The organism is Streptomyces sp. NPDC088766, from assembly GCF_044750845.1.
Lineage (GTDB): Bacteria > Actinomycetota > Actinomycetes > Streptomycetales > Streptomycetaceae > Streptomyces.
On sequence record NZ_JBIVKQ010000003.1, the window covers coordinates 1 to 88,127 of the forward strand.

An 88,127-nucleotide genomic window follows, 5' to 3' on the forward strand; every position below is an offset into this window, starting at 1 on the left:
CTGGTGCGTGCGATCGCAAGGCGGAGGGTCGCCCCGATACTGGTTGTATCGGGGTGATCCCGACAACGCGGCGAGCGTGCGTGCCAGACGTCGCCGGGCTGGGGGCACCCCCTCTGGGGGAGGGACTTTCGAAACACGCCCTAGGCCCTGGCGTTGGCGTCACCTTCCCGTCGTCCGCCCGGAGGGCGGGCCCTGGGGCGTCAGGTGCGTGCTCCGGGGGAGGCGTGCACGGCGTCGCGGGGCAGGCGGGAAGGTGACGACGGGCCCTGGAACCGCGCCGGTGGCGCCGGCCGGGTTTGAAGGCACTGTCAGTGGCGCAGTGCACTATCGAAGCCGGGAGGTGGTGCAGGTGCGGGCGATCGGCTACGACTGCGACGTGCTGGTGATCGGAGGCGGCATCGTCGGCCTGTCGACGGCGCACGCGATCAGCCGCGCCGCGCCGGGCACCCGCGTGACGGTGCTGGAGAAGGAGCCGGGTCCGGCCCGCCACCAGACGGGCCGCAACAGCGGCGTCATCCACAGCGGCGTCTACTACCGCCCCGGCTCCCTCAAGGCGCGCTACGCGGTCCGGGGCTCCGCCGAGATGATCAAGTTCTGCGCGGAGTACGGCATCCCGCACGCCGTCACGGGCAAGCTGATCGTCGCCACGGACCGCGCCGAGCTGCCCCGCCTGCACGCCCTGGCCCAGCGCGGCCGGGAGAACGGGATCGCGGTCCGCGAGCTGGGCCCCGCCCAGATCACGGAGTACGAGCCGGAGGTCACGGGCCTCGCGGCGATCCGCGTCGGCTCGACCGGCACCTGCGACTTCACCGCGGTCGCCCGTCAGCTCGGCGAGGCATCCGGCGCGGAGCTCCGCTACGGCGCGCAGGTCGTCCGGATCGACCGCCGCGCCGACCGCGGGGTGGCGGTCCGCACCGCGCGCGGGGACGTCGTCCGCGGCCGCGTCCTGGTGAACTGCGCCGGTCTGCACTGCGACGAGATCGCCCGCCTGACCGGGGACGAGCCCGAGATCCGCATCGTCCCCTTCCGCGGCGAGTACTACGAGCTGGCCCGCCACGACCTGGTGCGCGGCCTGGTGTACCCGGTTCCCGACCCGGCCTTCCCGTTCCTCGGCGTGCACCTCACCCGAGGCCTGGACGGGAGCGTCCACGTCGGACCCAACGCGGTCCCGGCCCTGGCCCGCGAGGGGTACGGCTGGGGAGTCGTGCGCCCGCGGGAGGCCGCCGCGACGGCGGCCTGGCCGGGCGCCCGGCGCCTGGCCCGCCGGCACTGGCGCCACGGCGTCGGAGAGCTGCACCGGTCCCTGTCCAAGCGCGCCTTCGTGGCGGAGGTGCGCCGTCTGCTGCCCGCGGTCGAGCCGCGGGACCTGGTGCGCGCGACTGCCGGCGTCCGCGCCCAGGCCGTCCGGCGGGACGGCTCCCTGGTGGACGACTTCCTCGTACGACGGTCCCCGCGCGCGGTCCACGTGCTGAACGCCCCCTCACCCGCGGCGACGGCCTCCCTGCCGATCGGCCGGGAGGTGGCCCGCAGGGCGCTGGAGGCACTGGGGCCCGTGTAGGCGGGCGTCCACCGCACGACGGTGCCGGGGCCGGCCGGGCACCGTGGGGAGGACGGGCGGTCCCGGCGTGCGCCGCCCGGCTCGGCCTGACCAGCGGCCCCACAAGGCCCACCCGTACCGGCGCCCCGCCCCCACTCGCTCCCCTCCCCCGTCGTCTCCCACGTCCCCTCCCCCGTCTCCCCGTCGCCTCCACCGTCGCCCCGACCCGCCCCCTGCACCGTCGCACGTAAAATCGAGCCCACTGTGTCTGATTCGTTGAGTGCCCCAGAACCCGCAAGGCCCGCCCCAGGTGATCACCACCGCGGCGAGTCCGTCCGTCGTACCCGTGCCAAGGGTGAGCCGCGCTTCCCCGACGGTCCGCGGGCCGATCCCGCCGGGTCGCACTTCGAGCGGCGGATCAGGAGCTTCCAGCCGCGGCGCAGCCGGGTGACGGCGGGCCAGGCCGAGGCGCTCGAGCGGCTGTGGGCGAAGTGGGGTCTGGACATCGACGGGCACCGCGTCGACCTCGCCGAGCTGTTCGGCAACGGCAACCCGGTCGTGCTGGAGATCGGCTTCGGCATGGGTGAGGCGACCGCCCAGATGGCCGCCGCCGACACCGGGACGAACATCCTCGCCGTGGACGTCCACACCCCCGGCCAGGGCAATCTCCTCAACCTCGCGGACCGGGGCGGCCTGACGAACATCCGGGTGGGCAACGGCGACGCGATCATCCTGCTCCGCGAGATGCTTCCCCCGGACTCCCTCGCCGGGCTGCGCGTCTACTTCCCCGACCCCTGGCCCAAGAAGCGCCACCACAAGCGGCGCCTGATCCAGCCGGAGTTCCTCAGCCTCGCCGCGACCCGGCTGAGACCGGGCGCGCTCGTGCACTGCGCGACCGACTGGGAGCCGTACGCGGAGCAGATGCTCGAGGTGCTCACCGCGCACCCCGACTTCGCCAACACCCGCGCCGACGGCGGTTTCGCGCCGCGCCCCGGCTTCCGGCCGCTGACCCGTTTCGAGGGTCAGGGACTGGACAAGGGTCATGTGGTGAACGATCTGCTCTTCCGCCGCGTACAGCACGAGGGTCGCCGGGATCACTGACCAGCCAGAATCCCCTCCACCACCGTCCGCTCCCTCGTTAGGGTCGATGCCGTGGCCACCAGTTCCCCGTTCCCCCCGCTTCCCCCCCACCCGCCGCACCCCGGCGGCCCGGCCGAGGGCGGTGTGCTGCGGCACGCGCACTGGTGGCAGCACAAGTGGGTCCGCTACGGCGCGCTGATCACGCTGCTCGCCCTGTCGGGACTGGTGATCGTCGCCCTCGTCCGCGAGCAGACGGGCACGGAGGGGTTCCTGGTCGGACTGGGCCTGGCGATCCTTCCGGTGCCCCTGCTCATAGCCGCGTTCCGCTGGCTGGACCGGGTGGAACCCGGCCCCTGGCGGAATCTGGTCTTCTCCTTCTCCTGGGGCGCGTGCGCGGCAGCGCTGATGGCGATCGTCGCGAACAGCTTCGCGGTGCGCTGGATAGCGACGGCGACGGCCGACCCGGCCCATGCCGACACCCTGGGCGCGACCGTGATCGCGCCGGTCGTCGAGGAGACCGCCAAGGCGGCGGCCGTCCTCCTCGTGTTCCTGTTCCGCAGGCGGGACTTCACCGGGATCGTCGACGGGGTCGTGATAGCCGGGATCACCGCCACCGGCTTCGCGTTCACCGAGAACATCCTCTACCTCGGCAACGCCTTCGGCACCGACCAGCTCACCGGGGACGGCGGTATCGCCTCCGTCACCGTCGCCACGTTCTTCGTGCGCGTCGTCATGTCGCCGTTCGCGCATCCCCTGTTCACGGTCCTGACCGGCCTGGGTTTCGGCATCGCCGCGCTGTCCGGGGAGCGTCAGCGCGTGCGGCGCGTGGTGCTGCCGCTGTGCGGGCTGCTGCTCGCGATGCTCATGCACGCCCTGTGGAACGGCTCCGCGACCTTCGGCGACTGGGGGTTCTTCGCCGTGTACGGGGCGTTCATGGTGCCCGCGTTCGGAGTGCTGACCTGGCTGGTGGTGTGGACGCGCCAGCGCGAGCTGGGCACCGTGCGCGACGAGCTGCCCGCGTACACGGCCGCCGGCTGGCTCGGCCCGGCCGAGCCCTACGCCCTCGGCTCGATGCGGGCCCGCAGGCTGGCCCGGCAGTACGCCCGACGGCACCTCGGCAGGCCCGCGGCGCGGGAGGTGGCGCAGTACGAGGCCTACGCCACGTCTCTCGCGTTCCTGCGGCACCGCGGGCGGCACGGGCGGGGCGGCGCCGACTTCGTCGTACGGGAACGGGAGTTGCTGAACGAGCTGTGGCGGCGCAGGGAGGTGGCCAGGCCGGCGCTGGAGCACGCGTCCCGGCTGGCGGCTCCGGTGCCGCTGCCGGTCTACGGGGGGTACGGCACGTACGGGGGGTACGGGTTCCCGCCGGGGGCGGCGCACCCGCCGTCCGGGTACTACGGGTATCCCGGGTACGCCTCCCCTCCGCACACCGTGCCCCACCCGCAGGCCTCGCCCGCCCCGTACCCGTACACCCGCTCCGCCCCGTACCGGTCCTGAGCGGCGGGACAGCGGTCCGGCCGAAGACGTTGCCGCCGAGGGCGAGCGGGAGGACCTCGAGGTCAAAGGAGCCGAGCTTGCGCAGAGAAGTCATGCCCGATGAGAACGCCCTGGCCGGAGGCGCGCGTTCCGCACCTCCGGCCAGGGTTCACGAACATCCGGGAAACATCCGGGCGTAGACCTCACCGACCCCCGTGACACTTCCCGGAAGACCTCGGGAGTCCGGGCAGGACCCCGAGGAGACTCTCAGGGACCGGCAGGGGTCCCGAGGAGGCTCTCAGGGGCACCCGGCGGGAGTCCGGGTCGCCGGGGAGCATCTCCGGCGGCGTCTCAGGGGTTGATCCCCTTGTCCCGGAGCCAGGCGGCCGGGTCGATGCCGGTGCTGCTGCCGCCGGGGTGGACCTCCAGGTGGAGGTGGGCCCCGGTGACGTTGCCCGTGGCGCCGACGCGGCCGATGACGTCGCCGGTGGCGACCTTCTGGCCGACGCTGACGCCGATGGAGGACTGGTGGGCGTACCAGATCTCGGTGCCGTCCTCGAGGGTGAGCACGGTCTTGTACCCGTACGACCCGTCCCAGCCGGCGGAGGTGATGGTGCCGCTGTGCACGGCCTTGATGAGCGTGCCGGTGGGGGCGGCGAAGTCGAGGCCGGTGTGGTACCCGGAGGACCAGTAGGCGCCGGCCTGACCGAAGGTCGAGGTGATCGTGTACGAGGAGGTCGGCAGCGCGTACTGCTTGGCCAGTTCGGCGAGGCGCTCGGCCTCCGCCTTCTTGGCGGCTTCCTCGGCGGCCTTCTTCTTGGCGGCCTCGGCCTTGGCCGCGGCCTCCTTCTCGGCCTTGGCTGCGGCCTCGGCGGCTGCCTTGGCCGCGGCGGCCTCGGCGGCCTCCTGCGCCTTGGTCTCGACCTGGGTCTGCTGCGACTCGGCCTGCGCCATGATCCGGTTGCGCAGCGCCTCTCCGGCGTCGGCACCGCTGTCGGCGCTGTCGGCGGCGACGGCCTCGGTACCGAAGGCGCCGAAGGTGCTGAGAGCGGGCGCCGTCTCCTCGGGGGTGTCGTCGTCCGAGATGAGGGAACCCACCGAGGGGAGGTCGGGCATGGAGATGGAGACGGGCGACTTGCCGGTGTTGGCGCTGGCCATGCCCGCGCCGCCGACGGCGGCTATGACGCCGACGCCGAGAACGGTGGAGCTGCGGGCGAGTCCGCCGCGCTGCTTGGCGACGCGGTGCTTGCCGCGCACCGGACGAATGGAGTCCGCGGTGGGGTTCCATTCCTCCCAGGGGCCCTCGTCGGTGCGGTAGGTGCCGTAGCCGAAGGTCTGCTGGCCGGGCACGGCGGGGGCTTCTGGGGCAGGCCGGTTGGACGCCACGCGGGCGTACTCCTTTCCTTCCGTCGCCTACCGGGTTAGCTGACGGGTTCGGAGCGGGAAGGTCTCCTACGCGCGTATACCGGCCGTGACTGTACGGCGGCTTCCGCGTGATTCACCCCAAGTTGGTGGTTCCCCGGTTCCCTTGCGGGATTCGGCGCGTGCGCACGGAGCCGCCTCTTGTGACGGCTGGGACGACCGCGCTGCGTTATCGAACGTTAATAGACGCGGGGGCGGGATTCCAAGCCGTTCGGCTTGATCAACAACATTCATGGCCTGGACTTTCAGCCCAGGAGCGGTGAAAAACGGGCGAGTTGACCGGCCGCCCGAACGGTTCAGGGGTCACCGGGTTTTTGACGGTGTCTCAGATGTTGTGCGCAGGGCTCCGACGCGTTGACCGTACGTGACGGGAAGGGTCGCCCTGACGCACCGAGGGCCGGAATCCCTTGATCGGGATTCCGGCCCTCGGCATTGAGTAGCGGGGACAGGATTTGAACCTGCGACCTCTGGGTTATGAGCCCAGCGAGCTACCGAGCTGCTCCACCCCGCGTCGGTGTGACACCAGTCTACGCCATGCGGGGGACGCCCAGAACCACGGTCGGACCCGGGGGACCGGTCAGGGGGTCCGGCGGAGCAGATGGCCGTTGGGCGCCTTCGCCCGCTCCTCGTACTCGGGAAGGACGACGACGTCCGCGCCCGCGGCGGCCAGCAGGCCGCTCCCGTCGGCGTCGGCGACGAAGGTGTCCGGCTCCCGCCAGGCCGTCACGACCCGGCGCACGCCCGCGTCGAGGATCAGACGGGCGCACGGGGCCGGCCGGGAGGAGCGCCGGGCGCAGGGTTCCAGGCTGCTGTAGACGGTCGCGCCGGCCAGCCGGGGGTCGGCGGGGTCGGTCTTGGCGAGGGCCGCCTCCTCGGCGTGGACGACGGGGTCGCCCGCCTCGCGGGAGTGGCCGCGCGCCAGCTCCGTACCGTCGGCCGCCACCACGACCGCGCCGACGCTGAACGCGGTCCGCGACGGCGGACAGGCGGCGGCCAGCCCGCAGGCGAGGGCCAGCCAGTGCCGGTCGGCTGCGGCGGGGAGCAGCCCGGTACCGGGTGCGGTGGGCTCGTACGACATGAGGACCACGTCCTCGATGCGCCGGGTCCCCGTCAGCCGCAGGCGCCCGCCCTGGTAGCCGCCGGGGCCGAACAGCCGGGGTGCGTGCGGGTCGCCCACGAACAGGGGGGCCAGGACGAGCTGGAGTTCGTCGGCGAGGCCCTCCTGGAGGAGCTGGGTGTGGATCGTGCCGCCGCCCTCGACCATGAGGCGCCGTACGCCCCGCACGTCGTGGAGGTGTTCCAGGAGCCGGCGCCAGTCGAGGCCGGGGCCCAGCGGGACGACGTCCGCCGCGAGGCCGAGGGCACGGGCGCGGTCCGCACCGGCGTCGGTCGTGAAGAGGACCTTCTCCCCGCCGGTGTGCCAGAACCGCGCCGCCGGGTCCAGCTCACCGGTCCCGCTGACCGTGATCTTGAGGGGGTACTCCGGCTTCCCGGCGGCCACCCGGGCGGCGCGGCGGGCGGGCGAGTTGACCAGCAGGCGCGGATTGTCGGCGCGGATCGTGCCGGCCCCGACCAGGATGGCGTCGACGGAGGCCCGCACCTCGTCGACCCGGTCGAAGTCGGCCGGGCCGGACAGCAGCAGCCGGTCGGGGCCGGTGTCGTCGAGGTAGCCGTCGAGCGAGACGGCGGCGGACAGCAGGACGTACGGGTACGGCATCGGCGCGGGTCTCTCCGGGATCGGGGTCGGTGAACGGACGGGGGCGGGGCGGGGACGGGGACCGGGCCCGGCGGCACGGCAGGGCTCGCCCCGCCGCCCGGCGGGCGACGGGCGGCGGGGCTCGGTGCGAGAGCCGCGGCACGGCACAGCTTGGTTCAAGTTTGAAACAAAACTACACTGGCCGCATGACGACCCGCTGGCTCTCCCCCGAGGAGCAGCGCGCCTGGCGCGCGTACATCGCCGGATACCTCCTCCTGGAGGACGCGATCGACCGGCAGCTCCAGCAGGAGGCCGGCATGCCCCACGCCTACTACTCCATCCTCGCCCACCTCTCCGAGGCGCCGGAGCGGCGGCTGCGCATGACCGACCTGGCGGAGCACCTGAAGGCCACCCGCAGCAGGCTGACGTACGCCGTGACGCGGCTCGAGAAGGACGGGCTGGTGCGGCGCGAGGACTGCCGGTCGGACAAGCGGGGAAGTGTCGCGGTCCTGACGGACGAGGGCATGGCGGTCCTGGAGAGCGCGGCGCCCGGCCACGTCGAGACCGTGCGCGGCCTGCTCTTCGACCGGCTCACGCCCGAACAGGTGGGGCAGCTGGAGGAGATCTTCACGCAGGTCGCGCGAGGTCTCCAGGGAGGCGGCGGCGAGGCCGCGCCCGAGGATCCGCCGTGGCGCCGGCGTTCCTCGCCCTGCTCCGGGACCTCGTGAGCCGACGGCTCCGTCCGTGAGCCACCACACCATCCCATTGCTTCAAATTTCAAGCATGAGGTAGGGTCACGAACCGTAGATCTGCTTCAAATCTGAAGCAGAAGACGTGTGCACCGCCCCCGGACCCGGAGAACCCGCATGCTCGACACCCCCGCCGCCACCCAGCGTGCCCGCGTCCGGGTACCGCTGCGCTTCCACGACGGCTACTCGGTGGACGCCGAACTCGTCACCTTCCACGGCCTCGCCGACGGCCAGGAGCACGTCGCCGTCGTCCTCGGCGATCCCGGCCCCGTCCCGCTCGTCCGGCTGCACTCCGAGTGCCTGACCGGCGACGTCCTCGGATCCGCCCGCTGCGACTGCGGCCCGCAGCTGCGCGAGGCGGTCGAGCGCATCGCCGACCGCGGCGGAATCCTGCTCTACCTGCGCCAGGAGGGCCGCGGCATCGGCCTCTACAACAAGCTCGACGCGTACGCCCTCCAGGACCAGGGCCTCGACACCTACGAGGCGAACGCCGCGCTCGGGCTGCCGGAGGACGCCCGCGACTACACCGCCGCCGCCCAGATGCTGCGCGCCCTTGGCGTCACGGAGCTGGACCTGCTGTCCAACAACCCCGACAAGGCCGAGCAGCTCCGCGGACGGGGCGTCGGCGTCCGCGACCGCGTGCCCACCGGCGTCTTCACCACCGAGCACAACGTGCGCTACCTGCGGGCCAAGGTCCTGACGACCCGGCACACGCTGCCCCTGGCCGAACTCACCGAACTCACCGAACTCACCGAACTCGCCGAACTCACGAGCCGGGACGCGCCCGGCTCTCTCCCGCCGGCCGGCTCGGGCCGAACGGCCCGTCCAGCGCCGCCCATTGGAGCAGCATGATGGTCTTCGCGTCGGCGATCCCGCCGGTGCGGACCAGGGCGAGCGCCTCGGTGAAGGGCAGTTCCACGACCGGCACCCGCCACCGCGGCCCGGGAGGGGCTCCCGGCGCGGATCGTCGTCGACACGGGCGGCGCGGGCGGACGGCTTCGGGCCGATCGGTCGCCCCGCGCGGGGACAGGCCCGGTGGTGCGGTCAGCCGCGCCACTCCACCAGGAGCAGCGTGGCGTCGTCCGTGGTGTGCCCGCCCCGCGCCCGCTTGAGGGTGTGCGACAGGGCACGCGCCACCGCGCGGACCCCGCGGCCGGTCCTCTCCAGCCCGTTCACCAGCCGGACCAGCTGGTTCTCTCCGAACTGCTCCCCGCCCGCCGTGTGCTCCTCGATCAGCCCGTCGGTGAAGCACAGGACGCGATCTCCACGCTCCAGACCCAGCTCATTGAGCTCCGGCTCCGCACCGCCCAGGCCCACCGGCAGGGTCGTCGGCCCGACCAGCCGGCGCGTGACACGGTGGTCGCGGACGAGTATCGGCGCGGGGTGGCCGGCGTTCACCCACTGCAGGTGGCCCGTCCTCGTGTCCAGCCGCATCATCTGCGCGGTGACGAAGTGGTCGGCGCCGAACTGCTTCGCCACGGCGTCGTCCATGAAGGCGTAGATCTCTCTCAGGCCGGTGTCGAGGCGGCGGGCGTGGCGGTAGGCGCCGATGGCCACGGTGGCCATGGTGGCGGCGCTGAGTCCGTGCCCCATCGCGTCGATCATGGCCAGGTGGAGGACGTCGCCGTTGAGCGCGTAGTCGAAGCTGTCCCCCGCGACGTCGTACGCGGGTTCCAGCACCCCGGCCACCGCCACCGTCGGCATGACCATGGCCAGGGGCGGCAGCAGCGACCACTGGATCTCGGCGGCCACGCTCATCGGCTGACGGCGTCGGGTACGGAAGAACAGGTCGGAATATCCGTGCTTGGTCACCAGCAGATCGGCCACCAGCGCGGAGAGCCGGCGCAGCATGCGGCGGTCCTCTTCGTCGACCCGGTCCAGCGTCACGGCCATGACGCCCACCTGGTCGCCGCCGTCCAGCAGCGGCAGGTGGACCCGTACGCCGTCGTCCTCGGGCAGTTCCACGGGCAGCGCGTCGAGGAAGCACCGGCCCGCGGCGGAATCGTCGATCGTCTGAGGGTCCCCGTCCGCGAGGCCCTTGCCGGGCAGGGGTACGAGCAGCAGCTGGCCGTAGTCCTGCAGCAGGACCTGCGGACGGCGGCCCCCCAGCCGCTCCATCGTGTCGGCGACCAGTGGGCCGATGAGGTGGGGAGGAAGCTCGTGCGCGCGATCGAGCACCATCCCCAGAAGCGCTTCCCCGAAGCTCTCCGAGCGGTCCGCACGCGGTCCGGCCGTCATCCGCTCACCCGACGTGATCCGCTCGGATCCGGGCGGCGGCCGTGGTGCACGGAAGAGGTGCCTGTCGCATCACTCCATCATGGGCCGTTCCGCCCCCCGGCGCTCTCCTGGCCGAAGCCGTCCTCGCCGTGTTCCAGGACGCGCTGGGCCGACCGCGTGTTCCAGGGACCGGCGGCGGCCGCCGGCAGCCGGCCGGCTGTTCCCGCCGGCTCGTCGGGCGGGACGACCAGCGGCTCCAGGCGCCCCGCGGTGCCGCACTCCGGGGTGGCGGCATGCCGCTCCGTCCGGCGGGCCGTGGCCGGCCTCCGGCGTGGGGCTCAGCCACGCGTGCGGCATCCGGTACGTGTGCACGTCGTCCGGTGGCGTGCCTTCGGCGGGCGGTGTGCGGGAGTCCCCCGTCGCGACGCCGTCAGGGAGACGTCCAGGCCCTTGGAGTCGCAGGATCCGACGGTGGCGAGATCGACGTCGACGGCGGTCACGCCGTCGCGCAGGCCCTGCTCCGGCGCGGCCCGCAGCAGGGGAGCCGTGGCCGGCCCGATCGCACCGGCGAGCGTGACGAGGGCCCGCTCCCCGGTCACGCCGGTGGATGTCCGGCCGCTGCACGACCGTCACGCCGACCCTCGGCAGCAGAGCACGACGACCGGAAGGGACCCCGAAGTCTCCGTGACCGCGGCGGACGTGACGCCGACCCGTCTGCGCACCGTCCGCTCGGGCGGCCCGGGGTTCGTCTCTCGCCGAGGACGACCCGACAGGGCGGTCGGAGTGCGTGCTGCCCTCGGTACTTTCACCGTACGCCGCCGGCCACCGGAAAAGTGGCGCCGGGCAGACCCTCCCGAGCCGGGCGCACCGCCTGCCGAAGGTTCGTGGAGACATCCCCGGCAGACGGGCCACTCAGTGGGGCACCTCGCCCACCGCTCCCCGCCGGTCATCCACCGGGCCCGCGCCCCACCACGTTCCGCGAGCCACGGACACGTCCGCTCACGCGTCGCTCGCGCATGGGCCCCACAACGAGACAGCGCCCGAGCCGACCGAAGCCGACCCGGACGCTGCACAGCAGGTCAGAGGGGACGAACCCTCCCCCGCGCCGGTAGGCCCTGTGGGACTCGAACCCACAACCAATGGATTAAAAGTCCACTGCTCTGCCAATTGAGCTAAGGGCCCAGGCGATGTTGCCTCCCCGAGCATAGCCGGACGTGGCCGTGTCGCCGATCGGGTATCGGGACACGGCCGCGCCGGGCGGCGAAGACCGGTCACGGATCGACCGGCTCCGCCGTCGCCCCCGCCGCCTCGCGGGGAACCGCCCGACCGCCGGTGGGGCTGAGGAACCAGTGCCGCGCCGAGGCGAACCACCACACGGCCGCGAAGCCGAGGACGACCAGGACGGCCACCGGGGCGTAGTTGAAGGTCTCCGAGGTCACCGGGGAGACCTGGGGGAGCATGAACAGGACGGTGATGACGCCCACCCAGACGACGGAGATCACGCCGATCGTCCGGGACCACCGGCCCAGGTGCCAGGGGCCGCGGGCGAAGTCGTCGCCCTTGCGCAGCCGCAGCAGGGTCGGGATGACGTAGGCGATGTAGAGGCCGATGACGGCGATGGAGGTGACGGCCGCGTAGGCCGTGACGTTGATGAGGTAGGGCAGGCCCAGCAGCAGCGCGCCGCCGGCCGCGAGCCAGACCGCCGCCACGGGGGTCCGGGTGCGCGGGCTGACGGTGCGCCAGAGCCGCGAGAAGGGCAGGGCCCCGTCGCGGGAGAAGGCGTAGATCATGCGGCTGTTGGCGGTGACGGAGGCCATCCCGCAGAACAGCTGCGCGCCGATCACGACGAGGAGCAGCAGCTTGCCCGCCGTGGCGCCGAGTGCGTCGAGGAGGATCTGGGCGGGCGGGGCGCCGGTCGGGGAGCCGAGGGCGCCGTCGTAGGACTGGATGGCGAAGGTGAAGCCGAGGAGCAGGACGAAGCCCGCTATCCACGAGGTCCAGATGGACCGCACGATGCCCCGGGGGCCCGCGGTCGACGCGTCGTGGGTCTCCTCGGTCATGTGGGCGGAGGCGTCGTATCCGGTGAAGGTGTACTGGGCCATCAGCAGGCCGAGGGCGACGACGTAGACGCCGCTGCCCCAGCCGGTGTTGTTGACGAACTCGCCGAAGACGAAGGACGCCGACCGGTGGTCGTCCGGTACGAAGGTCAGCGCGCCGACGATCACGGCCACACCGAGGACGTGCCACCACACGCTCACGCTGTTGAGGAGCGCGACGATCCGCACCCCGAAGGTGTTGAGCAGGCCGTGCAGCACGAGGATCCCCGCGAACAGCAGGATCGTCCGGCCGGGCGTGACCTCGAAGTCGAACTGGAGATTGAGCCAGGCACCGAGGAAGGACGCGGCGCCGAAGTCGATGCCGGCCGTCACGGCGACCTGGCCGAGCACGTTGAACCAGCCCGTGAACCAGGCCCAGGCGGCCGCGCTGCGGGGCGGCGCCAGCCGGTGGGCCCAGAAGTACAGTCCGGCCGAGGTGGGGTAGGCCGAGCAGATCTCGGCCATCGACAGCCCGACGAACAGGGTCATCAGGCCGACCGCGACCCAGCCCCAGGTGATCACGGCGGGGCCGCCGGTGTTCATGCCGAACAGGTACAGCGTCAGGCAGCCCGACAGGACCGAGATGATCGTGAAGGAGACCGCGTAGTTGGAGAACGCCGACATCCGGCGCGCGAGAACCTGCGTGTATCCGAGCTGGGCCAGCCGTTCCTCGTCCGAGAGGCCGGCCGCCGTGCCGTCATCTGTCATGCTCCCAGCAATTCCCTCGCCGGGGGCGTGACACACGTCACAACTTGGCCAGAAAGAACCCCTGCGGGTCCCGGAGGATCCGTCAGAAGAGGCCCTTGCAGCCCTGCCAGCCGGTGGCGGTCCTCACCCGTGCGGAGAAGGTGCCCTTGCCGGTCCCGGGCATCCGCCACAGCACGCCCGCGGTGTCCCGTGCCACCAGGTCGGCCTTCCCGTCCCCGGTGATGTCGCCCACGCCGACGAGCACCGGCCCCGACGGCACGGTGGCGTTCTTCTTCGCCGTACGGTCGAACACGCCCGCCGCGCCCGTGGGGCCGCAGTTCCGAGGGGGCCCGCGCCGAGGGCGACGAGGTTCGCGGAAGCGAGTGTGATCCGGGCACGCCGGGCCGAGGGCCCTTCCCCAGGGGGTACGAGAACGGCACGGCGGCGGTTCTCCCCCTCCGGCCGCTCTGTCCATGCCGGGCAAGGCGATGCCGACGACCGGCTCCGGGGCGGCGACAGGAAAACGGGGGGTCCGCTCCCTCCTCGGACACGGGGAAGGGCCCGTACGACCGGAGTCGTACGGGCCCTTCCCCTGATGCGATCGATGCGATCGATGCGATGGCGATCGGCGGTCAGCCGGCCGGGTCGGCGTCAGCCGTTGCGCTTCCAGCGCGGCTTGTCGTCACGGCGCCCGAAGGAGCCGCCGCCGGTGCCGGTGCCACGGTGGTCGTCGCGGCGGGCGCTCGGCCGGTCGTGGCCGCCGGCGCGGAAGCCGGTGCCCGGACGGTCGTCGCGGCGGTCGCGGTTGAACGGGCGGTCGCTGCCCCGGTGCCCACCGCGCTCGTCGCGGCGGAAGCCGCCGCGGTCGTCACGGCGCTCGAACGGACGCCCACCACGGTCGTCACGGTTGAACGAACGGCCACCACGGTCGTCACGGTCCCGGTTGAAACCGCCCCGGTCACCGCGGTCGTCACGGCGCTCGAAGGAACGGCCACCACGGTCGTCACGGTTGAAGGAACGGCCACCACGGTCGTCACGGTTGAAGGAACGGCCACCACGGTCGTCACGGTCCCGGTTGAAGCCACCCCGGTCACCGCGGTCGTCACGGCGCTCGAAGGAACGGCCGCCACGGTCGTCACGGTCGCGGTTGAAGCCACCGCGGTCGTCGCGGCGCTCGAACGGACGCCCACCCCGGTCGTCACGGTTGAACGAACGGCCACCACGGTCGTCACGGCGCTCGAACGGACGCCCACCGCGGTCGTCACGGTTGAAGGAACGGCCACCACGGTCGTCACGGTCCCGGTTGAAGCCACCCCGGTCACCGCGGTCACCGCGGTCGTCCCGCCGCTCACGGCGCTCGTACGACGACGAGGTCACCGGACGCTCCTCGCGGACGGGGCGGTCGGCGTCCCGCGCGACGGGCTGCGCCGGCACGGACACCTCGGTCAGGGCCTCCGCCCCGGCCGTCCCGGCGGTCTCGCCGGTGCCGGCCACCACGGCCTGCGCCTCGGCGATCGCCGTCTCCGGGTCCTCGCCGCGCTCGCGGGCCACCCGCGCGACCAGCCGGTCGGCCTCCTCGCGCAGCTCGCTCGCGCGCCGCTGCGCCCGCTCCAGCTCCCTGGCCAGCTCGGCGACCTCGCGCTCGGCCTGCTGCGCGGCGTTGCCCGCCGACTCGGCCTGGACCTCGGTCATCGAACGGGCGCCGGTGATCTCGGCGACCTCCGGCTCGAAGGCCGTACCGCCCTGGATGATGTGACGCCCGGCGTCGACGCCCGCGTCCTCCATCAGGCGGAAGATCTGGCGGCGCTGGTGCGGCAGCGAGAGCGAGACCACGGTGCCGGTGCGGCCGGCGCGGGCCGTGCGGCCGGCGCGGTGCAGGTAGTCCTTGTGGTCGCCGGCCGGGTCCACGTTGAGGACCAGGTCGATGCCGTCGACGTGGATGCCGCGGGCGGCGACGTCGGTCGCGACGAGCGCGTTGACGTAACCGTCCTTGAAGTCGGCCAGCGTGCGGGTGCGCGCGCCCTGGGTCATGCCGCCGTGCAGCGCGTCGGCCTTCACACCGGCTTCGCGCAGCTGCTCGGCGATCCGGTCGGCGCCGAGCTGGGTGCGCACGAAGATGATGGTGCGGCCCTTGCGGGAGGCGATCGCGGCGGTGACCGGCGCCTTGTCCTTGGGCTTCACGATCAGGATGTGGTGCGACATGGTCGTCACGTTGCCCTGGGCGCTGTCGACCTCGTGCGTGACGGGGTTGTTCAGGTAGCGCTTGACCAGCGTGGAGATCTCGTTCTCCATCGTGGCCGAGAACAGCATGCGCTGACCGCCCTGCGGGACCTGGTCGAGCAGCTCGGTGACCTCGGGCAGGAAGCCCAGGTCCGACATCTGGTCGGCCTCGTCGAGGACGGTGACCTCGACGTTCTCCAGGGAGCAGGCGCCGCGGTTGATGATGTCGCGCAGTCGGCCCGGCGTGGCGACGAGGATGTCGACACCGCGCTCGAGGGCGTAGATCTGGTTGCTCATCGACGTGCCGCCGCAGACGACCTTCATCTTCAGGCCGAGGACGTCGCCGTACGGCTGGAGCGCGTCGGCGACCTGCATCGCCAGCTCGCGGGTCGGGGTGAGGATGACGGCGCGCGGCTTGCGCTTCTCGGTGTGGCCGCCGGCCAGCGTGGCCAGCGTCGGCAGACCGAAGGAGAGGGTCTTGCCGGAGCCGGTGCGGCCGCGGCCGAGGATGTCCTTGCCGGCCAGGGCGTCCGGGATGGTCGCCGCCTGGATCGGGAAGGGGGAGGTCACGCCGTTCTGGGCGAGCTTGCGCACGACGCCCTCGGGCAGCCCCAGGTCCGCGAAGGACAGCTCGGGCGCCTTGTCGGCCTCGACAGCCTCGACGGTCGTGGTGACCTCGTCGGCCTCGACGGTCGCGGTGACCTCGACGGCCTCGACCGCCTCGCTGTTCTCGGACACGACGGCGTGATCAGTACGGGAAATGGACATGCGAATGCGAAACCTTCCGGAGTCTCGTCGGCACGCGCCCGTCAACTCCGTGTTCGCATTCGACCGCCTCAATGCGGTCCGTCACGGTAAGGGAGAGTACGCGCCACACGGCGCGCTCTGTGGTGGCGCCGGGCAAATGGGATCAAACGATCTAACACCATACGCACCCCGTACCCCTGAAGGCAAACCGGTCTGCGTAGACGTGGGTCGCACACCACTGTACGGCATCTACGCCGGCGCCCCGGCCTCCGGCGCCGGTTCCCGCTCGACCAGCTGCGGCACCGGCTCCGCGTCCGCCGACGCGGACGGCTCGGCCGCCGTCGGCTCCGGCGACGGTGACGCGGGAGGCTCCGGCGACGACGGCGGCTCCGGGTCCGCCGAATGCGTCGGCGTGGGCTCGTCCCGCGGCGGCTGCGGCATCCCCGGCCGTTCGCTCCGGCCGGGTCCGGGCCCCTTCGAGGCCGCCACGCTCCGCCCGGCCGACGGCGAGGCCGCAGGGGAACCGGACCCGTCGGGGCCGCCCTTCGTCCCGTCCCCGCCGTCCCCGCGCCCGCCGCCGGCACCCGCGCCGGACCAGTGCCCGCCGGTCCGGCCGCCGGGCCCGCCCTCCGGCGCGTCACCGCCGCGCTCCCCCGCCGAGTGCGAGGGCCGGGCCCGGTCCCCCTCCTCGTCACCCACGCTCATGCAGCCGGCGGCCGCGGCGACGGCGAGCACCGTGACGGCCAGGCGAACGGGTACGTACAAGGGGCGCACGGGGCCACCTCCGGGGGCAGACGCAGGAGTCACACCCCCAACTCCCGCCGCCCGCCGGAAGACACGCGCCTCGCCACGCCGACGGCTCAGCCGTACCCGAGCGCGTGCAGCCGGGCGTCGTCGATCCCGAAGTGGTGAGCGATCTCGTGCACCACCGTCACCTCGGTCTCCTCGACGACCTCCTCCCGCGTCCCGCACATCCGCAGGGTCGGCCCCCGGTAAATGGTGATCCGGTCCGGCAGCACGCCCGCGTACCACTCGCCGCGTTCCGTCAGCGGGGTCCCCTCGTACAGCCCGAGAAGCTCGGGATCGTCCGCCGGCGGCTCGTCCTCGACGAACACGGCGACGTTGTCCATCAGCCGCGTCAGCTCCGGCGGGATCCGGTCCAGCGCCTCGGCGACCAGTTCCTCGAACTCCTCGCGCGTCATCTCCAGCACGGGGCCCATTCTCCGGCACGACAGCGCCGTACGGTGGGTGAGTCCGCATGTCCGGACGCAGACCTGGGCATACGCGACCAATGGCCCGCGTCCGTGTCCCCGCCGCAGCCCTGCACACCATGAACATGAACCGTCTCCGCACCGCCCGCCGCCCCGGCGGCCCCGTCCCCGAACTCGCCGCCCGGCCCCGCCCCTGGATCCGCGCCCTCGGCCTCACCGCGGTCGTCCTGCTGGGCGCCTGGCTCGGACTGCTGGTCGTCGGGAACGTCCGGGTGCCCGTCGGCCCCATGAACACCACGATGACGCTGCGCCCCGCCCTCGACGGCGGCACGAAGATCAACATCTCCCCGCTCGGCGCCCTCCACCTCGACAGCCACATCGCCCCCGTGCGCCTGGACGTCAACGTCGACCAGCTCGACCCCGAACGCTCCCAGGCCCTCGTCGACCATCCCGAACGCCTCTCCGGACTCCAGGACGAGGTCACCGAGGACATCGAACGCGGCACCCTCGACCTCGCCGTACGCTCCTGCGTCGCCGTCGTCGCCGGCGCCACCGCGCTCGGCCTCGCCGTCTACCGCCGCCCCCGCCGCGCCCTCGCCGCCGGCGGCCTGGCACTGGCCCTGCTCACCGCCTCCGGCGCCACCGCCTACGCCACCTGGAGGCCCGAGTCGGTCCTCGAACCCCGCTTCTCGGGCCTGCTCTCCTCCGCCCCCTCGGTCGTCGGCAACGCCCGCAGCATCGTCACCGAGTTCGACGTCTACCAGCAGGAACTGGCCCGCCTGGTCACCAACGTGACCAAGCTCTACGACGTCACCTCCACCCTCCCCGCCTACCAGCCCGACCCCACCACCGTGCGCGTCCTGCACGTCTCCGACATCCACCTCAACCCCGCGAGCTGGAAGATCATCGCCTCGCTGGTGCAGCAGTACAAGGTCGACGTGATCGTCGACTCCGGCGACACCATGGACCACGGCACGGCCGCCGAGAACGGCTTCCTCGACCCCGTCGCCGACCTCGGCGCCCCCTACGTCTGGGTCCGCGGCAACCACGACTCCACGACCACCCAGGCCTACCTGGAGAAGACGAAGAACGTCCAGGTCCTGGACGACGGCCGGGCCGTGACCCTCGCGGGGCTGCGCTTCGCCGGCATCGGCGACCCCCAGTTCACCCCCGACCGCTCCACCGTGCCGGGCGCCGAGGGGACCCAGGAGGCGGCGGGCGACCGCCTCGCACGGGCGCTCCGCGCCCAGCGGGCCGCCGGCACCCCCGTGGACGTGGCCATCGCCCACGAGCCCTCCGCCGCCCGCCGCACCGACGGCGAGGTCCCGATGGTCCTGGCCGGCCACCTCCACCGCGCCGGGATGGAGATCCTCGACAAGGGCACCCGGCTGCGCGTCGAAGGCTCCACGGGCGGCAGCGGACTGCGCGCCGTCGAGGGCGAGTACCCCGACCCCATCGAGGCGTCGATCCTCTACTTCGACCGCGACTCCCGCCGCCTCCAGGCCTGGGACGAGATCAAACTGGGCGGCCTTGGCCTGACGACGGCCGAGGTCAGCCGCCACCTCCCCAAGGAGAACCAGCCGGGCGCCTCCCCGACGCCCACACCGTCGTCGCCCGCCCCGACCCCGGCTCCCACGACCCCCACGCCGTCCGGCTCCCGGCCCCGGCCCTGAACCGTTTTGGCGATACCTCCTGCCATCCCATATGCTTCTCACGTCCCCGACGCGCTGCGAAGCGCCCAGGCGGGCCGATAGCCCTCATCGTCTAGCGGCCTAGGACGCCGCCCTTTCAAGGCGGTAGCACGGGTTCGAATCCCGTTGGGGGCACGCAACACCGTGTGCGACACTGTCGTACACACAGCTTGGTCCTGTGGAGCAGTTTGGAGTGCTCGCCACCCTGTCAAGGTGGAGGCCGCGGGTTCAAATCCCGTCAGGACCGCTGGAGTTCCTCGTGGACTCCGTGGCTGGGTAGCTCAGTTGGTACGAGCGATCGCCTGAAAAGCGATAGGTCGCCGGTTCGACCCCGGCCCCAGCCACCCCATGGAACAGGGCCCCGATCTTCGGATCGGGGCCCTGTTCGTGTGCCCCGCGACAGCGCCGAACGGGCGCGGGCGCCGCCCCGGCCAAAAGTACTCGCCACGTTTTTCTCCGGGATGAGATCCTGGATCCCGTATGTCTACGCACCCCGCCCCCGCCCTCGGCGTTCTCGCCCCCCGTCTGGCCGAGCTGTCCCTGCGTGATGCGCACCGGCTCGGGCGCAGGCTGGAGGGCGCGCGCAAGATCCGCAAGCCGGAGGCCCGGGCCGCCGTCCTCGCCGAGATCGAGGCGGAGGTCGCGTCCGCCGAGGAACGGATGGGCGCGCGGCGCACCCGCCTGCCCGCCGTCACCTATCCCGAGCAGCTGCCGGTCAGCCAGAAGAAGGACGTGATCGCGGAGGCGATCCGCGATCACCAGGTCGTGATCGTCGCCGGTGAGACCGGGTCCGGCAAGACCACGCAGATCCCGAAGATCTGTCTGGAGCTGGGACGCGGCGTCCGCGGCATGATCGGGCACACCCAGCCCCGCCGGATCGCCGCGCGGACGGTGGCCGAGCGGGTCGCCGAGGAGCTGCGGTCGCCGCTCGGGGAGGCCGTCGGCTGGAAGGTGCGGTTCACCGACCAGGTGAACCCGGAGGCGACCTTCGTGAAGCTGATGACGGACGGCATCCTGCTCGCCGAGATCCAGACCGACCGCGAGCTGCGCGCCTACGACACGATCATCATCGACGAGGCCCACGAGCGGTCCCTCAACATCGACTTCCTGCTGGGCTACCTCGCCCAGCTGCTGCCGAGGCGCCCGGACCTGAAGGTCGTCATCACCTCGGCCACCATCGACCCCGAGCGGTTCTCCCGGCACTTCGGCGACGCGCCGATCATCGAGGTCAGCGGGCGTACGTATCCGGTCGAGGTCCGCTACCGGCCGCTGCTGGAGGAGGAGTCCGAGGACGCCGACCGCGACCAGATCACCGCGATCTGCGACGCCGTCGAGGAGCTGATGGCGGAGGGGCAGGGCGACATCCTGGTCTTCCTCTCCGGCGAGCGGGAGATCCGGGACACCGCGGACGCACTGGAGAAGAAGAAGTACCGCTTCACCGAGGTGCTGCCGCTGTACGCCCGGCTCTCGCACGCCGAGCAGCACCGCGTCTTCCAGCAGCACAGCGGCCGCAGGATCGTCCTCGCGACCAACGTCGCGGAGACCTCCCTCACCGTCCCGGGCATCAAGTACGTCATCGACCCCGGCTTCGCCCGCATCAGCCGCTACAGCCACCGCACCAAGGTGCAGCGGCTGCCCATCGAGGCGATCTCGCAGGCCAGCGCCAACCAGCGCAAGGGCCGCTGCGGCCGTACGTCCGACGGCATCTGCATCCGGCTGTACAGCGAGGACGACTTCCTCGCCCGCCCGGAGTTCACCGACGCCGAGATCCTGCGTACGAACCTCGCCTCCGTCATCCTCCAGATGACCGCGGCCGGGCTCGGCGAGATCGAGAAGTTCCCCTTCATCGACCCGCCGGACCACCGCAACATCCGCGACGGCGTGCAGCTCCTCCAGGAGCTGGGCGCGCTCGACCCGGCGCAGAAGGATCCGCGCAAGCGGCTCACCGAGACCGGCCGCAAGCTGGCCCAGCTGCCCGTCGACCCGCGGCTGGCCCGGATGGTCCTGGAGGCCGACAAGAACGGCTGTGCCCGCGAGGTCATGGTGATAGCCGCCGCGCTGTCCATCCAGGACCCCCGCGAGCGCCCGGCCGACAAGCAGACCCAGGCCGACCAGCAGCACGCCCGCTTCAAGGACGAGACCAGCGACTTCCTGGCCTACCTCAACCTGTGGCGGTACGTCCGCGAGCAGCAGAAGGAGCGCGGTTCGTCGTCCTTCCGCCGGATGTGCAAGCAGGAGTACCTGAACTTCCTGCGCATCCGTGAGTGGCAGGACATCTACACGCAGCTGCGGACCGTCGCCAAGCAGATGGGCATCCACCTCGACGAGCGGGACGCCGCCGGCGACAGCATCCACGTCTCGCTCCTCGCCGGCCTGCTGTCCCACATCGGGATGAAGGACGTCAAGGACGGCAACAAGAACGAGTACCTGGGCGCCCGGAGCGCCAAGTTCGCGATCTTCCCCGGCTCGGCCCTGTTCAAGAAGCAGCCCCGGTTCGTCATGTCGGCGGAGCTGGTGGAGACGAGCCGGCTCTGGGCGCGCGTCAACGCCAAGATCGAGCCCGAGTGGGTCGAGCCGCTCGCCGGGCACCTCCTGAAGCGGACGTACAGCGAGCCGCACTGGGAGAAGGACCAGGCGGCGGTGATGGCGCTGGAGAAGGTCACGCTGTACGGCGTGCCGATCGTCGCCCAGCGGAAGGTGAACTACGGGCGGATCGACCCGGAGGTCTCCCGCGAGCTGTTCATCCGCAACGCGCTCGTCGAGGGCGACTGGCGCACGCACCACAAGTTCTTCGCCGACAACCGCAGACTCCTCAGCGAGGTCGAGGAGCTGGAGCACCGGGCCCGGCGCCGGGACATCGTCGTCGACGACGAGACGCTGTACGACTTCTACGACCGTCGGGTGCCCGACCACGTCGTGTCCGGCGCCCACTTCGACTCCTGGTGGAAGCGCAAGCGGCACGAACAGCCCGACTTCCTGGACTTCGAGCGGGAGATGCTCATCCGGGAGTCGGCGGAGGCGGTCACCAAGGCCGACTATCCGGACTCCTGGCGGCAGGGCCCGCTGAAGTTCCGGGTCACCTACCAGTTCGAGCCGGGCGCGGACGCGGACGGTGTGACCGTCCACATCCCGCTCCAGGTCCTCAACCAGGTGACCGACGAGGGCTTCGACTGGCAGATCCCGGGGTTGCGCGAGGAGGTCGTCACCGAGCTGATCCGCTCCCTGCCGAAGCCGATCCGGCGCAACTACGTGCCGGCGCCGAACTTCGCGCGGCGGTTCCTGGACCAGGCGGTGCCCCTCCAGGAGCCGCTGACCGTGGCGATGGCCCGCGACCTCAAGCGGATGGTCGGCGTCCCCTTCGAGGCCGAGGACTTCGACTGGTCCCGCCTCCCCGACCACCTGAAGATCACCTTCCGGATCGTCGACGAGCGGCGCCGCAAGCTGGCCGAGGACAAGGACCTGGAGGCGCTGAAGCTGCGGCTGAGGCCCAAGGCCCGTCAGGCCATCTCGCAGGCCGCCGCGGCCACCGCCGAGCGGCAGGGCGGCGAGTCCCTGGAGCGCTCCGGCCTGACCGACTGGACCGTCGGCACGCTGACCCGCGTCTTCGAGACCCGTCGGGCCGGCCAGCCGGTGAGGGCGTACCCGGCGCTGGTCGACGACGGCGACACCGTCTCCGTGCGCCTCTTCGACACGGAGGAGGAGCAGGCGGAGGCGATGTGGAAGGGCACCCGCCGGCTGATCCTGCGCAACATCCCGGTCAACCCGGCGAAGTTCGCCTCCGAGAAACTGACGAACGCCCAGAAGCTCGCTCTGTCCGCGAATCCGCACGGCTCCGTCCAGGCCCTGTTCGACGACTGCGCGACGGCCGCGGCGGACAAGCTGATCGGCGACCTCGGCGGGCCGGCCTGGGACGAGGAGTCGTACCGCACGCTGTACGAGAAGGTGCGCGCCGAGATCGTCGACACGACCGTGCGGACGGTCGGGCAGGTGCAGCAGGTCCTGGCGGCCTGGCAGGCCTGTGAGCGCCGCCTGAAAGGCGTACGCAGCCCCTCCCTGCTGGCCAACCTGACCGACGTGCGCAAGCAGCTGGACGCGCTCGTACGGCCCGGGTTCGTGACGCAGGCGGGACTGCGCCGGATGCCGGACCTGATGCGCTACCTCGTGGCCGCGGACCGGCGCCTCCAGCAGATGCCGACCAACGTCCAGCGGGACACCACCCGCATGGAGAAGGTCCACGAGATGCAGGACGAGTACGCCTGGCTGCTGGAGCAGTTGCCCCCGGGCCGCCCCGTCCCGTCCTCGGTGCTGGACATCCGCTGGATGATCGAGGAGCTGCGGGTCAGCTACTTCGCCCACGCACTGGGCACGGCGTACCCCGTCTCGGACAAGCGGATCGTGAAGGCGATCGACGCGGCCGCACCGTGACGAGACCGGCACGGAGGGTGAGTTCGACCAGGCGGGCCACCCTCCTGTAGAGTCTCGTTCCGCAGCACAGCGCAACGCGAAGTGCCGCAAAACCTGGTCCTGTGGAGCAGTTTGGAGTGCTCGCCACCCTGTCAAGGTGGAGGCCGCGGGTTCAAATCCCGTCAGGACCGCACAGTTGAAAGACGGCTCGCACCTCAGGGTGCGGGCCTTCTTCATGTCCCCCCCAGTTCTCCGCTCCCCCGCCCCGCCGCCGGCACAAAGGCCGCGCCCGCGGCGGAGCCGCCGACGGACACAGCAAATCCCGTCAGGACCGCACAGCTCGAAGAAGGCCCGCACCTCAGGGTGCGGGCCTTCTTCATGCCGCCCCGGTTCCCCGGCCCCCTCGCCCCGCCCGCCGACCGAAGGCCGCGCCCGCGGCGGAGCCGCCGACGGGTACGGCGCTTCCCCACAGGACCGCACCCACGGGACCCCAGCCCCGGTCCGGGCGCCCCGCGCGGCCTTGACGGCTTCGCATTCGGCCGGTACTCCAGAAGTTCCGGGCCGCGCTTCCCGCGGGCCCCACTGGAGGTGGCCCATGGCGGCATCGACCGGGCACGCGACGCGGGCGCTGCTCCGCGCGCACCTGTCGGCCGCGTCGTCCTACCGGCACCTGACCCGCCACTGCCCCATCTGCCACCGCCTCCAGCGGCTGGTGACGGACGGCGCGCCGCCGGCCGTGGAAGAGTTCCCGGAAGCGCGGCGGGAGGCCGACGAGGGCGAACAGCCTTACACAGACTGATGTTTGACGCTCGCAATAGCGCACCCGAGGCGGCGGCAACAAGGCCGGTGGCATGTGACGGGTGTCACCGCATGAGTTTCGGGAAGGTGGGTTCTTACCCGCTTCCTACAACTCTTCAATTTAATATGTGCAATTGCACCACTCCGGAGGACACCCCCACGGATCCCCCCGAGGGCCCCCACAGTGGATCCGACAGCCCTCCACAGGGCGCCCCGGACTTCGACAAGCTCGCTCACAGAACGCTCTGGTAGGCATGTCCAGGGCACAAAAAAGATCGCGCCGGACTCGGCGGAGTCCAGCGCGATCGACGACGCACCGTGTGGGCTACGGGCCTGTTGGGGCAGGACCCGCGTCGCTTGGAGCAAGGATGCGGACAACTCGGCAGATTGGGGGACCTGCGGTGTTGTTGCCCGGTACTTCAGTTGCTCAGGCCTCGCTGCGCTGCTGCGGAATACCCGCGAGCAGTGCGCGAACCTCAGCCTCGCGGTAACGGCGATGTCCGCCGAGCGTGCGGATCGACGTGAGCTTGCCGGCCTTCGCCCACCGCGTGACCGTCTTAGGGTCCACACGGAACATGGTGGCGACCTCAGCCGGGGTCAGCAGCGGCTCAGCATCAGGGGTGCGAGCGGTCATGAGCGGCCTCCTCGGGAGAACCGAACCTTCTCGGTTCTTTCCTCTAAATTCTGCACCTTGACCCGCGTTGCCCGAAATGGCGGACGCGAGTCGAGTCGGTTATAGGACGAACGGCTTGTCCTCGGCACTACAACTACACCATCCGTCCAGCCTCGTCGGCCAAACCGATGGAATTGCCCCCCAGGTGTTCATCGGCGACGGAAGCCGATGGACCGTGCCATAGCGGACAGTCACGCCAGTGTGACGATCAGTCACACGGCGATCAGGAGTCACCAGACCCCCCAAAGCGTGCAATGCTGAGATTCCCCCCACGGCGGAGCACAAGTGGACGGACGGAGCCCTCCCCGGACTCCTTGTCCTATTTTGGCACGAGGAGGGGCAACCGGCGCAAGGGCCGTGTACGTGCGGTCCGTCACCCTTGCGACAAAAGCCCGGATCGGGACCTACGTCCCGTCAGTTCCGTGAAGTGCGGCTGACCGTACGCCGTTCGAGGGCATATGACCGTGACGCAGGTCACGGTGGTGCACCTGTCGCCTCTGTCACACCGTCAGTTCGCCGAGCGCCGGTCCCGCACCGACCGCCAGCGTTCCGCGAGCCGGGCGTACGCCTCGCCCGCCGCGGGGCCGTCGCCGCGCCGCAGGGCCTCGATGCCGGCGGCCACGTCGGCCGCCGAGCGGTCGTCCTCCAGATCACCGGCCGGCAGGGCGTGGACGAGCCCGCCGTAGTCCAGTTCCACCAGCGAACGCGGGTGGAACTCCTCCAGCCAGCGGCCCACGTCCACCAGGCCGTCGATGAGCGGCCCCTCGTCCATGGCGTCCCTGAGCGCGCGCAGGCCCCGCGCCACCCGGCGGCGGGCCTGCACCATCGGCGTGCGGTAGCGCAGTACCGGGGCCTGCTCGGCGGTCCCCTTGTCGTACTCGCGCTCCTCGTCGGAGAGGAGCACGAACCAGTGCAGCGGGATCTGCCAGGTCGCCGTGCGGATCCAGGGACGGGCGTCGGGGTTGCGGACCAGCCAGCGCTCGTAGTCCTGGGCGGCCTGGAGGCGGACCAGGGGCGGCAGGACCGCGTCCAGGACCGGGCCGGGCAGTTCGCCGCCCAGCTCTCCCAGGGCCTGCCAGCCGCGCAGCCGGGTCCGCCAGGGGCACACGCACACGACCCCGTCCACGTCGGTCACGAACGCGTCGCCGCTCTCGTGCACCGGGACCGCGACCGGCGGGGTGGGCAGCAGGTCGGCCAGCGAGCGGCGCAGCTCGTCCTGGCAGGTGGGCAGGTCGGCGCGGCGGGCGTAGCGCGCCCAGTGGCTGCGCTCCGGCTCCGGGAAGGCGGCCAGGGGCTCGTACACGCGCAGATAGGCGGCGTACGGGACGATCACCGAGGACACCTGGGGCACGCCTGCTCCCTCCCCTGTGGACCGGCCGGGAAACCTTCCGGACCCCCTGGCGAGGAGGCCGGAGAGCATGCAGATCGTCGCACGGCCGTACTCCGCGAGAGGGTGATCCGCACCACGGAGCGTGCGGCGGGCGGCGCAGGCTCTACGCTCATCCCACAGGCCCCGCCACCCGTACGGGAGCCCCCGTCCCGCCCGCCGCTAGTTACCCAGGAGTCACCACCGTGACCGACGTATCCGGCGCCCCTGGTCATGTGCTGCACACCCTGTTCCACTCGGATCAGGGTGGTCATGAGCAGGTCGTGCTCTGCCAGGACCGTGCCAGCGGTCTGAAGGCCGTCATCGCCCTCCACTCCACCGCCCTGGGCCCCGCCCTCGGCGGCACGCGCTTCTACCCGTACGCGTCCGAGGAGGAGGCCGTCGCCGACGCGCTGAACCTCGCGCGCGGGATGTCGTACAAGAACGCCATGGCCGGGCTGGACCACGGCGGCGGCAAGGCCGTGATCATCGGCGACCCCGACACGATCAAGACCGAACAGCTGCTGCTCGCGTACGGCCGTTTCGTGGCCTCTCTCGGTGGGCGGTACGTGACCGCCTGCGACGTCGGCACCTATGTCGCCGACATGGACGTCGTGGCGCGCGAGTGCCGCTGGACGACCGGGCGCTCCCCCGAGAACGGCGGCGCGGGCGACTCGTCGGTACTGACCGCCTTCGGCGTCTACCAGGGCATGCGGGCCAGCGCCCAGCACCGGTGGGGCGACCCCTCGCTGCGCGACCGCAGGGTCGGGATCGCGGGCGTCGGCAAGGTCGGCCACCACCTGGTGGAACACCTGCGGGACGAGGGCGCCGAGGTCGTGATCACGGACGTGCGCGAGGACGCCGTACGCCGGATCCTCGACCGGCACCCCGAGGGCGTGACGGCGGTCGCGGACACCGAGGCGCTGATCCGGGTCGAGGGCCTCGACATCTACGCCCCCTGCGCGCTGGGCGGGGCGCTGAACGACGGGTCCGTGCCGGCGCTGACCGCGCGGATCGTGTGCGGAGCGGCCAACAACCAGCTCGCCCACCCGGGCGTGGAGAAGGACCTCGCCGACCGCGGGATCCTCTACGCGCCGGACTACGTGGTGAACGCCGGCGGGGTCATCCAGGTCGCCGACGAGCTGCACGGGTTCGACTTCGAGCGGTGCAGGGCGAAGGCCGCGAAGATCTTCGACACCACGCTCGCCATCTTCGCACGTGCGAAGACGGACGGGATTCCGCCGGCCGCGGCGGCCGACCGGATCGCCGAACAGCGCATGCACGAGGCGGCTCAGGCGCGCGGTTGGTGAGCATGCTCCGGTACCCGCCGGGGGAAAGTTCGAGAGAACTCTCACTCTTCCCGGCGGGTCGCCCGCGGATAAGTGGTTAAAATCGCCATTGACCAGCGAGGACAGGGCGCCTCGAAGGTTCTGTGCACACGCGCGTGCTACGGGCGACGTACCGTATGGGTTCGGGCTCAGGTACCGTGGAAGCCCTACGGACCGGCCTCTCTGCGGAGAGTCCGTTCCGGACCATGAACGCGTGTCAAGACTCTGGGGCCGTCGAGCCCCGTCGTTGAGGGGGTCGAGCCATGGGGCGCGGCCGGGCCAAGGCCAAGCAAGCGAAGGTCGCCCGCCAGCTGAAGTACAACAGCGGCGGGACGGATCTCTCACGCCTGGCCGAAGAGCTGGGCGCATCGCCATCGAACATTCCGCCGAACGGTCAGCCGTTCGAGGACGATGACGATGAGCAGGACGACGACCCGTACGCACGGTACGCCGAGCTGTACGGGGACGACGACGAGGACGAGGACGAGGACTCCTCGCACCAACACCGTCGCGGCGCTTGACCTTGCTTCGAGCACTCACCCGGTCGGTGACCCAGGTCACCGACCGGGTCTTGTGCTGCGCACAGGGTCCCGGCCCGCGTACGCGCGTCAGCCCGCGTAGTCCCCGACCAGGGCCGCACCACTCGTGTGCTCCCCGCGGTCGGTGATCTCGCCGGCGACCCACGCCTCGACCCCGCGGTCGGCCAGCGTGGTCAGCGCCACGTCCGCCGACTCCTCCGGGACGACGGCGATCATGCCGACGCCCATGTTCAGGGTCTTCTCCAGCTCCAGCCGCTCGACCCGGCCGGTCCGGCCGACGAGGTCGAAGACGGGGGCCGGGGTCCACGTGGAGCGGTCCACGATCGCGTGCAGTCCGTCGGGGATGACCCGGGCCAGGTTGGCCGCGAGTCCGCCGCCGGTCACGTGCGAGAAGGCGTGGACGTCCGTCGTGCGGGTGAGGGCCAGGCAGTCCAGCGAGTAGATCTTGGTCGGCTCCAGCAGCTCCTCGCCGAGGGTGCGGCCCAGTTCCTCGACGCGCGCGTCCAGGGAGAGCCCGGCCTGGTCCAGCAGGACGTGGCGGACCAGCGAGTACCCGTTGGAGTGAAGGCCGGAGGCCGCCATGGCGATCACCGCGTCGCCCGTGCGGATGCGGTCGGGGCCCAGCAGCCGGTCGGCCTCCACGACGCCCGTACCGGCGCCGGCGACGTCGAAGTCGTCCGGGCCGAGCAGCCCCGGGTGTTCGGCCGTCTCGCCGCCGACCAGGGCGCAGCCGGCCAGGACACAGCCCTCGGCGATGCCCTTGACGATGGCGGCGACCCGCTCGGGGTGGACCTTGCCGACACAGATGTAGTCGGTCATGAACAGCGGCTCGGCGCCGCACACCACGATGTCGTCCATGACCATGGCGACCAGGTCGTGGCCGATGGTGTCGTAGACGCCCATCTGGCGGGCGACGTCGACCTTGGTGCCGACGCCGTCGGTGGCGGAGGCCAGCAGGGGGCGCTCGTAGTTCTTGAGGGCGGAGGCGTCGAAGAGACCGGCGAAACCGCCGAGGCCGCCGAGGACCTCGGGGCGCCGGGTCTTCTTCACCCACTCCTTCATGAGTTCCACTGCGCGGTCGCCCGCTTCGATGTCGACACCTGCTGTTTTGTAAGACGCCGCTGCGTAGCTGGCACCAGTTGTCTCAGACATGGGAGGTGAGAACTTTCGTGTCGTACGGCAGGTATGACGGGACCGTCTACGGGCGGCGGATCGCGTCGGCGGCGGCCGTCGCGGCCGGACCGGCGGCCAGCTCCGTCTCCAGGAGCTGCTTGCCGAGCAGCTCGGGGTCGGGCAGATCCATCGGGTACTCGCCGTCGAAGCAGGCGCGGCAGAGGTTCGGCTTGGCGATGGTGGTCGCCTCGATCATGCCGTCGATGGAGATGTACGCCAGGGAGTCGGCGCCCAGCGAGGTGCCGATCTCGTCGATCGACATGCCGTTGGCGATCAGCTCGGCACGGGTGGCGAAGTCGATGCCGAAGAAGCAGGGCCACTTCACGGGCGGCGAGGAGATCCGGATGTGGACCTCGGCGGCGCCGGCCTCGCGCAGCATGCGGACCAGGGCCCGCTGGGTGTTGCCGCGCACGATCGAGTCGTCGACGACGACCAGGCGCTTGCCCTTGATGACTTCCTTGAGCGGGTTCAGCTTCAGGCGGATGCCGAGCTGGCGGATGGTCTGCGAGGGCTGGATGAAGGTCCGGCCCACGTAGGCGTTCTTGACCAGGCCGGCGCCGAAGGGGATGCCGGAGGCTTCCGCGTAGCCGATGGCCGCCGGGGTGCCGGACTCCGGGGTCGCTATGACCAGGTCGGCGTCGGCCGGGGCTTCCTTGGCGAGTTTCCGGCCCATCTCCACACGGGAGAGGTAGACGTTCCGGCCGGCGATGTCGGTGTCCGGGCGGGCCAGGTAGACGTACTCGAAGACGCAGCCCTTGGGCTTCGCTTCCGCGAACCGGGAGGTGCGCAGGCCGTTCTCGTCGATGGCGACGAACTCGCCCGGCTCGATCTCGCGGACGTACGAGGCGCCGCAGATGTCGAGGGCGGCGGACTCGGAGGCGACGACCCAGCCGCGCTCCAGCCGGCCGAGGACCAGCGGGCGGATGCCCTGCGGGTCGCGGGCGGCGTAGAGCGTGTGCTCGTCCATGAAGACGAGGGAGAAGGCGCCGCGGACCTGCGGGAGGACGGTGTGGGCCGCCTCCTCGATGGTCAGGGGCTTGCCGTCCTCGTCGACCTGGGCCGCGAGGAGCGCGGTGAGCAGGTCGGTGTCATTGGTCGCCGCGACGCGCGGGGAGCGGCCCTCCTGCTTGGGCAGGTCGGCGACCATCTCGGCGAGCTGGGCGGTGTTGACGAGGTTTCCGTTGTGCCCGAGCGCGATGGAGCCGTGCGCGGTGGCACGGAACGTCGGCTGGGCGTTCTCCCACACGGAGGCGCCGGTGGTCGAGTAGCGGGCGTGTCCGACCGCGATGTGACCCTGGAGCGATCCGAGCGAGGTTTCGTCGAAGACCTGGGAGACCAGACCCATGTCCTTGAAGACGAGGATCTGGGAGCCGTTGCTGACCGCGATTCCCGCGGATTCCTGGCCTCGATGCTGGAGGGCGTAGAGCCCGAAGTAAGTGAGCTTGGCGACCTCTTCACCGGGAGCCCAGACCCCGAAGACGCCGCAAGCGTCCTGGGGGCCCTTCTCGCCGGGGAGCAGATCATGACTGAGTCGACCGTCACCACGTGGCACGTCATCGAGTGTAGGCGAGGTCGACCACTGGTCCGAATTGGGGATACCCGCCGGTAATTCGATCTTGAGCATTCGAAGGCCGCCCAGATCACCTCGTCCATGCAGGTCAGGAGCGGTTTCCGGCGATCGACCCGCCGGCCGGGCGCGCCGCGTCGGCCGCCGTCCGGCGGCCGGCTCCGCGGGCATGAGTGAGGTGTCGCACACCATTGGGCACCCACCATTGGGCATCCACCGGGTCAGGACATGAGCGGCAGCAGCTCCGCGAGGTCCGCCCGCTCCCCGCTCGCGGCGACCCTCGCCTCCTCGACGGCCGCCTTCCAGCTCAGCCGCCCGCAGGCCAGCCGCACCCAGGTCAGCGGGTCGGTCTCGACCACGTTGGGCGGGGTGCCGCGGGTGTGCCGGGGCCCCTCGACGCACTGCACGACGGCGTACGGCGGGATCCGCACCTCGGTCGCCCCGCCGGGCGCCCGGACGGCCAGGGCGTCGGCCAGCAGCCGGGTGGCGGCGGCGAGGGCCTGGCGGTCGTACGGGACGTCCAGGCCGGGGACGGCCGCGTTCAGGTCGTCGGTGTGGACGACGAGTTCGACGGTGCGGGTGACCAGGTAGTCGGCCAGGCGCAGCGCGCCCGCGTTCGTCTCCAGCACCCGGGAGCCGGGATGGGCGTCGAGCCGCTCGACGAGCTCCCGCTCCACGGCCGTGAGGTGGGCGTCCGGGTCCGGGTGGTCCGCGGACAGCCGCCGCGTGAAGGCGTCGATGGCCGGGGCGCTCACGGACGTCGCGAACGGCCAGTCGAGCAGGGTGGCGTCCGGCTTCGCCGGCTCCGGCAGGTCGAGCGACCGCCCCACCGCCGTGACGGCCATCCCGATGTGCGCGACCAGCTCCCGCACGGTCCACTCCCCCAGCCGTGTCGGCCGCGCGAGCTGCTCCGGGGTCAGTGTGGCGACGGCCTGCCGCACGTGGCCGAGCTGGGCCAGCACCGCGGCACGGGTCCTGGCGGGGTCGTAGGTCCTGGTGCGCTTCTTGGCCAAAGGCATGGCGGGAAGCCTATTGCGTGCCGGTCCGGGGCCGGCGTCCTTCGGGGACCGGTACCCGCGCGGGCGGACCGCCACGGATTCACCGGCCGCGTCGGGCCGCCCCCGTGGGCGTCCGCGAGGAGGCGGAGGCGCCGGCCTCCCGAACCCGCCCCGGTCGCCGGCCCGCACGGCGACGGCCGCGGGAACGGTTGCGCAGGACGGCGGCCGGCACGCATGCCGAAGGCCGCCGCCCGGGCGTTCAAGGAAGCCCGGGCGGCGGCCTTCGGGTGGTGGTACGGCCGGGCCGCGAGCGCCGCCTACGCGAGCAGCGCCGGGATGGTGTCCTCGTGCGCCCTGCGCAGGTCCTCCAGGGAGAGCGCGAACTCGCCCTGGACGTCGACGGTGTCGCCGTCGACGACACCGACGCGGGTGGCCGGCAGGCCGCGGGCGCCGCACATGTCGGTGAAACGCAGTTCCTCCGAGCGCGGGACGGCGACGACCGCGCGGCCCGCCGACTCCGAGAAGAGGAACGTGAACGCGTCCAGGCCGTCCGGGACGACCAGGCGGGCGCCCTTCTCCCCGAGCAGCGCCGACTCGACCACGGCCTGGATCAGACCGCCGTCGGACAGGTCGTGCGCGGCGTCGATCATGCCGTCACGGGACGCGGAGATCAGGATCTCGGCCAGCAGGCGCTCGCGCTCCAGGTCGACCTTCGGGGGCAGGCCGCCGAGGTGGTCGTGGATCACCTGGGACCAGGCCGAACCGCCGAACTCCTCACGGGTGTCGCCGAGGAGGTACAGCAGCTGGCCCTCCTCCTGGAAGGCGACCGGGGTGCGGCGGGCCACGTCGTCGATGACGCCCAGGACCGCGACCACCGGGGTCGGATGGATGGCCGCCTCGCCCGTCTGGTTGTAGAGGGAGACGTTGCCGCCGGTCACCGGGGTGCCCAACTGCCGGCAGGCGTCGGCGAGTCCGCGGACGGCCTCGGCGAACTGCCACATGACGGCCGGGTCCTCGGGCGAGCCGAAGTTCAGGCAGTCGGAGACGGCGAGCGGCTTGGCGCCGGTCGTCGCCACGTTGCGGTACGCCTCCGCGAGCGCGAGCTGGGCGCCGTGGTACGGGTCCAGCTTCGCGTACCGGCCGTTGCCGTCGGTGGCGATGGCGACGCCGAGGCCGGTCTCCTCGTCGATGCGGATCATGCCCGAGTCCTCGGGCTGGGCGAGGACCGTGTTGCCCTGCACGAAGTGGTCGTACTGGGACGTGATCCACTTCTTGGAGGCCTGGTTCGGGGAGGACACCAGCTTCAGGACCTGGTCCTTCAGCTCCTCACCCGTGGCCGGCCTGGGCAGTTTGTTCGCGTCGTCGGCCTGGAGGGCGTCCTGCCAGTCCGGGCGGGCGTAGGGGCGCTCGTAGACCGGGCCGTCGTGGGCGACCGTGCGCGGGTCGACGTCGACGATCTTGCCGCCGTGCCAGTAGATCTCCAGGCGGTCGCCGTCGGTCACCTCACCGATGACGGTGGCGATGACGTCCCACTTGTCGCAGATCTCCAGGAAGCGGTCGACCTTCTCCGGCTCGACGACCGCGCACATGCGTTCCTGCGACTCGCTCATGAGGATCTCCTCGGGCGAGAGCGTGGAGTCGCGCAGCGGTACGTCGTCGAGCGTCACGCGCATGCCGCCGGAACCGTTCGACGCCAGCTCGCTCGTCGCGCAGGACAGGCCCGCCGCGCCGAGGTCCTGGATGCCGACGACGAGCTTCTCCTGGAAGGCCTCCAGGGTGCACTCGATGAGGAGCTTCTCCTGGAAGGGGTCGCCGACCTGGACCGCCGGGCGCTTCGAGGGCTTGGCGTCGTCGAAGGTCTCCGAGGCCAGGATCGAGGCGCCGCCGATGCCGTCGCCGCCGGTCCGGGCGCCGTACAGGATGACCTTGTTGCCCGCGCCCGACGCCTTCGCGAGGTGGATGTCCTCGTGCCGCATCACGCCGATGGCACCGGCGTTGACCAGCGGGTTGCCCTGGTAGCAGGCGTCGAAGACGACCTCGCCGCCGATGTTGGGCAGGCCCAGGCAGTTGCCGTAGCCGCCGATGCCGGCGACGACGCCCGGCAGGACGCGCTTGGTGTCGGGGTGGTCGGCCGCGCCGAAGCGCAGCGGGTCGACCACGGCCACCGGCCGCGCGCCCATCGCGATGATGTCGCGGACGATGCCGCCGACACCGGTCGCGGCGCCCTGGTAGGGCTCGACGTACGACGGGTGGTTGTGCGACTCGACCTTGAAGGTCACCGCGTAGCCCTGGCCGACGTCGACGACGCCCGCGTTCTCGCCGATGCCCACGAGGAGGGCGTCGGACTGCGGGGCCTTCTCGCCGAACTGGCGCAGGTGGACCTTGGAGGACTTGTACGAGCAGTGCTCGGACCACATGACCGAGTACATGGCGAGTTCGGCGCCGGTCGGGCGGCGGCCGAGGATCTCCACCACCCGCTCGTACTCGTCCTTCTTCAGGCCGAGTTCGGCCCAGGGCAGCTCGACGTCGGGGGTAGCGGCCGCGTGCTCGACCGTGTCCAGAGGCGTCCGGCTCATGCGTTGACCAGCTTCTTGAGGATCGAGGTGAAGAAGGGGAGGCCGTCGGTGCGGCCGGAGCCGATGAGCGGCTCGACGGCGTGCTCCGGGTGCGGCATGAGGCCGACGACGTTCCCGGCCTCGTTGGTGATGCCGGCGATGTCACGGAGCGAACCGTTGGGGTTCAGGTCCAGGTAGCGGAAGGCGACCCGGCCCTCGGCCTCGAGCTTGTCGAGGGTGTAGTCGTCGGCGACGTACCGGCCGTCCATGTTCTTCAGCGGGATGTGGATCTCCTGGCCGGCCGTGTAGTCGGCCGTCCAGGCGGTGTCCGCGTTCTCCACCCGCAGCTTCTGGTCGCGGCAGATGAAGTGGAGGTGGTCGTTGCCGAGCATCGCGCCCGGGAGGAGGTGGGCCTCGGTGAGGATCTGGAAGCCGTTGCAGATGCCGAGGACCGGCAGTCCGGCCTTCGCCTGCTCGATGAGGGGCTCCATCACCGGCGAGAAACGGGCGATGGCACCGGCGCGCAGATAGTCGCCGTAGGAGAAACCGCCGCACAGCACCACGGCGTCGACCTGGTGGAGGTCCTTGTCCTTGTGCCAGAGCGCGACCGGTTCGGCGCCCGCGAGCCGGATCGCGCGCTGCGTGTCCCGGTCGTCGAGGCTGCCCGGGAAAGTGACGACGCCAATACGAGCGGTCACTTCGCGGCCTCCGCGACTTCCTCCACCTTGACGGTGAAGTCCTCGATCACGGTGTTGGCGAGGAAGGATTCCGCAAGATCGTGGATGCGGGCGAGCGCGGCCTCGTCGACCGGTCCGTCAACTTCCAGTTCGAATCGCTTTCCCTGACGTACGTCGGAGATGCCTTCGAAACCCAGCCGCGGCAGTGCGCGCTGCACCGCCTGGCCCTGGGGGTCGAGGATCTCCGGCTTGAGCATGACGTCGACTACGACGCGTGCCACTGGCACTCCCGGTGTTGTGGTGCTGAGCAGGTTCCTGCGTGTGTCTTCAGACTACCCGCACAAAATTTCTACGCGAGTAGAGTTGTAGGAAACTACGTGAGCGCGATCACGATCGGGTACCGGATCAGGTGGCGGGGAGCGTCCCTCACGGAAAATTCCGGGAAAGATCCGTGACGCGCCCCGGCCGCCTATTGCGCTGGGACACGCTGACAGATTTAGTCGAGCTTCACATTCGATTGCCGGGCACTGTACAAATGAAATGGCAATAGCCGATACTTTGCCCCATAACAGGCGAACAGTCGACATCTCCGCGGCGTCTTGGCACGTCATCGCAGAGCTGTCGCACGAAGGGACCGATATTCGTGGCGCAGAAGGTCGTGGTCACTCTCTTCGACGACATCGACGGCTCGGAAGCGGCGGAAACGATCGCCTTCGGACTCGACGGCAGGTCGTACGAGATCGACCTGAATGAAGCCAATGCCGAGAAACTGCGCAAGGCGCTCGCGCCCTACGTGGAGGCCGGCCGCAAGCGGTCCAGGTCCGGCAAGGCGTACCGGCAGACGGAGGTCGCCCCCGACCCGGCGGCGGTCCGCGCCTGGGCCCAGGCCAACAAGCTGGACGTGCCCGCGCGCGGCCGCATCCCCAAGAAGGTCTACGAGGCGTTCGCCGAGGCGCAGTGAGCCGGTGGGGGCGGCCCTGAGCACGAGCCCGCGGGGGCCGTCAGCGGACCCCGCGGGCAACCGACTTGCGCTACCCCCCACATGGTCGGCTAATGTCTGGAGCACGCCAGCGGGGCGGGGCCGAAAAGCCCAGGTCACCGAGGTCGTGCGGGTGTAGTTCAGTAGTAGAACATCCCCCTTCCAGGGGGAAGGCGCAGTGTGCAATTCCTGTCACCCGCTCTGCATCACCGTCCCGGTCCCCCTTGTGGATCAGGTAGGCTGGTGCCCGCGCCGACCGGTGAAAGCCAGTCGGATGCAATGCGGACGTAGCTCAGTTGGTAGAGCGCAACCTTGCCAAGGTTGAGGTCGCGAGTTCGAGCCTCGTCGTCCGCTCCATACCGAAGGCCCCGGTCACCGACCGGGGCCTTCGGCGTATCCCCCTTTCCCTCCCGCCTCTGTGCCCTCCCCTCTTCGCGCTGTCGCGCTTCGTGCTTGACGCTTCGCTCCTGACATTTGTCATGCGGAGCGATGACAAGGCGCACTGCCGTCGGCGGTCCGCCGACGGGACGCTGGAGTCATGGAAGCAAGGGACACGGAAGAACACGTGATAGAGGTCACCGACCTCCGGCGTGTGTACGGGGGCGGGTTCGAGGCGGTCCGCGGGATCTCCTTCCGCGTCGGACGCGGCGAGGTCTTCGCACTGCTCGGCACCAACGGGGCCGGCAAGACCTCCACGGTCGAACTGCTCGAAGGGCTCGCGCGGCCCGACGGAGGGCGGGTCCGGATCCTCGGCCACGATCCCTTCACCGAGCGGGCCGCCGTACGGCCGCGGACCGGGGTGATGCTCCAGGAGGGCGGCTTCCCGTCCGAGCTGAGCGTCGCCGAGACCGCCCGGATGTGGGCGGGCTGTGTCAGCGGGGCCCGGCCGGTCGCGGAGGCGCTGGCACTGGTCGGGCTCGCCGGGAAGACCGGCGTACGGGTGAAGCAGTTGTCCGGGGGCGAGCGGCGAAGGCTCGATCTGGCGCTCGCGCTGCTCGGGGAGCCGGAGGTGCTGTTCCTCGACGAGCCGACCACCGGGCTGGACGCCGAGGGCCGGCGGGACACCTGGGACCTGGTGCGCGCCCTGCGGGACGCCGGGACGACGGTACTGCTGACGACGCACTACCTGGAGGAGGCGGAGGGTCTCGCCGACCGGCTGGCCATCCTGCACCGGGGGCGGATCGCGGCCTCCGGGACGCCCGCCGAGGTGACCGCCGAACAGCCGTCCCGGATCTCCTTCCGGCTGCCGGAGGGGTACTTCGTGGGCGATCTGCCCCCACTGGACGCGCTGGGCGTGTGCGACCACGAGATCGAGGGACGGCTGGTGCGGCTGCGGACCCGGGAGTTGCAGCGGGCGGCCACCGGACTGCTGGTGTGGGCCGAGCGGGCCGGGGTGGAACTGCGGGGGCTCGACCTGCGGTCGGCCTCGCTGGAGGAGGCGTTCCTGGGCATCGCCCGGGAGGCGTCGGAGAAGAACGAAGGGGTCGCGGCATGAGCGGCGGTACGGTCAGGAGTTCGGTGGGGGACGCGGTCGGGGGACCCGTGGGTGCCCCGCCCAGGGGTGCGGTGACCACTCCCGTGAGCCGGATGGCCGCCCTCGCCCGCGCCGAACTCACGCTGCTGGGGCGGAGCAGGGCCACCGTCGTCGCCGCCGTCCTGGTGCCGCTCGGGCTGCCGTTCAGCCTGCGGCCGGTGGTGGACGACATGAACGTGGAGGACTCCGGACTCAGCGTCGGGCTGGTGCTGCTGCCCGCCGCGCTCGGGTTCTCGCTGCTGTTCGGGGTGTACGCGGCACTCACCGGCATCTACACGGCCCGGCGCGAGGAACTCGTGCTGAAGCGGCTGCGCACCGGCGAACTGCGGGACGCCGAGGTCATCGCCGGTTCCGCGCTGCCGGTGCTCACCATGGGGCTGGTGCAGTGCCTGGTGCTGGCGGTGGGCTGTACGGCCTTCCTCGACGTGCCCGCGCCCGAGGCGCCCCACCTCGCCGTCCTGGGCGTGCTGCTGGGCCTGCTGATGTGCTCGGCGCTGGGCGCGGTCACCGCGAGCGTGACGCGGACCGTGGAGAGCGCTCAGGTGACCACCCTGCCCTTCGTGCTGGTGTCGATGGTCGCCTCCGGGGTGACCGTCCCGCTGGAGCTGCTGCCCGGCCGGGTCGCCTCCGGCTTCGAACTGCTGCCGCTGAGCCCGGTGATCACCCTGGTCCGCGGCGGGTGGAGCGGCGACCTCTCGGCGTACGAGGCCCTGGGTGCGCTGGCGACGGCGCTGGCCTGGACCGTGCTGGCGGTGTTTGCTGTACGGCGGTGGTTCCGGTGGGAGCCGCGGCGCTGACGGACCGGGGACACGGGGGAGGGACGCAGATGCGCGGGGCGGAAGAGACCGGCTTTCGCGGGACGGACGTGCTCGGGGCGGGTGGCTGGTGGCGGCGGAAGAGTTCGCCGGCGAAGGTCGAGACCTACACGCGCTGGTCGTTCCACTTCTTCGTGCTGGGCGAGTTCGCGGCGGTGGGCGTGCCGTTCGGCAGCGGGGTGTGGCGGGGGTCCGCGCTGTGGCTGCCGTTGGTCCTGGCCGGGCACTGCGCGCTGTCCGCGGTGACGGCCTCGCGGGCGCTGGACTGGACGCGGGGCCGGCGGCCCCGGCCCGTGCGGCTGATGGCGGCGTTCGCCGTCGTCACCGCCGCGGTCGCGGCGGCCGCGCTGTGGACCGCCGAACACGGTCCGGGCGGTCCGGAAGGCAAGGCGGCGGACACCGCCGCGGGCGGGGTCTTCGGCATCGCCCTGGTCTTCGCGGCGGGCGTCACCGCCCTCGGCGTCCGCGGCTGGCGGCACGCTCTCGCGGTCGTCGCCGCTCACGCCGCGGGCGCCGGAGTCCTGGCGCTGCTGTTCGGCGCGCCCGGCCCGGCCGTCCTGGTCTCGGTGGCGGCGGTGCTCCTCGGCGGCGGCTTCATAGCCACCACCTCCGTCTTCTCCGTCTGGCTCCTCGACACCGTCTACCGGCTCGACGAGGCCCGCGAGACCCGCGCCCGGCTCGCCGTCGCCGAGGAACGGCTGCGGTTCGGCCGCGACCTGCACGACGTGATGGGCCGGAACCTGGCGGTGATCGCCCTCAAGAGCGAGCTGGCCGTGCAGCTGGCCCGCCGCGGGCGCCCCGAGGCCGTCGAGCAGATGGTCGAGGTCCAGCGGATCGCGCGGGAGTCCCAGCGGGAGGTGCGGGACGTCGTACGCGGGTACCGGGAGGCCGACCTCGGGGTCGAACTCGTCGGTGCGCAGGGGGTGCTGACCGCGGCCGGGATCGACTGCGAGGTGCGCGGGGAGGCCGGCGGGCTGCCCGCCGAGGTGCAGTCGGCGCTCGGCTGGGTGGTGCGGGAGACGACCACGAACGTGCTGCGGCACGGGGATGCGGGGCGGTGTGCGGTGGAGATCGGGGTGACCGGCGGGAAGGTGGTGCTGACGGTGGAGAACGACGGGGCGGACCGGGCGGCCGGCGTCGGGGCGTCCGGCGGGGGGTCGGGGCTCGCCGGGCTGGCGGAGCGGTTGCGGAAGGTGGGCGGGACCCTGGAGGCGGGGATCGCCGGGGCCGGGGTGTTCCGGGTGGTGGCCGAGGTGCCGCTGGCCGTGAAGGACGTCGCGGTGGGCGAGGCCGCCTCGTGAGCGGCGTGGTGCGGGTGCTGCTCGCCGACGACGAACACCTGATCCGGGGCGCGCTGGCCGCGCTGCTCTCGCTGGAGGACGATCTGGTGATCGTCGCCGAGGCGGCCACCGGGCCCGAGGCCCTGGCGATGGCGCGGGCGCACCGGCCGGACGTGGCCGTCCTGGATCTCCAGATGCCGGGCGCCGACGGTGTGAAGGTCGCCACATCGCTGCGGGCCGAACTGCCCGGCTGCCAGGCGTTGATCGTGACCAGCCACGGCCGCCCGGGTCATCTGAAACGGGCGCTTGCGGCAGGTGTGCGCGGTTTCGTCCCGAAGACGGTGAGCGCACAGCGGCTCGCGGAGATCATCCGTACCGTGCGGGCCGGAAACCGTTACGTCGACCCCGAGTTGGCCGCCGACGCGATCGCCGCCGGGGACTCCCCGCTGACCTCGCGCGAGGCGGAGGTGCTCGAACTCGCCGCCGACGGGGCGCCCGTCACGGAGATCGCCGAGCGGGCCGCGCTGTCGCCGGGGACGGTGCGCAACTATCTGTCGTCGGCCGTGTCCAAGCTGGGGGCGGAGAACCGTCACGCGGCGGTACGTCTCGCACGTGAGCGGGGTTGGGTATAGTTGCTCTCGCGCCACGGCGCACTGCGGACGTAGCTCAGTTGGTAGAGCGCAACCTTGCCAAGGTTGAGGTCGCGAGTTCGAGCCTCGTCGTCCGCTCAGGATCAAGCCCCCCGGTCTCGGCCGGGGGGCTTCTTCGTGGCCGCTCCGAACGAACGGCCCGAGTTCCGCTACGACCAGCTCGTGCCCGTCAACCGCTCGTACGCCTCGATGTACTTGGCGCGGGTCGCGTCCACGACCTCCTGCGGCAGCGCAGGCGGCGGCTGCTCGCCGGCGCGGTCCCAGCCGGAGTCCTCCGAGGTCAGCCAGTCCCGCACGAACTGCTTGTCGTACGACGGCTGCGCGCGGCCCGGCTGCCAGGTGTCGGCCGGCCAGAAGCGGGAGGAGTCCGGGGTGAGGACCTCGTCGGCGATGACGAGCGTCTCGCCCTCGAAGCCGAACTCGAACTTGGTGTCGGCGAGGATGATGCCCCGGTCGCGGGCGATGTCCCGGGCCCGGCCGTAGACCGCGAGAGTCGTCCGGCGCAGCCGGGCGGCGGTGTCGGCGCCGACCTGGCGGGCGACCTCCTCGTAGGAGACGTTCTCGTCGTGGTCGCCGACCGCGGCCTTGGTGGCCGGGGTGAAGATCGGGGCGGGCAGCTCGGAGCCGTCGACCAGGCCTTCGGGGAGCGCGAGGCCGCAGACCGTGCGGGACTCCTTGTACTCGGCCAGGCCCGAGCCGGTGAGGTAGCCGCGGGCCACGCACTCGACCGGGACCATCTTCAGCGACTTGCAGACGAGGGTGCGGCCGGCCCAGTCGGCGGGGGCGCCGGCGGGCAGCTCGGTGCTCAGGACGTGGTGCGGGACGAGGTCGGCGAGCTGGTCGAACCACCACAGGGAGAGCTGCGTCAGGACGCGGCCCTTGTCGGGGATCTCGGTGGGCAGGACCCAGTCGAAGGCGGAGATGCGGTCGCTGGCGACCATCACGAGGTCGCCGGCCTCGTTCCGGTACAGCTCGCGCACCTTGCCGGTGTGCAGATGCACCAGGCCCGGCACCTGCAGGGGTTCGGGCTTTTCTACGAATCCGGACACGGTTCCTCCCCGTGGTTCTGTCTGAGTGGCTTGATTGTCCCGTACATCGGGATCGGTCACGGACAGCGGGGGTCGGGGGCACGGCCGGACGGGGGCGGCCGGGCGGACGGGGGCGGCCGGGCGGACGGGGCCGAGGGGGGACGCAGGCCGGGCCGTGCCGGGCCGAGGAGGGACGGAGGCGGGGCCGGCCGGGGGCCTCAGTCGCGTTTGCAGATGCGGTCCAGGAGGTTCGCCGTGGCGCGCTGGACGCGGGGGTCCACATGGCCGGGGCGGTCCAGGGCCGGGGACCAGGCGAAGGTGCCGGAGGCGAAGACCAGGGCGCCGGAGGGGGCCCGGTAGAGGGAGGTCTCCTGGTGGCGCAGGGCGCCCCTGCTGTCGGTGTAGGGGGAGTGCGCGAGGAGGGTGCGCTCCTCGTGGGGCGGCAGCGGGGTGCGGGGGAAGTAGCGGTCGGCCTCGCCCGCGACCAGGCCGTCGATGCCGTCGCCCTCGTGGGCGCCGGTCGCCTCCCACAGCCAGTGACCGGCGTTGCGCACGATCAGGGGACGGGGTTCGGGGACCCGGCCCGCGTACTGGATGCCCACCAGCTGCTGTTCGGCGCGGTCGATCTCGCGCCAGAGCGCCGGCCTGCCGGGGCCCTTGCGTTTCCGGCAGGTCAGCAGGCGGCCGGGGGCGCCGGACGGGGAGGGCCCCAGCTCCACCTGCCAGTACAGGGTGTTGGCGGAGAGGAACACGAGTGAGGTGCCGCTGTCGCGGGCGAGTTCCACGGTGCGGCGCATGGCCGTCGACCAGTACTCGTCGTGGCCGGGGAAGACCAGGCCGCGGTAGCGGGTGGGCTGGACGTGACCGGCGTGCAGGTCGCGGGCGTCGGCGTAGGCGAGGTCGTAGCCGTAGCGCTCGGCCCAGCGGATGAAGTCGTAGGCGTGGCCGACGTGCAGGGGGAGGCCGGCGCCCGCGTACGGCCGGTCGAAGGAGACGGTCGTCGCGGCGTCGGCCTCGCCGAGGAGGCGGCCGTCCTCGTCCCAGGCGTGGTAGAGGCTGGCGCCGGTGCGGCCGTCCTCCGGGTAGAGGTTGTAGGCCTGCCAGGTGATGTCGGGGAGCAGCAGCAGGAGATCGGCCGGACGGTTGTCGCGGACGGTGAAGGGGATGTGGGAGCGGTAGCCGTCGGCGGTGGTGAGGACGGCGACGTACGCCCCGACGTTCCAGTACGACGGGACCTGGAGGCGCCAGGACAGCCACCAGTGGTGGCAGGAGACCGTGCGGTCGGCCGTCAGGGGCGGGGGCTGGACGATGCCGGGGAGACGGGGGCTGGTGGTGATCTTGGCCGCGCCGTCACCGTCGTAGTGGCCGATGCGGTAGATGTCGACGCTGAATTCCTGGGGCGGGTCGACGGTGATGTGGAAGTCGATGGCCTCGCCCGGGGCGACCGCGCCGGTGGAGGTGAAGCCCTTGATCTGACGGCGGACGTCGTCGGCTGAGCGGGGACCTCCGCCGGAGCGGGGGGACGGGATCCGGGAGGCCGGCTCCGGGGTGGCGGCGGGGACCGGGTCGACGTACCAGGGGACGACCTGGCCGGTGTCGTCGAAGTAGGTCTCGCTGCCGCGCAGCCACGGGAGGGGGCCCTGGCCGAAGGGATCCGTCACGGCGTGCGCCAGCGCTCCCGATTCCCATCGGCGGATGTGCTTGTGTCCCATGGTGCTTCCCTCCCTCTGACCCCCGTATTGCCGGTGTGTGTGCGGCCTGTTCGCGTGCGGTACGGATACGGCTGTGCGGGTGCCGGGCGGGTGCCTGTGGTCGGCAGGCGGTGCGCCCGGGGCATGCGCGTTGCTGGGTGTACGGGCTTGCCTGGTTGCTCGTGTCCTGCCCGTGGCGTGGCACGGTGCGACGATTCACGCGTTTTACGCGTTTCGCGCGGTCGTCCTATGTCGCCGGCGCTTGCCGTGAGCGGGATCGGTCCCAGCACATCACACAACGCCCGCAGACGGTCACTATTCGTTGTGAATTGGCTGAAAGTGGAACTAAGTGCTCCGCTGTGGGCGGCGGCCTGCCTTCCGGCTGCCGGCCGGTCCTCGTCAGCCGAGGCGTACGGGCTTCTCCGGCCGTATGCCCACTTCCACCAGCCAGGTGCGCAGCGGGATCGCGTCGCCGTCCTCGACCAGGCTCAGCACGCGGGACGTCAGGTCGGTCACGCGCTCGCCGTCGACCAGTAGGGTCGGACCGTCGAGCCAGTCGAGGCCGGGGGTGGCGCCCACGATGTCCATCGCGGCGCAGCAGACCATCGCCGTGACGTGGTCGGCGAGCAGTTCGCGGTCGGTGCGCGGGGGCTGGAGCGGGAAGAGCGGGAGCGCGCGGTCGTCCCAGAGCGCGGCCTCGGGCCCCTGGCCGGCCGGCCGCCCTCCAGGCCCCGACGGCACGGCCCCGGCCTCCTCGCGGGCGACCTCGGCCCCGAGGCGGGTGGCCAGGGCGGCGCTGCGGGGGTTCTGGGGGAACTCGTCGTCCTCGTCCGCGTCGCCGGAGGGGGTGCGGGAGGCGGGGGCGGGGCCCGGCTCGCCGTCCCGGACGGGACCGGGACCGGGACCGGGACCGGTGAGATGGTCCAGTACGCGCGCCAGGTTGGGGCCCTCCGCGGCCGGGGTGGTGCGGCGGACGCCCAGGGCGTCCAGCACGCGGTGGAGACGGGCCGCGTCGGTACGCCACTTGCGGTCGACGACCTCGTCCGGATACTCCTGCCAGGCGACCGGGGACCAGTCGGGGCCGGTCTCGGCCGGGCCGCCGTGGAAGAGGCGGGCGGCGAGGAGGGACGTGGCCTCGTCGACCGCGCCGGGCTCCTCCAGCAGATCGCAGGCGGGGCGCTCGCCCAGCCGGGAGGTGAAGCCCTCGGCCAGACGGTCGCGCCGGGACAGCTCGGTGAGGGCGGCGACCACCCCGACGTCGAGCCGGGAGGGCCAGCGGCCCATGCGCCAGGCGGGCAGCGCCACGCGGGTGAGGAGCCGGTCCCAGCCGGCGTACGCCAGCCCGACCTGCTCCTGGGCGACGATCCGCAGCCCGTAGTCCACGGTCTGGGCCCGTTCGGCCGCCGCCGCGGCCACCCCACGCTCCATCTCCGCCGCGTGCGCCTGGCAGCTCCGCAGCAGCAGGCGGGCGACCCGGCCGATGCCCGCGCCGAGCAGCCGCACGCCGGGGCCCCGGCCGCGGTCGGCCGACACGGCCACCGCGGCGTCCAGCCCGCGCACGAAGCGCCGGGCAGCCGCTATGTCGGGGTGCGCGGAGGGGCCCGTGCCGGCGACGACCGGTGCGAGGACGGCGCGCAGCTCGCCCACCCGCATCCACCACAGGAACGGGGAGCCGATGACGAGGACCGGCGCCGTCGTCGTACGGCCGTGGGGGTGATGGCCGGGGCCGGCTATCTCGTCGCGCGCACGGGGCGCGGGCGGGCCGTGGGCCGGGTGGGTGCGGTCCTCCAGCCAGCTGTCGCAGTCCGGGGTGAGCGCTATCGCGGAGGGCGCGGGGACGTCGAGACGGTCGGCGAGGTCGCGCACCAGCCGGTACAGGTCGGGGGCCGCGCTCTCGGCGATCTCGACCGTGGGAGTGACGGCGGGCCGGGCCCGGGCGACGACCAGGGCGATCACCCCGGCGGCCAGCAGCACGAGGACCGCGAGCACGGACGTCGCCCAGCGGGCGACGTCCCAGCCGTGGCCCACGAAGCGGCCGCTGGAGCCGCCCGCGAGCAGGATCACCGCCGCCGCGGCGGGCAGCAGCGCGACGGCCAGCGCCCGGCTGCGGATCCGCAGCACCGCCAGCGCCCTCGCCCGCGCCCCCTGGGCACGCGCCTCCACTCCGATACCGGTCACGCCGGACCTCACCCCCTCCCCTCAGTGCAGGCCGTCCCGGCTCTTCTGGTCTTGCTCACTCCCCCACTGTGGCAGTCGTCACTGACATCGCAATGCCGGTGGGCCAAGTGCCGGAACGCTTGCGCCGCACCCTAGTTGGCACGTCGGCCTCCGTCAGCCGGATGGAAGAGGGGTCACCCGATGGAATGGCTTTGGGGAAAGGTGCATGCCTGCGGGCACGGAACAGGCCCCGGATCCGATGGACGTTCCCGTCCTGGATCCGGGGCCTGGAAGTGCCTGCCGGGAGCTGCGCGCCCGCTGCGGATCAGCCCGTCCCGGCCGCCGCCTTCGCAGCGATGTCCGTGCGGTGCCGGGAGCCGTCCAGACCGATGCGCGCGACCGCCCGGTACGCCCGTTCCCGGGCCTGGGCGAGGTCCGCGCCGGTCGCCGTGACGGACAGGACGCGGCCGCCCGCGCTGACCACCGTGTCGCCGTCGCGCCGGGTGCCGGCGTGCAGCACGTACGCGTGCGGGGCGTCCTCGGCGGCCACCTCGTCGAGGCCGGTGATCGGGTCGCCGGTGCGCGGGGTGCCGGGGTAGTTGTGCGAGGCCACGACCACGGTGACGGCCGCCTCGTCGCTCCAGCGCAGGGGCGGCAGGTCGGCGAGGTTGCCGGTGGCGGCGGCCATCAGCACGCCGGCCAGCGGGGTCTTCAGGCGGGCCAGGACCACCTGGGTCTCGGGGTCGCCGAAGCGGGCGTTGAACTCGATGACCCGCACGCCGCGGCCGGTGATGGCGAGTCCGGCGTAGAGCAGGCCCGAGAACGGGGTGCCGCGGCGGCGCATCTCGTCGACGGTCGGCTGGAGGACGGTCTCCATCACCTCGTCGACCAGCTTGGGGTCGGCCCAGGGCAGCGGGGAGTACGCGCCCATGCCGCCGGTGTTCGGGCCCTCGTCGCCGTCCAGTGCGCGCTTGAAGTCCTGGGCGGGCCGGAGCGGGACGACCGTCTCGCCGTCGGTGACGGCGAAGAGGGAGACCTCGGGACCGTCGAGGAACTCCTCGACGACCACCCGCTCACAGGCGGCGGCGTGCGCCTTCGCGACCTCCAGGTCGGCGGTCACGACGACGCCCTTGCCGGCGGCCAGGCCGTCGTCCTTGACGACGTAGGGCGCGCCGAAGGCGTCGAGGGCGGCGGCTGCCTCGGCGGGCGTGGTGCAGACGTAGGAGCGGGCGGTCGGCACACCGGCCGCGGCCATCACGTCCTTCGCGAACGCCTTGGAGCCCTCCAGCCGGGCGGCCTCCCCGGAGGGGCCGAACACCGGGATGCCCGCCGCGCGCACGGCGTCGGCGACCCCGGCGACCAGGGGCGCCTCCGGGCCCACGATCACGAGCTGCGCGCCCAGCTCGGTGGCCAGCGCGGACACGGCCTTGCCGTCCAGGGCGTCGACCGGGTGCAGCTCGGCGACCTCGCCGATGCCGGCGTTGCCGGGGGCGCAGTGCAGCGCGGTGACCGCGGGGTCGAGGGACAGTGAGCGGCACAGGGCGTGTTCGCGGGCGCCGCTGCCGATGACGAGGACGTTCACGGGGTCAGCCTAACCGGCCCGGCTCCGGGTGCTTGTGCGGGCTTCCGAAGGACGGGGGGCGAGGCGTTCGTAGGTTCCTCCGAAGCGGGGCCGCGGACCGGGGCGACCGTGGGCCGGGGTGCCCTGTCTGCCGGGATGCCCTGCCTGCCGGAGTGCCCGCGAGGTGGGTGACCGTGACCGCGGGCGGCCTCGGCCGGGGTGGCCGCCCACCGGGCAGACACCGTCTCCCTGGCGGCGGGCGCGCCCGCTACTCGTTGGTGAACTCGTCCACGACGGTCGCGCCCAGCTCACGCACGATCAGGTCGTGCCCGGAGAGGGCCGACTCGTTGAGGTCGGGGTCGTCGTCCTCGGGGATGTCGTCCTCGATGGCGACGTGCTCAGGGGCGGCGGTCCGGGGTCTCGGGGCCGCGTGGGCGGAGGAGGGGGGCGGGGCCTGCCGGGCCTGTGGGGGGCCGGGGGGAGGGGAGGCGTTCGGGGTGTGGGGGGTCGGTGTGCCGCCGCCCGCGCCGGCTCCGGGAGCCGGGGCGGGGGATCCGTAGCCACCGCCGTAACCGCTCGGGACGTGGCTGCCGCCGGAGCCGGGCGGAACCGGGGGACCGCCGAAGCCGCCGGCCGGCGGGGGCGCGGAGCCGCCGCCGGACGGGTCGACGAGCGCGTCGATCTTCCACTGGACGTTGAACTGCTCGGCCAGCGCCTGCCGCAGCACCTCCTCGCTGCCGCTGCTGACGAAGTTGTCGCGGGCGCCGGAGTTGACGAAGGCGATCTGGAGCGTGGTGCCGTCGAAGCCCGTGACCTGGGCGTTCTGGCTGAGCAGGATCCAGGTGAAGCGGCGGCGGTTCTTGACCGCCTCCAGGATGTTGGGCCAGAGCGTGCGGGGGTCGAGGCCACCGGCGGGCGGGGCGTAGGCAGCGGCCGCCGGAGCGGCTGCGGGTGCGGGTCCGGCCGGCGCCGGGGCGGACGCGGCGGCCGGGGCGGGGGGCGCCGCGGGGCGCCCCCCGCCTGCGGGCGTCGCGGTGGGCCAGCCGCCGGGCCTACGACCGCTGCCTGCGGCGGTGGCGGTGGGCCAGGCGCCGGGGGCAGGGGCAGGGGCGGTGGCGACGACGGGGCTCGCCTGGGCCGCGGCGGGTGCCGCGGGGGCCTGCTGGGGCGAGGGGGGCGTCTGGGGAGCCTGGGGAACCTGGGGCGAATGAGGGGGTTGGGCCGCGGGACCACTCGGAGCCACCGGAGCACTCGGGGCAGCCGAGCCGCGTACCGCGGCGCGGGCGGCTGCCGCGCCGCCTCCCGGCGGGACGGGGGCGGCGGTCGGCGGGACGGGGGCGCCGTACGGGGCCGGTGCGGCCGCCGCGTGGGCCTCCGCGCCGGGGGCGTACCCCACGGCGGGCATTCCGGCGGGGGCCGAGCCCGCGGAGAAGTTCACGCCGCGCTCGATCCGGTCGAGGCGGGCCATCACCGACCGCTCGTCGCCGTAGGCGGCCGGGAGCAGGACGCGGGCGCAGATCAGCTCGAGCTGGAGGCGGGGCGAGTGGGCGCCGCGCATCTCGGTGAGGCCCTGGTTGACGAGGTCGGCGGCGCGGCTCAGCTCGGCGGCGCCGAAGACTCCCGCCTGGGCCTGCATCCGCTCGATGACGTCGGAAGGGGCGTCGATGAGCCCCTTCTCGGCGGCGTCCGGGACCGCGGCGAGGATGACGAGGTCCCGCAGTCGCTCGAGCAGGTCGGCGACGAACCGCCGCGGGTCGTTGCCCCCCTCGATGATCCGGTCCACGACCTCGAAGGCGGCGGCCCCGTCCCCGGTGGCGAACGACTCGACGACGGAGTCGAGCAGCGAGCCGTCCGTGTATCCGAGGAGGGAGGTGGCCATGGCGTACGTCACACCGGCCTCGCCGGCGCCCGCGAGGAGCTGGTCCATGACGGACATGGAGTCACGCACGGAGCCGGCGCCGGAACGCACGACGAGCGGCAGGACCCCCTCCTCGACCGGGATGTTCTCCTTCTGGCACACCTCGCCGAGGTACTCCCGCAGCGTGCCGGGCGGCACGAGGCGGAAGGGGTAGTGGTGCGTCCGGGACCGGATGGTGCCGATGACCTTCTCGGGCTCGGTGGTGGCGAAGATGAACTTGAGGTGCTCCGGCGGCTCCTCGACGACCTTGAGCAGAGCGTTGAACCCGGCCGACGTGACCATGTGGGCCTCGTCGATGATGTAGATCTTGTAACGGCTGCCTGCGGGCCCGAAGAAGGCCTTCTCCCGCAGGTCACGGGCGTCGTCCACACCGCCGTGCGACGCGGCGTCGATCTCGATGACGTCGATGGAGCCGGGGCCGGTCCGCGCCAGGTCCCGGCAGGACTGGCACTCGCCGCACGGCGTGGGCGTGGGGCCCTTCTCGCAGTTCAGGCAGCGGGCCAGGATGCGCGCGCTGGTCGTCTTGCCACATCCGCGCGGTCCGCTGAACAGGTACGCGTGATTGACCCGGTTGTTCCGCAGCGCCTGCTGCAACGGGTCGGTGACATGCTCCTGCCCGATGACCTCGGCGAACGACTCCGGGCGATAACGGCGGTACAGCGCGAGAGACGACACGCATACGAGGTTATAGGCGCCCACCGACAACCGGCCCCGCCCCGGAACGCGAGCGCCCCCCACGCACCCGCCAGAGCCGACCTACCCTTGCTGCCTTCCGGCCCTGGGGGAGTTCAGTCAGATAGCGCCGCGTGAGGGGCTGCGCCCACAGTACCCGATGGCGGCAGGCGGGAACGAGTTCGCGAGCACTCCTCAACGTCTTGTATTGTTTGCGGCGGAGGATTCGCCTAGAGGCCTAGGGCGCACGCTTGGAAAGCGTGTTGGGGGCAACCCCTCACGAGTTCGAATCTCGTATCCTCCGCCAGTGCCTCACCGGGCACGATGTCGAAGGGCCCCACCGTTCGCGGTGGGGCCCTTCGACGTGTCTCAGCGCTCGTTGTCCTGGTTTTTGTCCACAGCGGGTGTTTCCGGGGTGTCCGGGGTTCCCCAGATCGCATTGGCGATCTTCCGGGCGACGTCCTTCAACATGACGTCGGGCACATGCAGGTACCTCGCCCGCATCCGTGCGGAGGTCCCCGGCTCCCATCCCATGATCTGGTCAATGACCCGGTCAGGGACACCGAGCAGCATGAGCACCGTGGCGGCCGTGTGCCGGGCGTCGTGAAGTCGGCCGTCCCGGACTTGTGCGTCTTCCAGCAGCCGCTTCCAGTCGTGGTAGTCCGTGTTCGGGCTCAACGGGCCACCCAACCTCTTGGTGAACACGTAGTCCGACTCGACCCACAGGTCCCCGGCGGTCTTGCGCTCGCGTGCCTGCGCCTCCGCGTGCGAGCGGAGCATGGCGACCAGCGGGCCCGGCAGGGGCACCGCGCGCCGGCCCGCCCGCGACTTGGTGTTCTTGGTCTCGCGCCGGACCTGTTCCTTGTCCGGGCAGTACCCCGCCGCCGCCCGACCGCACGGCGAGGCTTCCGGGCACCCGTGCTTGTACCTGGGACGCAGACGGTTGCGGCGCAGCTTGAGGTACTCGTTGTCCAGGTCGACATCAGACCAGCGCAGACCGAGCGTCTCGCCCTGTCGCAGACCGAGGGCGAGGGCGAGCATCCATCGGGCGCTGTTCCGGCGCTTGTTGGCTTCCAGCAGCAGCCGCTGAACCTCGTCTACGGAGTAGGGCTCAACCTCTGTTTCGTCCTCTTCCATCCGTGGCGGTTTCGCCAGTGCGGCAGCGTTCTTGGCCGCGTGGCCGCGTCGCACCGCCTCACCGAGCGCGGTCCGGGCGGTGCGGTGCGCCTGGTGAGCCGTGCCGGCCTTGCGGGCCCCGTTCTTCTGCATCCGGCGGTACAGGCTTTCCAGGTGCTCGGGCTCCAAGCGGTCAAGGCGGTGCTTGCCGACACCGGGCACAAGGTGGACGCGAACGGCCACCTCGTAGCCGTCGTAGGTGTTCTCGCTGACGGTCGGCTTGGCGATGTTCTCGACCCAATGCAACAGCCACTTCTCGACCGTCCACGGCTTGCCGGGCTGACGCGCCGATCCCTCGTCTCGCTGCTTCTCCAGCTTCCTGACCTCGTCGACCAACTCTTTGCGCGTCGGGCGCGTCAGGTGCCGGCGGTACGGCGTTCCGTCGTCCTTGTAGCCCATCGGAACGCGGGCGTGCCAACGGCCGTCCTTGCCGAAGTAGATCGCCGATTCGCCGTTGGCGCGACGGGTGCGCTTCTTCTCTTCTGCCACAGGCAGGCTCCTGTTTCTCGGTGTCGGGATGGGGACCGGGGCGGCGGATTGTCCTGTCCGGGAGTGCTGCCGCCCCGGGCGTCGTCAAGCGGCTCGTTGGGCCGCGCGGCGGCGGGCGAGGTACGCGGCGGGGGCGTCGGCGGGGACGCGGCGGAGACGGCCGATGTCGATGGACTCCAGCTCTCCGGAGCGGATGAGCGCGAAGCACGTGGTCCGGCCGATGCGGAGACAGCGGGCGGCCTCCTCGACGGTGAGGAGAACCGGGGCCGGGTCGTCGTCGGTGAGGGGTGTGAGGGTGCCGTGTTCGTCCAAGGCTCACTCCTGTGGGGCTGAGTGCATGGGCGGATGCCGCCGCACAAACCGCAAAATCCGCAGAAAAGCAGGGCGCCCCCTCTGACCTGCGGTGATGTGGTGTGCGGGTGGCTGTGGGTGGTGCTCCGCAGAAATCCGCGATATTCCGCAAAAATCAGGGGCGGCCGGTGGCCGACCCCGGTGGGCAGGGTGACGCTCGGTTTTTTGCGGAATATCGCGGGATTGTGCGGCGGGGCCCCGCTCCGCCGTGGGCTCGCGGTCCCGCCGCAGGTCAGCGGGGGTGTCCGGGGGTTATTGCGATTTTGCGGTTTGTGCGGGAGTGGTTGAGGGTGCGGCCGGGTGTCACCGGCCGCCCCGCCACAGCACGGGGTGGACGAGTAGGCGGGGCGCCGGGGGGCGTCCGCGCTTGCCAGTGCGCTCGGGTTGGTAGGACCGCAGGTATCCGTGGTCTTCCAGCAGCGCGAGGGCGGGTTCGAGATCGGCGACGGTGGGCACCTCGCTGCGGGACAGGACGGTGAAGACGTCCCTCCGGCTGACGTCCTCCCACCGGTTGTCCCTCAGCGCTTCCAGCACGCTGCGGGCGCGGGACAGGACCGGGTCTGCGCCCATGACGTCGAACACTGCGAGGGCGTGGGCGGTGTAGTACTCCCCCAGCTCGACAGCGGCGCGCATGGTGTCTTCGGTGACCGGGTGGGCGTAGCCGTTGCCGCCGTGTTCGGCGAGGTGCAGCAGTGCGGCCATGCGAGCGGTGGCCCCGGCGAGTTTTCCGGCCCAGTTGGAGATGTGGCCCAGCTTGCCGCCGCGTGCCTTGAGCTGCGGTTCGATGCGCTTCTGATAGGTGATCAGGGCCGCGTCCGCTTCCGGGGTGAGCTGGATGACGGCCGGGTCGGTCCACTCCGCCAGGGACAGGGTGAGGTCGATGACCCGGGCGGTGTACGTGGCGGCCGTCTGCTCGGGGACCGGGGCGGTGATGATCTCGCGTTCACCGACCGTGGACACCGGCAGGGAGTACAGGAAGCGGGCGAGCAGTCCGCGTCCCTCGAACCCCTTCACCTTGCCGATGTCGCGCAGCACGTCCGGTTGTACGGCGAGGCCGATGGTCAGCGCGGGGGCGTCGATGTACTCGCGGCGGGTCTGCCGGTTCACCCTCAGCCGGTCCCCGGCATGCCCCTTCAGGAAGACTTCCATGTTGGGGGCCCCGGAGTAGCGGCCGGCGATGATGTCGAAGATGCCGCCCTCGGCGCTCATCACCGACAGCCGGCCGCCCTGTTCCGCCATGAGCGAGGTGACCGTCTCGGGTGTCGAGTCGTCCGCCAGCAGCACCGGTTCGGCAGGGACGGTGAGCGTGTCGGCCGTCTGCGCGAGGCCGACGGCGGTGGCCACCATCTCACCTCGCTTGTCGCCGTCGGCGGACGCGGCTTTGGCGGCGGCCTTGTCCGCCGCTTCCTTGGCCAACCTCGCCGTCAGTTCCGCTTCCACGATCAAGGGCTGCATGGCTGTCTTGAGCTGTTTCTCAGCCTCATAGAGGGGGTTGGTCAGCAGTGCGAAGACGGCGGACTTGCGGTTGGCAGGCGGGAGCGCGACCACGGTGTAGAGGTTGGTCGGCTCACGCCAGTTACCGCGTACGTGGACCACGGACCGGCCGCCGGCCGCCGTGGCGAGCACGGCGGGGGCGACGGATCCGGCGAGGTCGACCGGGGTCTGTGTCTCTTGCGCGACGGCCGCCACGAACTCCCCCAGCCAGGCGGGGAGGACGTGAGCGGGGAACGTCGGACGCTCACGGCGGCCGGTGAGGGGAATGGGGTCCTCCCACACGTCCGGTGCCGCGTCATCCTCGCCCGGCGGTTCTTCCAGGGTGGGCAGTCCGGCCCACAGGTCGTTGTCCACAGGCTGTGCGTTCATGCTGCTGCCCTCCCTTCGGCGGGGGCGGTGTGCGGGCAGACTCCGACGCGGACGCGGGCGGTCAGCCTGATGACGGCGGCACGGCCCCGGGCGCGTTCGTGATGCCCGCACGCGCACAGCCAGTCCGCGACGGGTACGCCCTCGCACTGGATCTGTAGCCCCGGGGTGATGCCGGTGACGGTGACGGTGACCGTGTGCGGGTCAGAACCAACGGCAGAAAGGACGCCCTTGCGGGCGGCGACCTTCGGTTCGCCCACGGTCGGCCGTGACGGGCCCTGTACGGCGCCCTGAGGGCCGTTCGAGGGGGTTCGGGATGCTTTGTTCATGCCGCGCGCTCCACAGCCGTCTCAAGGCCGTTGACGACCGCGCGGCGGGCGTAGGTCTCCGGGACGCCCACCGAGACGGCGGCGGCCACGATCTCCTCGCCGATGGCCTCAAGGCCGCACGGTCCCGGGCACCCGGCGTGCTGTGCTGCGAGGAACCGGGCGACACCGAACGCCTGTGATCCGGCGCCGGATTCGGTGCGGGCCCGTACGAGGGCGAGGCCACGTTCCAGGCCGGTACGGACGTAGCGCTCGGTGTGGCGGCACCCGGTGGCCACCGACCGGCCCCAGGGGGCGGGCAGGGAAGATGCCACCTCCCCCCGGGCGGGGGTGGTGTCTTCCTTCACCACCAGGGCGCGCACGGCCGCCGGGAGAACGGCCATACGGCCCGTCCCAGGACCAAGCCAACGGGCGTATTGCATCGCTGACTTGACGTCGACACCGGGGCGGACCGCGTTCGACGACGGCATGGCGCCCTGGTAGAGCCAGTGTTCGCCCCGCGTCGTCGGCACGGTACGGGTGGCGGGCAGGGTCGCGCGGGCCCATGCGACGGCCGCCGCGTTGTCCAGGTCGACGACCGTCATCCCGGCCCCGCCGGGGTGGTAGGCGACGGCCACCGCCGCACGCCACACCGGGGCCCACACGGGCGAGGTGAGGACATGCGGGTTGGTGGTCGCGGCGGCCCACGCGTGGCACGGCGCGGGGCACCGGCAGGGGCCCGCCGCCTTCATGTGGGGCCGTCCGCCGCACGCGTTGTCCTTGCACGTGCGGCAGTTGCCGAACGGGACCTTGCCCGCCCTCAGGGGCAAAACCGGGACACCGGCCGCCGCGAGGGCGAGGGCGACCCGCAGGGGTTCAGGCGTCACGGTCATGCCGCCGCCCCCAGCGTCGCCGTGCCAGCGAGGTAGGCGCGGCCGATGTGCTCGGTGTAGGCGGGCGGGATCGCCTCCGTCAGTTCCTCGCGCACATCGGTCCACGTGATGTCCATGGCCGTCTGGAGTTCGGGGACGGTGGGCTTGCCGCCGCCGTTGCCGTATGCGGCGACGTACGGGCCGTCGTAGAAGCGGCCGTGCCGGTAGCCGCGTACGCGGCCCCGGTGCGGGACGTGCGCGGGCTGTGCGGCCGTCCAGCCGCCCAACTCGAAGTTGCGGTGACGGATGACCCCGAGCCCGAACATCTCTCCGCACAGCGTCAGGTCCTTGCGGATCTTCGCGCGGCCGTTGGGCTGTTCGATCACGTACGGCAGGCCGGTCCTGTCCAGGAGGTCACGGGTTGGGGCGACCAGGTCGACGTGCGTGCCGCCCCACCCCTGCGAGGCGTTGGTGCCCACCGTCAGCGCGCATCCGTGCTGGCACGGCGGGGACGCGTGGACGAACGCGTACCGCTCGATGTCGCCCGACGCGATCAAGTGGGCGAGGTAGGCGAGGGCGTCACCCCGGTGGTAGGGGAAGGGGTAGTTCGAGCGGTCGGCAATGTCGCAGCCGTCCACCGCAAACCCGGCCCGGTGATAGCCCATGGCGGCACCACCGGCGCACGAGAACAGATCCAGCAGAAACGGCCGGGACATCCGCCCCGATCGGGTGGCCAGGACCGAGGGGTCCTCGCCGAAAACGCGCAGTTCGGTCATGCTGTAGGTCTCCTGTTCTGCAACGTCGGGATACGGAGACCGAGGGCGGCGGTTGTCCTTGTCCGGGAGTCGCCGCCCTCGGGCGTAGCTAGAAGGGCGATTCGTCGCTGTAGCCGCCGGGGCTCCACGGGTCACGGCCGACGTCGCGGCGACGCAGCCACCGGGGCCGGCGCGGGAGCGGCAGCAGGGTCACGGACCACGACGTCCAGCACTCGCAGAACTCCCACTCGGTACCGGCCCACTCGCCGGTCTCGTAGTCGCCGTAGTCGTGCTCGATGCCGCCAGCGCCCTCGCAGTCGCGGCAGTCCGGGCGGGGCGTGTCGGTCAGGATCAGCCGGTTGCGGGGCAGCGCGGTACGCCAGATACGCAGCCTAAGCATGGGTGTCTGTCTCCTGTCAGCCGTAGAACTTGTTGCGCTTGATGACGGCCTTGCGGATGTTGACCGTCGTCCCGCCCTCGCCGTGGCCGCGTCCGCCGAAGATCTGCACGGCGATCCATCCGCCGAAGACGACGGCGGCGAGGGTGATGAGCTGCGTGATGAGAGCGGTGAGAGCGGTGATGAAGGTGGTGAGCAGCAGCAGCCCGCCGCACACGGCGAGGAACCCGACGCCCCCGAGGGCGACGTTCACCGCCGCACGGGAGACGGCCGGCTTGGCGACGACCGGTTCGGGCTGCATGGGGGCGACGGCGTAGCCGGTGACGACACGGCCGTCCGGGAGGACGACGGACGCGACCGCCGGGACGGTGCCGGGCTGCACCGGCATAAGGGGCGCCGCGTACGGCGCGGCCGGGGTGAGGGGGGTGGGTCGGTGGACTTCCGGGGCCCGTACGGCGGGCGTCCGGTCGGTGTGCTCGGGGTACATGCGGAATCCCTTCCGGTGCTCGGTTGGGGAGGCAGGGACACCCCCTGCCGGGACGGCTGTGGAGGGGGTTTCAGGGGGTTGACCTGGGGCGCCTCCCCGCCTCCCCGAAACGATGTTTTCGCTGATCAATGCGGGGGAGGCGGCCCGGGGAGGCGGTTGGGGAGTTCTCCCCGCCTCCCCGGGCCGGATGGCCGTGCCTCCCCGCTACTCGGCGGCGGAAGCGGAACCCTCGGCGTCGCGGTTGGCGAGCGCCCGCAGGACGTGATCGCGGTGGATGACCATGACCCCGTGCGACTTCTTCGGCTCCTCGCCGTGCTCCTCCAGCAGCCGCTTCAGTCGGTCGTTGGTCCACTGGTCGCCGTAGGTGCTCGGGTCCAGCGCGTGCAGCCGCTTCAGGACCTCGTTGGTCCGCAGCCGGGGCGTGTCGCCGAGGACGGCGGCGACGTCGGCGAGCGCGTCGCGCGTCTCGCCCTGGTCGACCACGCGCAGGGTGGCGACGCCGTCGCGCAGGGCCTTGGCCCGGTCGGCGACCTCGGCGGCCGGCTCGTCGTCGATGAAGTGGGTCCGCACCGTGATGGACGCCTGCCCGGCGGGGATCTCGATGCCGTCGGAGGCGACGACCAGGGTTCCCTTGTCCAGGCCCTGGCGCAGCAGGTGCGGGGCGGCGCCGCCGTCCACGGCCTTGTCGCCCAGCGCCATCCGGGCCTGCGACTCGGTGCCCAGCACGAGGGAGGCACGGGTGTGCGCGCCCTCCCGCACGAGCTTGGGCAGGTTCTGGTCGGTGGGGTCCTGGGTGCCCTGCCACATCAGCACGTCGACCGCACGACCCTGGTTGTGAATCTTGCGGACCGCCATGAAGTACCGGGACGTGGCCTTGGACCCGCCGTACGGGCGCTTGTCCTCGCCCACGACCGGGCACATGAACGCCAACTGCGCCTCGTCCACCACCACGACCAGGGGCTCGAACACGATGCTCGGGTCCTGACGGCGTGCCTCGATCCGCCGGTTCATCTCCTCCACCGCGTCCTCGACCATCTCGGTCGCCTGGATGACGTGGTCATCGGAGGGGCCCTCGATCAGCACCTGCGCGATGCCCTCGAACATCGCCCAGTCGCCGATGCCCTTCAGGTCCGCGATCCAGAACTGCACCGACTTGTCCAGGGCCAGCCACAGGGCGAGCGCGCGCAGGGCGGCGGTCTTGCCCTGGTTCGACAGACCGGTGACCAGCAGGTGCCGCTGATAGAGGCTGATCGTGGCGGCGTCGCCGCGCAGGTCCTGCCCCCACGGGGCCTTACCCGTCTTGTAGTTGGCGGTCATCGCCTCGTCGGTGACCAGCGGGGACGGGCCGATCGGCTCGTCCAGCGCCCCGGAATCAGCGATCCACAGCCGCACCGTGCGGGCCGCCTCCGGGATGGTGATGAACACCTCGTGCTCGTGCCGAGTCAGGTTCTCGGCAAGCTTCCTGCGCCGCTTCTGCACCTCGTCCGTCGCCACCCCGGACGGAAGCGTGACGTCCACCTCGACACCGCATCCGGCGATCCGGATCGGACCGAGCATGGACGCGCCGGCGTCGCCCATCTCCTTGATGGCGTTCTTCAGAGGAGCGATGCCGAGGTCGCGCAGGGCCTTGACCACGATCGACGGGGTGATCGGCTCACCCTCACCCGACCGAACGTTGGCCGGGAGGGCCCAGGCGGGTGCGGCGTGCTGCTTGCGGCCGACCGACCACAGGGCGAGCAGCGCGAGGAACGGGCCGATGGTGAGGGCCGGGCCCCAGACGATCTGCACGATGCGGATCAGCAGGGCGATGAAGTCGATGGTCGCGGACAGCGGCGTGATGACGTCCCGCACCTCGCCCGAGTTGATCGCCATGACGACGCCGAGGGCGACCAGCACACCGACGCTTATCCCGGCCCCGACCCCGACGCCCTTGGCCGCGTCCACGGGCGAGTGGAGCAGGTCCATGCGGCGGTGGTGGCGGGCCGCGCGGAAGCGCGTCAGGCGCTCCTCCCACTCCTCCGCCGCTTCCAGGTTCCCCGCGGCTTCCGCCGCGCGGATCATGCGCTCGTAGCGGGAGCCGGTCTTGCCGTCCCAGGCGCGGCGGGCCACGATCCGCCCGCCGTTGAACGTGTAGGACGAGTGCCGGGCGAGGGCCCGGCCCGTCGCCCTGGTCCTCTCGTGCGTGACGGCCGTCTTCACCGCGCGCCCGGAGCGCACCCACAGGGGCACGGGCGGCGCGGGCGGGGAGTCGGGCACGACGGTGAGCACCGTGGGCGCCGTGTCGTCGGCCGGGGGGTCGGTGGGCTTGTGGAGGTGAACGACGTTCTCGGACATGCTGGAACTGCTCCTGACTGCCCCCACAGGGGGCGGGAGTAAGGGAGAGAGCCGGGGTGGCCGGGTCCGTGGAAAGAGCGGCCACCCCAGCGTGCGAGGGGTTGGGCTGGTCACCACCAGCCGGACGACTTCTTGGCGGCCTTGGCGCGGGCCGCCTCGGTGATGAGCCGCTGCCGCTCGCCGTGCAGCGCGGTCAGCTCGGCGTTCAGCCGCATCTCGGCGGCCGTGCCGGTGGTGTCCAGTCGCTGCTCGGAGCGGGCGGCGCTGCGGCCCCGGGTGATCTGGTAGGCGCCGCCGGCCAGGGCGCGGGCCATGGCGCGGCGCTCGCTGGCGTTCAGCGGCCACCACTCACCCCGGCGGACCGCTTCCAGCTTCTTCGTGGCCTTCTCGATCTCGCGGTCCAGGCGGCGGATCTCGGAGTTGCCCATGTCAGGTGTTCCCTTCGGACCCGTCCGGGTCGGGGTAGGCGCAGGGCACACAGGTGCCGAGCGACGTGGGGATGACGTATCCGGCATCGCGCCGGCAGGCGGGGCACGTGCGGCGGGCGGTGTTGGCCTTGGCGAGCGCCGCCCACCTCGCCGGGGTCATGGGGCGGACCGGCTTGGCCAGGTCGACCCGGTAGAGGTAGGCGACCAGCGGGCCCCGGCGGCGGCGCGGCCGTTCGAGCTGAGCGGCCACGCCCTGCCCGCCGGGGCGCAGGTCGCGGGCCCGCAGTTGGCGGCGGGTGGCGTAGCCGTCCGGGGCGAGGTGCCACCGGTAGACGGGCAGCGTGCTCATGCCGCGCCGCGCCGTCCGGGACGGCGTCCGGCCACCGACCCGAGCAGCCTCCCTAGACGGGCCCGTCGGGGCCAGCCGGTCCGCTTGGCTGCGTACATGGCCTCATCAGCGCGGCGCAGCAGCGCGGACAGGTCCTCGCCCGGGTGGTCGCCAGCCCGTACCCACCCCAGGGACACGGTGGTGTGCACGTCGGGGGCGGTGTCGACCGGCCGGGCGAGGACGCGGGCGAGGGTGTGAAGCCGGTCGGCCATCGTGCCGTCGCGGTCGACGACGACGGCGGCGAACTCGTCCCCGCCGAGCCGTCCCACGACCCCGCCGGGGGTGGTGCCGTGGGCGAGGCGGGCGGCGACCGTGGCGAGCAGGGTGTCACCAGCCGCATGGCCGAAGCGGTCGTTGATCTGCTTGAAGTGGTCGACGTCCGCCAGCACGACCACGGCGCGCGGGTCGCGCATCAGGCGGCGGGCCCGCCGGGTGAACGCGTCCCGGGTCCACAGCCCGGTGAGCGGGTCACGGCGGGCCGTGGTCAGCCGGCTGTGCAGCAACCGGGCGTGGACCGCCCACCCGATGACAGGCGGCAGGGCAGGTACGAGAGCGGCGAGGGTGCTCACGGCGCCACCGCCCCGGTGGCACGTTCGGCGAGCAGGGCGTCACGCAGCATGCGGGCGTTCGCGGGCGAGGTGCGCAGGGCCCGGCGGATGCCCTCCCCGGTCACCTCCGCGTCTGCCAGTCCGGCCGTTGCCTTGCGCGCTTCCGCCATGAGCTGTTCGGGGGTGCGGCGGGTGCGGGTCGACTTGGCGGCGACCGGGACACGGCCCGTCGCCCGACGCGGCGCGGTCGACGCGGCCGGGACCGAGCGGGCGGGCACCGGGGCGATCGGGACCGGCCGCGCCGTCGGGGAGACGGCGGGAATCGGCTTCATGCCGGTGCCCGACTTGCCGAGGTCGACCGGCGCCGGGTCGGGCACCGCAAGCCGCGTCAGGACGACCGTGGTCGGGGTCGATACGGGCAGGTCAGAGGTAGACCGTTCTCGACTACTTCCGGTCGATTCCTCCGCATTTGTGACTGCGGGAAGAGTCGGGGCGGCGGTGCCGAACATCGAGGCGAGGGCCGCGTTCGCGCCGTCGGTGATGCGGTCACGCTGGACGTCCAGCAGCCTCGATCCGAGTGCCGCGTCTCCGGCCCCGACCTTGCGGGCCAGACGCCACGACGCCCGATCGGACCGCTTCCTGACCCGGCTCACCGGGTGGTGGGCGGCGCGCGCCCGGTGGTAGGCGAGGGCCTGAACGATGTCGGCGGTGCGCCGCTCGTTCTCGGCGTCGCGGCCGTCGGTGTGGACGACGATCCGGCGGGCGAGGAACGCCATACCCTCAGCCGAGACGGACATGCCCATCGGGGTCAGCGCGTAGACGACCGTGCGGCCCGGGTCCGGCGCGGCCATCGCGCCCATGACGGCGGCGGCGGCCGGCAACGCCCACAGCCCCGCCCGGACGACGCGGGGCGAGGACTGGCCCAGCATGGTCAGTCCCAGCAGGACCAGGGCGAGCACGGCCGTGGCGCCCTCGCCAGCACCGAGCGCACCGAGCGCGGTACCGGTGCCGTAGGCGTGCCCGATGTTGCTGTAGGTGCCGATACCGCCGACCACGCCCGTGGCGAGCATGGGCACGAACGCGGCCGACAGCACACCGATCTGAACCCTGGTCAGAGGCTTGCGGGACTCGCTCACGCCGCTTCCCCCGTCCCCGCCCGCAGGCCGCGAACGGACCGCAGGAACGGCACCGTGCGGGTCAGCGCGTCGGCGTACAGGGCGTCCCAACCGGCGATCTCGTCACCGGCGCCCGCCTCCGCCCGCAGGTCGGCGAGGACGTCACGGGCCGCGTCCTCGCGGGCGGCCCGCTCGTCGTCCGTCTCGGAGTCCAGCGGGCCCCGGAACAGGTCGACGTCGATACCGAGCGCCAGTTCCGCGAACTCGAAGTCGCCGTGCGCTTCCTGGCCGGCGACGAACGTGCGCATACGCATGATGGATCTCTCCTCTTGCAACGTCGGGAGGGAGACCGGGCGGCGCGTTGTCCTTGTCCGGGAGTACGCCGCACCGGCAATCAGGGCCAGCACCGCAGGAAGCGGCGGGCCAGTGCCCCGGGCCGGATCCGATCCGGCGCCGTCGCGGCTCCCGCGTACGGCGGGTCCGGGGCTGGTGGGTCATGCAGTCGCGTACGGGGCGCACCCGTACACATCCGTCCTCTTGCTGTCAGGGGAGGGACGGCCTCCCAGGCACGCTGTTGAGTTCTCAAACCGCAGGCGCTCGCTTTGTACTCACCCCTTCGGGCTTTCCTCCGGACGCTGTTTGTGCAGGTCAAGCAGCGACAACAAGGCCGCCCTCGTGTTGCTTAGGGGGGCTTGCCATCTCGCTTGATAGGTACGGTAGGCAAACCCGAGACTGCGCGCAACCCCCTCTCGCGGTAGAGTCTGATAGCCCCCCTAGGCGACGTTGGGAGAGACGTGCAGAACGACATGGAGAAGGTCTCTGGGATCACGGACCCCGTTGACCGCGCCAAAGCCGCAATCGACCTGATGGCGCGGTACCAGAGCCACGTGAACGAGCTCTCGCGCATCCGCCGGGAAGCGATCGAAGAGGCTCAGGCAGCGGGCATGACCCAAGCGGAGATTGCGAAACGACTCGGGGTCAGTCGGGGGCGCGTGGGGCAGCTCGCGTCCGCCGGCCCGCCGCCTGAGCGCGCCTTCTTCGGCACTGACCTGGTCACGGTGTCGCTTGGTGGCAAGTACGAAGCCGGAAAGACTCCAGACCAGCGTCCCAACGAGGTAGTCGCCCGGGAAGACCTCAACAACTTCGAGCACCTTCGGAAGCTGTTGGGCGGCATGAAACTAGACACTCAGTACGAGGTGATTCCGCCAACCGGGATCGTGAACCTCAACCGCGACAACCACGTCGTGGTCTGTGGCCCCCGCCTCTCCCCGATCGTGGCGCAGGTGCTCGAAGGTGACGACAACCTTCGGTTTGCCAAGGACAGTGTGTGGCACCTGGTGGACCAGGTGGCGGGGAAGGAGTACCGGTCCCCTCAGGACGAGGACGGGTCGGCTGGCGACGTCGGGTACTTGGGACGGCTCCCCCGTCTGGACGGGAAGGGGACGTTCCTCTATATCGCTGGAATCCACGCCATCGGAGCGAACGGGGTCGTTCACTTCCTGGAAAACAACCTGGCAGAGCTTTACCGAGAGGTTCGCACGCGCCGCTTCTCCACCCTGATTTCGTGCCGTTACGACCCGAAGACGCTCGAAGTGCTGGAGAGTCGTCGCGTCACCCCGCTGTACCGACACGAAGGCTGAGCATGCGCGTCGCGATCGACACCCAACCCGGTGGAGTGGCCCCCAACGAGGATTGGGTGGCCGGCACACCGACTCTCGCCGTTGTGCTGGACGGACTCAGCACGGCGGGCCTGGACACCGGATGCCGCCACGGCGTGCCCTGGTACGTGGCGCATCTCGGCAGCCACCTAATCGCCGGACTGGCAGACCCGGGCACCTCACTGACAGCCGGTTTGGCAGGTGCTCTCGAACGGGTGGCGGCGCTGCATCCTGAATGCGATCTCGGCAACCCGGGAACGCCGTCGGCCACGGTGGCGATCCTCCGGGAGCGACAGGGGTTCCTTGACCACCTGGTCTTGGCGGACTCGCCCATCGTGCTAGAAGGGGCCCGGGACTTCACGGTGCTCACTGACCTACGGGTGGACGACGTCCTTCCCGAGCTACGGGCGGAAGTCGAGCGGTACGAGACGCACACGGCGGAGCATCAGGAAGCGCTCCGCCGGCTCGTCACCGCGCAGCGACAGACCCGGAACACGCCCACCGGCTATTGGGTCGCGGCCTCCGACGCAGAAGCGGCAGCACACGCCGTTGTCGGCAGCACCCCCACCGAGGATGTTCGCGCCGCAGCGGTCCTGTCCGATGGCGCTTCGCGTCTCGTCACCGAGTACGCCATGGCGACGTGGTCCGAAGTCTTTACCATGCTCCGAGCTGGGGGACCGCGCGAGCTGATTGATACCGTCCGAAAAGTCGAAGCCTTGGACCCGACAGGAAAGCGGTGGCCGCGCTACAAGTCAGGGGACGACGCATCCGTCGCCTTCTGCCAGTGGTGATTTCCCCAGGTTGGTGAGAGCTAAGAAGCCGCTGGAAGCTGGAGGTCAAGCCGCGCATTGGTGCTTCGAAGCATCATGAAGGTGTTCACATAGGTGACACCCATAGCTCTGCAAGCATCTGGGATGAGTACGCGTTTTCTAGATTCTGGTCGTGGCTGCTCGTGAGTCACCAGTGTGTGGCCATGGGCCGTTGCGTAGGCGACCAAGAAGAAGTCTGCGGCCTTAGTCAAGAATTCAGTGAGCGCTGCGGCCGTGTACCCCTTTGACTGCGCCCACACAGTAAGCGGAGTGAAGTGCGAGGTGGCGACTGCGTCGATCGGGCGAAAGAAATCTGAATGACTTCTAGCCCATCGAGACAGTTCGTCATCCCCTTCGAACAACTCGTCCCGCACAGGCTCAATACTGCAGGCGATATGGTTGCTGTGGGCGTAGTCAAGCCACGTCCAGAATCCGGGTGCTATATCGAAAGCGTAGTAGCGATTCTTCGCTTCGATGAGCACGTTGGAGTCAACTAGGAACATCAAGCGGCTCCGATTTTCTCAACGAGATTCTGGAACGTTTGGTGCTTCTTAGTACCCAGCAGATGATACGCGTCTCTGAACTGCGTTCCCCCTTCGAGCGTGTCAGTGATGACCGCACGCGCGAACTGTCGGCTAAGCCTCAAGGGGTGAACGTTGTAAAAGTCTCCGCCGCCAGTCGCTTCCCCAGCCCTGAGCAGCGCCATCACCCTGCTCAGCTCTGCCGCATAACGCTGTTGGTAGTCGTCCCACCTCAAAAACTTCGCATCGAAGATGCGCTTCAACACCACGAGTGTACTTACCCGGTATCGGCGAGCGAGGCGGGTTAGTTCAGCAACCGTCGGGTCTCCACGGTACTCTCGGCGAAGGTCAACCAAGGGGACAAGCACCTCAGCCGCTACGCGGTTGCACCACAGTTCCGCATCGTTATCCGTCTGCTTCGCCAGAGCGGCGTCCGAAAGAGCGCTCTCACCCAGAAAAACATGGGCCAACTCGTGCACCATCGTGAAGATTTGGGCAGCTTTAGTGTCCGCTCCGTTCACAAAAATAAGCGGCGCGATCGGATCAGCCAACGCGAACCCGCGAAACTCCTTCGGGTTCAATTTCCGGTGAGTATCAACGCCCACGATGCCATTCACCATGACAAGCACACCAGCATTTTCGATGCGGTCAATCAGTCCACGCAACGCCTCTTTCCATGACGGGAAAGGAGTGCGGTCCGCAATCTCGAAACGCAGCATGCTACGCAATTGGGCAGCTACATTTTGAGGATCGTCCGAAAGTCTGGCCGAGCCAACAAATGCGACGTCTGGATAGCCGTGCGTGCGCGCATAGTCCCGATACCATTCCTGTCGCGACTGGCAAGAGTAAATGGTGTCGAGTAGATCTACGGATGGGCGGGTTATCGATCGATTGCCCATTGTCCGCATGTCAGGGATGGGCACAGGCTCATCGGGAGGGCTAGGCAGGAACAACAGGCCGATTGGAGCGTGCGTCGCGTTGGCGAAGTTCTCCAACTGCTTGAGCGTTGGGCGCACACTGCCGTTAACCCACGAGCCAAAATGCGGTGCCCGCTTAGCGATCGTTGCTGCCGACCAGCCAGCCCGCTCCACCGCCCAGCGCAGAAGCGCAGGCTCCACCTGAACACGAACGGACACGCAACCCACCTCCCCCTCGACCCTAGGTTAGGTACCAGAGTGATGCTTGCGAACTACACGTTCAGTCACGGATCGGTCACTGCTGTGGGTGATTCCTTGCCCAGTTGTTCCGTCACCTATGCCGAGCTGGGCTCGGCGCATTGGACGGGACCGACGTCTGGGCGACCACATCGCAGCGAGTCCCGCCAGCAGGAGGGACGTTCTCCGCGCTTGTCTGAGTGACCCTGGCATCCACCGTTGTCCTGGTCTTTGTCCAGTGCGCTGACGGCCGCCACCGTTCACCGCCGTACGCGCACCCGCTCTGACCTGCCGCGCGAACCCGTACGAACGCTTCTGGACAGCCACGCGGACAGTTGGAAAGCGTGTTGGGGGCAACCCCTCACGAGTTCGAATCTCGTATCCTCCGCCAGTGCCTCACCGGGCACGATGTCGAAGGGCCCCACCGTTCGCGGTGGGGCCCTTCGTCGTGCGTGGTCTCAGTTTTGGTCTCAGCTGCAGTGATCGGATCGGTGCGGACCTGAGCGAACGGCCTGCATCTGTCGGTGCTCCTGACGCGTGTCGGACGGTCCAGAGAACTGCGACAGACGCGTCCCCGTGCTGGGCGCCGCCCCGAATTCCTCCCACGGCTCCCCCATGGGAGCACCTCATCACCGTGGAGCGGTTCCAGACGGCCACAGCCGGGCTTCACCATCCGCACCGTGTGGGCGGTGCCGGGGCGTGCCCGCCCGAGGACTGCGGCGGCGGCTGCAGCGATCTCAAAGTGATCCTCGCCGACCCGGCGCATGAAGAACACCACGCCATGCTGGAGTGGCTCGGACTTCGGTCCGCCACGGAATTCGCCCCTGCCCGTTTCACGCCGGACGACGCCGAGCCGCGGTTGCCGCACCTCACGGCACCATGAAAGACGACGAAGCGTCCGGCCTCGCAGCCGTTCACGGCCCTGGGTGCTACCGACCGGTCAGCCGGTCCCGCCCCGCTCGGGCAAGGACGTACGGATCGGCCTTCCGTCCCCGGCGTTCGGGTCTTGGGCATCGACTACACGGCGACGAGGCGCACCCTGTCGCCGCAGAGCTTCGTCATGTCGTCGATGTCCGAGGTGAGCATGACGACCGGGCGGCGCTGCCGCAGCGCCGTCTCGGCCACGGCGGCGTCGATGGCGTATTTGTGACCATGCAGTCCGGCGTTGATCAGTATGGCTGAGGCGGCCTTGGCCTCCTCGTCGCCGATGTGCACGATCCGCACGCCGGACAGGACCCAGGCGAGCCGCGCCTTGTCGGTCCGGCGATGCACCGCTTCGATGATGGTGAGTGCGCTGACGACCACCTCCATGCCCCGCCTGCGGGCTTCGGCGACGAGGGCGACGACGGGCTCGTGATCGCTGACGAGCTTCGACAGGCCCTCGCAGTCGAGAACGAGGGTGCCTTCGTGACTCAGCTTGCGGCGGGCCACTGCCCCTCCTCGGCGAACACCTCGTCGAAGACCCGGCGTGCCCGCTCCTGCTCCTGCTCGGAGATAGGCCCCTGACGGCGTTCGTAGTCGGCCAGGTACTCGTCCAGGATCTGACCGCGCAGTTCGCGCTCCACCGCTTCGGTGATGAACGCGGAGAACTCACGCTTGCCGACCCGTCGGCGGATCGCCTCCGCCGTCCCCTCAGGGAGGGAGAGGCTGACTCTGGTGGCTGGCCCTTCACCGACGCTGTAAGGAATCTCGCCCATGGGAGCGACATTATCAAACAAGTAGGAATTCAGCCTGGGACACAGCACCCACCGAACGACGTGAGCTGCCCACTCGTCACCTCGAGGTCCCGGTTCTGCTCGCGTTCACCCACGTTCAGCTGTGTCCGGACATCACTGAACGATCCGCTTCACCGCAGGTCGGAACGCCCCGTCCCCCGCCGAACCCCCGGACGAACATGTGGAAAACGTGTCGGGGGCAACCCCTCACGAGTTCGAATCTCGTATCCTCCGCCAGTGCCTCACCGGGCACGATGCCGAAGGGCCCCACCGTTCGCGGTGGGGCCCTTCGACGTTGTCCGTCCCGGTTTCCGTCCCGGTTGGTTCTCGGGAGCTCCCCCGGTGAGGTGATGCACCGCTTCGATGGCGGTGAGTGCGCCGATGACCACTTCCGTGCCCCGCCTGCGGGCTTCGGCGACGGGGGCGACGAGCGCGTTTTCCCCCTTTCCCGCATCCACGGCGTCATGGACCTCCTGCCCGAATGACGGGGGCGGCCGGGGGCCGGGGGGACGAGGGGACGAGGGGAGAGACTCGGCCAGGGCGCGCAGGGCCTTTCCGGGCCGCCGCCCTCCACGAAGTGGGCGGGGGACGGCTCGTGGACGAAGCGGCGGGCCCCGGGGAGGCCGCGTTCGGCGATCGCGCCCGCGGTGTGCACGGGTCCGCGGATCAGCGGGCGATGCGCACCGGCGTCGTCTCCGTCACCTGGTCGATCTCCGAGACGCGTACGGTCACGCTCATCTCCCAGGTGCCGGGGAGGGGCAGGTTGACGGCGTCGGCGGCCCAGTAGCCGCCCCGGTCGGTGAGCTTCGCGTCGAGCGGGCCGATGTCCTGGCCCGGGAGGCTGAAGGACATGCGGAGTTCGGGGACGGTGGCGAAGCCGCCGTCGGAGCCGTAGACCACGGCCTGCACCGAGTTCTCGCCGACCCGGCCCGGGTCGAGGGTGATCTGCACGCTGCCGCGGGCGCCGGGGGCGCCCGGACCGCTCATGTCGAAGGGGACCTTGGTCACGGAGGCGACGGGCAGCCCGATCGACTGCTCGGACGCCGCCGCCTCCGCCTCCGCCCGGCCCGGGAGGGTGCCCGTCAGCACGGTCGTGAGGCCCAGGACGACGACGGAGACCGCGACCTCCGCGAGGACGGACCGGCGCAGGGCTCGGCGGTACGCCTCCTCGACCGGGGTGCGGGCCGGGGCGAGAGGGGTGCCGTCGTCGGACGGGGACGGGGGCCCGTCCGACGGGGCGGGGGCCTGCGCGGGCGTCCGCCCCGACACCCCCTCCTTCGCCGGAGCGCCGACCACCGCCGCCACCTTCGCCGCCGCCGTCGCCTCTGTCTTCGCAGCCACCGTCTCCTTCACCTTCACCTTCGCCTTCACCATCGCCTTCGTCCCGTCCTTCGTCCCGTCCTCCTCCTCATCCGGCGTCTCCGCCTCCTTCACGCGCGTGCGTGCCGCCTCCGTTCTCACCAGCCGTCCCGTCCACCGCCGCGACCAGGCGCCCGCCAGGAGCAGCAGGCCCACCGCCCCCAGCTTGGCCAGGAGGGTCCGGCCGTACGTCGTGTCCGTCAGGGCGTCGAGGGTGCCGAGGCCGCGCCAGGCCTGGTAGACGCCGGTCACCGCGAGGACGGTGACCGAGGTGGCGGCGAGCCGGGAGAAGCGGGCGGCCACGGCGGCCGGGAGGGTGTCGTGGCGGAGCAGGGTGAGCAGGGCGGTGAGGCCGCCGAGCCACACCGCCATGGCCAGCAGGTGCAGCACCGAGGAGGCCATCGCGGCCGGGACCTGGATGCCGGCCGACGCGTGTTCGGCGGCGGCCCAGGTCAGGCCGAGGCCCACGGCCAGGACCAGGCCGGTGGCGAGGGTCGCTCGGGTGGGCCGTTCGCGGCCGCGTCGGCGGAGCAGCAGGACGGCGGCCCCGGCCAGCAGGAGCAGCCGGGCGGCCAGGGCGATGCCGGGCCGGCCGGAGAGGGTCCGGGTGAGGCCGGTGGGGTCGAGGGCCTGCGCGGGGCCGGCGCCGGTCTCGTAGGGGGCGCGCAGCAGGAGCAGCAGGACCGTCGACGCGGTGGACGTCCACCAGCCGGCCACGAGGAGCCCGCGCAGCGGCCGGACGTCCGGCGGGCGGCACAGGGCGACGAAGGCGGCCGTCCCGATGAGCAGGGCGGCGGCGCCGTACGCCAGCCAGCGGCCGAGTTTGTGCAGGCCTGCGGTGGCCGGATCGTCGACGGAACCACCGGTGCCGCCGGGGAGGGCGGGCGGGGTCGGGGAGGGCGCGCCGATCGAGAAGGTGAAGGCGCCGGCGATGGGGTGGCTGTCGGCCGAGACCACCCGCCAGGCCACCGTGAAGGTGCCGGTGCCGAGCTTGGCCGGGAGGGTGACGCGGGCAGTGTCGGACCGGCCGTCGGCGTGTTGTGCCTCGCCCGTCCCGACGCGCCCGTTGCGGGGGTCGAAGACGCGGAAGGTGTCGTCGATCAGGCCGACGGACTCGGTGAAGGTCAGGGTGATGCTGCGGGGAGCGGTCGTGAGGACGGACCCGTCGGCGGGGTCGGCGTCGCGGAGGGCGGCGTGGGCCGACGCCTGGCCGGCGCTGCCGAGGAGGAGCAGGAGCAGGGTGGTGCCGAGCAGCACCAGCCCCCGCCACCGCCGGGCGCCTCCGCCCCGGCCGCCCCGTGCACCGCGCCGTCGCCCGCCACCGCGGCCGACGGCCACGCCACCGCGCCCGTTCACGTCATCACGCCCGTTCACGCCATCGCGCCCCTCGACCACGTCACCGCTCCGTACTCCGGACTGGACTCCCGTGCCTGGAGATACGTACGGACCGTGAGGCTGTCCTGCTCACCTCGCGGGGCGGGCCGGCACCGCGCCGTCCACCCGGTCGTGTCCGGTGATCCGGGAGGCGTGCGGGGAGGCGGGGAGGACGCAGGCGTCGCCGACGTCCTCGGGGCGGCCGAGCCGGGCGACCGCGACCGCCGGCGAGGTCACGGACGGCACAGTTCCGCGATGTGGGCGGCCCGGTCCGGGTGACGTGCCGTCAAGGTGGCGGCGTCCCCGTGTTCGTAGGCCGCGTAGGTGAAGCCGGGGGCCATGGTGCAGCCGAAGAGGGCCCAGGCGCCGCCGGGCGTCACCCGCGCGCCCATCCAGGTGCGCGCGGGGACGGTGAGCTGCGGGTGCTGGCCGCCCAGGACGTCCGGGCCGAGCACGGCCGTGCGGGAGGTGCCGTCGGGGGCGAGGAGCAGCAGTTCCAGCGGGTCGCCGAGGTAGAAGTGCCAGATCTCGTCGCCGGGGAGGCGGTGCAGGGCGGAGAAGTCGTCCGCGGTGAGCAGGGCGACGATCGCGGTTCCGGCGGGTGTGCCGTCCGGCAGTCCGGGTCCGGTCCAGGTGCGGCGGAACAGGCCGCCCTCGCGGGGGATCGGCTCCAGACCGTAGTGGGCGACGAGGTCCTCGGGGGTCACCCGGGGAAGGCTACCTCCCGCCTGAGGAAGGCGAGTCGGGCCGTCTTCTCCGGCAGGTACACGTCCGGCAGGTCGATCTCCGGGAGGGTGACCACCGGTCCGGCCTCGAAGCCCTGGCGGAGGAAGCGCGCGAGGGCCTTCTCGTTGCGCACGTCCGGGTCGACCACCGCCCGCCGCCGGTCCAGCCCCACCAGCACGTACGCCGCGAACGCGTCCATCAGCGCCGACGACCAGCCCGGCCGGGCGCCCCGCTCCCCGGCGGGCGCGAGCAGCACGTGGACGCCGATGTCCCCGGGCTCGACCTGGTAGCACTCGCCGACCCGGTCCTGCGACGGCTCGTACGTCTGGAGCACGGCGACGGGCTCGCCGTCCAGCTCGGCGAGGAAGGCGTGGTGGGTGTCGAGGCCGGCCAGGTGGGCGTAGACGTCGGCGACCTGGTCCTTCGTCAGGCCGTTCATGCCCCAGAACACGGCCCGTTCCTCGCTGACCCAGCCGTGCACGACCGCCGCGTCGGCCTCGGCGTCGAGGGGCCGGATGCGGACGGTGCCGAAGCCCTCGGTCTCCTCCACGTGGACGTAGCGGACGTTCACGTCAGTCATCGTTCTCCTTCGTCAGGTGCGCCCAGTCGGTGACGACCGGGGCCAGCTCGCCCGTGAGCCAGAGGGGGAGCTGGTCGTGGTGGTGGGGGCTGTCGGGGTGGCCACAGGCGCCGTGGGGCACGATCCAGCGGCTGTCCTCGCGACGGGCGAGGTCCCAGACGTAGCGGGCGGCCGGCCCGCGGGCGGCGAGGTCGGTCCAGCCGGGCACGGCGGAGGTGCACAGCACGCAGTCGTGGTCGCCGGAGAGGGCGGGGGCTTCCCCGGCGGGGTCGGGCAGGGCCCGCCACGGGGCGAGGCGGTGGGTGTCGCCCCAGCGGGCGGCCGGCTGCCCGGCGACCTCTTCGAGGGCTTCCCTCACCAGCTTCGGCCGGTCGATGCCGTACAGCTCCCCGGCGCGCAGGAGGTGTTCGAGGGCGTAGCCGATGCGGGGGACGAGGGCCAGCCAGGGCAGGAAAACCTCGGGGTAGGCGGGCGGGGTGGTGAGGGCGGCGAAGGCGGGCTCGGCGGCGAGGCGGCGCACGAGCGCGCTGCGCACGGCCGCGAACCGCGCCGCTTCCCGGCTGTCCGCGTCCATCCGGCGGTCCCAGCGCAGGAGCCGCGCCCGCAGGCCGGCCGCCGCGGGGGTCAGGCCGTCGAGGGCGGCCAGGTGGTCCAGCAGGGGTGCGGCGGAGGCGAGGTGGGTGTCGGTGTGGATGGCCGGCATGTCGGACGACGACCACTGCCGGCGTCGGCCGAGCAGCGCACGGATGCGGTCGGCGCGGTGCGGCGGGGCGAACTCGACGCCCAGGCCGGCGGCCGGTCCTCGCTGGTTGGCCATGACGGCGACGCCGTCGGTGAGTCCGGCGCGGGGCATCTCGTGCCAGCCGGTCCACTCGTGGCCGGGCTCCCAGGCCGGCACCGGGCGGATGCGGTTGGCCCGCGCGCGCACGGGCACGCGGCCCGCGACCCGGTGCAGCAGGCCGCCCTCGGTGTCGGCGGCCTGGACGACGTTGACCGGCTCGGCCCAGAGGTCGAGGGCGCGGTCGACGTCGGCGACCCGGCGGGCCCGCAGCAGGGGGAGCAGGGCGGAGAAACCGAGGTCGCCGGTGACGCGGGGCGGGTGGCGCAGGGCGAGCGCGAGGGGGGTGCCGTCGTCGGTGCCGCCGGGGCTTTTGCCGTCGAGGCCCTCGGGGCCGCCCGCGATCACCGGGCCGCGTCCGGTCTCCAGCACCTCGACCTCGACGGTCTCCTCCCCCGCCACCCGGACGAGTTCGGTGTGCCGTTCGACCCGCCGCCAGGTGCCGTCCGGGCCGAGGGCCTCGACGCCGGCGCCGGTGCGGCGCAGGCGTTCGCGGTAGAGGTCCTGGTAGTCGGCCATGGCGTTGGTGATGGCCCAGGCGACCGTGCCGGTGTGTCCGAAGTGGGCGATGCCGGGGACGCCGGGCACGGCGAGTCCGACGACGTCGAACTCGTCGCAGGCCAGCCGGATCTGCTGGTAGACGCCGGGGTCCTCGATGAAACGGTGCGGGTCGCCGGCGATGACGGCCTGCCCGGTGACCGTGCGGTCGCCGCTGACCAGCCAGCCGTTGCTGCCGGAGGTGCCGGGCCCGTCGGTGGCGAACAGGCCGACGGCGTCCTCGCCGAGGTGGTGGGCGGCCTCCCCGCGCCACAGTTTGGCGGGGAAGCCGGCGAACAGGATGTGGGTGGAGAGCCAGACGGCCAGCGGCGTCCAGGGCTCCCAGCGGCCGGGGGCGAGGCCGACGCGGGTGAACTCGGGGGTCGGGCGCAGCCCTTCGTTGACTCCGTCGACGTACGCCCGTACCCAGGCGGCGGTCTCCGGGTCGCTCGCCTGGAGGGTCGCGAAGCAGCGGCGGGCGGTGTCGTCGAGGCGGGCGCGGCGGACGAAGCGGTCCCAGGCGAGGGCTTCCGGGCCGAGGAAGGACGCCGAGGTGCCCCGCGCGCGGTGCCGCTCGACCTCCAGTTGCCAGGCGCGGTCGCGGGCGGTGACCCGGCCCTGGAGGCGGGCGAGGGCGAGGACGCCGCCGGCCCGCAGGTGCGGAATGCCCCAGGTGTCGCGGTAGATCTCACCCGTTCCGGTCCCGGGCTCGGCCCGGGTTCCGGCTCCGGTACCGGGCTCGGCCTCGGCCTCGGCGCCGGCCTCGGCCCCGGTTGCTCCGTCCGTCCGCCGGGCGGCTCCGTCCGTCTCGCTCGTCACCCTGGGACCCTTCTCGCATTTAGGTTAGGCTCACCTAATCAATCGGTGCAGGAATCGTACGCGAGAGGTGAAGGGGCATGGCGCAGGGGAGGGGCTGGGAGGGCGCGGTCCTGAAGTTGATGCGGGCGAAGGACTTCACCCTCACCGTCACGGGGGCCGAGGACGTCACCCCGCACTACCGGAGGCTCCACCTCACCGACGGCGGGCTGCTCGCCACGACCGGCGTCCACCCGACGATGTGGGTACGGCTCTGGTTCACCAACGCGGGCAGGCCGCACCAGCGGGCCTACACCCTGGTCGACCCCGACCCGGCGGCCGGCACCTTCTCCCTGGAGTTCGCCCTGCACGAGGGCGCCGCCGGCGACTGGGCGCGGACCGCCGGGCCCGGCGCCACCATCGAGGCCACCGTCCAGGGCACGGGCTTCGCCCGGCCCGCCCCGGCCCCCTCCCGCCTCCTCGCGATCGGCGACCCCGCCTCCCTCCCCGCGATCAACTCCCTCCTCGACGCCCTCGGCCCCGCACCGGCCACGATCTGGTTCGAGGGCGACGGGGACGGCCTCCCCTTCCGCACCGACCCGTCCCGGCACGACCTCCGCCGCACCCCCCGTACGGAACTGGTGGACCGCGTGAGGACCGAACTGCCCGCCCTGCTGGCAGCCACCCCGGACCCGTACGTCTGGATCGCCTGCGACACCCGGACGACCCGGACCCTGTCGGCGTACGTCCGCAAGGACCTGGCGGTCCCGAAGGAAAGGACGCACGCGCTGGGGTACTGGCAGGCCGGGTGACGCGCGGGCCGGGCCGCAGGGGCGGATGACGGGCGGGGCGGAGTCCCTCCGGTCCGTCGCCGACGTCACCGGGCCGGGCCGCAGGGGCGGGGTGCGCGCGCCCCGGCAGGGGCCGGACGCGGCGGCAGGGGCCGGACGCGGCGGCAGGGGCCGGACGCGGCGGCAGGGGCCGGACGCGGCGGCAGGGGCCGGACGCGGCGGCAGGGGCGGCCGGGGCGGCGAAGGGGTAAGCCGGGCGGTCCGCCCCGGGTGGCGGGCCGCCTCCGCGGGGCCTGAGCTGGGCACATGACCGAGCCACCCGCCGGCACCCCCTGGGGCCCGGAGTACGACGACCGCAGGGTCCACGCCCAGCACACCGCCCAGCACGCCGCGCCGTACCGGCACGAGCCCGAACCGCCGTTCGAGGGGCCGCTGCACGCCCTGTCCCGCGCCGCCTGGCAGGTCGTCCTGCTCACCGGGGTCGCGTCGCTGGTCCTCGGGATCCTGGTCCTGGTCTGGCCGGGCGCCTCCCTGTTCGCGGCCGGCGTCCTCTTCGGCGTCTACCTCGTCGTCAGCGGGGTCTTCCAGCTCGTCGCCGCCTTCGGCACCCACCGGGCGACCTCGCTGCGCGTGCTGGCGTTCGTCAGCGGCGCCCTGTCGGTCCTGCTCGGCCTGTTCTGTTTCCGCGGCCCGATGCAGTCGATCCTGCTGCTGGCGCTGTGGATCGGCATCGGCTGGCTGATCCGCGGGATCACCCAGACGCTGGCCGCCGTCTCCGACCGGGGCATGCCCGCGCGCGGCTGGCAGATCTTCCTCGGGATCGTGACCTTCGTCGCCGGTGTCGTCCTGATCGACGCCCCCTTCGAGTCGGTCGCCGTCCTCACCCTCGTGGGCGGCATCTGGCTGGTGGTGGTCGGCGTCGTCGAGATCGTCACCGGGCTGCGCATCCGGGGCCGGGCCGAACGGGTCCCCCGCACCGTGTGAGCCCGTGCCGGGCACTGCTCCGAACGGGCGGTCCTCCCGCCCGGTGTGCTGAACGCCGGGCGTGTCGGGGGCAGATGACCAGCCATGAGCAGCACCGCGAGAAACCTCCCGCGCCACCGTTCCTGGCTGCGGGTCCTCGTGCTGCTGCTCGCCGTCCTGGTACCGGGCACACCCACCGCGGTCTGCGCGCCCGCACCGGTGGCCGCCGCGGAGATCGTCGAGTACGACGCCCTGGACGCCCTGCGTCCCACCGGGGCCGCCGCCCGCCGTGCCGCGGCACCCCGCCCGGCCCCGGCCCCCGCCGCCCCTCGCGGCCTCGTCACGCCCGCGCCGCCCCGGCCGCCGTACCCGCCGGCCGCCCTGGACACCCTGCGCACGGTGGTCCTGCGCTGCTGACCCCTCGCTCCGCCCCGAGGAGGACACGTCAGTTCGACGCTTCGAGAAACACAGGACTCACGCCATGCCGACAGACCCGTACGCGGTCCTGCGCGCCCTGCTGCGCGCGGAGGCCGCACGCAGCACACCGAAGCCGCAGACCAAGATCACCGACCGGCAGAAGGGGCGGCCGATCCCGGAGGACGACCGGGGTCACTGACGCGCGGGGCGGAGGCGGGCCGCCGCCTCCGCCGTGCGGCACGGAAGGGGGAGAACGTGATCCCCACCCCATGGCCCCAGCCCGATCCCCGTCCACCCGGACCACGAACCGCGGACCGCGGACCGCAGGCCACGAACCGCAGGCCGCAGGCCACGAACCGCAGACCGCAGGCCCGGCGCGGCCCTCGCGCTCGCCGTCCACAGCCTGTGCGCAGCCGCCGCGGGACGCGGACGCCGTCACCGCCCGGGGCCGGCGGGGCAGCCACGCCACCGGACCGGACGCACGGGGACCCGGGGGCGCGGCCGGGTCGCGGCGACCGGCTCGGAGGCACCGTTCCCGCAGAGGACGGTGCCGACGACCTCGCCGCCCATCGTGCCGGAGGCCGGCCCCACCGGCCCCACCGGCCCCACCGGCATCCGTGCCGCGGACGGGGCCGGTGAAGGCGTACCCGGAGGCGGTCCCGGCGGCCTCGCCGACACTCACCCCTTCCCTTGTGCCCCGGTTCGCCACCTCTTTTCCGGCCTCACACTCCGCCGCCATGGCTGCGCCCGGAACGTCAGGACCGGTAGGCTTTCCGTGTGATCTTCAAGCGCATCGGAAACGGCCGGCCATACCCCGACCACGGCCGGGAAAGCACCCGGCAGTGGGCGGACGTCGCGCCGCGCCCGGTCCGCCTCGATCAGCTGGTGACCACCAAGCAGCAGCTCGACCTGGAAACCCTGCTCGCCGAGGACTCCACGTTCTACGGCGACCTCTTCGCGCATGTCGTGAAGTGGCAGGGAGACCTGTATCTCGAGGACGGACTCCACCGCGCGGTCCGAGCCGCCCTCCAGCAGCGCCAGGTGCTCCACGCGCGCGTGCTCGAACTGGACTGAGCCGGTCCCCGAACAGCCCGACCTCCTGCCTCCCGGCCCAGGGCCGGTTGGCCCTTTCGGGTGCTCTGCGCGCTGTCGAATGATCATCTAGTAGGCATGGCCGCCCCGGCGCACTACGCTGCGCTCATGAGCATGCTGACTCCCCCCGGCATGGGCGGCCAATACCGGATCACGGGGGACAAGTACCCCCGGATGCGCCCGTCCCGACGACGCGGCAGGCTGGTCGGCGTCGTCGTCGCCTGCGGAGCCGTGCTCGGCGTGGCCGGCTGGGGCACCCTTCAGCTGATCGACGTCTTCACCGGCGGCGGGGCCGACGCCTCGGCGGCCGGGGCGAAGGCCGGCTGCTCGACCAAGGCGAGCCCCGCGGCCACCGTGTCCCCGGCCGTCCTGCCCAGGCCCGCGCAGATCACCGTGAACGTCTTCAACGCCACCACGCGCAGCGGCCTCGCCAAGACCACCGCCGACGAACTGAAGAAGCGCGGCTTCCGGATCGGCGAGGTGGGCAACGCCGGCCCGCAGTACGACAAGAAGGTCACCGGAACCGGCGTACTGCTCGGCCCGGCGGCCTCGCTGAACACCTCGCTGCCGGTGCTGGCCACCCAGCTCACCGCCGCCGAGCGCCGCACCGACGCCGCCCGCAAGGGCACCGCGATCGACCTGATCATCGGCAACGGCTTCAAGGCGCTGACCGGCCGACCGGAAGCGACCAGGGAACTGACGGCCCTGGCCGCACCGAAGCCGACGGCGACCACGAAGAAGGGCTGCTGAGCGCCGTACCCCAGCGGTGGGGCGGTGTTACTCGGCCGCGCCGTACAGACGGTCGCCCGCGTCGCCCAGGCCCGGGACGATGTAGCCGTGCTCGTTGAGGTGATCGTCGACGGCCGCCGTGACGACGGTGACCGGCGTGCCCGCCAGGTCGCGCTCGACGACCTCCACGCCCTCGGGCGCGGCCAGCAGCACCACCGCGGTCACGTCGTCGGCGCCCCGCCTGATCAGCTCGCGGATCGCGGCGACCAGCGTGCCGCCGGTGGCCAGCATCGGGTCCAGGACGTACACCTGACGGCCGGACAGGTCCTCCGGCATGCGCGTGGCGTACGTGGAGGCCTGGAGGGTCTGCTCGTCGCGGATCATGCCCATGAAGCCCACCTCGGCGGTCGGCAGCAGCCGGACCATGCCGTCCAGCATGCCGAGGCCGGCCCGCAGGATCGGCACCACCAGCGGACGCGGGCGGGCGAGCTTGACGCCGGTGGTGCCGGCGACCGGCGTCATGATGTCGACCTGCTCGGTGCGCACGTCCCGGGTGGCCTCGTAGGCGAGCAGAGTGACCAGCTCGTCGGCGAGGCGACGGAAGGTCGCGGAGTCGGTGCGGCGGTCGCGCAGCGTGGTGAGCTTGTGGGCGACCAGGGGGTGGTCGACGACGTGGAGACGCATGTCCACAACAGTAACCGGGCCCGACCGGCCCGGCGTCCCCACACACAGTGACCTTCTCCCCCTCGCTTGAACCGTTCGTCGGCATCAAACCGCCCTTCGCAGGGAAGGTGGTGGAAACGGACCAGGGTGGTGGACCAATGCCTGACCTGCCAGAGCGTGCGGCGCCGCAAGCGGAGGAGCCGCCGGAGAACCCGTCGGAGGAGCCGTCGGAGACCGAAGCGCAGCGCCGCAGACGACGCGCGCAGTTCCTGCGCGAGCTGGCCGAGGCCCGCGAGCTGCGTGACCGCGTCCAGCCGCGCCGCGCAAAGACGGCCCGACTCCGACACGCTATGCGCATGCGCACGTTCCGCTGGTAGCGGTCCGCTGGGTGCCCGTTGGGAAGACCGCCGCCGTCACGCACGTTAACGGGGGTGGGCGTGCGTGACCGCACGGCAAAGCCGCGTACGATCCGCGGTGGTGGCAACGAGTGCGCTGGTGAGTTGCTCGCGGACGTCCCCGTGGACCCGCGGTCAAAACGTCCGGACACAGGGAGCCGAAGACGTCCCCTTGACGCCTTGTTTCTGCCACGATTCCGAGTGGGTGGGGCTCGGAGCCTGAGCTCTCTCCGCCCGTAACCTCCGCCGGGGGGACCCCCAACCGGCACGCCTAAGACCAGTGGGAGTCACGGTGTACTTCGCCGCACTGCTCGCGCGCACCGAAGACGGGTGGGAAGCGAGCGACACAGAGCTCGACGATGTGGAAACCCTGTCGGATCTCGCCGACCTGGCCCGGGAGGCCTCTCCGGACGAGGACACCGTCCTCGTGCTGATCGAGCAGGAGGACTCCTGGTTCGGGGTCGTCCGCATCGACGGCGAGGAGGACCCGCGCATCTTCGTCTCCGACGCAAGCGCCGCCGCCCGCAGTTCGTACGGCGAGATCCTCCTCACCGACGAACTGCTCGGCCGAGATCCGGGTGACGCCGACGACCTGGACGCCCTCGACCTCGACGGCACCGAGGACGGCGACGCCGAGGACGACGGGGACGGCGCGGGAAGCGCCGGTTCGGCCGAGGCGGTGCCGCACGGCCCGGTCGGCGACGCCGGCATCCTCGACGACCTCGGCGTCGGCGAGAAGGAACTGAGGTCGCTGTCCTCGGACGCGCTCACCGAGATCGCCGAGTCCCTCGGGGCCTCGGAGGTCCTGGAGACCGTCCGCTGACCGCACCGACCGAGGGGGGCCGGCCCGCCGACCCCGTACGTGACCGCTGGCGGGCCGCGATGCGGCTCGCCCTGGACGAGGCCGCGCTGGCCGCCCGCGGCGGCGACGTCCCCGTCGGTGCCGTCGTCCTGGCCGCCGACGGCACCACCGTCCTCGGGGCCGGCCACAACGAACGCGAGGCGGGCGGCGACCCCACGGCCCACGCGGAGGTGCTGGCCCTGCGGCGGGCCGCCGCGCGGACCGGCCGGTGGCGGCTGACGGGCTGCACGCTCGTCGTCACCCTGGAGCCGTGCACGATGTGCGCGGGCGCCCTCGTCCAGTCCCGCGTGGACCGGGTCGTCTACGGCGCCCGCGACGACAAGGCGGGCGCGGCCGGCTCCCTCTGGGACGTCGTCCGCGACCGCCGGCTCAACCACCGCCCCGAGGTGATCGAGGGCGTCCTCGCCGCGGACTGCGCCCGGCTGCTCACCGAGTTCTTCCGCTCCCGGTGAATCCGATTTCAAAGCGGGGCTCACCTTGTTGTAAGGTCTCTCTCGGTAGCGTGTCCGAGCGGCCGAAGGAGCTCGCCTCGAAAGCGAGTGTGGCGCAAGTCACCGAGGGTTCAAATCCCTCCGCTACCGCTGAAGACACCCCCTGACCCGTGGCGACACGGGTCAGGGGGTGTTCTGCTGTGCGGTGGCACGGCGTCCCCGCGAAACGCCCTGCCCCGTCGTGGCGTTGGTCGGATGAAACGATGTGAGGGTTACACTCGCGGCCGGCAGCAGGGGGCCCCAGGGGCAGCACTCAGAGGGAGGCCGCGGTGGCGGTGAACGCCAAGAAGATCGCCGTCTACGTGATCGTGGTCTTCGTGCTCTACGTGATCATCACGGACCCGGAGAAGGCGGCGGACTACGTCCAGATAGCCTTCGAGGGCATATCGGACGCGGCCAGCGCCATCGGCGACTTCTTCACCTGGCTCGCCGACGGAGCGAAGTAGCAGCCGGCAGCCGTACTCACCGGGAGTGCCCTTGATCCGCCATCTGGTCCTCTTCAAGCTCGACGAAGGCGTCACCCGCGACGACCCCCGGGTGGTGGAGGGCGAAGCGGCCTTCCGCGCCCTGGGCGGACAGATCGAGGAGCTGCGCTTCTGGGAACTGGGCTGGAACATCAGCGACCGGCCCATCGCCTACGACTTCGCGATCAACTCGGCGGTCGAGGACGCGGAAGCCCTGAAGCGGTACCTCGAGCACCCTGCGCACCAGGCCGGCGTGGCCCTCTGGCGCGAGTTCGCCACCTGGGTGGTCGCCGACTACGCGTTCTGACGCCGCGGCCCGGCCGGGCTCCCGACTTCGCGCCCGGCGTTTCGCGCCCGACGCTTCGCACCTGACGCTTCGCGCCCGTCTTCGCGCCCCCGCCCCCGGCCTCCGGCGCGCGGACCGGACCGTGCCGCACTGAGCCCTCCGCCAAAACGGCGGGGGGCTTTCGCGCGTCCTGCGCCCAACTTCTCGCTCAACACGGTGTTATGGGGTGCTTGCACACACTGCACATGTCTTGTGATGCTATGACCGCTTTTGATGGATGAGTTGACCGATGTTGATCTGACGAAGAGGTGGCGTTGACCGTGTCGGCCAGTACTGCGCCGCCTCAGGAGGAGGCACCCGCCCCGACGCCCGAACGGCGCCGCGGCGCGGACACCCGGGCACTGACCCAGGTGCTCTTCGCCCAGCTGAAGAACCTGCGACCGGGCACCCCGGAGCACGACCGCGTGCGCGGGGCGCTCATCGAGGCCAACCTCCCGCTCGTACGCTATGCCGCCGGCCGCTTCCGCTCCCGCAACGAGCCGATGGAGGACGTCGTCCAGGTCGGCACCATCGGCCTGATCAACGCCATCGACCGCTTCGACCCCGACCGGGGCGTGCAGTTCCCGACCTTCGCGATGCCGACGGTCGTGGGCGAGATCAAGCGGTACTTCCGCGACAACGTGCGCACCGTCCACGTTCCGCGCCGGCTGCACGAGTTGTGGGTGCAGGTCAACAGCGCCACCGAGGACCTGACCACCGCCTTCGGCCGGACGCCGACCACCGCCGAGATCGCCGAGCGGCTGCGCATCGCCGAGCACGAGGTGCTGTCCTGCATCGAGGCCGGCCGCTCGTACCACGCGACCTCCCTGGAGGCCGCGCAGGAGGGCGACGGACTGCCCGGCCTGCTGGACCGGCTCGGTTACGAGGACCCGGCGCTGGACGGGGTGGAGCACCGCGACCTGGTCCGCCACCTCCTGGTCCAGCTCCCCGAACGCGAGCAGCGGATCCTGCTGCTGCGCTACTACAGCAATCTGACCCAGTCGCAGATCAGCGCGGAACTCGGGGTCTCCCAGATGCACGTCTCGCGCCTCCTGGCGCGCAGCTTCCAGCGGTTGCGGTCGGCGAACCGCATCGACGCCTGACGGCCGCCGCCAGGCCCTCCGCGGGCGGTGACGGCCCTTCGGCGGGCGGCAGCGGCCCCCGGCGGTCACGGCTCCTTCCCGGGCGGCGACAGCACCCGGCAGGCCGCACCACACCCCGGCGGGCGGGGGCAGCGCCTCGGCGGACGGCGACGTGTGGTCCTTCGGGGGGTCCTTCGGGGGGAAGATCCGCAGCCGAACGCGGGAGCGATCCATCACCGGCTCGGGCGAATCACCCGTTGGGGCGCTTCCCGCCCGAACCGTGCTGAAAAACCGTCACACCCCCTCTTTCCAGGGCCTATTCGTGACTCGCATGTCGACATGTCACTACAGCGTGTTGCCGACATGTGACATTCTGCCGGAAGCGCGTTTGCCGGGGCTTCGGCTCCGGTATTCAGGTGAAGGCTGGCGTTCCTCGATCCGGAGCGTTCGCCACGACCGTCCCGCGACCCAAAGGGGGTGGCATGTCCGCAGACCAGGGCAGCTCGAAGGTGCTCATGCTCACGAAGAGCGAGTCCGCGCCCACCGAGCCCGTCACGCCCGTCGAGCCCGACGTGCTCGACGACGTCACGGCCCTCGAGGCCGCTCCCGTCCCGGCGCTCCCGGCCACGGGAGCCATCGACACCCGCACCCTGTCCCGCTCCCTGTTCCTGCGGCTGGCCGCGCTCGACGAGGAGAGCCCCGAGCGCGCGTACGTCCGGGACACGCTCATCGAGCTGAACCTCCCGCTCGTGCGGTACGCGGCGGCACGCTTCCGCTCGCGCAACGAGCCCATGGAGGACATCGTCCAGGTCGGCACCATCGGCCTGATCAAGGCGATCGACCGCTTCGACTGCGAACGGGGCGTCGAGTTCCCGACCTTCGCGATGCCGACGGTCGTGGGCGAGATCAAGCGCTTCTTCCGCGACACCTCGTGGTCGGTGCGGGTCCCGCGCCGCCTCCAGGAGCTGCGGCTGGCCCTCACCAAGGCCAGCGACGAACTCTCCCAGAAGCTGGACCGCTCGCCGACGGTGGCCGAACTGGCCCTGGTCCTGGGCGTCTCCGAGGAGGACGTGGTCGACGGGCTGGCCGTCGGCAACGCCTACACCGCCTCCTCCCTCGACTCGCCGGCCCCCGAGGACGACGGCGGCGAGGGCTCCCTCGCCGACCGCCTCGGCTACGAGGACACGGCGCTGGAGGGCGTGGAGTACCGCGAGTCGCTGAAGCCCCTGCTGGCCAAGCTGCCGCCGCGTGAACGGCAGATCATCATGCTGCGCTTCTTCGCCAACATGACGCAGTCGCAGATCGGCGAGGAGGTCGGCATCTCCCAGATGCACGTCTCGCGCCTCCTCACGCGCACCCTGGCCCAGCTCCGCGAGGGCCTGATCTCCGACTGAGCCGTGGCGCGGTCCCGTCGCAGGGTCCGCGCCACCGTTCGCGGGCCTGCTTGCCGACGGACCGTCGACGTCATCGGTGCGATGCGCCGGCCGACGTGGGCACAGGGCCGCCGGGACGCCTCACCGGACGCGTCGGCGGCCGTCGTCGTAGGTGCGGAAGTCCTGTCGGCGGACGGGGACAGCGGCCCGGCCACCCCGGCCGTGAGCGAGCCCGAACGTGCCGTCGCGGACCGCCGGTGGTGCGAGGAGGTGACGCTCGCCTTCCACAACTCGGGCGGCGCGCAGGGCTGTTCGGGCCAGGTCACGCCGAGGGCGCACGTCGTCGGCGCCCTGGGCGCCGCCTGGGCGACGATCGAGTCGACGGGGAGCTTCCTGGTGCCGGTCGGCCCGAAAGCCCGCGAGCGCGGCACCTGGACGGTCTGCGCGCATGCCCGGCGGGTCCCCCGGGCATGCGCGCGGAGAGACGGGGCGTGTCGGTGCGGGGGGGGGAGCGACTGCGCCGACCGACCGGGGGTGCGGGTGGCGGCCGGGGGACGGAGCCCGGGGCGGCCGCCCACCGGGACGTGGAGCCGGGACGCATGCCTGCGGTCAGGTCGGGGCAGGGCTCGGCCCGGGCGCCCGACACGAGGGCGGCGTGCGGGCGTTCGCCGGACAGGCTCTTGGGATCCAGGTCCGGGCGCCGGCCGCGGGCGTGTGGCGCGCCCGGTCCGGGCAGACCGTCCGGTGCGGTCGGGCGCGCCCCGAGCGGGCGCCGCCGAGAGGGCCGTACCGCCGGGGCGCGCCGTCCCGTCCGTTACTTCAGTGCCAGCCAGGCCACCGCCGCCACGATCGCCACCGCCGCGACGACGCCGAGGATCAGGCCGAGACGGGGGCCTGCCGGAGCCGGGGCCGGGGCCTGGCGGGATGCCTGGGGGGTGCCCTCGTCGACGAACGCCCGGAACATCTGGGTGCTGCCGGCGGGGTCGTGGTTGCCCTGGGGGCCCTGCGTGTTAGCCATGCCCCGAGACACTAGCGAAAGCGGCCGGGGCAGCCCAAGCGGGGGCGTACTCCGGCCCGGCCGGTTCGGCGTGCTCGACCTGCTCGGCGTGCTCGGCCGGTTCTTCCACCTGGGCGTTTACTTCCGTAACACTTGCCTTTGCCAACTTTTTGCGGCACCCACCCCCCGTTTGTTTGCCTGCAGCAACCAAGCGCTTCTATGGTTGCCCTAAGCAACAAAAGCGGGAGGTGTGATGGCAGGGCAGGCGCAGTTCGAGGAGCTGGCGCGTCAGCTCAGCGCCGTCGGAGCCGTGAAGCGGGACCTCGGGCGGATACTGCCGGCCGACTGCTCGCCCGGCTCGGCGGGGGTGCTGACGCTGCTCGACCGGCACGGTGACCTGCGCATGAGTGCCCTGTCCGAGCTGCTCGCCGTCGACATGTCGGTGACCAGCCGGCACGCCGCGCACCTCGCCGAACGGGGCTGGATCGAGCGGTCCCCGGACCCCACGGACAAGCGCTCGCGGATCCTGCGCCTCACCCCCGAGGGCCACGCGATGCTCGCCGAGCTGACCCGCCGCAGCACCGATCTGCTGGCGGAGCGGCTGAGCGACTGGACCGACGACGAGGTCGGTCAGCTCATCGGGCTGATGACCCGGCTGCGCGCCAGCTTCGGCGACTGCCGGTCCACCCCGCACCGGCCCCACCGGCCCCCTCCCGTTCCCGAGAGCGAACACCCACGTGGACCGTCACGTGACCGGACCACCCGTACACCCGCACAAGCGACGTAAGAGAAGGAAGCCCATGGCAACGACCACACCAGCCGGTGTGCGGGCTCACGCGAAGCACGGCGGAGGGTCCGCCGGCGACGCTCCGATGACCCACCGGCAGATCATGGAGGCCCTCTCCGGGCTGCTCCTCGGCATGTTCGTGGCGATCCTGTCGTCCACGATCGTCTCGAACGCCCTCCCGGAGATCATCGGCGACCTCGGCGGCGGCCAGTCCGCCTACACCTGGGTCGTCACCGCCACCCTGCTGGCGATGACCGCGACGACCCCCCTGTGGGGCAAGCTCGCCGACCTGTACGACAAGAAGGCGCTCGTCCAGATAGCGCTCGTCGTCTACGTCCTCGGATCGGCCGCCGCCGGTCTGTCGCAGAACCCCGGCATGCTGATCGCCTGCCGTGTGGTGCAGGGCGTCGGCGTGGGCGGCCTCTCCGCCCTCGCGCAGATCGTCATGGCGGCGATGATCTCCCCGCGGGAGCGCGGACGTTACTCCGGCTACCTCGGCGCGACCTTCGCCGTCGCCACCGTCGGCGGTCCGCTGCTCGGCGGTGTCATCACCGACACGAGCTGGCTGGGCTGGCGCTGGTGCTTCTACGTCGGCGTGCCCTTCGCCGTGATCGCGCTGATCGTGCTGCAGAAGACCCTGCACCTGCCCGTCGTGAAGCGGGACGTCAAGGTCGACTGGGCCGGCGCGTTCTTCATCTCGGCCGCGGTCTCGCTGCTGCTGGTCTGGGTCACCTTCGCCGGTGACAAGTACGACTGGCTGTCGTGGCAGACGTACACGATGGTCGCGGGCTCGATCGCGCTCGGGCTGGTCTTCGTGCTCGTCGAGTCGCGGGCGGCCGAACCGATCATCCCGCTGCGCCTCTTCCGCAACCGCACCATCACGCTGTCCTCCGCCGCCTCGATGTTCGTCGGCGTCGCGATGTTCTCCGGCACGGTCTTCTTCGCCCAGTACTTCCAGCTGGCCCGCGACGAGTCGCCGACCATGTCCGGTGTCCTGACGATCCCGATGATCGGCGGGCTCTTCGTCTCCTCCACCGTGTCGGGACAGCTCATCACCCGCACCGGCAAGTGGAAGGCCTGGCTGGTCGGCGGCGGTGTGCTCATCACGGCGGGCCTCGGCCTGCTGGGCACCATCCGCTACGACACCCCGTACTGGAAGACCGCCGTCTTCATGGCCCTGCTCGGCCTCGGCGTCGGCATGATGATGCAGAACCTGGTGCTGTCCACGCAGAACCAGGTGGCCCCCGGCGACCTCGGCGCGGCCAGCTCCACGGTCACCTTCTTCCGCTCCCTCGGCGGTGCGATGGGCGTCTCGGCGCTGGGCGCCGTCATGGCCCACCGCATCGGCGACTACGCCCGGGACGGCATCGCGGGCCTCGGCCCCGACTACGCCTCCGCCGCTTCGAACTCCGGGGGCGCCATCCCCGACATGGACAAGCTGCCGCTGCCGCTGCGCACGGTCATGGAGAGCGCGTACGGCCACGGCATCGCGGACGTCTTCCTGATCGCCGCCGTCATGGCCCTGCTGGCCTTCCTCATCACCCTGTTCATCAAGGAGGTCCCGCTGCGGACCAAGGGCGCGCTGGCGCAGACCGACTCCGAGGACACCCCCGCCCAGGCCAAGGCTCCGGCCGCCGTCGCGGCCGCGGCTCCCGCCGGTGGGCAGGCCCTCGCCGGCGCCGCCGCCGAGACCGGTCCCGAGGACACGCAGCGGCTCGCCGCCACCGCCACCGCCACCGCCGAGGCTCCCGCGGCCTCCTCCGGCGGCATCCCGGTCCGCGGTCTGGTCCGCGGTGCCGAGAGCGCGCCCGTGCCGCAGGCCGCCGTCACGCTGATCTCCCTCGCGGGCCGTCAGCTGGGCCGTTCGGTCGCGCAGGCCGACGGCTCCTACGGACTGGACGCGCCGGGCGCGGGCTCGTACGTCCTCATCGCCTCCGCCGACGGGTTCCAGCCGCAGGCGTCCACGATCGTCGTCACCGGCGAGCCGGTCGCGTACGACATCCTGCTCAGCGGGACCAGCGGGCTCGGCGGTGTCGTGCGGGCCGCCGAGACGGGCGAGCCCGTCGGGCACGCCATGGTCGTCGTCACCGACGTGCGGGGCGATCTGCTGGCCACCGGCACCACCGGTGAGCAGGGCGAGTTCTCCTTCGCCGAACTGGTGCCGGGTGCCGTGACCGTCGCGGTCAACGCCGCCGGGTTCCGGCCGCGCGCCCTGCCCGTCGAGGTCGGCGCGACCGGGGTGACCCGCGTGGAGCTGGTCCTCGACGCGGGGGCGCAGGTCCAGGGCGTCGTCCGGGCGCCGCACGGTCCGCTGGCCGACGCACGCGTGACGCTCGTCGACGCGGCGGGCAACGTGGTCGGCACCGCCACCACCGGCGTGGACGGGGCGTACGCCTTCACCGACCTCGACGGCGGCGACTACACGGTCATCGCGACCGGCTACCCGCCGGTGGCCACCGCCCTGACCGTGGCCGGCACCGGCGTGGACGGCCACGACATCGAACTCGCCCACCCCGGCGAGTAGCACGACACGGCACCGGCCCGTGGCGGGGTGCTCCCCGCCACGGGCCGGTCTCTTCGAGGAGTTGCGTGAGATGGGACTGACCGCGAGGATCCGCACCCGGGACGGATGGGCCGTGTCGCACGCGGTCGTCACGGTGACGGACACGACGGGCACGCAGGTGCTGCGCGCCGAGGCCGACGCGGAGGGTGCCGTACGCGACACGACCGCGCTGGCGCCGGGGGCGTACACCGTGATCGTCACCGCCGTCGGATACGCGCCGGCCGCCGCGAGCGCGCTGGTGACCGCGAGCGGCCGGGCCGAGGTCGGCACGGTCACGCTGGCCCGGCAGGGCGGCACCGAACTGCCGCCGCCCGGCCCGTGGACCGTCGACCCGGCGCACTCCACGGTCGGCGCGGTCGCCCAGCACCTCGGCATCTCCAGCGTGCGGGGCCGGTTCACCGACTTCACCGCGTCCGTCGAGATCGCCCCCGACGACATCGGCGCGTCGCGGGTGGTTGCGGTGATCCGCGCGGCCTCCATCGACACCGGCAACGCCATGCGCGACACCCACCTGCGCTCGGCGGACTTCCTGGACGCCGGCGCCCACCCGGAGATCACCTACCGCTCGACCGGCCTGACGGCCGCGGGCCCGGACCGCTGGACCGTCCACGGCGACCTGTCCCTGCGCGGCGTCGTCCGCCCCGTCGATCTCGACCTCGCCTACCTCGGCACCGGCGCCGACCCCTGGGGCGGCACCCGGGCGGCCTTCCGCGCGACGGCCGACCTGCACCGCGAGGACTTCGCCATCACCTACAACCAGGTCGTCCAGGCGGGCATCGCCGCCATCGGCACGACGCTCAAGGTCGAACTGGACATCCAGGCCGTGCAGGGGGAGTCACTGCCGCAGGCGTGAGCGCGGGCACGGGCAGACGCAGGCGCAGGCGCAGGGACATGCGTGTGGGCGTGGACGTGGGGTGGACATGGGCACGGCAGGGTCGGCCTCGGCGCCCGCCCCCGCGCCGCCCCGGCGCCTACGCTGGCCCCATGGCACCGAACATCGCGACCAACACGTCCGTCTCCCTCGACGAGCTGCTGGACTTCGTACGTCCCCGGCACCGCGCGATCCTCATCACCCGGCGCGCCGACGGCAGCCCCCAGTCCTCCCCGCTGACCTGCGGGGTCGACGACTCGGGCCGGATCGTCGTGTCCACCTACCCGGAGCGGGCCAAGACGCGCAACGCCAAGCGGGACGAGCGGGTCAGCGTGCTCGTGCTGAGCGACGACTGGAACGGGCCCTGGGTACAGGTCGACGGCACCGCCGAGGTCATCGACTCGCCCGACTCCGTCGAGGCGCTGGTCGAGTACTACCGCAACATCGCCGGTGAGCACCCCGACTGGGACGAATACCGGGCGGCGATGGTGAAGCAGGG

At 71.9% G+C, this 88,127-nt stretch carries 81 protein-coding genes, 11 tRNA genes, 1 other RNA gene, 1 pseudogene and 1 riboswitch; of the genes and pseudogenes, 44 read left to right on the top strand and 50 right to left on the bottom strand.

Features of this window, described 5'->3' with window-relative positions:
* Positions 1-319 precede the first annotated feature (319 nt).
* The 3 genes from lhgO (at position 320) to ACIP5W_RS05230 (ending at position 4,114) form a co-directional block, all read left to right on the top strand.
* Positions 320-1,558: an L-2-hydroxyglutarate oxidase gene (gene lhgO, locus ACIP5W_RS05220; RefSeq protein WP_401467020.1), complete on the top strand. Its 1,239-nt coding sequence runs from the start codon at positions 320-322 to the stop codon at positions 1,556-1,558.
* Between the two features lie 243 nt (positions 1,559-1,801).
* Complete coding sequence (gene trmB, locus ACIP5W_RS05225) at positions 1,802-2,638, top strand: tRNA (guanosine(46)-N7)-methyltransferase TrmB (protein WP_401467023.1); 837 nt, start codon at positions 1,802-1,804, stop codon at positions 2,636-2,638.
* A gap of 51 nt (positions 2,639-2,689) precedes the next feature.
* Positions 2,690-4,114 (top strand): PrsW family intramembrane metalloprotease, encoded by a 1,425-nt coding sequence (locus ACIP5W_RS05230; RefSeq protein ID WP_401467026.1) that lies wholly within the window; start codon positions 2,690-2,692, stop codon positions 4,112-4,114.
* A gap of 330 nt (positions 4,115-4,444) precedes the next feature.
* On the opposite strand, the gene ACIP5W_RS05235 is transcribed toward ACIP5W_RS05230, so the two are convergent.
* The 3 genes from ACIP5W_RS05235 to ACIP5W_RS05245 all read right to left on the bottom strand — a co-directional run bounded on the left by ACIP5W_RS05235 (position 4,445) and on the right by ACIP5W_RS05245 (position 7,232).
* Positions 4,445-5,479 (bottom strand): M23 family metallopeptidase, encoded by a 1,035-nt coding sequence (locus tag ACIP5W_RS05235; protein ID WP_401467029.1) that lies wholly within the window; start codon positions 5,477-5,479, stop codon positions 4,445-4,447.
* Positions 5,480-5,486: 7 nt separating this feature from the next.
* A riboswitch (cyclic di-AMP (ydaO/yuaA leader) is annotated at positions 5,487-5,646 on the bottom strand.
* 306 nt (positions 5,647-5,952) lie between these two features.
* Positions 5,953-6,026, bottom strand: a tRNA-Met gene (locus tag ACIP5W_RS05240).
* 66 nt (positions 6,027-6,092) lie between these two features.
* On the bottom strand, positions 6,093-7,232 hold the full coding sequence (locus tag ACIP5W_RS05245) for a dihydrofolate reductase family protein (RefSeq protein WP_401467032.1): 1,140 nt from the start codon (positions 7,230-7,232) through the stop codon (positions 6,093-6,095).
* A gap of 185 nt (positions 7,233-7,417) precedes the next feature.
* Between ACIP5W_RS05245 and ACIP5W_RS05250 the strand changes: the two genes are divergently transcribed.
* Entirely contained in the window at positions 7,418-7,939 is a 522-nt protein-coding gene (locus ACIP5W_RS05250; protein ID WP_401467035.1) for a MarR family winged helix-turn-helix transcriptional regulator, read from the top strand.
* A 138-nt stretch (positions 7,940-8,077) separates the two neighbouring features.
* Positions 8,078-8,701: pseudogene (gene ribA, locus ACIP5W_RS05255) on the top strand (GTP cyclohydrolase II); the annotation flags it as partial.
* A 303-nt stretch (positions 8,702-9,004) separates the two neighbouring features.
* On the opposite strand, the gene ACIP5W_RS05260 reads toward ribA, so the two are convergent.
* The 8 genes from ACIP5W_RS05260 to ACIP5W_RS05295 form a co-directional block, all read right to left on the bottom strand.
* The gene (locus ACIP5W_RS05260) at positions 9,005-10,198 is read right to left on the bottom strand and encodes a PP2C family protein-serine/threonine phosphatase (protein WP_401467038.1); all 1,194 of its coding nucleotides are present in this window, start codon (positions 10,196-10,198) and stop codon (positions 9,005-9,007) included.
* A gap of 317 nt (positions 10,199-10,515) precedes the next feature.
* Entirely contained in the window at positions 10,516-10,776 is a 261-nt protein-coding gene (locus ACIP5W_RS05265; RefSeq protein ID WP_401467041.1) for a hypothetical protein, read from the bottom strand.
* Between the two features lie 510 nt (positions 10,777-11,286).
* Positions 11,287-11,359 (bottom strand) — tRNA-Lys (locus ACIP5W_RS05270).
* A gap of 89 nt (positions 11,360-11,448) precedes the next feature.
* The gene (locus ACIP5W_RS05275; RefSeq protein ID WP_401467044.1) at positions 11,449-12,981 is read right to left on the bottom strand and encodes an amino acid permease; all 1,533 of its coding nucleotides are present in this window, start codon (positions 12,979-12,981) and stop codon (positions 11,449-11,451) included.
* 82 nt (positions 12,982-13,063) lie between these two features.
* Positions 13,064-13,273 (bottom strand): FG-GAP repeat domain-containing protein, encoded by a 210-nt coding sequence (locus ACIP5W_RS05280; RefSeq protein ID WP_401467047.1) that lies wholly within the window; start codon positions 13,271-13,273, stop codon positions 13,064-13,066.
* 338 nt (positions 13,274-13,611) lie between these two features.
* Positions 13,612-15,948 (bottom strand): DEAD/DEAH box helicase, encoded by a 2,337-nt coding sequence (locus tag ACIP5W_RS05285; protein ID WP_401467050.1) that lies wholly within the window; start codon positions 15,946-15,948, stop codon positions 13,612-13,614.
* A gap of 228 nt (positions 15,949-16,176) precedes the next feature.
* Entirely contained in the window at positions 16,177-16,701 is a 525-nt protein-coding gene (locus ACIP5W_RS05290) for a hypothetical protein (RefSeq protein WP_401467053.1), read from the bottom strand.
* Positions 16,702-16,787: 86 nt separating this feature from the next.
* Positions 16,788-17,138: a metallopeptidase family protein gene (locus tag ACIP5W_RS05295; protein ID WP_363090824.1), complete on the bottom strand. Its 351-nt coding sequence runs from the start codon at positions 17,136-17,138 to the stop codon at positions 16,788-16,790.
* A gap of 80 nt (positions 17,139-17,218) precedes the next feature.
* Here ACIP5W_RS05295 and ACIP5W_RS05300 point away from each other — a divergent pair, with 80 nt between their 5' ends.
* The 7 genes from ACIP5W_RS05300 (at position 17,219) to ACIP5W_RS05330 (ending at position 24,032) form a co-directional block, all read left to right on the top strand.
* Entirely contained in the window at positions 17,219-18,811 is a 1,593-nt protein-coding gene (locus tag ACIP5W_RS05300) for a metallophosphoesterase (RefSeq protein ID WP_401467058.1), read from the top strand.
* Positions 18,812-18,891: 80 nt separating this feature from the next.
* Positions 18,892-18,964, top strand: a tRNA-Glu gene (locus ACIP5W_RS05305).
* Between the two features lie 37 nt (positions 18,965-19,001).
* Positions 19,002-19,076 (top strand) — tRNA-Asp (locus ACIP5W_RS05310).
* Positions 19,077-19,099: 23 nt separating this feature from the next.
* Positions 19,100-19,173, top strand: a tRNA-Phe gene (locus ACIP5W_RS05315).
* A gap of 136 nt (positions 19,174-19,309) precedes the next feature.
* A complete protein-coding gene (gene hrpA / locus ACIP5W_RS05320; protein WP_401467061.1) occupies positions 19,310-23,254 on the top strand; it encodes an ATP-dependent RNA helicase HrpA in 3,945 nt (1,314 codons plus the stop codon).
* Between the two features lie 95 nt (positions 23,255-23,349).
* Positions 23,350-23,424 (top strand) — tRNA-Asp (locus tag ACIP5W_RS05325).
* Positions 23,425-23,828: 404 nt separating this feature from the next.
* A complete protein-coding gene (locus ACIP5W_RS05330) occupies positions 23,829-24,032 on the top strand; it encodes a DUF6274 family protein (protein ID WP_401467064.1) in 204 nt (67 codons plus the stop codon).
* Positions 24,033-24,458: 426 nt separating this feature from the next.
* Here the strand turns inward: ACIP5W_RS05330 and bldC are convergent, their stop codons facing one another.
* Both bldC and ACIP5W_RS05340 read right to left on the bottom strand, forming a co-directional pair.
* Positions 24,459-24,665 (bottom strand): developmental transcriptional regulator BldC, encoded by a 207-nt coding sequence (gene bldC / locus ACIP5W_RS05335; RefSeq protein WP_003949541.1) that lies wholly within the window; start codon positions 24,663-24,665, stop codon positions 24,459-24,461.
* A 547-nt stretch (positions 24,666-25,212) separates the two neighbouring features.
* Entirely contained in the window at positions 25,213-26,055 is an 843-nt protein-coding gene (locus ACIP5W_RS05340) for a hypothetical protein (protein WP_401467067.1), read from the bottom strand.
* 221 nt (positions 26,056-26,276) lie between these two features.
* On the opposite strand from ACIP5W_RS05340, the gene ACIP5W_RS05345 reads away from it, so the two are divergent.
* Both ACIP5W_RS05345 and ACIP5W_RS05350 read left to right on the top strand, forming a co-directional pair.
* Positions 26,277-27,380: a Leu/Phe/Val dehydrogenase gene (locus ACIP5W_RS05345; protein WP_401467070.1), complete on the top strand. Its 1,104-nt coding sequence runs from the start codon at positions 26,277-26,279 to the stop codon at positions 27,378-27,380.
* A 281-nt stretch (positions 27,381-27,661) separates the two neighbouring features.
* Positions 27,662-27,919, top strand: coding sequence for a DUF3073 domain-containing protein (locus ACIP5W_RS05350; protein ID WP_401467073.1), 258 nt, complete (start codon positions 27,662-27,664; stop codon positions 27,917-27,919).
* Positions 27,920-28,006: 87 nt separating this feature from the next.
* On the opposite strand, the gene purM is transcribed toward ACIP5W_RS05350, so the two are convergent.
* The 6 genes from purM to purS form a co-directional block, all read right to left on the bottom strand.
* Positions 28,007-29,089 (bottom strand): phosphoribosylformylglycinamidine cyclo-ligase, encoded by a 1,083-nt coding sequence (gene purM, locus ACIP5W_RS05355; RefSeq protein WP_401467076.1) that lies wholly within the window; start codon positions 29,087-29,089, stop codon positions 28,007-28,009.
* A gap of 46 nt (positions 29,090-29,135) precedes the next feature.
* Positions 29,136-30,662: an amidophosphoribosyltransferase gene (gene purF, locus ACIP5W_RS05360; RefSeq protein ID WP_401467079.1), complete on the bottom strand. Its 1,527-nt coding sequence runs from the start codon at positions 30,660-30,662 to the stop codon at positions 29,136-29,138.
* A 236-nt stretch (positions 30,663-30,898) separates the two neighbouring features.
* A complete protein-coding gene (locus ACIP5W_RS05365; protein WP_401467082.1) occupies positions 30,899-31,696 on the bottom strand; it encodes a sterol carrier family protein in 798 nt (265 codons plus the stop codon).
* A 296-nt stretch (positions 31,697-31,992) separates the two neighbouring features.
* Entirely contained in the window at positions 31,993-34,251 is a 2,259-nt protein-coding gene (gene purL / locus ACIP5W_RS05370; RefSeq protein ID WP_401467085.1) for a phosphoribosylformylglycinamidine synthase subunit PurL, read from the bottom strand.
* On the bottom strand, positions 34,248-34,928 hold the full coding sequence (gene purQ / locus ACIP5W_RS05375; protein WP_401467088.1) for a phosphoribosylformylglycinamidine synthase subunit PurQ: 681 nt from the start codon (positions 34,926-34,928) through the stop codon (positions 34,248-34,250). The genes purL and purQ overlap by 4 nt, the downstream gene beginning before the upstream one ends.
* Positions 34,925-35,188 carry a phosphoribosylformylglycinamidine synthase subunit PurS gene (gene purS / locus ACIP5W_RS05380; RefSeq protein WP_015659417.1) on the bottom strand — a complete coding sequence of 88 codons (264 nt, stop codon included), beginning with the start codon at positions 35,186-35,188 and terminating at the stop codon, positions 34,925-34,927. Before purS ends, purQ begins: the two co-directional genes overlap by 4 nt.
* A gap of 362 nt (positions 35,189-35,550) precedes the next feature.
* Here purS and ACIP5W_RS05385 point away from each other — a divergent pair, with 362 nt between their 5' ends.
* The 8 genes from ACIP5W_RS05385 (at position 35,551) to ACIP5W_RS05420 (ending at position 40,243) form a co-directional block, all read left to right on the top strand.
* Positions 35,551-35,868 (top strand): Lsr2 family protein, encoded by a 318-nt coding sequence (locus tag ACIP5W_RS05385; RefSeq protein ID WP_366060175.1) that lies wholly within the window; start codon positions 35,551-35,553, stop codon positions 35,866-35,868.
* 147 nt (positions 35,869-36,015) lie between these two features.
* Positions 36,016-36,087, top strand: a tRNA-Gly gene (locus ACIP5W_RS05390).
* An 80-nt stretch (positions 36,088-36,167) separates the two neighbouring features.
* Positions 36,168-36,243: transfer RNA gene (locus ACIP5W_RS05395), tRNA-Gly, on the top strand.
* Positions 36,244-36,424: 181 nt separating this feature from the next.
* On the top strand, positions 36,425-37,381 hold the full coding sequence (locus tag ACIP5W_RS05400) for an ABC transporter ATP-binding protein (RefSeq protein WP_401467093.1): 957 nt from the start codon (positions 36,425-36,427) through the stop codon (positions 37,379-37,381).
* A 92-nt stretch (positions 37,382-37,473) separates the two neighbouring features.
* A complete protein-coding gene (locus tag ACIP5W_RS05405) occupies positions 37,474-38,217 on the top strand; it encodes an ABC transporter permease (RefSeq protein ID WP_401467965.1) in 744 nt (247 codons plus the stop codon).
* A 29-nt stretch (positions 38,218-38,246) separates the two neighbouring features.
* Complete coding sequence (locus tag ACIP5W_RS05410; RefSeq protein WP_401467096.1) at positions 38,247-39,536, top strand: sensor histidine kinase; 1,290 nt, start codon at positions 38,247-38,249, stop codon at positions 39,534-39,536.
* Entirely contained in the window at positions 39,533-40,147 is a 615-nt protein-coding gene (locus ACIP5W_RS05415) for a response regulator (protein ID WP_401467099.1), read from the top strand. The genes ACIP5W_RS05410 and ACIP5W_RS05415 overlap by 4 nt, the downstream gene beginning before the upstream one ends.
* Positions 40,148-40,170: 23 nt before the next feature.
* Positions 40,171-40,243: transfer RNA gene (locus ACIP5W_RS05420), tRNA-Gly, on the top strand.
* 71 nt (positions 40,244-40,314) lie between these two features.
* Here the strand turns inward: ACIP5W_RS05420 and ACIP5W_RS05425 are convergent.
* The 6 genes from ACIP5W_RS05425 to ffs form a co-directional block, all read right to left on the bottom strand.
* Complete coding sequence (locus ACIP5W_RS05425) at positions 40,315-41,214, bottom strand: phosphoribosylaminoimidazolesuccinocarboxamide synthase (RefSeq protein ID WP_401467102.1); 900 nt, start codon at positions 41,212-41,214, stop codon at positions 40,315-40,317.
* 197 nt (positions 41,215-41,411) lie between these two features.
* Positions 41,412-42,905, bottom strand: a complete 1,494-nt coding sequence (locus ACIP5W_RS05430) for a N,N-dimethylformamidase beta subunit family domain-containing protein (RefSeq protein ID WP_401467105.1) — start codon at positions 42,903-42,905, stop codon at positions 41,412-41,414.
* A gap of 378 nt (positions 42,906-43,283) precedes the next feature.
* A complete protein-coding gene (locus ACIP5W_RS05435) occupies positions 43,284-45,062 on the bottom strand; it encodes a hypothetical protein (protein WP_401467108.1) in 1,779 nt (592 codons plus the stop codon).
* Positions 45,063-45,366: 304 nt separating this feature from the next.
* Positions 45,367-46,623: a phosphoribosylamine--glycine ligase gene (gene purD, locus ACIP5W_RS05440; protein WP_401467111.1), complete on the bottom strand. Its 1,257-nt coding sequence runs from the start codon at positions 46,621-46,623 to the stop codon at positions 45,367-45,369.
* 247 nt (positions 46,624-46,870) lie between these two features.
* Positions 46,871-49,195: a DNA polymerase III subunit gamma and tau gene (locus ACIP5W_RS05445; protein ID WP_401467114.1), complete on the bottom strand. Its 2,325-nt coding sequence runs from the start codon at positions 49,193-49,195 to the stop codon at positions 46,871-46,873.
* 45 nt (positions 49,196-49,240) lie between these two features.
* Positions 49,241-49,339, bottom strand: an RNA gene (gene ffs / locus ACIP5W_RS05450) — signal recognition particle sRNA small type.
* A 72-nt stretch (positions 49,340-49,411) separates the two neighbouring features.
* Between ffs and ACIP5W_RS05455 the strand changes: the two genes are divergently transcribed.
* Positions 49,412-49,499, top strand: a tRNA-Ser gene (locus ACIP5W_RS05455).
* Positions 49,500-49,561: 62 nt separating this feature from the next.
* On the opposite strand, the gene ACIP5W_RS05460 is transcribed toward ACIP5W_RS05455, so the two are convergent.
* The 14 genes from ACIP5W_RS05460 to ACIP5W_RS05525 form a co-directional block, all read right to left on the bottom strand.
* A complete protein-coding gene (locus ACIP5W_RS05460; protein WP_401467117.1) occupies positions 49,562-50,857 on the bottom strand; it encodes a tyrosine-type recombinase/integrase in 1,296 nt (431 codons plus the stop codon).
* 84 nt (positions 50,858-50,941) lie between these two features.
* Positions 50,942-51,169 (bottom strand): helix-turn-helix domain-containing protein, encoded by a 228-nt coding sequence (locus ACIP5W_RS05465; RefSeq protein ID WP_401467119.1) that lies wholly within the window; start codon positions 51,167-51,169, stop codon positions 50,942-50,944.
* A gap of 342 nt (positions 51,170-51,511) precedes the next feature.
* Positions 51,512-53,071, bottom strand: coding sequence for a YfjI family protein (locus tag ACIP5W_RS05470; protein ID WP_401467122.1), 1,560 nt, complete (start codon positions 53,069-53,071; stop codon positions 51,512-51,514).
* Positions 53,068-53,397, bottom strand: a complete 330-nt coding sequence (locus tag ACIP5W_RS05475) for a hypothetical protein (protein ID WP_401467125.1) — start codon at positions 53,395-53,397, stop codon at positions 53,068-53,070. Before ACIP5W_RS05475 ends, ACIP5W_RS05470 begins: the two co-directional genes overlap by 4 nt.
* Entirely contained in the window at positions 53,394-54,266 is an 873-nt protein-coding gene (locus ACIP5W_RS05480; protein WP_401467127.1) for a bifunctional DNA primase/polymerase, read from the bottom strand. Before ACIP5W_RS05480 ends, ACIP5W_RS05475 begins: the two co-directional genes overlap by 4 nt.
* Positions 54,263-54,961, bottom strand: coding sequence for a DNA methylase (locus ACIP5W_RS05485; RefSeq protein WP_401467968.1), 699 nt, complete (start codon positions 54,959-54,961; stop codon positions 54,263-54,265). The genes ACIP5W_RS05480 and ACIP5W_RS05485 overlap by 4 nt, the downstream gene beginning before the upstream one ends.
* A gap of 148 nt (positions 54,962-55,109) precedes the next feature.
* Positions 55,110-55,400 (bottom strand): hypothetical protein, encoded by a 291-nt coding sequence (locus ACIP5W_RS05490; RefSeq protein WP_401467130.1) that lies wholly within the window; start codon positions 55,398-55,400, stop codon positions 55,110-55,112.
* Between the two features lie 16 nt (positions 55,401-55,416).
* Complete coding sequence (locus ACIP5W_RS05495; RefSeq protein ID WP_401467133.1) at positions 55,417-55,884, bottom strand: hypothetical protein; 468 nt, start codon at positions 55,882-55,884, stop codon at positions 55,417-55,419.
* Between the two features lie 204 nt (positions 55,885-56,088).
* On the bottom strand, positions 56,089-58,218 hold the full coding sequence (locus ACIP5W_RS05500; RefSeq protein ID WP_401467135.1) for an FtsK/SpoIIIE domain-containing protein: 2,130 nt from the start codon (positions 58,216-58,218) through the stop codon (positions 56,089-56,091).
* 110 nt (positions 58,219-58,328) lie between these two features.
* Positions 58,329-58,646, bottom strand: coding sequence for a hypothetical protein (locus tag ACIP5W_RS05505; RefSeq protein ID WP_401467138.1), 318 nt, complete (start codon positions 58,644-58,646; stop codon positions 58,329-58,331).
* Between the two features lies 1 nt (position 58,647).
* The gene (locus ACIP5W_RS05510) at positions 58,648-58,995 is read right to left on the bottom strand and encodes an RRQRL motif-containing zinc-binding protein (protein WP_401467141.1); all 348 of its coding nucleotides are present in this window, start codon (positions 58,993-58,995) and stop codon (positions 58,648-58,650) included.
* A complete protein-coding gene (locus ACIP5W_RS05515) occupies positions 58,992-59,603 on the bottom strand; it encodes a GGDEF domain-containing protein (protein WP_401467144.1) in 612 nt (203 codons plus the stop codon). Before ACIP5W_RS05515 ends, ACIP5W_RS05510 begins: the two co-directional genes overlap by 4 nt.
* Entirely contained in the window at positions 59,600-60,718 is a 1,119-nt protein-coding gene (locus ACIP5W_RS05520; protein WP_401467147.1) for a conjugal transfer protein, read from the bottom strand. The genes ACIP5W_RS05515 and ACIP5W_RS05520 overlap by 4 nt, the downstream gene beginning before the upstream one ends.
* Positions 60,715-61,005: a hypothetical protein gene (locus ACIP5W_RS05525; RefSeq protein ID WP_401467971.1), complete on the bottom strand. Its 291-nt coding sequence runs from the start codon at positions 61,003-61,005 to the stop codon at positions 60,715-60,717. Before ACIP5W_RS05525 ends, ACIP5W_RS05520 begins: the two co-directional genes overlap by 4 nt.
* 486 nt (positions 61,006-61,491) lie before the next feature.
* Here ACIP5W_RS05525 and ACIP5W_RS05530 point away from each other — a divergent pair, with 486 nt between their 5' ends.
* Together ACIP5W_RS05530 and ACIP5W_RS05535 are read left to right on the top strand one after the other, a co-directional pair.
* Positions 61,492-62,337 (top strand): sigma factor-like helix-turn-helix DNA-binding protein, encoded by an 846-nt coding sequence (locus ACIP5W_RS05530; RefSeq protein ID WP_401467150.1) that lies wholly within the window; start codon positions 61,492-61,494, stop codon positions 62,335-62,337.
* A gap of 2 nt (positions 62,338-62,339) precedes the next feature.
* The gene (locus tag ACIP5W_RS05535; RefSeq protein WP_401467153.1) at positions 62,340-63,146 is read left to right on the top strand and encodes a hypothetical protein; all 807 of its coding nucleotides are present in this window, start codon (positions 62,340-62,342) and stop codon (positions 63,144-63,146) included.
* A gap of 20 nt (positions 63,147-63,166) precedes the next feature.
* Here ACIP5W_RS05535 and ACIP5W_RS05540 read toward each other — a convergent pair whose 3' ends face one another.
* Together ACIP5W_RS05540 and ACIP5W_RS05545 are read right to left on the bottom strand one after the other, a co-directional pair.
* Positions 63,167-63,667, bottom strand: coding sequence for a DUF4411 family protein (locus ACIP5W_RS05540; protein ID WP_401467156.1), 501 nt, complete (start codon positions 63,665-63,667; stop codon positions 63,167-63,169).
* Entirely contained in the window at positions 63,667-64,821 is a 1,155-nt protein-coding gene (locus ACIP5W_RS05545) for an ImmA/IrrE family metallo-endopeptidase (protein ID WP_401467159.1), read from the bottom strand. Before ACIP5W_RS05545 ends, ACIP5W_RS05540 begins: the two co-directional genes overlap by 1 nt.
* Before the next feature lie 466 nt (positions 64,822-65,287).
* On the opposite strand from ACIP5W_RS05545, the gene ACIP5W_RS05550 reads away from it, so the two are divergent.
* Positions 65,288-65,722 (top strand): plasmid pRiA4b ORF-3 family protein, encoded by a 435-nt coding sequence (locus ACIP5W_RS05550; RefSeq protein ID WP_401467162.1) that lies wholly within the window; start codon positions 65,288-65,290, stop codon positions 65,720-65,722.
* A gap of 134 nt (positions 65,723-65,856) precedes the next feature.
* Here the strand turns inward: ACIP5W_RS05550 and ACIP5W_RS05555 are convergent, their stop codons facing one another.
* The 7 genes from ACIP5W_RS05555 to ACIP5W_RS05585 all read right to left on the bottom strand — a co-directional run bounded on the left by ACIP5W_RS05555 (position 65,857) and on the right by ACIP5W_RS05585 (position 72,655).
* Complete coding sequence (locus ACIP5W_RS05555) at positions 65,857-66,270, bottom strand: DNA-binding protein (RefSeq protein WP_401467165.1); 414 nt, start codon at positions 66,268-66,270, stop codon at positions 65,857-65,859.
* Positions 66,252-66,536 (bottom strand): hypothetical protein, encoded by a 285-nt coding sequence (locus ACIP5W_RS05560; RefSeq protein ID WP_360112596.1) that lies wholly within the window; start codon positions 66,534-66,536, stop codon positions 66,252-66,254. Before ACIP5W_RS05560 ends, ACIP5W_RS05555 begins: the two co-directional genes overlap by 19 nt.
* A gap of 684 nt (positions 66,537-67,220) precedes the next feature.
* Positions 67,221-69,170 carry a copper resistance CopC/CopD family protein gene (locus ACIP5W_RS05565; protein ID WP_401467169.1) on the bottom strand — a complete coding sequence of 650 codons (1,950 nt, stop codon included), beginning with the start codon at positions 69,168-69,170 and terminating at the stop codon, positions 67,221-67,223.
* A 207-nt stretch (positions 69,171-69,377) separates the two neighbouring features.
* Positions 69,378-69,524: a hypothetical protein gene (locus tag ACIP5W_RS05570; protein WP_401467172.1), complete on the bottom strand. Its 147-nt coding sequence runs from the start codon at positions 69,522-69,524 to the stop codon at positions 69,378-69,380.
* On the bottom strand, positions 69,521-69,994 hold the full coding sequence (locus tag ACIP5W_RS05575; protein WP_401467175.1) for a cupin domain-containing protein: 474 nt from the start codon (positions 69,992-69,994) through the stop codon (positions 69,521-69,523). Before ACIP5W_RS05575 ends, ACIP5W_RS05570 begins: the two co-directional genes overlap by 4 nt.
* Complete coding sequence (locus ACIP5W_RS05580; RefSeq protein WP_401467178.1) at positions 69,991-70,593, bottom strand: GNAT family N-acetyltransferase; 603 nt, start codon at positions 70,591-70,593, stop codon at positions 69,991-69,993. The genes ACIP5W_RS05575 and ACIP5W_RS05580 overlap by 4 nt, the downstream gene beginning before the upstream one ends.
* Complete coding sequence (locus tag ACIP5W_RS05585) at positions 70,586-72,655, bottom strand: penicillin acylase family protein (protein WP_401467974.1); 2,070 nt, start codon at positions 72,653-72,655, stop codon at positions 70,586-70,588. The genes ACIP5W_RS05580 and ACIP5W_RS05585 overlap by 8 nt, the downstream gene beginning before the upstream one ends.
* 209 nt (positions 72,656-72,864) lie before the next feature.
* Here ACIP5W_RS05585 and ACIP5W_RS05590 point away from each other — a divergent pair, with 209 nt between their 5' ends.
* The 6 genes from ACIP5W_RS05590 (at position 72,865) to ACIP5W_RS05615 (ending at position 76,776) form a co-directional block, all read left to right on the top strand.
* Positions 72,865-73,575, top strand: coding sequence for a siderophore-interacting protein (locus ACIP5W_RS05590; protein WP_401467181.1), 711 nt, complete (start codon positions 72,865-72,867; stop codon positions 73,573-73,575).
* A gap of 285 nt (positions 73,576-73,860) precedes the next feature.
* The gene (locus tag ACIP5W_RS05595) at positions 73,861-74,538 is read left to right on the top strand and encodes an HdeD family acid-resistance protein (protein WP_401467184.1); all 678 of its coding nucleotides are present in this window, start codon (positions 73,861-73,863) and stop codon (positions 74,536-74,538) included.
* Between the two features lie 84 nt (positions 74,539-74,622).
* Complete coding sequence (locus ACIP5W_RS05600; RefSeq protein ID WP_401467187.1) at positions 74,623-74,934, top strand: hypothetical protein; 312 nt, start codon at positions 74,623-74,625, stop codon at positions 74,932-74,934.
* 64 nt (positions 74,935-74,998) lie between these two features.
* The gene (locus tag ACIP5W_RS05605) at positions 74,999-75,133 is read left to right on the top strand and encodes a hypothetical protein (protein ID WP_366060195.1); all 135 of its coding nucleotides are present in this window, start codon (positions 74,999-75,001) and stop codon (positions 75,131-75,133) included.
* 578 nt (positions 75,134-75,711) lie between these two features.
* The gene (locus ACIP5W_RS05610; protein WP_004943146.1) at positions 75,712-76,008 is read left to right on the top strand and encodes a type II toxin-antitoxin system VapB family antitoxin; all 297 of its coding nucleotides are present in this window, start codon (positions 75,712-75,714) and stop codon (positions 76,006-76,008) included.
* Positions 76,009-76,134: 126 nt separating this feature from the next.
* The gene (locus ACIP5W_RS05615) at positions 76,135-76,776 is read left to right on the top strand and encodes a LytR C-terminal domain-containing protein (protein ID WP_401467191.1); all 642 of its coding nucleotides are present in this window, start codon (positions 76,135-76,137) and stop codon (positions 76,774-76,776) included.
* A 27-nt stretch (positions 76,777-76,803) separates the two neighbouring features.
* Here the strand turns inward: ACIP5W_RS05615 and upp are convergent, their stop codons facing one another.
* On the bottom strand, positions 76,804-77,439 hold the full coding sequence (gene upp / locus ACIP5W_RS05620) for a uracil phosphoribosyltransferase (RefSeq protein ID WP_382782575.1): 636 nt from the start codon (positions 77,437-77,439) through the stop codon (positions 76,804-76,806).
* Between the two features lie 137 nt (positions 77,440-77,576).
* Here upp and ACIP5W_RS05625 point away from each other — a divergent pair, with 137 nt between their 5' ends.
* The 8 genes from ACIP5W_RS05625 to ACIP5W_RS05660 all read left to right on the top strand — a co-directional run bounded on the left by ACIP5W_RS05625 (position 77,577) and on the right by ACIP5W_RS05660 (position 82,431).
* On the top strand, positions 77,577-77,795 hold the full coding sequence (locus tag ACIP5W_RS05625) for a hypothetical protein (protein ID WP_366060197.1): 219 nt from the start codon (positions 77,577-77,579) through the stop codon (positions 77,793-77,795).
* 310 nt (positions 77,796-78,105) lie between these two features.
* Positions 78,106-78,636 carry a hypothetical protein gene (locus tag ACIP5W_RS05630; protein WP_401467195.1) on the top strand — a complete coding sequence of 177 codons (531 nt, stop codon included), beginning with the start codon at positions 78,106-78,108 and terminating at the stop codon, positions 78,634-78,636.
* A gap of 59 nt (positions 78,637-78,695) precedes the next feature.
* Positions 78,696-79,127: a tRNA adenosine(34) deaminase TadA gene (tadA, locus tag ACIP5W_RS05635; protein ID WP_382782568.1), complete on the top strand. Its 432-nt coding sequence runs from the start codon at positions 78,696-78,698 to the stop codon at positions 79,125-79,127.
* Positions 79,128-79,171: 44 nt separating this feature from the next.
* Positions 79,172-79,256, top strand: a tRNA-Ser gene (locus tag ACIP5W_RS05640).
* 179 nt (positions 79,257-79,435) lie between these two features.
* A complete protein-coding gene (locus ACIP5W_RS05645) occupies positions 79,436-79,612 on the top strand; it encodes a hypothetical protein (RefSeq protein WP_363090862.1) in 177 nt (58 codons plus the stop codon).
* 31 nt (positions 79,613-79,643) lie between these two features.
* Entirely contained in the window at positions 79,644-79,937 is a 294-nt protein-coding gene (locus ACIP5W_RS05650) for a Dabb family protein (protein ID WP_398094506.1), read from the top strand.
* A 293-nt stretch (positions 79,938-80,230) separates the two neighbouring features.
* A complete protein-coding gene (locus ACIP5W_RS05655) occupies positions 80,231-81,058 on the top strand; it encodes an RNA polymerase sigma factor SigF (RefSeq protein WP_363090905.1) in 828 nt (275 codons plus the stop codon).
* A 461-nt stretch (positions 81,059-81,519) separates the two neighbouring features.
* Positions 81,520-82,431, top strand: a complete 912-nt coding sequence (locus ACIP5W_RS05660; RefSeq protein ID WP_401467200.1) for an RNA polymerase sigma factor SigF — start codon at positions 81,520-81,522, stop codon at positions 82,429-82,431.
* Between the two features lie 793 nt (positions 82,432-83,224).
* On the opposite strand, the gene ACIP5W_RS05665 is transcribed toward ACIP5W_RS05660, so the two are convergent.
* Positions 83,225-83,428 carry a hypothetical protein gene (locus ACIP5W_RS05665; protein ID WP_363090865.1) on the bottom strand — a complete coding sequence of 68 codons (204 nt, stop codon included), beginning with the start codon at positions 83,426-83,428 and terminating at the stop codon, positions 83,225-83,227.
* A gap of 232 nt (positions 83,429-83,660) precedes the next feature.
* Between ACIP5W_RS05665 and ACIP5W_RS05670 the strand changes: the two genes are divergently transcribed.
* From ACIP5W_RS05670 to ACIP5W_RS05685, 4 genes are all read left to right on the top strand, one after another.
* Positions 83,661-84,194, top strand: a complete 534-nt coding sequence (locus ACIP5W_RS05670; protein WP_366060205.1) for a MarR family transcriptional regulator — start codon at positions 83,661-83,663, stop codon at positions 84,192-84,194.
* A 13-nt stretch (positions 84,195-84,207) separates the two neighbouring features.
* The gene (locus ACIP5W_RS05675; RefSeq protein WP_401467205.1) at positions 84,208-86,718 is read left to right on the top strand and encodes an MFS transporter; all 2,511 of its coding nucleotides are present in this window, start codon (positions 84,208-84,210) and stop codon (positions 86,716-86,718) included.
* Positions 86,719-86,788: 70 nt separating this feature from the next.
* Positions 86,789-87,610: a YceI family protein gene (locus ACIP5W_RS05680; protein ID WP_401467208.1), complete on the top strand. Its 822-nt coding sequence runs from the start codon at positions 86,789-86,791 to the stop codon at positions 87,608-87,610.
* A 131-nt stretch (positions 87,611-87,741) separates the two neighbouring features.
* Positions 87,742-88,127, top strand: a 386-nt coding sequence (locus ACIP5W_RS05685) for a PPOX class F420-dependent oxidoreductase (protein WP_401467211.1), incomplete at its 3' end; no start/stop codon positions are given.

What these genes read in the sequence shown, in the direction of transcription:
- ACIP5W_RS05670 (WP_366060205.1), top strand. Translation starts at nt 83,661, where the DNA reads ATGGCAGGGCAGGCGCAGTTCGAGGAGCTGGCGCGTCAGCTCAGCGCC.
- ACIP5W_RS05495 (WP_401467133.1), bottom strand. Translation starts at nt 55,884, where the DNA reads ATGTACCCCGAGCACACCGACCGGACGCCCGCCGTACGGGCCCCGGAA.
- ACIP5W_RS05615 (WP_401467191.1), top strand. Translation starts at nt 76,135, where the DNA reads ATGAGCATGCTGACTCCCCCCGGCATGGGCGGCCAATACCGGATCACG.
- ACIP5W_RS05680 (WP_401467208.1), top strand. Translation starts at nt 86,789, where the DNA reads ATGGGACTGACCGCGAGGATCCGCACCCGGGACGGATGGGCCGTGTCG.
- ACIP5W_RS05505 (WP_401467138.1), bottom strand. Translation starts at nt 58,646, where the DNA reads ATGGGCAACTCCGAGATCCGCCGCCTGGACCGCGAGATCGAGAAGGCC.
- hrpA (WP_401467061.1), top strand. Translation starts at nt 19,310, where the DNA reads ATGTCTACGCACCCCGCCCCCGCCCTCGGCGTTCTCGCCCCCCGTCTG.
- ACIP5W_RS05485 (WP_401467968.1), bottom strand. Translation starts at nt 54,961, where the DNA reads ATGTCCCGGCCGTTTCTGCTGGATCTGTTCTCGTGCGCCGGTGGTGCC.
- ACIP5W_RS05400 (WP_401467093.1), top strand. Translation starts at nt 36,425, where the DNA reads ATGGAAGCAAGGGACACGGAAGAACACGTGATAGAGGTCACCGACCTC.
- ACIP5W_RS05560 (WP_360112596.1), bottom strand. Translation starts at nt 66,536, where the DNA reads ATGGGCGAGATTCCTTACAGCGTCGGTGAAGGGCCAGCCACCAGAGTC.
- purL (WP_401467085.1), bottom strand. Translation starts at nt 34,251, where the DNA reads ATGAGCCGGACGCCTCTGGACACGGTCGAGCACGCGGCCGCTACCCCC.
- ACIP5W_RS05500 (WP_401467135.1), bottom strand. Translation starts at nt 58,218, where the DNA reads ATGTCCGAGAACGTCGTTCACCTCCACAAGCCCACCGACCCCCCGGCC.
- ACIP5W_RS05245 (WP_401467032.1), bottom strand. Translation starts at nt 7,232, where the DNA reads ATGCCGTACCCGTACGTCCTGCTGTCCGCCGCCGTCTCGCTCGACGGC.
- tadA (WP_382782568.1), top strand. Translation starts at nt 78,696, where the DNA reads ATGCGGCTCGCCCTGGACGAGGCCGCGCTGGCCGCCCGCGGCGGCGAC.
- ACIP5W_RS05430 (WP_401467105.1), bottom strand. Translation starts at nt 42,905, where the DNA reads ATGGGACACAAGCACATCCGCCGATGGGAATCGGGAGCGCTGGCGCAC.
- ACIP5W_RS05535 (WP_401467153.1), top strand. Translation starts at nt 62,340, where the DNA reads ATGCGCGTCGCGATCGACACCCAACCCGGTGGAGTGGCCCCCAACGAG.
- purM (WP_401467076.1), bottom strand. Translation starts at nt 29,089, where the DNA reads ATGTCTGAGACAACTGGTGCCAGCTACGCAGCGGCGTCTTACAAAACA.
- ACIP5W_RS05250 (WP_401467035.1), top strand. Translation starts at nt 7,418, where the DNA reads ATGACGACCCGCTGGCTCTCCCCCGAGGAGCAGCGCGCCTGGCGCGCG.
- ACIP5W_RS05260 (WP_401467038.1), bottom strand. Translation starts at nt 10,198, where the DNA reads ATGACGGCCGGACCGCGTGCGGACCGCTCGGAGAGCTTCGGGGAAGCG.
- ACIP5W_RS05625 (WP_366060197.1), top strand. Translation starts at nt 77,577, where the DNA reads ATGCCTGACCTGCCAGAGCGTGCGGCGCCGCAAGCGGAGGAGCCGCCG.
- upp (WP_382782575.1), bottom strand. Translation starts at nt 77,439, where the DNA reads ATGCGTCTCCACGTCGTCGACCACCCCCTGGTCGCCCACAAGCTCACC.
- ACIP5W_RS05660 (WP_401467200.1), top strand. Translation starts at nt 81,520, where the DNA reads ATGTCCGCAGACCAGGGCAGCTCGAAGGTGCTCATGCTCACGAAGAGC.
- bldC (WP_003949541.1), bottom strand. Translation starts at nt 24,665, where the DNA reads ATGACCGCTCGCACCCCTGATGCTGAGCCGCTGCTGACCCCGGCTGAG.
- ACIP5W_RS05600 (WP_401467187.1), top strand. Translation starts at nt 74,623, where the DNA reads ATGAGCAGCACCGCGAGAAACCTCCCGCGCCACCGTTCCTGGCTGCGG.
- ACIP5W_RS05410 (WP_401467096.1), top strand. Translation starts at nt 38,247, where the DNA reads ATGCGCGGGGCGGAAGAGACCGGCTTTCGCGGGACGGACGTGCTCGGG.
- ACIP5W_RS05580 (WP_401467178.1), bottom strand. Translation starts at nt 70,593, where the DNA reads ATGACTGACGTGAACGTCCGCTACGTCCACGTGGAGGAGACCGAGGGC.
- ACIP5W_RS05480 (WP_401467127.1), bottom strand. Translation starts at nt 54,266, where the DNA reads ATGACCGTGACGCCTGAACCCCTGCGGGTCGCCCTCGCCCTCGCGGCG.
- ACIP5W_RS05275 (WP_401467044.1), bottom strand. Translation starts at nt 12,981, where the DNA reads ATGACAGATGACGGCACGGCGGCCGGCCTCTCGGACGAGGAACGGCTG.
- ACIP5W_RS05330 (WP_401467064.1), top strand. Translation starts at nt 23,829, where the DNA reads ATGGCGGCATCGACCGGGCACGCGACGCGGGCGCTGCTCCGCGCGCAC.
- ACIP5W_RS05605 (WP_366060195.1), top strand. Translation starts at nt 74,999, where the DNA reads ATGCCGACAGACCCGTACGCGGTCCTGCGCGCCCTGCTGCGCGCGGAG.
- ACIP5W_RS05350 (WP_401467073.1), top strand. Translation starts at nt 27,662, where the DNA reads ATGGGGCGCGGCCGGGCCAAGGCCAAGCAAGCGAAGGTCGCCCGCCAG.
- ACIP5W_RS05300 (WP_401467058.1), top strand. Translation starts at nt 17,219, where the DNA reads ATGGCCCGCGTCCGTGTCCCCGCCGCAGCCCTGCACACCATGAACATG.
- ACIP5W_RS05510 (WP_401467141.1), bottom strand. Translation starts at nt 58,995, where the DNA reads ATGAGCACGCTGCCCGTCTACCGGTGGCACCTCGCCCCGGACGGCTAC.
- ACIP5W_RS05405 (WP_401467965.1), top strand. Translation starts at nt 37,474, where the DNA reads ATGGCCGCCCTCGCCCGCGCCGAACTCACGCTGCTGGGGCGGAGCAGG.
- ACIP5W_RS05595 (WP_401467184.1), top strand. Translation starts at nt 73,861, where the DNA reads ATGACCGAGCCACCCGCCGGCACCCCCTGGGGCCCGGAGTACGACGAC.
- ACIP5W_RS05285 (WP_401467050.1), bottom strand. Translation starts at nt 15,948, where the DNA reads ATGTCCATTTCCCGTACTGATCACGCCGTCGTGTCCGAGAACAGCGAG.
- ACIP5W_RS05475 (WP_401467125.1), bottom strand. Translation starts at nt 53,397, where the DNA reads ATGAACAAAGCATCCCGAACCCCCTCGAACGGCCCTCAGGGCGCCGTA.
- ACIP5W_RS05365 (WP_401467082.1), bottom strand. Translation starts at nt 31,696, where the DNA reads ATGCCTTTGGCCAAGAAGCGCACCAGGACCTACGACCCCGCCAGGACC.
- ACIP5W_RS05540 (WP_401467156.1), bottom strand. Translation starts at nt 63,667, where the DNA reads ATGTTCCTAGTTGACTCCAACGTGCTCATCGAAGCGAAGAATCGCTAC.
- ACIP5W_RS05470 (WP_401467122.1), bottom strand. Translation starts at nt 53,071, where the DNA reads ATGAACGCACAGCCTGTGGACAACGACCTGTGGGCCGGACTGCCCACC.
- ACIP5W_RS05675 (WP_401467205.1), top strand. Translation starts at nt 84,208, where the DNA reads ATGGCAACGACCACACCAGCCGGTGTGCGGGCTCACGCGAAGCACGGC.
- ACIP5W_RS05490 (WP_401467130.1), bottom strand. Translation starts at nt 55,400, where the DNA reads ATGCTTAGGCTGCGTATCTGGCGTACCGCGCTGCCCCGCAACCGGCTG.
- ACIP5W_RS05525 (WP_401467971.1), bottom strand. Translation starts at nt 61,005, where the DNA reads ATGCGCACGTTCGTCGCCGGCCAGGAAGCGCACGGCGACTTCGAGTTC.
- ACIP5W_RS05665 (WP_363090865.1), bottom strand. Translation starts at nt 83,428, where the DNA reads ATGGCTAACACGCAGGGCCCCCAGGGCAACCACGACCCCGCCGGCAGC.
- ACIP5W_RS05590 (WP_401467181.1), top strand. Translation starts at nt 72,865, where the DNA reads ATGGCGCAGGGGAGGGGCTGGGAGGGCGCGGTCCTGAAGTTGATGCGG.